Raw genomic sequence first — 115,343 nt, 5'->3', positions numbered from 1 at the left:
GAAACCCTTGCGTAGTAGCGGACGTCAACACGGACCGACGCGTATCGGGCTGCTGCGCACAAAGAGATCAGTTCAGAATGAGTAGCCGCCGCTGTGAGCTTCCGAACCGGGCCCGATTCCTTGAATCGGGCTTCGGTTGTTCGCCGTCGGCCACGTCCTCGTCGTCGCCAGTGGCGTGCTGTACCTGCTGCTCAAGCCGTCCTGAATTCGCGATGTCGACGTCCCCGGACCGGCGGCAATCGCCGTTCGAACCACAAGTGGGCGAGTACCACCACAGCCATCCAGACCACCAGCATCCGACCGCTGGTACCGGTGGCGAACAAGCCGAGTGAGAGGGGAACCGCGATGCCGGTGACGGTTCGTGAGATCGTTCTCCGGAGATCGGAACTGTGGCTGGCCACACCGGTGACCACGCCAAGAGCGAAGTACGTCGCGACGGCGCCGCACAACAACCACCGTCCTGGATCAGGCAGCGGATCGGAGCCCTGCTTGACCACCGACGAGAGGGAAACGGCGACTGTGGCGATGACGCCGGTGACCAGGCAATGCAACCCGAGCGCGGCGCGCGCCGGGATACGGCCGCCGCGCAGGTGCGGCAAGCCGGCGTATCCGAAGACGACGGACAAGCCGAACATCCCGGCCAGGAGAATGAACGATGCGGCTCCGGTGACAAGCAGGCCGACGTCGTAGCGCACCTCAGCCGCGGCACCGACGACCTGCACCACCGATTCGCCGAGAACGATGATCACGAAGAGCCCCAGCCGCTCGGAGAAGTGCGCCGGATCGACGGACACCCCGTGGATCTCCGGCACCTCACCGTCATGGCCGTCCTTGCGCCGTGATCGGCGCCGAGTGGTGGCTTGCGCGCTGAACTTCGACTGGGTTCTCCCGAGGATCTTGTGGCCGGACACGACCAGGATCAGTACCAGGTCGAGGCCGATTCCCGCCGCCCAGAGCAAGAGCTTCCCCTGCTCGTCCACCCAGATCGACACGATCCAGGGCAGCAGTCCGGTCGAGACCTGCACCACCGGAAAGTCCAGTACGACTTCACCCCGGCGCCACGACTGCGAAGCGTAGAGACGCGTAGCGATGTAGGCGATCGCGAAGGTGTTCAACGGGCGGACGTCTCCCCCGTGGTCGAACGCCGCATGCGCCACGCCCGGCACAGAAGCCACCATCACTCCGAGGCCGAACATCCCGATCATCAGCCGGATCACGTGGGTCTTCGCGGCCGCGACGTTGCCGTACAGCATGAACGTCGTCCAGGTCAGCCAGAAAGCCGGGAACAGCAACGCGTAGAGGCCTAGCGTCGCAAAGTCCAGTGTGGATCCGAGGACATGGGCCAACGCCGCGACGCCTGCCACGACCACCAGGTCGAAGAACAGCTCAGTCCAGCTTGCATGCCGGTCGATCCCGGCGCTCACGGGTTCGCCGTCGATGTTCGGGTCGCTCACGGACCTCGCAACTCCTGTCGGGAAGGATCATGGAACCGGCCGGTCGCGGTCCGGTGACCGAGGCGTCGAATCACCGGCAGCTTCCAAGGACTGCAGACCCCGATGGACGAAGTCGATCATCCAGGAGAAGCTGAGGTCCGCTTCCGCGTCGATCTGGAACCCGTTGACGACTTCCAGCGTCGCGAATCCGTGGAGCACGGTGCGCAGCATCCGCAATGCGTGGATCTGCTCGCCCGGATCGATGTGGTAGCCGTGCAGCATGGCCGCCCAAGAGGCGAGCACCCGGTCGAGCGCCGGGACGAGCGGGTCGTCGGGCCCTGTCGGCCGGGCCGCGTTGCCCGCCGCGTACCGGCCGGGATGTTTCCTCACGTACATCCGCATCGCCTGGGCGCCGGCGACGAGCGCGTCACCGCCGGCTCGTCCCTGGATCGCGTCGCGGATGTCATCGGCGAGTTCGTTCGCGGCCTGCACGCCGATGCGGTGAATGAGGTCGGCCTGGCTGGTGACGTGTTTGTAGAGCGAGGGGGTCTTGACTCCGAGCCGCTCGGCGACCAGGCCGATGCTGAGCCGGGAGAACCCGACCTCGTCCGCCACCGCGGCACCGGCCTCGGTGACCATCGCCGGGGTGAGCCCGGCCCTAGGCACGAGCCAGTGTCCGGTCCAGGAACGGCAAAGTCAGCGCGACGACCTGATCAGGCATCTGGACGTGCGGGTAGTGCCCGGCACCTTCGATGACCACCAGCTCGCCGAGATCCCTCGGCAGATCGGCGATGATCTTCTCGCCCTCGGCACGGGGATCCGCCCAGTCGGGGTCGGCACTACCCTCGATGATCAGAACCGGGCACCTGACCTTGGACAGTTGCGCGCCGGCGTCGGCCGGGCTGCTCTTGCACATGGCCTGCAGGGCCTTCATCCGGCCGGGCTCGCTCAGCTTCGCCTCGATCCTGGCCAGCTCGCTCTCCCAGTCGGCGGGCTTGGCAGGCAGCGCCAGGTCGAGGTACTTCTTCCAGTTCTCCAGTCTGCCTCGCATGATGACCTGCGCCATCTGGGTATAGCCGGATCGGAAGCGCTTGACCCGCACCAGGCCGCCAAGGTCGAAGGGCTGCGCGCGAGTGAACGGTGCCAGTTCGACGACTCCGGCGATCATCTCGGATGCGGTGGCGGCCGCGATGGTCGCGGCACCCCCGCTGATCGACTGACCGATGATCACGGCCGGGCCACCGAGCCGGCGGACGACGGCGACCAAGTCGCCGGCGATGTCGGTGCGGCTGTAGCCGTCCCAGCCCAAGCTGGAGTCACCGCATCCGCGGATATCCACGTTGGCGACCCGGTAACCCTTCGCGGCCAGGGTCGGGGCGAGGAAACGATAGGAGTGGCGGCTGTCGCCGATGCCGTGCGCCAAGACGACGAGCGGCCCCTGTCCGATCACCTCGTAGGCGATGGTGTTGCCGGCGATCTGCAGGTATTCGGTCAAGGCGCTCTCTCCCCGGCGTAGGCTAACATTAATAGCTAGAAGCTAGTGCCGTTAGCTAACCGTGTCAACGTGTGGACATCGGGAGTCGGCATCGACCGCGTTCGGCCGAGACTTCACTTCGACGCCGTCAACGGTCAAGGTGGGCCACGATCAGGTTCGGGTCCTTGGCGGTTAAATACGCGGCGCTGAACACGTAGACGGTGCTGCCTCGCACGGCGACCGACGTGGGATTCTGCAGGCCGTCGGCCGCGGTCAACACGATCGAGTGACTGCCGTCGGGCTGGACGAGCGCGACTTCGTTCGGGGCGTCGAGCGCGGCGAGGAGCTGGTTTCCGTGGCCGGTGAAGGCGAAATCGTCGATCCCCACCAACCCCCGGGCCACGGTCCGGAGCTCGCCGGCGCTGCCGTTGCGCCGGATCGGGATGCGCAGGACGGTGCCCTTGTCGAGGTTCGTGGCCCAAACCGACCCATCGCGCAGCTGCAGCCCGTTCACCCCGAGGAACCCCTCGGCTGCCAGCTCGGGAGCCGTCGACCAGGCCGTGGGCGTTCCACCGGTCACCGGCACCCGCCAGATAGTGCCCAAAACCGAATCGGACACGTAGAGCGTGCCGGTGAACGGATCGAGCGCCAGCCCGTTGGGCAGGCCGTTGGCCGGCAGTGAAGCGATCCGCTGGGGAAGCCCGCCCGGGCGCAGGTGCCAGACACCGGTCAGATCGGACGTTCCGGTGGCGTAGAGGAAGTACAGAGTGCCGTCCGCCGCCCGGGTGATCCCGACGGTCAGGGGAAACCCGAGGGCCGGGGTGTGGACTCCCCCGTCGGCGGGCTGAGGCAGGGTGGCGAGGACGCGCACGGCGCCGCTCGGCGACACTTCCGCGATCTGGCGGCCCTTGGCGAACGTGACCGCCATGGCACCGCTGGGATCCAACGCCACGTTCTCCGGTGTCCGGCCCGCGGCCAGATCGAAGTGGGCGGCGATCCTCGCGCCGCACAACGGCGCCGAGGAAGCCGCGGCCGGCGCAACGCTCAGTGCGGTGATGGCCGCCGCAGCCAGTACGGTCATCGACACAGCGGACTTGGACAGCTTCTTGTTCATGGTTCCTTCTCTGTTCCTGGGCGCGCGTCAGCGACATGCCGACACGCAGGTGTGTGCGAAACCCGGCCCGGGCGGCCCGGGCGGGGTGAAATCAGATCGGCTGGTCCTTCTGGGGCCGGGATGGCGCCAGGACGGTGCCGTGGTCGGTGGCCTGGTCGAGCAGCGTCAGCGCCGCCTGCGAAGGCGAGCCCGGCTCCGTCGTCGCGACCACGACGGCGGGGCCCGGTCCGCTGCTCAAGGTCTGCTGCAGGACCGTAAGCGTCCCGACCAGAGGATGCCGCATTGTGTAGCGGGCGACGGCGCACGCCTTGACCCGGTGGTCGGCCCACATGGCGGCGAACTCGGCACTCTTCGAGCTGAGCTCCCCCACCAGCGCGTACAACGCCGCGTCTCCCGGGTGCTGGCCCGCCACCAGCCGCAGATTCCCGACCACGGCCCGCGCCTTGCCCGGCCAGTCCGCGTAGAGATCCCGGGTGTGGCCGTCGAGGAACACCAGCCGGGCCATGTTCGGGCGCCCTGCCGCCGTCGCCGGAGCGCCGAAGTCCAGGTGACCGGCGAACAGTGCATGCCCCAGCGGATTCCAGGCCAGAACGTCCGTGCGCCGGCCGAGGACGATCGCGGGTACCTCGGCGAACGCCGCCAGCAGCTGACCGGCGGCCTCGGTCACGTACTCCGGCGCCGGCCGGCGGTATCCGGGGCGGCGCCGGCCCAGATCGGCCAAGACGTGCAGGTGCCGACGCTCGGACTCGTCCAGCCGCAGCGCCCCGGCGATCGCATCGAGAACCTCGGACGAGGCACTCGGCGACTGCCCCTGTTCCATCCGGGTGTAGTAGGACGCGCTCACCCCGGCGAGCAGAGCAAGCTCCTCGCGCCGGAGCCCCGGCACCCGTCGCCGTTCGCCGTACGTGGCTACCCCGACGTCCTCAGGGCGCAGTTGCGATCGCCGCGCCTTGAGGAAGTCCCCGAGCTGTGACGTTCCGGTCATGGCTCCAGTATCGGCTGGCCGCGCCGCGCGCTGCCTGCCCCAACCCGGGATAGGCAAACCCGGGGCTGGCCGGCCACCGGCCCGATCGGTGGAGTGGAGTTGTGAACAACACCGATGAACGCGGCTTTCCCGAAAACGTCGACGCCGCTGATTTCGTCTTCACCAGGAGCGCATGGGTCGACGCCGCGCCCATCTCCGCCTACGAGCTGGTCAGCGATGTTTCAGCGGTCAGCCGCTGGAGTCCCACCGCCAGCGCTGTTTGCTACGACGACGACGCCGGCCCCCGGGTCGGCGCCTGGTTCAGCGGCACCAACCGCCGGGACGGCAAGGAGTGGACCACCAGGTCGCAGGTTGTCCAGGCCGATTCCGGAGCGGCATTCGGCTTCGTCGTCGGTGGCGCCCAGGACGGGATCGTGCACTGGACCTGGACCTTCCGTTCGCAAGGGCGGGGCACACTGGTTCAGCAGTCCTGGCAGCTCCTGCGCCTCGATCCGGTACTGGGACGGAATCGCACGGACTTGGAGGCTCTCCGCGAGTACATGATCGGCAGCGTCGAAACCACCTTGGCCGCCCTCGCCCAGTGGATCGCCGAGCAACACGGTGTCTCGAGCTGACATCCCGCGTAGCTGATGGTTCCGGTATTCACCCCGGCGGCTCCAGCCGATGGTGTGGGTCACGCCGGCTGGGTCGGCTGGTGGCGGGCAGGCGCACTCGACCTGGACCGGGGAAGCCGGTGACCCGCGCGTGCCCGTGACCTGACCGTCGCCGACGAGGAAGCCGAACTACTGAGTGCTCCGGCGGTCTGAGGAAGGCCTGGTCGGCAGGTGTCGCGACAAGGGGCAGCACCTGCCGGCCTCCGCCGCCGGTGTTCGGGCTCAATGCTCTCCCGTCGCCAGCACCTGCACCTCCGGCTCCCCCAGCACACGGCCGTACAGCCGGAAGTCCGCGACCGCGCCCTTCAAGTACGGGTGTTTGGGATTCTGCGAACGCCCCAGGTAGTTCAGCTGGGTCGCACCGAGCAGGAGCGGGCTCATCAGCGGTGCCGGGTTCACCCCGGTGAGCACGCCGTCGAAGTACAGCCGCAGCCCGTTGCCCGCCGTGACCGCCACGTGCGTCCACGTCCCCGCCGGGAGCGCGACCGCCGCGTCCACGTAGTCCTCCGCCGCCATGCCGCCCAGCTTCATCGCGCAGCGGGCGACGCCGAGGCCCGTGCGCGGGGTCAGGAACAGGTACGACTGCGTGTTGAAACCCAGGTCGAACACCCGCGCCGAATTGACGATCACGTCCGGGCGGACCCACATCGACACCGTCAGCTCGGTCAGGTTCGCCGGCAAGCCCGGGGCCAGGCGCACGTGCCCGCTGACGCCGTCCAGCTCGATGCCCCGCTCCCCCGGCACCGCGCCGCCGGCGAGCACCGCGTCCGGCCAGCGATGCGTCGACTCGGCGAGATTCCCGTCGAGCGGGTAGACCGCCACGGTCTTCGGTGCAGGCCGGTCCGGCGGTGCGGCGAAGTAGACGCTGTAGTGGTCGTGCTGCACGTCCAGGAACGGGCTCAGCCGCAGCCGCTCCTCCCCCGCCCGCACGCTGAATTCCACGCGCCCGGGCTCGCGCCGCAGCGTGCGCGGGTCCACCGTCGGGGTGACCGGCGGAGCCGAGGACCCGTGCCGGGCCGCGAGAACCAGCGGGCCGTACGTCAGTGCCCGCACCGCGGGGTTGTCCGGCGCGGGCAGCCACCGCGTGGTCATCGGCAGGTGCAGCTCGACGACGTCGCCCGCGTGCCACCGCCGCCGGATCGTCGCGAACCGGCCCGGCGTGGCGGGCACCGGCACGCGGTTGACCGTCAGCCGCGGCTTCGAGACCCACGACGGGATCCGCATGCGCAAGGCGAAAGAGCCGGAGCCGTCGACGCGCAGCCGCACCGTTTCGTCGTACGGGTACTCGGTCTCCAGCCGCACCGAGACGCCATGGAAGTCCACTGTGGAGGCGATGAACAGGTTGACGTACAACGTGTCGCCGGAAGTGAAGTAGATGTTCTCCGCGTACTTCACGTGCGTCTCCAGGCCGGTGCCGTGGTCGCAGGTGAAGTTGCCGTAGTCGCTGCTGTACGAACCGGCGTCGGACGTGACGCCCTGCTTGCCCTGGCGCTGGGCGCCCGGCACCAGGCCGGTGTAGTAGGTGACGAACCCGTGCGGCGAGTCCGGGTCCTGCTCGCCCAGCATCTGGTTGAGCAGCGTCCACTCGTAGTGGTCGAGGTACTCGGTGCGGCTCGGGTCCTGCAGGAACAGCAGCCGGCCGAGCTTGAGCATGTTGTAGCTGTTGCAGTTCTCGCAGGTGTTCTCGCCGAGCTGGCTGACGACCTGGTCCGGCGGCCCGAAGAACTCCGCGTTGGCGTTGCCGCCGATGACGTAGCTGTGGTGGTGGACGACCTGGTCCCAGAAGTACGTCGCGATCGTGCGGTAGCGCTGCTCGCCCGTCACGTCGTACTCCGCCGCCGCGCCGACGATCTTCGCGATGTCGGTGTTCGCGTGCCGCCCGGCGAGGGTGTCCTGGCGGGCCGCGAGGGGCGTGAAGAGCTCGTCGTGGTCGAATCTGCGGGCCAGCGTGAGGTGCAGCGGATCTCGCGTGATCGCGTACAGGTTGGCCAGGGCCTCGTTCATCCCGCCGAACTCGGTGTGCAGGACCTTCTGCATGGCGTCATGGGACAGCGGTGCCGTGCGCGTGTCGATCCAGCGCGCGATGCCGCGGGCGACGTCGAGTGCGCCCGCGGTGCCGAGCAGCCGGTGCTGGTCCAGCAGTCCGGCGAGGATCTTGTGGATCGTGTAGTACGGCGCCCAGACGGATTTCCCGGCTTCGAGGTCGGCGAACGCCTGCTCCGGGAACGCCGAGAGGTAGCCGGACCCCGCCTGGCACTCGGCCAGCGCGGCCACCAGGCGTGTGCTCTTCACGGCCAGTTCGGGGTCGCCGGTGTTCGCGGCCGCGAGGGCCAGGCCGGACAGCAGGTGCCCAGTGGTGTGCCCGCGCAGCTGGATGTCCGGCGCTTCCCAGCCGCCGCACGGTTCGGCCGACGTCGGCAGGCCGGCGGTCAGCCGGAACGTGTGCAGCAGCCGGTCGAAGTCGACGAACTTCAGGTACGCCACGGTCCGCCGCATGTTCGCCAGATACCGGCTCTCCAGCAGCCGGACGCCGCCGAGCGCGACCGGCCGGACCGGGGCGCCCGGGGAAGCCGAAGCGCTCCACGGTGCGACGGCCGCCAGTCCGAGTGCGGCCCCAAGGCCGAGCGCGGTGCGCCGGGTGACGTTCATCTGACCTCCGCCTGCCGGTAGGGCAGCAGGCGCACCGGCCCGACCAGCCCGTACGCCTGCCGCGCCGCGATCGCGAACACGGCCGGACGGCTCACGCGGAGCCGGTTGTTCAGCGTGGTGGCGACCTCCACCTCGATGCTGTTGCGCCCGGACCGCAGCCAGGGCCCGACATCGACGACCGGGTCGAGCACGTCCTGCGGCGGCAGCGCGGCGCCGTTCACCCGCACGCGGTAGGTGTCGAACACCTCGCCGAGGTCCAAATACGCACCGAGCCCGTGGTCCCACCGGCCGAGGTCGACGGTGGTCCGGTAGCGGCCGATGCCCGAGACGTCCTCCAGCCCCGGGATCGAGGGCCAGGCCGCGAGCGTCGTCAGCGAGAACCGCCGCTTGAGCTTGACCGTCGAAGTCGGCGACGTGCCCGGCTGCCAGTCCTCCACTTCGAGGTCCCATGCAGCCAGGGCGATCGGCGCGGGCGGGGACGCGACCGGAGTTCGTGCGACCCGCCCGTTCGCCAGCGTGGTCGAGTACGTGCCCGCGGCCGAAGCCCGCACCACGAGCCTGCCGTCGAGGTACCGCACCTCGGGCGCGTCCGTCGCCACGGCGTTCGGGCCACGGTCGGCGCGGCCGAGCGCGACGATCACCGACTGACCCGGGTTGAGCGACACCGAGACCCGGATTTTGTTGCCGGAGCGGGTAAACACGCCGAGCCGCTCGGTCTTGCCGGTCCAGGCGTTCAGCACGAACGGCTGCGCGTCGCGAGACTGCGCAGTCAGCCACACGTCCTGCGTGACGGCGGTGATCTTGCGGTTCTCGGCGTGCCGCGCGTTGCAGAGGTAGTAGTAGTCGGTGTCGCCGTCGACCCGGTGCACGCTCATCACCGTGGACGCGGCGTGCTCCACATCGCGCGTGACACCCAGCTCGGCCAGCGCGGCCGGGATGCCGGTCGCGTCGGCGACCACGCGGACCGTGCGCTGCGAAAGCAACTCCGCGATGAGGGAACGCAGCCGGTCGTTCTCCCCCGGCTGCGCGATTCCCTCGGCGTGCACGTCGGCCCAGGTGCCGATGACGATCGTCGGCAGGCCCGCACGGGCGAAGTCCAGGAGCCGCTGCGCCGCGGGCACCGACAGCGTGTGTTCGCTGCCGTGGAACTGGTCGCCACCGAGGATCATCGCCTTGTACGCGGGCCCGTCGGGCGCCAGCCGTCCGCCCCGCACGACGGCGCTCGGCAGGTCCAGCACGCCCTCGCTGAGGAAGCCGTGGGTCCAGCCGGTCGGGACGCCGTCGTTGGTCGCCCACGGCGCGCCGATGCCGGTGGACGTCCAGCCCTTCTGCCGGAAGAAGACGAGGTCCACCTGCGGCCGCCCGGTGCGCAGCACCAGCTGCGCGCGGGCGAACCAGCCGGCGATGTCCGGCACGTGCCCCCAGGTCGGCTGCCGCGGGCCCCACGCCTCGGCGTAGCCGATGCCGGTGCCGTTGTACGGCGAGAAAGCGGCGAACCCGGGCCACTCGGCGCCCGGCGCCATGGCGTAGGCGAACCCGTGCAGCACGGCCTGGTTCGCCCCGCCCGCGAAGACGCTGCCCATCGTCTGCAGCACCTTGTCCCAGGTGGTGTTGTACGCGCCGTTCGCGTACGCCGCCGACTCGCACGACAGCAGCTGCCGCCCGCCCATGTCGCGGCCGGAGGCCAGGACGCGGTAGTCGTCGAGGTTCTTGAACCCCAGCGACTCGCTTTCCGGCACGTCCAGCAGCGCCGCGCTGCGGATGGCGTCGGTCGGCAGGCCGTAGGGCTGCACGCGCAGGGTCATGCCGAGGCGGTGCGCGAAGTCCCGCACCGGGATCAGGTGGTTCTCGTGGTAGAGGTCCGAGAGCACCTCGTTGTAGTCGTCGCGGACGTGGTTGGACGTGTCGGTGTCGAAGGCGAACGGGTACTTGCCCTTTTTCTGCACGACGACCGGCAGGTACGGCAGCAGGTCGTAGCCCGCCCGGCGCCGGAATTCGGCCAGGAAGCCCGGGGTCCAGATCGTCGCGTCGGTTTCGATCTCCAGGGAGTCCTCGAAGAGGTCACCGCCGACGGCCTTCAGCAGGCGCCGGATGGCGGGCGTGAGAATCGTCGAGTTCCACTCGTCCAGCACGACCTTGGTGCCCGCCGCGCTGAAGTGGTCGACGACGTAGGCGAGCGGTGCGGTGTGCGGGCCCGCTTCCGGTTGCTGCGCCGAGCCACGGACCCAGTACGCGAGCAGCACCCAGGTGCCATCGGGTGCGGTCCAGTCGATCTGTCCGTTGTGGACTTCCACGGACCGCACCGACACCGGGTCGAGCGACACCGTGGCCGCGGTGGGCGAACCGATCACCCGGGCGGCCTGGACGGCGACCAGGTCCTGCTTGCCGACGCCGTCCTCGGCGGGCACCAGCGCAGCCGGCGGCGGGCCGGTGTAGCTGCCGACGACCGTGATGACGCCGTGCGCCAGTTCCTTGCTCGCCGCGACGTCGTCGGGCGTGATGGTCGGCACCGCGGTGGGCCAGCAGGGGCCCATCGCGAGGTCGACGGTCAGGCCGCGGGCCTTCGCCCGGCGCAGTGCCGTCTCCACCGCCGCGAGCCACGCGGGTGTGCCCCAGCCGTGGTGCTCGGGATCCATGACGGTCTGCACGCTGTGGTGGACGTCCTGGATTTCGACGCCGCCGAACCCGGCGTCGGCGATCTGGTCCACCTCGCGGGCGATCTCGCCGAGGTCGACCAGGCCGTGCGGCCACCACCAGCGGAACTTGGCGGCCGTCCTCGCATCGGGTCTGGCGAACTGCCGGGCGAACGGCTTCCCGGGTACGGCGAGTGCGGGTGGCGCCCACGAGAGGGTGGCGCCCACGCCGAGTGCGGCACCGATCGTGAGCACCGTGCGTCTGCTGACCGTCATCGGATGGCCTCCAAGCGGGCGGTGACGGCGGCCTGCGGGCGCAGCGCGACCGGGCCGACGAGGCCTGACGGAAGGATCTTGTTGCGTGAGTTGGCCAGGGTGTTGGTGACGCGGACGCTGATCGTGTTGACGCCCGGGCGCAGCGCCTTCGTGGCGTCCACTGTGTACGGATGCCAGAGCGCTGTGGGCAGCTCGGTGCCGTTCACCGTCGCCGTGGCGAGGTCGTGCACCTCGCCGAGATCGAGGATCAGCTTGCGCTGCGCCAAGTCCTCGGCCGTGAGCGTCACCGTCGTGGTGTAGACGGCGCTGCCGGAGAACGTCGGCGCGAACGTGGTCCAGGAGCCGAGCGGGCGTTCGGTGGCGACGGCGCCGTCCTGCTCCAGCCGGACCGTCCACGGCCCGGTCAGCGCGATCGGCGCCAGCGGGTCGGTGACCCGCACGGTGCCCCGGTAGGTGCGGCCGTTCGCCTGCCCGGTGAGCGCGTAGGTGCCTGACGCCACCGCGGTCACCGCCGCCTGCATTTCCCGCCCGGTCAAGGAAACCGAACCGGCGGGCAGGGTGCCGTCGGTCAGGTGCGCGGTGTCACGGACGCCCTGGCGGAACACCACGCCGAGGGTCTCGTACGGCTGGAGCGTGACCGGGACGCCGGTGGTGGCCCAGCCGCGCGAATATGCCGTGGCGACCTTCGCCGTACCGGTGCGCGGGTCCCAGATCTCGGGCGTGCCGCCGACCGGGAACGTCACGGTGGTGGTCACCACGGCGTCGCTCTCGTTGTTGAGCAGGAACGCGGTGTCCGCGCCCCGGCCGGTGCGCTGCACCCGCACGGCGTCCGCCGCGGGCTGCAGCCGCGCCGCGCCGAACCCGGCGTTCTGCGCCAGGCCCGCGATCGCGTTCACGTCGGTGACCAGCGCGACCGCCCCGGCGCCACGCCGGGTCCATGACGAGCTGCCGGACAGATTTCGCAGCTCACGGGCCAGGTCGGCATCCCGCCCGGCCGCCTCCCGCGTGGGCAGCGGACCGACCGCGATGAGGTGTCCCCCGCTCTGGACGAACTTCGTCAGCGTGCGCGCGGTCTCGAGGTCGACCACCGGGGTCCGCGGCAGCACCGCGAGCTGGTAGTCCGCCCGACCGACCTGCAGGGTCCCGGCGCGCGGGACGGCCTGGAAGCGCGCGGCCGGGTCGCCCGAGAGCGACGAGTCGCTCAGCAGGTCGAAGTCGACCTGTCCGCGTTCGAGGGCGAACGCCGTCGCCGAGAGGTCGTCGTCCAGCCGGTGGCCCGCGTCGGATTTCCGGGTCTGCTCGGCGGCCCGCTGCGGCTGGACGAGCCCGCTCCGGGCGAGGTTCGTGCCGCGGCCCAGCTCCATCACGCGGCCGATCCACGCGTCGACGTCGGGCATGTCCTCCCAGAACGTGCTGCGCGGCCCGAACGGCGGCGCGAACGTCACCGACGTCTCGTCGGTGTACATCGCGTGCAGGAAGGTCAGGTTGACGCCTCGGGTGGCCAGCGCGCCGACGGTGGCGTGCATGTAGTCGGGCGCCACCTGCCAGCCCGCGTTGCCGAAGGTCTCCATCAGCGACCGCGGCGCGCCGCTCTGATGGGCGGCCGAAGAAGCGTTGCGGGCCAGGGTGGTCTGTCGACCGGCGGTGTAGTCGGTGGTGATCATGTCGCTGCCGGGGACCTGCGCCCACTGGTTGTCCTTGGCCAGGTCGCCGGTCGAGTTCATCCGCTGCTGCGGGCCCTGCTCGTCGAGCAGCGGGTTGGAGATCAGCTTCAGGCCGTGCTTGGCCATCCAGTCGGCTTCGCGCCGGTAGTAGCTGGTCGAGAAGAGGTTGTCGACCGCTCGCCAGTACGTCCCGGCGGCCCGGTCCGCGACCGCGTCGAGGCCGTCGGCCGCCGCGGTGTAGGCGACGCCCGGGGTGCCGCCGGCCGCGCGGACGGCGTCGGCGAGCCCGGGCGACGACGGGAGGCGCTTGAACGGGTGCGGCTGCGCGGAGGCGAGGAACGGCTCGTCGTCCCAGAACCCGGGCACGACCGAGCCCATCGCCCACGGGAACCGGCGCGCGTACTCCTCGGGCGCGATGCTCAGGAATGCGTCAGTCGCGGCCGGGTCGAGCAGGTCGAGGTACCCGCGGACGTACCCGCTGGAGTCGTCCCGCAGCAGGACCTGCGAGTAGACGTCGACCTGCCAGCGGCCCGCGGGCACCTGCCAGGTGTCGCCGGTCAGCTCCACCGCGGCGGTCGTGCCCACCGGCCGCGCGGCCGCCGCGGTGACTCCCGTGAGGTTCACGCGGTTCTGTGAGAAGTCCGCGAGCGCGGTGGCGTCGTCGAACGTCGACGTCCACAGCTTGGCGCCGTCCGCGGCGGTGACGGTCAAGTCGTCCCACAGCGAGCGTTGCGTACCTTCGGCCGACACCGCCGCGGCGCCGGCCGGGTAGCTCGCGTCGGTGGCCGCGGGCTGCACGGTGTTGTTGATCTTCGGGGTGATCGTGGTCCCGGAGACGGTGACGCTCACCGTCTGCACGTGGGTCGGGGTGAAGCCGGGCGTGTTGACCCCGGTGGTCAGCCGCGTCCGGTTCGGACCGTCCACTTTGTACACACTGGCCGCGCCCTTCTGGTCGACGTCCACGAGGTAGCCGTGGGTGCCGTCCGAGCGCACCGCCAGCTGGACGCCTCCGGTGGTCAGCGTGACCTTGCCGCTCACGGTGTAGTCGGTCCAGCCGGCGCCGGGGGCGAGCGGGGCGGCGCCCGGCGCGGTCGCCGGGTCGACGACGAGCTTGCCGGTGTCCACGCTGAGCCCCGAGGTCTCCGCGAGCTTCAGCGTCGACGGCCCCGTGGCAATCCGGGTCGAGCGCAGCAGGCCTTTCAACCGCAGGTCCGGGCGGGCGGGGATGGTGCGGGCGCCGAGAGTGCCGCCGTTGACGACGTAGTTCGCGCCGCGGCCGCTGGGGAAGTTGTTGTCGTTGAACAACCACATCTTCATGCCGGTGCGCTGCGCCTCGCGCAGCACGTGCCCGACGAGGGTGAACCAGTCCTCGGACAGGAAGACCGGCTGCATCGAGTCGCCACCGAGCGGGAAGATGACCGCCTCGTAGATGCCCTTGGCGCGCATCTCCGCCATCTGGTGGTCGGTGATCGCGCTGGTGATCGTGTTGTTCCAGTACCAGTAGATCGCCGGGCGGCTGTCCTTCGGCGGGTTCGCGAAGGCGGCCGGGTCGAAGCCGGGGTCGTGCCCGGCGGTGGCCGGGGTGCTCACGCTCAGTGCGGTGACCACCGCGAGCACGAGGGACATCAAGGTCCTGCGCATGGGATTCCCTTTCAGCCGCGCGAAACGGGTTGCCGGAAGGTGTGGGTGCCCGAGCCGACGCGGTAGACGGCGTCACCCTGCGGAAGGTGCACTTCGGCCGTGCTGCCCGGCGGGACGGTGACGGTCAGCCGGTACTCGCGATCGGACCTCGTCCACGCGGTGGAGATCCGGCCGTGCGGGCTCTCGTAGCTGCCGGACGCGGACGTCAGGTCGCCGACGACCGCCGGGTCGATCACCAGGGTGTCGAAGCCCGCCGAACCGGGTGCCTGGCCGATGCCGGTCAGCCGCGTGGTGAGCCAGCCGTCCAGCGCGCCGAGCATGAAGTGGTCCTGCGACTGGCCGCTGCCGCCGTCCCAGGTCTCCCCCAGCGCGGTCAGCCCGGCCTGCACCTGGTGGCCCAGGCTGGGACTGGTGGTCTGCGTGGCGATCCGGTGGACGACGTCGTCGCGGCCCGCCGTCGACAGGACTCGCAGCACGGACGGAAAGGAGATCTCCCCCATCACCAGGTGCCACCCGGCGGCTTCGATGGTGTCGATCAGGTGCAGGGTCTGGCCGGCCCGCAGGTCGGCGGGCACCGCGCCCATGTCGAGGGCCAGCGCCGTCGCGCCCTGCCCACCGCCGCCGAACAGCCCAGTGGTGGGGTTGTAGTACTTCGTCCAGACGGCTTTCGCCAACGCGTCGGCCTGCGCGCGGTAGGGCGCGGCGTCCTGGCCGAGCGCCGTCGCCACTTTCGCCAGCCCGTCCGCGACCGCCCAGACACCGAAGGAGCTGACGATCGGACGCGGCATCACCGGCTTCTCGGTGGTGATCCAGTCGCCGAGGCCGTAGTCGTAGACGCCGTCGGTCCACCGCGTGGGCTGGCCCTGAAGGAAGGCGAGGTAGCGCTGCATCGCGGGGAAGTACCGCTCGAGGAGTTCCTTGTCGCCGTAGGTCTGGTACGCCTTCAGCGGCACCAGGACCAGAGCGCCACCCCAGTTCGGGTCGTCGCGGTAGGCGCCGGCGAGCGTCACGTGGTCCGGCACGGTGCTGGGCACCAGGCCGCTCGCCTCCTGCCCGTCGGCCATGTCCTGCACGATCTTGCCGAGATAGGCCTCGACGTCGTAGTTGCGGGCGAGCGCGTCGAACGCGAGGTGGTCCTGCTCCAGCCAGCCGAGCTTCTCGCGGCTCGGGCAGTCGGTGAGAACGCTCTGCATGTTGTTCTCGACGGCGGCCCGGGTGAGCCGGTGGATGCCGTCGAGCGTCGCGTCCGAGGAGTCGAAGTCACCCGCGGACCGGTTGTCCGCCATCACGCGCAGGCCGGCGACCGACAGTTGTGCGTCGTCCGGGACACCGGCGACCTCGAGGTAGCGGAAACCGTGGTAGCTGAAGTCGGGGTGCCAGGTCTGCGTGCCGCCCTTGCTCGTGAAGCCGTCCCAGACCGGCGCGCCGACGTTGCTGATGGACTGGTCCACGTGCCCGTCGCGCAAGGCCTCAGCCGGGTACACGCGCATCGTGGTCCCGGCCGGCGCGGTGAGGGTCACCTGCGGCAAACCGGCGATGTTGCGGCCGACGTCGTAGACGCGCACACCGGGTGCCGGACGCGAAATCTCCTTGCCGGGCAACTGTTCCACCACACGGACGGGCTCGCTCCGCCGCGCGGACAGCTTCGCCGTGCTCGTCACGGGCACCACCGGCGACCAGTTCGCCCGGTCGGCGCCGGGCTGGTCCCAGCCGGGGATCTCACGCCGGGCGTCGTAGTCCTCGCCGCCGTACCACTGGGACACGGTGGTCGCGCCGAGCGTGGTGCGCCAGCCGGAGTCGGTGCCGATCCGCTGCACCGTGCCGTCCGCCATGGTGATCTCCAGCTGCGCGATCACCTGCGGGTCGCTCACCGTGCGCGCGAACTTCCGGTAGCGGCCGGAGGTGTGCAGCGCGTCCGCGGTGCCGTTGCCGACCGCGATGCCGATCGTGTTCGCGCCGCCGCGAACCTGCCTGGTCACGTCGTACGCGGCGTAGGTGACGCGCTCGGCGTAGTCGCTGTCGCCGGGCTCCAGCACAGCGTCGCCGACGCGGGAGCCATTGAGACTCGGCACGTAGACGCCGAGGCCACTGACGTACAGCCGGGCACTGGTGACGCGGCCACGCACGGAGAAGTCCTTCGCGAACACCGGCAGCGCGGACGGCAGCCAGGTCGCGGGCACCGGCTGGTCCGTCACGGACTTGGCGACGGTGAACGGCCCAGCTGCGTCGGCCGCGGTCTGCACGGAGTAGTCGACCGGGAAGCCGGGCGTCCGGCCATCGGCGGTGAGGGTGTCGGTACGCGGGTACAGCACGACCTGGTCGAAGGTGTGCGCGGCGCCGAGGTCGATGGTGAGCCAGATGTCGGCGTCCGCGCTGGTGTGCGCGGCACTCTGGTAGCCGGCGTTCCCGGCGTCCTCGGGGTTGGACGTGGTCAGGCCGTCGGCGATCAGGCCGGGCTCCCACTCCTTGCGCACGGTCTGGGTCTCCGACGCGGTGACGTACTTCTGGCGTCCGGCGGCGAAGTTCACCGTGGGATCCGCCGAGTCGCGCACCTGCAGCTCGGCCAGCTGCAGCCGGTAGGTCAGGTCGGGGAAGCGGCGGGTGGCGCCGGTGGTGACCATGCGGTTCTGGCTGTCGAGGGGCTGTTCGGCCAGCGGCAGGCCGAGCTTGGTGACGTCGAGCTTGACGTACCGCGCGGTCTGTGGCGGCAGCGTGACAGCCACCGGCTGCGCGGGCTTGCCGCCGAGTTGCCACCGGCTGTTCGCCACCCAGCCGGCGGACCAGTCCTTTTGCTCGGTCAAGCCGGTTTCGAACCAGGTGGGGGCGCTCCACGCCGAGGGTACCCAGCCGGACCAGACGCGGACCCGCCAGTAGACGCGCTGACGGCTGCCGAGGGCATGGCCCGCGTAGTCGGCTTCGGTCGTCGTGCCGGTGACGCGGCCGGTGTCCCAGAGGTCGGGGCGGGCCAGCCGTGCTGCTGAGGTCGCGGCCTGGATTTCGTACGTGGTCTGGTCCCGCGCGACCGTTCGCCAGCTCAGCGCCGGGGCCGTGTCGTCCATCCCCAGTGGACGATCGAGGTGGTTCGAGCGGAGATCGGCGGCGGTGAAGAACCGGCTTCCGGGGTCGGCGTCCGCGGGCGCCGTGGTGCCGGCGACGAGGAGCGAGGCCAGGGCGGCGAGGGTGAGCAGACGGCGGGATCTGTGGCGCACAGCGGCTCCGAGATTCGGCAGTGAATCGTTTCAACTATATGCGGGACGCGAACCTTTCGACAAAGGAGGGTAGGGCCATCGGGGTTCAAGCAAGCGGGCATCCCGAAGGAAGGTGCCCGCCGCCTCCGCGTTGAAAGGTTTCATATCGTCGACGCGGTGACGCTACCTTGCGTCCGAAGGCGAAGTCAATGACGAGCGGGCGGCTCAGCTGATGAAGCCCGCCGCCTCGAGCCAGTCGGGAGCCACGGTCGCGGGCTTCTGGCCGTCGACGCTCACCTTCTTGTTCAGGTCCGTGAGCGTCGCGGTGTCGGGCTTCGCGGCGATCGGCGTGAAGACCGGCAGATCGGTGGCGAGATCCGGCGGCTCGATGCCGTCTTCCGGCGCACCGGCGCCTCGGTCCCTGAACCGCAGTGCGGCTTGGCGCCATTGGTGCCGCTCCCACCTTCGGGTCGGTGGCTGCGGGGAAGGACTTCAGATGCGGGCGGGCGTCCAGTCCGGTCCGTCACGGATGACCACGGACTTCAACAGCCCGGCCGCTCGCCGGACTCCTTCTTCCGAGCCGATGAGGACGTCTTCGTGCTCGATGTTGAGCGACCCGTCGTAGCCGACCGACCGGAGGGCGTACACGAACTCCGACCAGAACGTCGCACCGCCCGGGTGACCGAGGCCGAGCGTGACGTAGTTCCACGACCGGTCGGCGGCGTGCGCCGGCGGCAGCGTGTCCAGGATGCCGTTGGCCGCGGCGTTCGGCCGTTCGACCCGGGTATCCTTGGCGTGTACGTGGAAGATCGCCGGCCCCAGGCTGCGGATCACCGCGAGGATGTCAGCACCCATCCACATCAGGTGCGAGGGATCGAGGTTCGCCCCCACGACGTCGTCACCCACCGCTTCCCGGAGCCGGTGCATGGTCGCGACGTTGAACACCAGCTGGCGGCCGTGCATCTCCACCGCGAGCCGGACACCACGCCGGCGAGCGAACTCCGCAAGATCGTGCCAGTACGGGATCGCCACCTCGTTCCACTGGTACTCGAGCACTTCCAGCGTCTCGGGCGGCCACGAGGTCGTGATCCAGTTCGGTGTGCGTTCGCCCTTCGCACCAGGCAGGCCTGACATCAGCACGACGACGGGCACCCCCAGTTCCCCGGCGACGGTGATGGTGTCCCGGACGACCCGGTCGTGCTCTGCCCCCTGCACCGGGTGCAGCTGGTTGCCGTTCGCGTTGAGGGCGCTCAGCGAGAGTCCACGCGACTCCACCTCCTTGGCCAAGCGGCCCCGGGCCGCCGGGTTCGACACCAGTTCGTTCAGGTCGGCGTGCGGGGCTGCCGACCAGTTCCCGGTCGCGAGCTCGATCGTGTCCAGTTCGAGCTCGACGGCGAGGTTGAGCACCTCCTCGAGCGGGCGGCTGCCGACCGAGTCCGTGATGAGTCCGAGTTGCACGGGAATCCAATCTGTCCTACGTCGTTGTGCGAGTGAGGAAGAAACCGATGTCCTAGAGCGCGACTTCGTCGACGCGAACCGGCCGTCTTTCCCGAGCGGACACAGTCGCCGCTTCGGCGACCCAGGCCGTTCGCAGTGCGTCGCCCAACGGGGTCGGCGATTCGACAGTGCCCGCCGCGACGGCGCAGAAAGTCTCGAGCTCGATCCGGAACGCTTCGGCGAGGCGATCCATGAAGAACGTGTGCGGCGGCCCGGCCGGCCAGGTGGCTCCCGGCTGCGTCGAGCGAAGCGGAAGACCGTCGTCGAGCCCGGCGGCAACGGAGTCGTCGCTGCCGTGGACTTCGAGACGGACGTCGTAGCCACGCGCATTGGTGCGCGTGTTGGAGACGACGCCGATCGTCCCGTCCTCCATGACGAGCAGCGTCGACGCGGTCGAGAAATCGTCGTTGTCGAGATACAGCTCAGCAGGTGCCGATGGATCCACCGCACCGACCGCGTGGACTTCGACGACCTCCCGGCCGGTGACCCACCGGACGGCATCGAAGTCGTGGACCGCGCAGTCGCGGAAGATCCCGCCGGACACGGCCAGGTAGGAAGCCGGCGGGGGTGCCGGATCCATGGTGGTCGACCGGACGGTGTGGACCCGCCCCAGCGAACCACCGCGGACCGCGTCGCGGGCGGCGGCGAAAGCGGGATCGAATCGCCGGGGGTACCCGATCTGAATCGGCACACCCGCACCTTCGAGCTCGTCCCGTACGCTCGCCGCCTCGCGCGCGGAGCCGGCGATCGGCTTCTCGCAAAACGTCGGTATGCCGCGCTTCACCGAGGCCAGCATCAGTTCCGCGTGCGCCGCGGTCGACGCCGCGATGACGAGGCCGTCCACGCCCGCGTCGAGCAGCTCGTCCGGCGAGCCGGCCGCACGAGCCTTCGGGATTCGTTCGGTCACGGACTTCATCGCCGTATCGAGCGCGTCGACGACGACCAGTTCCTCGACCGCACTCAATGCGGCGAGGGTGTCCGCGTGGAAAGCCCCGATCCGGCCGAGCCCGATGAGTCCGATCCGCATGTCACCAACCTTCTTTCACGCCAAAGGCTGCCCGGAAGCGCTCGACCGCGGCGGTGTCGTCACCGCTCGGCCATCCCTCCAGCCCGACGGTTCCCCGGTATCCCGACTCGGCCAAGGCGGCAGCGACCCGGGGGTAGTTGATCTCGCCCGTTCCCGGCTCGCAGCGGCCAGGGACGTCGGCGACCTGGATCTCGCCGATGAACGGCAGCGCCCGGCGGCACAGATCGATCAGGTTCCCCTCACCGATCTGAGCGTGGTACAGGTCGAGCATCAGCCGCAGGTTCGGGTGGTCCACCGCCTGGACGAGAGCGAGGCAGTCGTCCGCGCGGGCGAACGGAACTCCCGGGTGGTCGACGGCGAGGTTGAGGTTCTCCAGGACGAACACGACGTCGTTCTTCGCCCCGAGCTCGGCCATCCGCACCAGCGTGTCCCGCGCGGCGAGCCACATGGCACCGGTGGTCTTCTCGACGGGAACGACCGGCAGGCCATCACCGCCGAGTCCCGTCCCGTGGAGGTTGAGCCGGGTGATCCCCAGCCTTTTCGCGACCGGTATCGACTTCTCCGCGGTGGCGAGCAGGTCGGCTACAGCGGACGGCTCGACCAGCCCGCCCCGGACGTAGCCCGTCATCGACGAGTAGACGGCTCCTTCGTCGCGCAGCGACACGAGGGCGTCGATGTCATGCTTGGTCCAGTCCCAGATCTCCACCTGGACATCGAGCCGGGTCAGGCGGCGGACCCGCTCGACGATCGGCAGATCGCGGAAGACCATCTCCGCGCAGACCGCGAGCACGAACGGGCCGTGCACTCCCCTCGCTACGACCATGCCAGTCCGCCTCCCTGCATGGCCGGGCTGTGCCCGGCACCGGCACGGGCCGCCCTTCGCGGGCTCACGAGAGCGTCTCCGGGCTCACCAAGGCGACTTCGACCGCCTACCTGGAACGTTCTACATCCGTGTCGAGTCCTGCCCGATCGCCGTCACCCGCGAGGCGATCAACCTGCACCGTGCCAAAACGCGGTTTCGGTCCGTGAATCGAGAGCTGTTGTCGTGCGCCCTGCCTCACGAGGGGCGTTGACTGTCAGGCGGTCTCCCTCAGCTGCTGGGAGGAGTCCTGCACCCGCAACGCATAGGCCGCAGCACCGGCGAAGGAAGCCTCGACGACAAGAACGACGATCAGCACCACATGGGGCCACCCATCCGCCACGATGCTGACCAGGCGCCCCACAACCAGGCCGCTCATGAAGGTGAACAGCGTGACGAGCGAAGTCCTGGTGTAACGCGTGTTGAAGGCTCCCAGCAGGAACAGGATCGCCAGGGCTACGTACAGTGCCCCGGAACCGCTCCTGAAAATGTTCGCCTCCGATGGCGACTGGATATCGACCCCGTAGACGTCGAGCAAGAGGTGGGGAGCCAAGAGATAGATCACCCCGATCACGGCGACCCCGAGGCCCGCGGAACCAAGGACAATCTTCTTCAGAATCATCTTTCTGACACCTTCGGTTTGGGAGCTCATCGAAGAAGCTCCAGAACATGCGGACGAACTGCTCGTGGTGCTGGACGACGCCGCCATGGCCGACATCGGGGTTCGCTACCAGAACGGGATGCCGGATACAGCCTGGCCGGGCGGGATCCCGGAAGATCACCGGAACGGTGACGTGTGAGATGCGGTGTTCAGGCGCCGAGATGCCGGCGCAGCCACTGGCCCATCTGCGCGATCGCCTGGTCGACTTCGGGTACGCGGCCGGCGGCGAGGATGAACGAGTGCTGCCCTTCGGGCATCGGGTGGACCTCGGAGGTGACCTTGAATTCGGTGAGCCGGTGTCCGAGTTCGGCGCCGTCGCCGGCGAGGGTCTCGTACTCGCCGTAGTGCACGACGGTCGGCGGCAGGCCGGTCAGGTCGGCGTTGGCGAGGCTGATCTTCGGGTCGGCGAAGTCCAGGGCGGGGTCCTGCAGCCAGGCTCCGCGGAAGAGTTCGAGGGTGTTGCGGCTGAGCATCTTGTCGTTGTCCTCGTTCTCGTCGACCTTGGGGTTGGCGATGGTGAGGTCGGTCCACGGTGAGATGCTGACGATGGCGCCGGGGGTGGGTTCACCTTTGGCGAGCAGCCGCAGCGGCAGCATGATCGCGAGGGTGCCGCCGATGGAGTGGCCGGTGCTGCCGATGTTCTGCGGCTGGTAGCCCTGCGCCAGCAGCCACCGGTAGGCGGTCTCGGCGTCGTCGAGCTGTGCCGGGTGGGGGTGTTCGGGGGCCAGCCGGAAGTCCACGACCAGGGAGCGGATCCCGGCGGCTTTCGCGATGTGGCCGGCGGCCTTGCGGTCGGAGTGCATGGACGCGGTGACCGAGCCGCCGAAGTGGAAGTGCAGCAGCGCCCGGCCGGGGTCCGCGCCGGCGGGGACGCACCAGAGGGCGGGGACGCCGCCGGCGTCGACCTCGGCGTAGGTGACGCCTTCCGGTTCGGTCGAGGCCAAATGGTGCGTCTCGACCACGCCGGGTTTCGTCCCACGATCCTGATCAGCGGTACCCCGAACCGGCTGCTGTCGGACGCCGTGCGCCTGCACCGGAAACAGCTCGCCGCCAGCGTTCCGGCCGAGCTGCACGTCTTCGAGGCCGCCCCGCACGGCATAGCACCCGAGGACACGACCGGGTCAGCCAAATGGCGAACTGGCGATTCTTTGACAACCAGGACGTCGCCTGGCGGATCGCCCGAATGTGGCGGCTGGGCCTCGACCTCCCGTGCCTCGGACCGTCTTGCTCCGGCCAGGCACCGCGGTGACCGGCTCGCCGAGACAGTGGCGAGCCGGTCACCCCGGTGGTTCCTCTTGGCAATCCTCGCTCGGCCGGCGATTCCTGATCACCGCCGGGAAACCGTACTTCCGGCGGCGCCCGGCGGCCTCCCCCGCACCGGGGTGATACCGGAGGAACCCTCCGGCCGGCCACCTCACCCGAGCCGCAGCGGCTCGGTCAGCAGGGGGAAGGACACGTGCAGGGAACGCTGCCACCACGGCCAGTTGTGCGTGCCCGGCCCGTAGAAGTCGGTCGTGACGTTCGCGCCGACCTCCCGCAGCCGCCGGGCGAACGCGGTGTTCATCTCCGCGCACAGCGGCTCGATGAACAGGTCCGGCGGGGTGCTCGGCGGGTCGAGGACGCCGGGGGTCCCGTTGCCGCACGCGAGGTACAGCGGGATGCCGGCCAGGTTCCGGGCCAGGTCGTACGGGTTGTGCGCGGCCCACACTCTCGCGTTGAGGTTCGGGTCGCCCCACAGGGCCGTGGGGTCGTAACCGTCCTTGACGAGCACCCCCTGGATCAGGCTGGTCCCGCGGGCGTTCTCGTACGTCGTGTGGACGACGCCGCTGTAGGCCGCAGCCGCGACGAACATCCCCGGATGCCGTCCCGCGTACGCCATCGCGCCCAGCCCGCCCATCGAGAGGCCGGCGATCGAGCGGACGGTTCCGGCGCCGTAGCCCCGTTCGAGGATCTGGCGCAGCTCGGTCAGGTGGAAGGTCTCCCAGCGCGGCGCGCCGCCGGCACCCCGGTTGTACCAGTCCGAATAGAACCCGTCCCGGCCGCCCGAAGGCATCACCACCAGCATCTCGGTGCCGTTGATGAAGGCTTCGACGTCGGTCGAGCGCGTCCACGACGTGTAGTCGTCGCCGGCGCCGTGGAGCAGGTACAGCACCGGCAACGCCGGTCCGGCGCCGGGCGTCCAGCCGGCGGGGTGCAGCAGCCGCACCATCGCCGTGGTCGCCAGGGCGGGTGAATCGATGGTCAGGTCGAGCATCTTGGGATCGAGCCGGTGTTCCGCGATCACCCGGGCTCCGCTGTCGGCCACCGCGCCGGACGCGGTGCCGGCGGCACTCGCCGTTCGCGGGGCCGCGACGGCGGCCGCGGACAGTCCCGCGGCCGCGCCGAGGACGAACTTCCGGCGGGACAGCCGCGACGGCCCCCGCTCTGGTGCCGCCGCACGGGGCTGGTTCTGCCGGTCTTCGACGGGCCTGGGCATCGTTGCCTCCAGGGTGTGTGAGGGACGGAGCCTGGCGTCCCCGGGCGTGCTCGGGCGCGCCGGTGCGACCGGCCCGGGGACACCAGGCGGGGAGAGCGGACGGCTCTCCCGGGCCCGCGCCGGGCAAGGACCGGTGCGGGAGTCGGGATCCCGGGACCGCGCAGGCAGCCGGGACTCCCCGGCGCGCCGGGAACGCGCGCGGGCAGGGGAACTCACCCGGGGATCACCCGGGATCGGCGGTGACGGCCGCTATCGGGAATGCCGTTCGGCGATGCGCAGGGCCGAGCGCTGGAGCTTGCCGCTCGGTGTCTTCGGCAGCTGCGCGACGAAGTGGACGATCCGCGGGTAGGCGTGGGCGGCGAAGCGGGTCTTCACCAGGTCCTGCAGCTCGGCGGCCAGCTCCGGGCCGGCGTCCCGGCCGGCGCGCAGGACGACGTGGGCCGCGACCACCTCGCCCCGCAGCTCGTCCGGGACGCCGACGACCGCGGCCTCCGCGACGGCGGGGTGACCGAGCAGCACGGATTCCACTTCGGACGGTCCGATCCGGTAGCCCGCCATCAGGATGATGTCGTCGTCGCGGGCGGTGAAGCGGAAGTTCCCGTCGGCGTCCTTCGAGGCGGTGTCCCCGGTCAGGTACCAGCGCCGGTCGGCAGTGAAGCGTTCGGCGGTGCGCCCGGGCGCGCCGCGGTAGCCGGTGAACCACATCAGCGGGCTGGCCGCGAGGTCGACCGCGAGCCGTCCGCGTTCCCCCGGCGCCGCGGGTTCGGCCGACTCCGGCCGCAGTGCTTCGAGCCGCCAGCCCGGCAGGGCCCGGCCCATCGACCCGGGCCGCCGCTCGGTGCGGAACCCGGGGTGCCAGGCGTTGGCGACCGCCATGCCCAGCTCCGTCTGCCCGTAGTGGTCCAGGACCGGGATGCCGAGCACGTGCTCGGCCCACTCGCTGACCTCCGGCGGCAGGGGTTCTCCCGCCGACGAGCAGTGCCGCAGCGCGAGGTCGGCCGGAGCCAGGTCTTCGGCGGCGCGCAACGCGCGGTACACCGTCGGGCCCGCGGTGAAGTTGGTGACGCGGAAGGCGTCGAGCACGGCCCAGGTGAGGGCCGGGGAGAATCCACTGTGGACCATCAGGCTGCGCCGGCCGAGGCCGAGCGGGCCGATGATCGCGTGGTAGAGGCCGTAGGCCCAGCCGGGGTCGGCGGCGTTCCAGAACACGTCGGACTCCTGGTGGTCGAGCCCGAACTCCTGGTAGACGAGCATCGACGACACCGCCCACAGCGGAACGGGCACGCCCTTCGGCGCTCCGGTCGTCCCCGACGTGAAGAGCTCGACGAGCGTCGCGTCCCCGCCCATCGCGACGGGGACCGGCTGCGGGGGCGCCTCCAGCAGGCGGTCGAAGCGGTGGTCGCCGTCCGCGCCGGTGCCGGTGGTGATCACGGTCAGCCGCCACGCCGCCGGGATGTCCTCGTTCGGGCCGAGCTTGGCCCGCTGCCCGGGTTCGGTGACCACGATCCGCGCGCCGCTGCCGGCGAGCCGGGTCGCGATGGCCGGCGGGGCCAGCGCGGTGAACAGCGGCACGTGGGCCGCCCCGATCCGCCAGATCGCGAGCACGGTCACGACCAGCTCACCCGACTTGCCGAGCAGCGTCGCGACGCGGTCGCCCGGGCCGGCGCCGAGCTCGGCCAGTGCGGTGGCCAGCCGGGCGGACTCGGTCCGCAGCTCGCCGAAAGTCCAGTCGCGACAAGAAAGATCAGGCTCGACGACGGTGAACGCGACCGCGTCGGCGGGATGCCGGTCGCACAGCAGTTCCGCGGCACACGCCTGCGGGCGGTCGAAGAGTGACACGAGGTCCTCGACATGGCGGTGGCTGCTCGTCATGGCGACCTCCTGGAGCTACGCGATACCGCGACGGTGCCGTACCGTGGGAAAAATGTCCCATCGCCGGGGAAACCCAGCTACCCCCGGCTGAGGGGAGCGGGTCTTTTCGGCACGTTCGCGAGGAGGCAGCCGTGAGCCCGAACGCCGCGGCCGACGACCGTCCGGAGATCTACCGCGCGCTGGCCCGGATACGGGACGCGACCGGCCTGCCGCTCACCTTCGGGGGCGAGGTCGGCTCCGGCCGGCAGGTCAAGCTCAGCCAGATCGCCGGCCCGAACACCGGCGCGCTCCGGGGTGTCAGCCTCGAGTACGGGCGCGGGCTCGGCGGGAAGGCGGTGGCGCAGCGGCGGCCCCTCGTCGTCGACGACTACGTGCGCTCCCCCGGGATCAGCCACGATTACGACCACATCATCATGGCCGAGGGGCTGCGCGCGATGGTGGCCGTGCCGGTGGTGGTGACGCGGACCGTGCGCGGCGTGCTCTACGGCGCGTTGCGCAGCTCGATGCCGCTGGGCGATCGCGTGGTGCAGGCCGTCGTGGAGTCGGCGCGCGAGCTCGAGCAGGGCCTGGCCGTCCGCGACGAGGTGACCCGGCGGCTGGCCTGGCTCGACCGGTACGACGCGACCGACTGCAACCGCCCGCACTGGGAGCTGGTCCGCGAGGCGTACGCCGAGCTGCGGATCCTCACCCAGAGCGTCGACGACCCGGTGCTGCGCGGCCGGGTCCGGGCGGTGTGCGAGACGCTGTCGGCGGTCACCGGCCGGTCCGCGCCGCGCGAGAACGTCCCGGCGTTGTCCGCGCGCGAGCTGGACGTGCTCGCCTGCGTCGCCCTCGGCTGGACCAACCACCAGATCGCGGAGGATCTCGGGATCACCACGGAAACCGTGAAGAGCTACCTGCGCAGCACCATGCGCAAGCTCGTCGCTCGCAGCCGGATGGAGGCCGTGGTCACCGCCCGGCGATTCGGGCTTCTCCCATGAGGGTACCGGATGGGGTACGGTAGTACCGCGCGCCGCCCTGACCCGGGGGTGTGCGAGGCTACCGAACCATGACCGCGAAGCCACCTTGGATGACGCCACCGGGAGCGCGCACGGCGCGAAGCCGACGCATGTCCGACACCAAGCGCGAGGAGCTGGTCCTCCGCTTGGAACGGCTTTTCCTCGACGAGGGCTTCGCCCGGCTCACCGTGGACGACCTGGCCAGCAGGCTCCAGTGTTCCAAGTCGACGCTGTACGCGGTGGCCGGCAGCAAGGAGCAGCTGGTCGTCGTCGCCGTCCGGCACTTCTTCCAGGGCGCGGCCACCCGGGTCGAGGAGAAGGTCGGGCCGATCACCGACCCGTCGCAGCGCATCGCCGAGTACCTCGCCGGCCTGGGTGCCGAGCTGCGGCGGATGTCGCCGGAGTGCTACGCCGACCTGCTCACGTTCGAGGCGACGGCGGAGCTGTACGCCCGGCATTCGCTCGCCGCGGCCCACCGGGTCCGGGAGTCCATTCAGGACGGTGTGGCCTCGGGCGCGTTCCGCGCGGTCAACGCGGACTTCGTCGGCGCGGCGGTCAGCCTGCTCATCGACGGCATCCAGCACGGCGAGCTGCTCGACCGCTCGGGACTGTCCATGGCCGACGCCTACACCGAACTCGGCGCCCTGGTGCTCGCAGCCCTGGCCAACCCCGGCGACAAGTAGCCCTTCACCCGCGGCCCCGGCCGAAGAGCGCGCCTTCCACCTCCCACAGGGCTTGCGCCGTCGCCACGTCTGTGTCTAACGTACGGAATCCGGTACTGAAGTATTCGATCTCGTACCCACTCGGTGGGAGCGGAGCGGAGGCGGCGATGCCTGCACGCACGGAGACTGAGCGACGCCACGAGGTCGTGGTCCGGCGCGACGTCCGGATCCCCACGCCCGACCCGGGAGTCACGCTTTCCGGCAACCTGTTCCTTCCCGGCGGGCCGGGGCCGCACCCGCTCCTGGTGACCGTCCTCCCCTACCGGCGGGACGTCGCCGCACTGACCGGGTCGCCCACCGAACGGTGGTTCGCCGAGCGCGGCTACGCGTCGCTGCTCGTCGACCTGCTCGGCACCGGCTCGTCCGACGGTGTCCAGCGGCCGCCGTTCGACCCCGGGGACGCCGACGACGCGCTCGACGCCATCCGCTGGGGCGCGGCCCAGTCGTGGTGCACCGGCGCGGTCGGCATGTGGGGCGGTTCCTACGGGGCCATCACGACCCTGCGCGCCGCGTCCCGGCGTCCCGAAGCCCTCAAAGCCCTCATCGCGCTCGAAGGGCCGACCGATCCCGGTCGCGACTTCGTCCACCCCGGCGGCGCGCGCGGCGCGTTCTCCCCGCTGGCCTCGTGGGCGGTGGGCACGCTGTTCAACCAGCTGCTGCCCCCGGTGGACGACTTCGCCGACCCGAACGAGCAGGCGCGCTGGCACCGGCGGATGACCTTCGCGCCCTACCTGCTCGACATGTTCCGCCACGGCCCCGGCTCGCCCGTGTGGGCCCGGCGGCGGATCGACGTCTCGGCGATCGAAGTGCCCGCCCTGTGCGTGGCCGGTTGGCGGGACCTCTTCGTCGACGGTGCCGTCCGCGCCTACGAAGGCCTGCGCGGGACCAAGTCCCTGATCGCCGGGCCGTGGATGCACGTCATGCCGCAGGAGTGCCCGTTCACGCCGATCGACTTCCTCGAGATCGCCCGGTCCTGGTGGGACCGCTGGCTGCTGGGAACCGACGAGACCGAAAGCGCTCCGGACGTCCGCGTGTACGTGCAGGGCGAGCGGCCGCGCTGGCTCGGCTTCGATTCCTGGCCGCCGGAAGGCACCGCCCGCACGGAAGACCTGACCGGCTGGCAGCGGTCCGCGCCGGCCGTCCCCGACCCCGCAGTCGGTCTGCAGTCCGGGTTGTGGGCCACCCCCGCCGGGCAGTTCGGGCTGCCGCTGGACCAGCACGGCGACGACAGCCGCAGTCTCTGCTACACCTCGCCGCCGCTCCCGGAGCGGCTCCTGGTCAGCGGCCGTCCCACGGTGGAGCTGGCCCGCGCGTGGCCGCGGGTTTCGGTGAAGCTCACCGACGTCGACCCCGTGGGACGGTCGCTCCTGATCTGCGCGGGCCTCGAGTGCGCCGACGACGGCGAGCTCACCGTGCCGCTGACCCCGACCACTTACGAAGTGGCCGCGGGGCACCGGCTCCGCGTCGTCGTCGCGCCCGGCGACTTCCCCCGGGTCTGGCCGCAGGAACCGCCCGAAGGGTGGCCGGCGGCGCGGACCCTGCGGCTCCCGCTCGCCGACCCCGCGAGCGGGCGCGCCTGCCCGATGCCCGAGCCGGCCGTCGCGGACGGCCTCGAAGAACACCTCGACGGCGAACCCGCCGAGCAGGCGGCGTTCTGGGAGGTCACCGAAGACCTGTTGCGCGACACCGTTTCCCTGCGCCTGGCCGGGAGCAACCGGATCCGGCCGGAGGACGTCCCGGGCGGACGGCACGCGATGCGCGTCGACCAGGAGCTCGTCGCCACCGCCTCCCGGCTCGACCCGGCCGAGTCCACCGTCACCGGGCGCATCACCGGCACCGTCGACACCGCGACCGGCGCCCACGTCACCGTCGACCTCGAGGTCACGGCCACCGCGACCGCCATCGACGCCTCCGGGAAGGTCGTCCAGGACGGCGTTTCCCTGCTCGACCGGCACTGGCGCGGCTGACCGCCCAGTCCCCCAGCCGAAAGGTGCCCCATGCCCTCCCCCGCCGTCCTTTCCCGCCGCGACTTCACCCGCGGCGGCCTGCTGCTCGCCGCCGGCCTCACCGCTGCCGCCGCGTGCGGCGGGCCGTCCGGATCATCCACTTCGGACCACACCCTGCGCATCGGCCAGTACTGGCCGCCGACCAGCCTCGACCCGGCGAAGGCCGGCGGCGAGTCCCAGTTCTTCCTGCAACCCGCCTACGACCCGCTCATCTACCGCGCCGCCGACGGCAGTTACCGACCGCGGCTCGCGACGGCCTGGCGTTACCTCGGCACCGGCAACACCGAGTTCGAGCTGACGTTGCGGGACGGCGTGACCTTCGCCGACGGCAGCCCGCTGACCGCCGACGGCCTGAAGGCGAGCATCGACCACTTCCGGAAGTCCGCGGGCCAGGCGGCGGCGTTCCTCGCCCCGATCGCGACGACGACCCCGCAGGGACGGCTGGTGCTGCGGCTGTCGCTGAACCAGCCGCACCCGCTGCTGCCGACGCTGTTCACCCAGGACTACCTGGCCGGCAACGTGATCAGCCCGGCCGGCGTCGCGAATCCGGCGGACCTGGCGACCCGCACCTTCGGCGCCGGACCGTATGTCCTGCTGCCCGGCGAGACCGTCGCCAACGACCACTACACCTACGGCCCCAACCCGAAGTACTGGAACACCGGCGGCCGGTTCTACGACCGGATCACCGTCAAGGTCCTGCCCAACGAGAACACCGCGCTCGCCGCGCTCAAGACCGGCCAGGTCGACGTCGTCGGCGGCAGCTACGCCATCGCCGGCGGGGCGAAGGCCGCCGGGTTCAAGGTGGCGGCCAGCCCGGCGATCGTGATGGGCCTGCAGCTCAACGACCGCGCCGGGACACTCAGCCCGCCCCTGGCCGACGTGCGGGTGCGGCAGGCGCTCAACTACGCCGTCGACCGCGCCAAGATCACCTCGGCACTGCTCGGCGAATACGGCGTCCCTGTCGACCAGCCTTCGGCGCCCGGCGAAGACGGCTACGACGAACAGCCGTTCTACACCCACGACCCCGGCAAGGCCCGGCAGCTGCTCACCGCCGCCGGGGTGGCCGGCGGGTTCACGCTGCCGGTGGTGATCCCGTCCACCCCCGCCTTCCCCGGCGACCTCGCCCAGGCGATCGCGTCGGACCTGCAGCAGGTCGGCGTCGTCCTGCGGATCACGGCCAAGGAGCCGTCGTCCGCCAACACCGCGCTCACGCAGTTCCCGGCCTCCAGCATGGGCTGGGGCGTGCTGCCGGCCTACTTCATGGGCCGCGGGCTCTGGCTGCGGGACGCCATCGGGATGAACCCGTTCCACAGCAGCGATCCCGAGCTGGAGAGCCTCGACCGGCGCGCCGCGGCCGCCGACGAGCACGCTCGGCCCGCCCTGGACAAGCAGATCATCCGGCGCGTGGTCGAGCTGGGCTGGTTCCTGCCCGTGTGCCTGAGCCCGGGCATGCTGTTCTACCACGACACGGTCGGCGTGGACCCGGTGGCCGGCAAGCCGTTCCCGAGCGTCACCGCCTGGCACCCGGCCGGCTGACATGAGCGAACCGGATCTGCTGTTCCCGCCGGGATTCCGGTGGGGCGTGGCCACGGCCGCCTTCCAGATCGAAGGCGCGTGGGACGCGGACGGGAAGGGACCGTCCAACTGGGACACCCGCGCCCACCGGCCGGGCGGGCTGGCCGGCGGCGCGACCGGCGACGTCGCCTGCGACCACTACCACCGGCTGACCGAGGATCTCGACCTGCTGGCCGGGCTCGGTGTGGACAGCTACCGGTTCTCCGTGTCGTGGCCGCGGGTCCAGCCCGCCGGGCGCGGCCGCTGGAACGGCCGCGGGCTGGCGTTCTACGACCGGCTGGTCGACGGGCTTCTCGCCCGGGACATCGAGCCGATGCTCACGGTGTACCACTGGGACCACCCGCAGCCGATCGAGGACGCCGGCGGCTGGGCCGACCGTGACACCGCGGCCCGGTTCGCCGACTACGCCGAAGGGCTCGCGGCCCGCTTCGGCGACCGCGTCACGCGCTGGATCACGCTCAACGAACCGCTTTCGGTGATGCACGCCGAAATGACCGGCCCGCCCGAGGCGCCGGTGCGCCGTCACGGGCTGCGCGTGGCCCACCACCTGCTGCTGGGCCACGGTCTCGCCGTCCCCCGCCTGCGCGCCCAGGCGCCGCACGGCGAGATCGGGATCAGCCTCAACCTCGCCGGGATGACCGCCGCCGGGGAGCACCCCCACGACGTCGCCGCGGCCGCGCGCGCCGAGGTCTACGAAGACCGGCTGTTCCTCGATCCGCTGCTGCGCGGGGAATATCCCCGCCTCGACGACCGGCCGGTGATCGAAGCCGACGACGCCGACCGCGCGGTCATCGCCGCCCCGCTCGACTTCCTCGGCGTCAACTGGTACGCCCCCGCGCGGATCGCCGCGTCCACGTCAGGCGTCTTCGGCTACACGCGGGTGCCGTGGCCCGGCACGAGCACCAACCTGCTCGGCTGGCCGGTGGCGCCGGAGCTGTTCGGCGCGCTGCTCACCTGGCTGCGCGCGCGGTACCCGGACGCCCCGCCGATCCACGTCACGGAAAACGGCTTCCCCGCCGTGGACGAGCCCGACGTCACCGGGTCGGTCCAGGACCTGCGGCGCGTCACCTACCTGCGGGCCTGCCTGCGCGAGGTGAGCGCCGCCGTCGAGGCGGGCTCGGACATCCGCGGTTACCACGTCTGGTCGCTGCTGGACAACCTCGAATGGGAGCACGGCTACCGCCCGCGCTTCGGGCTGGTGCACGTCGACTTCGCGACGCTCGCCCGCACCCCCAAGGCGTCCTACCGGTGGTACCGGCAGCTCATCTCCGGCCAGCCGCGCGACCGGAAGGAGGGATCCGCTTGCTCCGGCTGATCGCGCACCGCCTCGTGGTTTCGGTGGCGCTCGTCTTCGTCGTCTCCCTGGCGGCCTTCCTGCTGCAGTCCGCGGCCCCGGGCGACCTCGCGCGCGCCATCCTGGGCCAGAACTTCAGCGTCCCGGCCTACGAGCAGCTGCGTCACCAGCTCGGCCTGGACCAGCCCGTGCTGACCCAGTACGGGCACTGGCTTTCCGACGCGCTGCGCGGCGACCTCGGCTCGTCCCCGATCAGCGGCCTCTCGGTGGCGGACGAGATCGCCCACCGGTTGCCCGTCACGCTGTCGCTGATCGGCTGCGCCACGGCGGTGACCGCCTTCGTCGGCGTCGCGCTGGGTGTCGTCAGCGCTGTCCACGGTGGACGGATCGGCCGGGTCGTCGACGCGCTTTCGCTGATCGGCTATGCGCTGCCCAGCTTCTGGTTCGCGCTCACGATGGTCACGCTCTTCGCCGTCACCGTGCAGCTGCTGCCCGCCACCGGGTACGTTCCGGTCGGCGCGTCGCCCGCCGGGTGGGCGCGCAGCCTGGTGCTGCCGGTCGCGACGCTGGCGCTGCCCGGCATCGCCGTGTTCGCCAAGCAGACCCGGGACGCGATGCTGGACGCGCTGTCCCGCGACTTCGTGACGGCGTTGCGGGCCAACGGCGTCCCCGAGTCGTCGGTGGTGCTGCGGCACGCGCTGCGCAACGCGGCGATCCCGGTGGTGACCCTGGTCGGGCTGACGTTCATCGGCCTGCTGAGCGGGACGGTGTTCGTCGAGTCGGTCTTCGCCATGCCGGGGCTGGGCGGCCTCGCCGTCCAAGCCACCTCGCAGCACGACATCCGGATGATCCAGGGCGTGGTGGTGGTGTTCACGGTGATCGTCGTCGCCGTCAACCTGCTGGTGGACTTGGCCTACGGCTGGCTCAACCCGAAGGCGCGGGTCCGGTGACCGCGGGCATCGAGGAGTTCGTCGCCCGGGGTGTCCGGCCCGGACGGCGGTGGCGCGCCACGCTCGGCCGCCCGCTCGCGTGGGCACCGCTGGGTTATCTGGCGCTGCTCGTCGCGGGTTCCGTGCTGGCGCCCGTCCTCGCGCCGACCAGCCCGGCTGCGACGGACCTGGACAACGTGCTCTCGGGACCGAGCGCCGCGCACTGGCTCGGTACCGACGCGCTCGGCCGGGACGTCCTGACGCGGCTGATGTACGGCGGGCAGGTCAGCCTGCTGCACGCCGGGATCGTCGTCGTCACGGTGATCGGGGTGGGCGTCACCAGCGGGATCGTCGCGGGATATGCCGGCGGCTGGTTCGACCGGGCGTTCACCTGGGTGGTCGACGTGCTGCTGGCGATCCCCGTGCTGATGACGCTGCTGGTGGTGCTGGCGGTCGTGGGCGAGCACCAGACCATCGTGATGGTCGCGCTCGGCGTGCTCGTCTCCCCCGGCCTCGCCCGGGTGGTCCGGGGCGCGACTTTGGCCGTGCGCAAGGAACTCTACGTCGCCGCGGCGCGCGTGTGCGGGCTGCCGCACCACCGGATCGTGGCGGCGCACGTCCTGCCGCGGATCGCCGGCCCGATCATCGTCCAGATCTCGCTGCTGGCCGGCGGGGCGCTGCTCATCGACGCCGGGCTCAGCTACCTCGGGTTCGGCGCGCAGCCACCGGACCCCACGTGGGGCGACATGATCGCGCAGGCGGCGTCGGTGATCGACCGGCAGCCGTGGCTCCTGGTGCCGCCCGGCGTCGTGCTGGGCCTGGCGATCCTGGCGTCCGGCCTGCTCGGCGACGTCGTCCGGGACGCGACCGCGCACGCCGAGCCCATCCGCGACCGGCTGCATCGCGCGCACCGGGCCCCCGCACCGGTCCTGACGCCGCGGGAGGAGCCGTCGACGGCCCTGCTTTCCCTGCGGGGCCTCGAAATCACCCTTTCCGGGGGCCAGGTCGTGGTGGCGGACCTCGACCTGGACGTCGGCCGCGGCGAAACCGTCGCGCTGGTCGGTGAGTCCGGCTGCGGCAAGTCGATCACCGGCCGGGCAGTCCTGGACCTGCTCCCAGCGGGTGGCGCGGTCGCCGCCGGGAGCCTCCTGTTCGACGGCGCCGACCTGGCCCTCGCCGGGCCACGGGCGATGCGCCGGCTGCGCGGTTCCCGGATCGCGCTGATCTCCCAAGACCCGGTGGGGGCGCTCGACCCGGTGTTCACGGTGGCGCACCAGATCGGCGAACTAGTCCGGCTGCGGCACGGCGGGTCGCGGTCTTCGGTGCGGGAGCGCGTTTCCGGCTTGCTGCACGACGTGAACCTGCCGGACGTCGTGGCCCGCCGCTACCCGCACGAGCTGTCCGGTGGCATGGCCCAGCGCGTCGCGATCGCCATGGCGCTGGCCGGGGAGCCGAACCTGCTGATCGCCGACGAGCCGACGACGGCGCTGGACGTCTCGGTGCAGGCGGAGGTCCTCGCCCTGCTGCGCCGGCTGCAGGAGGAACGCGGGATGGCGATCCTGCTGATCACCCACGACTGGTCGGTGGTCGCTTCGTTCTGCCGGCGAGCTTACGTGATGTACGCCGGGCACATCGTGGAATCCGGCTCGGTCGGCGAGCTCCTGGCCCGGCCGCGGCATCCGTACACCGAGGGTCTGCTGGGCGCGATGCCGGGCCGCGCCCAGCCGGGCTCCCGGCTGGCGGCGATCCCCGGCACGGTCCCGGAACCCGCGCGCTGGCCGGCCGGGTGTCACTTCGCCCCGCGGTGCACCCTCGCGACGGCCGAGTGCTCCGCCGCGCCGGTCCCCGTGTTCGAACCCGAGACCGGGCACCGCACCCGCTGCCTCCACCACGCCAAGCTCTCCGGAGGAGAACGTGCCTCTGCTTGAAGTCCAGGACCTCCGCGTCGAATACCGACCCGGCCATCCCGTCGTCGACGGCGTCAACCTCGTGGTACGGCAGGGAGAAACGCTCGGCCTGCTCGGCGAGTCCGGCTCCGGGAAGTCGACGATCGGGCACTCGATCGTCGGCCTCGTGCGCCCGGCCGGCGGGCGGATCCTGTTCCGCGGCGAGGACATCACGCACGCGACCGCCCGGCGGCGGCGCGAGCTGGGCACCCACCTGCAGATCGTGTTCCAGGACCCGAACGGCTCGCTGAACCCGTCCCGCACGATCGGCAGCACCCTGGCCGAGCCGCTGCGAGTCGTCCGTCGGCTGCCGCGGCGGGCGGCTTCGGCGCGGGTCGCCGACGTTCTGAAGCGGGTCGGGATGTCCCCGGTCGCGGCGGAGCGGTACCCCGGTGCGTTCTCCGGCGGCCAGCTCCAGCGCATCGCCATCGCCCGCGCGCTCGTGCTGGAGCCGGAGCTGGTCGTCTGCGACGAGCCGACCAGCGCGCTCGACCTGTCCGTGCAGGCCCAGATCCTCAACCTGCTCCTGGACCTGCAGCGGCAGCTCGGCCTGAGCTATCTGTTCATCTCCCACGACATCGACGTCGTGCGCTTCGCGTGCCACCGGGTGGTGTCCCTACGCCACGGCCGGATCGCCGAACAGGGCCCGATCCCTGCGTAACTGCCTCCAGGACCTTCACCGCATGCCCGGTCCCGTCCTCTGCCCGGATCAGCTCGCCCAGCTCCCGCGCCCGGTCCGGCGCCGTGCCTTCGAGCGCGTCGCCGATCGCCCGGGCCAGGCCGTCCGCCGTCAGCTCCCGCAGCGGCTGCGGCCGCGCGGCGACACCCAGGGCGAACAGCCGCCGCCCGAAGTAGGGCTGGTCGAACATGAACGGGCAGACCACCTGCGGGCGCCCGGCGGCCAGCGCCGCGCCCGCGGTGCCCGCGCCGCCGTGGTGCACGACCGCCGCCATGCGCGGGAAGAGCCAGTCGTGCGGGGCCTGCGTCAGGCAGAACGCGTCGCGCCCGAGGCCGTCCGGCCGGATGCCGCCGCGGCCCAGCGCGACGACCGCCCGGACCCCGGCCGTGCGCAGCGCGGCGGCAACGATCTGTCCCGTCCGGGCGGGGTCGCTGCCGACCATGCTGCCGAACCCGAGGTACACCGGCGCTTCCCCGGCCGCGAGGAAACCGGCCAGGTCGGCCGGGGGCGTCCACGGGACCCGGGGCCGCAGGAAGAAGAACCCCGGCGTGTGCACGGGCTCGGGGTACCACGCCCGCGGCGGCAGCACGTGCCTGCTGAACGCCTGCAGCACCGGGGCCCGCGTGCCGTCGGGACGCCGGAGGGGGTCGTGGGCGAAGCGGCGGCGGGGCAGGCCGAGCCCCTCGCGCCGGAACCGCGCCGGACTCCCGGTCAGGGCGCGCACGAACGTCCTGGTCGTCGCGTACGACGCCGGGTTGAGCGCGGTGGGCAGCGCGTAGGGGAACAGCGGGTCGGGATGCGACGGCGTCGGCACCCAGAACGGCTGCAGGCACACCGGAACCGCCGGCACGCCCAGCAGTTCGGCGATCGCATGCCCGGGGACGTTGACCTGGTGCACGACGACGTCGACGTCGTCCTCCTCGGCCAGCACCCGCCCCAGCGCCGCGAGGTCGCCGAACACCCGCCGCATCGCGACGCGGTTCTGGCGCAGCAGCCGCAGCCCGAGCCGTTTCCCGCGCAGGCCGCGGAAGTTGCGTTCGACCGCCTCCCACGCGGCCCGGTCGTCGACGAGCTTGTTGGTGCCGTCGTCGAGCGGGATCACCCGGGCGCAGAACGGGTCTGCGATCGCGGCGGACGACGTGGGCGCGGCGACGACCACCTCGTGCCCGGCATCGGTCAGGGCGGCGGCCAGCGCGGCGAACGGCTGCACGTCACCGCGGCTGCCGTGGGTCAGCAACAGAGCCTTCACGAAACCGTCCTCCTCAGGCCGAAGCGCCGACGATCAGCAGCTGCTCGTACAGCTCCCGGACGATCCGGTCGACGTCGCCGCGGGTGAAGAACCGGTCGGTGAAGATGTGCAGCACCGTGAGCCGGTCGCGGTAGGTCGAGACGTAGTACCCCGGGAAGAACGTGTCGCCGACCGTGTTGAGGATGTGGATCTCGGTGAACGACATCCCACTCGGCGCCGGGAACTCCGCCACCACACCGAGGTTGCTGATCAGCGCGTAGGAAAGGTTGCGGCCCAAGGAATCCTCCATCGGCGCCTGCTCGCGGGCACCTTCCGGACCGGCGAGCACCTCGTCCATCCGGGCCTTGACCTCCCGGCCGATGAGGACCGGGCTCAGCCGCGGCGACACGGCCGTTTCGGCCACGTAGGACATCATGAAGTTGGTCGTCTCCAGTTCGCCCACCGGCGGGTCGACGCGGCGCCGGAAGTCGACCGGCGAAACGCAGTACATCGGCACGCTCTCGCACCCGCCGGCCAGGACACGCTGGGCGAGCAGGATCGCGCCCGAGACCAGCCCGTGCACCGTGGTCTCGTACCGCCGGGCCGCACGCTTGAGCCACTGCGTCTCCTCGACGCCGAGCCGCAGGTAGCCGCTGATCAGCCCGGCGGTCCCGGCCGCCGGCTCGGGCGGGACCGCGGCGTGGAACAGCCGCCGGTCGTACGGGATCAGGCCGAGCCGCTCGTGGAACAGCGCCGCGGGCGGCGCGGGCAGTGCCGTGCCCGGCTCGCCGGCCGGCTCCTCCCCCGCCGCGAACGCGGTGAACAGCCGCAGCAGCTCGCGGAAGGTGCCGAGCCACGCGTTCGCGTCGGTGATCGAGTGGTCCGTCCGCAGGGCGACGTAACCGTGCCGGTCCCCCTGGACGAGTACGAGGTCGGCGACGCCCGCCGTGGCGTCCCACGGCAGCTCCCCGATCTTCGTCAGCACGTCCGGCACGTCCTCGAGGACGACCAGATCCGGTTCGTGCTCGGGCGAAACCGCCAGCACCGCTTCCGGCGCGGTACCGCGGACCCGCGCCCGCAGCACCGGGTGCACCGTGCACAGGTGCCGGAACGCCCGGGCGAGCGCGCCGGCGTCGAGCTCGCCCTCGTACTCGGCGGCCATGATCACCACGCGGTCGAGGTGGGCGAGCTCCAGGTAGTTCAGCGGACGTTCCGGCGTGGTCAGGTCCATTTCCACTCCCGCGTGAAGAACTGCGTGCCGTTGACGAGCACCTCGGCGGTGACGGCCGCGTCCGCCGCCCCCATGTCGATCCCAGCCCGGACGACGACCCGGTCGCCGTCCGGGGTTTCCGCGGTCTTCTCCCCCGTCGCCTTCATGCGCGCCGCCGCCGGGTGGTGTTCGGGCACGCCGAGGTCGACCTGCGTGGTCATGGCGAGAAAGTCGCGGTCGTCGCCCGGAAACCGGATCCGGTCCCGTTTCTCCACCGTCAGCCGGACCGACGAGCGGAGGTGGTCGCGGGCGATCTCCCAGCGGTCGCGGACCGGCCCGGCCGTGCCCCGGCGTTCCGGCACCGGGACGACCACGTCGGTGAGCGCCTCCGGGTCGCCCGCCGGCAGGCTCAGGGTGGTGGCCTGGCGGCCTTCGTACTCTTCGGCGGCGAGGCCGACGTAGTCGCCGGGACCGCGGATCACGCGGACGGCGAGCCGGCCCGGTTCGGCGGCCGGCCACAGCCGCGGGATGTCGGCCTCGGCCAGCACCAGCCGCACGCGGTGGCCCGCGGCGACCTGGTAGCACGTCGGATCCAGCTGCACCTGGACGACGTCGTCGCGCCCGGCCAGGTCCACCGTGCCCGACGAGACGAGCAGCGAGCGGTCCTGCTCATCGACGTCGGTCACCTTGAGCACGCACCGGGTCGCGGTCGTGCCCGGACCCAGCAGCAGCCGCACGGCCGGGCGCCCGGCGATCAGCAACGGCTCCGGCAGCGGCGCGCTTGTGAAGGTGAGCGTCCGGGCGTCGTCGTCGTGCTGGTCCAGCGGGTAGCCGAACCGGTCGGTCGGGTGCTTGGTCAGGCCGCTCAGCGCACCCACTGTCGGGTCGCCCCGGCCGGTGACCGTCGCGACCGCCGACGGCCTGCTGCCCGCCGCGGACCGGTAGAGGTGCCCGCTGCGGGACGCGACGAAGACGTGATCGGCCTTCTTCTCCGGCGGCCACTGCTCGGCGCGCACCCAGCGGGCACCGGCACCCTGGACGAAGAACGTCGCGGTCCGCTCGCGGGTACCGGCTCGCGGGTACCGGCCGTGCAGCCAGCGGTCCCACCACGCGCAGGCCAGCACGGCCGACGGGAACGGCCCGACCGGCGCGACGTCCGGGAAGGTGTGCAGCCACGGCCCGGCGATCAGCTGCTTGGGCGCCCGGATCTGCTGGTAGGCCGCGATCATGCCGTCACAGAACAGGTCCCGCCAGCCGGCGACGCACAACGACGGCACGGTGATCCGCCGCGCGTCGATCCGCCGTTCCGCCCAGACCGCATGGCCCGGCGGGTGCTGCCAGGCATCGGCGAACCACGGCTCGAACTTCTCGAGCCGTTCCTTCCAGAGGCTTTCGTAGTTCTCCTTGTCCTCACCGCGCAACGGCGGCAGCAGCGCGCAGAAGATGTTGTACAGGCTCAGGTGCCCGAACATTCCGATCCCGCCGCGCAGACCGGCCGGGTGCACGAGGTCGCGTTCGACGTCGGTCCAGCCCATCACCGGGAAGATCGCCTTCAGCGCCGGCGGCCGCTCGGCGGCGACGGCCAGCGTCGTCATGCCGCCGTGCGACAGGCCCCACATGCCGACCCGGCCGGTGCACCACGGCTGCGCGGCGGCCCACTGCACCACCGACACGCCGTCGGCGACCTCACCCGGGCTGAGCAGCGGCCGCGGTGTGCCCTCGGACGTCCCGATACCGAAGCAGTCCACGTAGAGCACCGCGTAGCCGCGCTCGGCGAAGTACCGCAGGTACCGGCTGGCCGCGACGCCGCCGAGACCGTCCTTGCGTCCCGTGTGGAGGGTCACCAGCACGGGCACGCGGTGCGTCACCTTCGGCAGGTAGAGGTCGGCACCGAGGGTCAGCCCCGGTTCACTGGAAGGGATGCGGACGTCGCCGCGGAACTCGACCTCGTGACGGGGCGGCTGGGAGGGCGGCAGCCGTACCGCGGGCCGGATCATCGCGGCTCCCTCGGCTTGCGCGGGCGCGTCCAGCGCAGCGTGGCTCCGCCCCAGCTCATCCCGCCGCCGAACGCCACGAGCAGCACGACGTCGTCGTCGAACAGCCGGCCGGAGCGGACGGCGTCGTCGAGGGTGATCGGGACCGAGGCCGCACCGGTGTTGCCGTACCGCTCGATGGTCAGGTGCATCTGCTCGGGCCGCAGGTCCAGGGTCTTCGCCAGGTCCTGCAGCATCCGGCCGTTGGCCTGGTGCGGCACGATGAGGTCGATCTCCGCCACCTCGAGCTCCGCCGACTTCGCGACGTCGACGACGAGGTCCGGCAGTACGCGGGACGCGAGGTCCCGGACCTGCCTGCCGCGCATGGCGAAGTAGTGCTCGCCCAGGGCGAGGGTCTCCTCGCTCGCCGGCCGCCGGCTCCCGCCGCCGGGCACGGTGACGAAGTCGGCGGTCGTCCCGTCGGACCCGAGCGCGCTCGACAGCAGGCCGCGGCCGTTGCTGCGCTTGCCGAGCACGACGGCGCCGGCGCCGTCGCCGAACAGCACGCAGGTGCGCCGGTCTTCGTAGTTCAGGATCCGCGAGTAGGTGTCGGCGCCGATGACGAGAGCGTTGCGGGGCAACGGATCCGCTTCGAGCAACGCGTGCGCGGTCACCAGCGCGTAGACGAAGCCGCTGCAGACGGAGTCGACGTCGAAAGCCGCGGCGCGCATCGCGCCGAGGTTGGCCTGCACGGCGCAGGCCGTCGCCGGGATCGGCTGGTCGGGCGTCGAGGTGGCGACGATCAGCAGGTCGATGTCGGTCGCGGCCAGGTTCGCCTCGCGCAGCGCGTGTTCCGCGGCGCGGGTGGCCAGGTCGGACGTCGCTTCGTCCGGGGCCGCCACGCGGCGTTCGGCGATGCACGTCTTGTCGAAGATCCACTGTTCGCTCAAGCCCAGGCGGCGGCCGAGCTCGGCGCTGGTGAGGACGGCCTCCGGCAGGTACGAGCCGGTTCCGAGAATGGCGGTGTTCATGGCGGTGGCGCCTTTCTATTCCGCGAACTTCGTCCGGTCGCACCAGACGAAGACGGCGCCGTCTTCCGGTACTCCGCGGGTGGTGGTTTCGGGGACGAAGTGTTCGTAGCCCGCCCGGTACGGGATCTTCAACCGGTCGTGCGAGAGTTCGGCGAACCGGACGAGCACGGTTTCGGGCATTCCGGCGGGTGCTCCCTTCAAGGTCACTTTCACGGTCGGCTCGGCAGAGCCCATGGCCTGTTTCACCTCTCTGTCATCCGACGCGCCGGTGATAAGCGCGGATCGCCAAGGGGAAGAACACGAGCAGCACACCGGCCGACCAGGCCAGCGCACCGGCGAGCGGGCCGGCGACAGGACCGCCGTTCAGCAGGCCCCGCACGACGTCCGCGAGCAGGCTCACCGGGTTGACGCCGGACCAGCCGCGCAGCCAGCCGGGCATGCTCGCGGCCGGGACGAAGACGTTGCTGGCGAACACCAACGGCATGAACAGCGCGACGGCGCTACCCTGCACCGCGTCCCGGTCGCGCAGCACCATGCCGAGGAACACGGTGATCCAGCAGAAGCACAGCCCGGCCGTCACCAGAATCGCCGTCGCGGCCAGCACTTCCGGCGGCCCGGTGCGCACGCGGTAGCCGAGGACGGCGCCCGCCGACAGCAGCACGACGATCGCGACCAGGTAGCGGACCGCGCCGGCCAGCACCACCCCGGTCAGCGGGGCCGAGCGGGCGATCGGCATGCTGCGGAACCGGTCGAACACGCCGCTGCCCGCGTCGCTGTTGAGGCCGACCCCTGCCGAGAGGGTGGCCATCAGCACGCTCGGCACCATCAGCCCCGGCACCAGGTCCTGGATGTAGGCGCCCGGGCTGCCGGCGATGGCGCCGCCGAACAGGTACCCGAACATGACCAGGAACAGCAGCGGCTGCACCGTCACGTCGACCAGGTGCTCGGGGTTGCGGCGGATCTTGAGCACGCCCCGCCCGGCCAGGATGAGCCCGTGCCGCACGGCGGCCGCGGGACCGACGCGCCCGCTCATCCGGCGCTCCCTTCCCGCGCCGCCGGAGCGTCCGCGTCGGCCGGTTTCCCGGTCAGCGCGAGGAAGACCTCGTCGAGACTGGGCAGCCGCAGGCCTGCCTCGGCCACGGCCAGCCCGGCCTGGTCCAGCTTCCGGACCAGCGTGGCCAGCATCATCGGGTCAGCGGCGGGCGCGGTGAGCAGACCGGTGCCGAAGTCGCGGGCCGGCGTGGTGCCGGTCAGCTTGCCGAGCACGCGGGCGATGGCGTCCATGTCCTGCGCCAGCACCGGCCGCACCTGTACCGTGCGGCCGCCGATGCGGCGCTTGAGCTCGTCGGGCGTGCCGTCGGCGACGACGTGGCCGGCGTCGAACACCGTGACGCGGTCCGCGAGCCGGTCGGCCTCCTCGAGGTATTGCGTGGTGAGGAGCACGGTGACGCCTTCGGCCACGAGCTCCCGCACCACCTGCCACAGTTCCCGCCGGACGTGCGGGTCGAGCCCGGTGGTCGGCTCGTCGAGGCAGAGCACCCGCGGCCGGCCGATCAGGCTCGCGGCCAGGTCGAGCCGGCGGCGCATGCCGCCGGAATACGTCGACGCGGGCCGGGCGGCGGCCTCCCCGAGGTCGAAGCGCTCGAGCAGGTCCGCCGCCCGGTCCCGCGCCGCGGGGCGGGACAGTCCCAGCAGGCGGCCGAGCAGCACCAGGTTCTCCGTGCCCGTCAGGTCCCCGTCGACGGACGCGTACTGGCCGGTGAGCCCGAGCAGAGCGCGAACCCGCGCCGGTTCGCGCTCCACGTCGAGGCCCCCGACCCGGACCAGGCCGCGGTCGGGCCGCAGGAGCGTGGCCAGCACCCGGACCATGGTCGTCTTCCCCGCGCCGTTCGGCCCGAGCACGCCGACCACCGTGCCCGCCGGAACGGTGAAACTGACTCGGTCGAGCGCGGTGGTGGGCCCGAACCGTTTGACCAGATCCTCCACCCGGATCATCGGTGGCACTTTTTCCTCCCTTGCGCGTACCCGGCACTGGCCGGTGTTTCCGGTTTTCCGGAAATCGTTCGTCCGGCCCGTGCTCAATGATTCACCGGCGAGGCAGGATCGGAATATCCGAAAACCGAAGAATTCCGCCCGTCCCGAACGCGGGCGAAACGGGCACGAAAAAGGCCGGGTGCCCACGGCAGGCACCCGGCCGATCATCCGCCCGAAATTCGGGGCGGGGTTCAGCGCCGGAGGGTTTCCGACGGGCGTTCCCCGAACCGCTGCTGGTACCGGGCAGCGAAATGACCCGCGTGCAGGAATCCCCATTCCGCGGCCACCTCCGTCACCGTGACGGCGTCGGACTGGGCGGCCCGCAGCTGGTCGCGCACCCCGCGGAGGCGGATCTCCCGCAGGTACTCCATCGGGCCCATCTTGAGGTGCTTGCGGAACCCCAGCTGCAGCGACCGCTCGGTGACGTCGGCCTCCCTGGCCAGGCTCGAGGTCGTGTGCCGCCACTTCGGGTGGTTGTCGATCCACTCGAGCGCGATGCTCACCGCACGAGTCGGCGCCGCGGGCACTTCGCCGTCGAGCATCCTTGTGTAGTTGCTGGGGTGGCCCAGCAGCAGCGCGGTGAGGAGCGTGCGTTCGAACATCTCCGCGACCGCACGCCGCTCGATGAGCGATCCCGGCCGATCCAGCTCGGTCACCAGCATCTGCAGGCCCCGCAGCCAGCTGCGCCCGTTCCCCGAGTCGACGGCCATCACCGGCGCGAACCGCAGCGGCTTGCGCAGGGGCGCGCCGAGCAGGTCGCTCAGCCGCGCCTCCAGCCCCGCCCGCTCCAGCCGCACGACCAGCTGGGTGCATTCACCCGTCCAGCGCAGCGCCACGGGATCCGTCGGCGAAAGCACCCCGGCGGTCGCGGTGGTCAGCCGCACCCGGTCGCTCCCGCAGCGCGCCTCGGCCTCGCCGGCGAGCGGGAGGAACACGGCGAAGAACGTTTCGGCGGGCTGGGATTCGAAACGCACCGATTTGCCGTAGCGCAGGACGCTCATCGACATGTCGCGCATCCGCACGTGGTGCATTCGCGCGTCGAGCCGCGTTTCCCCGCCGAGCAATCGGAGGCTGTGCGGCGCCAGAACACGGCTCACCTCCTCCCGCACATGATTCGGGTCACAAGAACGGAAGAGCTCGTAACGCGCGAGCGGCAACCCCGACGCGGAGCCGTCTTCCCTGGACAACACCGACCTCCGTCCACAGTTCAAGCGATTTTCCCGGAAAGGAAGCCGCAACACCGCGTCTTCCATGATCATTCTGGGCACCCGCCGGACCGGCCGACTCCGCCGGAAGGGTGAACCCACGATTCGCCGGACACGCGAAAATCACGGCCGGGGCCGACGGTTTCCCGGCTCCGATCATGGTATGAGGACCACCGACGGGCCACATCGGTCGAAAGAACGAATATCGACAGTTTCACACAATCCCGAGATCCCGGGCGAAGGCGGCCAGCTGGGTCCGGCTGCGCAGGTCGAGCCGCGCCAGCATCCGGGACACGTGGGTCTTGATCGTCGACTGACTCAACCCGAGCTCCGTCGCCACCTCCAGGTTCGAGCACCCTTCGGCGACGAGCCGCAACACGCTCAGTTCCCGGTCCGTCAACGGGATCCGCGGCTGTTCCCGCACCCGGCGCGCCGCGGGAGCGCGGAATTCGTCGAGCAGGTCACCGGCCGCGGCCGGGGCGAGCCAGCCCCCGCCGACCGCGACCGCGCGGACCACCGTGCCCCACGGGCCGCTGCCGTCGCTGTCGACGACGAAGCCCCGGACCCCCGCCTTCGCGGCGGGCAAGACGTCTTTCGGGTGGTAGGAATCGGCCAGCAGCACGACCGCGGGCGGCCGCCCGCCGCGGGCGATGTCGTCGGCGACGCTGACGCCGTCGGCGCGCAGCACGGCCCGCTCGAGCACGACGACCGACGGCGAGAAGCCCTCGAACGCCGTCACGACGTCACTCCAGGTACCGGGCGCTTGGTGCCGCACCTCGATGTCCGCCTCCGCGGCGAGCTGCCGCCGGATCCGGCGGGAACGGCAGGCACAGGACAGGATCAGCAGGACACGGATCACGGTCGCGGCGACCCACTTCCGGGCTGCCGGAAAAAATGGTACGGACCAATGGCCCCACTCAAATCGCGTCACCTCCGGGGTAGTTCACCACACCGCCACACACGGGCGGCTCCGGAACGTAGCGCAGCGATGACGAAGCGCACCAGCGGCGCACCGTGGATCTCCGTCCCATTCCCGCACATCACCGGAATGCCGCAGGGCTCGGCGGCCGACGAGGAGCAGGGCGACGGCCGCGGACACGGCGATCGTCACGTGGTTGCTGGGGAACGAGTAGTCCGTCGCGAAGTCGCAGGTGGCCACGGTCGGCACGGCCGGGTAGCGGATGCAGGGGCGCGGCTCCTCGACGAGGACCTTGACCAGGTTGCTCAGGCCGTAGGCCAGGCCGGCGGCGATGGGCACCCAGAGCACGGCCGCCATCCGCCCGGCGTCCCGATGGCGAGCACGCCACCACGCCACTGCGACGACCAGCGCGAGCAGCACCAGCCCGGCGTTGGTGAAGACCTGGAAGAACTCGTGCAGCCACGGGGTCGCGCGGGCGAACTCGAGCACATCCAGGTACCAGCCGCCATCGATGGCTCCGCCGTCCACCGCCACATCCTTCTGATCGATCGACAACATCGTAGAACTTCTACGTCAGTGTAGATGATTTGCCGGGTCGGCCCGTCCCCGGATGCGACGGCCCGTCTTCGACAGGCATGTAGATTGATGGTATGCGGATGCGGCGAGACGACAGCACCCGGCGGGCACCCGGCGAACTCGAGGCGCAGGTGCTGGCCGTGCTGTGGAAAGCCGACGGCCCGCTGTCGCCGGCCGAGGTACGGGAGCGGCTCGGCGCCGGCCTGGCCTACACGACCGTGGTGACCATCCTGTCCCGGCTCCACGAAAAGGGCGTTGCGGAGCGAGAGAAACTGGGTCGGTCTTTCCGGTACCGCCCCGTCGACGACGAGCCGGGACTGGCCGCGCGGCGGATGACCAAGGTGCTCGACGGCGAACCCGACCGCGACAGCGTGCTCGCCCGCTTCGTCTCGAACCTGTCCGAATCGGACGAACACCTGCTCCGCGAGCTGTTGCGGCAAAGCGAAGGTTGACCGCGTGGACCCCGACTTCTGGGTACCCCTGCTGCTCCCGCTCGCAGCCTGGCCCTTGGCGCGCGTCGTCACCCCTCGGCTGCCCCCGCGTGCCGCGAGCTGGCTGCTGACCACGGGGTGCCTGGTGCTCGCCGCGGCCAGCACCGCCGCGCTGACGTTGCAGGCCTTCGCCGGCCTGACCGTCATCCCGGCCATCGCCCACGCCGGCCACTGGTCAACGCAAGCCCTGGACAGCATGGAACCGGTCAACGTCCCCCTGGCGATCGGCTGCGGCCTCGTCCTGAGTGCGCTCGGCGGGGCGTTCACGCGCACCGCCGTGCGGTACGCGCGCTGGAGCCGCGCACTCACCCGGGAACTCGACGACCACTCCCCCGTGGCAGGCATCATCGTTCTGCGCGGCGAAGAACCGGTCGCGTTCTCCGCACCGGGCCGCGGCGGCCGCATCGCCATCTCCAGCGGCATGCTCGACGCACTCGACCCGGCAGAACGGGACGCCCTGCTCGCCCACGAACGCGCCCACCTCCGCCTGCGCCACCACCGCTTCCTCAATGCCATCACCCTCGCCGCGGCGCTCGACCCCCTGCTGCGCCCGCTCTGCTCGGCAGCGAGGTTCGCGCTCGAACGCTGGGCCGACGAAGCGGCCGCGCAGCACATCGGCGACCGGACGGTGGTGGCCAAGGCAGTCGCCAAAGCCGCGCTCGCCGGACGGGCCGAACCCGCCTTCGCCCTCGCCGCGACCGGCGGACCCGTGCCACGCCGGGTGAGCGCCCTGCTGGCCGCACCCACCCGCCGCCTCCCCGCCGCGCTGCTCAGCGCCACCCTGGTCCTCGGCGTCACCGGCTGGTCCGCCCAGACGGTGCTCGACGCGGCCACCGACCTGCATCACGACCTCGAGTCCGCGCAGGACTTCACCGCGGACGCCCATCACAGACACCTGCCCGATGAGCACGACGGACTTCGCCGCTGAACCGGATTCGACGCCGGACCCCGCCGACGTGTTCGTCCGCTGCGCATCGACGAGACCGTCTCAAGAGGCCGGTCCACCGAACAGCACCTGTCGGCTTGGCGCGGACACGATCGGGCGCCCGTGACCGCTTGCGGCGCGGACGGAAGATCCGCCGTGAATCGCGGCGTGATACATCAACGAAAACCCCCTTCTTCGCGGAATTTCTTGCCACATTTCCGAACCCGAACCAGCGGAACAAGAATCCAAGAGCAGCGATCACGATCCTGCTCGCCACGGCAACGCCACGTACTCAAGCTGAGCGAGAGTGCACCCGTCGCCCGCGGTCGGCCCGAGCCACCGCACGAACGAACGGGCAAATAGGTCAAATTATCCACGCAAAACAGTCATTGACCACATTTGACACAGGCTCTCCCATGATCGGCGACGAATAGCAGACACCGCAGCACGCTCGGAACATCCACTGATCACACGGAACGATCCAGAAACCACGACCTCGAACCCGCGAATCCATGAAGTGACCATTCGTCACAAAATGTGCATCTGGTCACGCGGTCCGATGTGTGGGACGGTGGAAAGGTTCGGCCGGTTGGCGAATGTGGATCGCTCACGATGGGAGCTGCCGAATGTCCGGATTTCTGCGGGGATTGTCGGGTCGGGCCACAATCGTGGCCGCAGTTGCCGCGCTTGTCGCCGGGGTCACGGCGGCGCAGGCCTCGGCCGCGTCAACGGCCACACCGGACGGGGGTGGTGGACCGAGTTCGGCCGGCTGCGCCGAGCGGGTCAACAACACAGCACGCAAGCTGGTTCCCTGTATCAGAACCGAGGATCTCTGGCACCACATGCGGGTCTTCCAGGCGATCGCCAACGCCAATCCGGGGCCCGACGGCCACCCGTCACGCAACTCCGGCGAGCCGGGCTACAAGGCGTCGGCGGACTACGTCGCCAAGGTGATGCGCCAGGCCGGTTACGACGTCAAGATCCAGACCTACAAGTTCTTCTATTTCGCCTACACGGCCTTGCCCGTGTTCAGCGAAGTATCGCCCACGGCGCACAACTACACCGTGGTCACCGACTGGAACCCGGGCCAGGCCACCGGGTCCACGACGGCGGCCCTGCAACCCGCGGGCGGCATCGTCATCCCGCCGGCACCGGCACCCAGCTCGGCCAGCGGCTGCACGGCGAGTGACTTCACCGGGTTCGTCCCCGGCCGCGTCGCGCTGATCCAGCGGGGCACATGCCCCTTCGGCGTCAAAGTCCAGAACGCGCAGACCGCCGGCGCGACCGGCGTGGTCATCTTCAACGAAGGCAACCCGGGACGGACGGCCGTGCTCAACGGCAGCCTGACCGACGCCGCCGGCAACCGGATCGTCCCGACGATCCCGGTATCTTTCACCTCATTCGCGACGGGCCAGGACCTGCTCGGCCAATACACCACGGCGATCCAGGGCGGGACAGCCCTGCCGGTGCTCAACCTCGCCGTCAAGGCCGTCGTCAACCCCAACGCCGACGACTACAACGTCATCGCCGACTCCAAGGGCGGCGACCCGAACCACGTCGTCGTCGTCGACGCGCACCTCGACGCGATCTACGGCGCCGGCATGCTGGACAACGCATCCGGCTCCGCGACGATCCTCGACATCGCCCAGATGATGCACAAGGTCAAGCCGCGCAACAAGCTGCGGTTCATCTGGTTCGGCGGCGAGGAGCTGGGCCTGCTCGGCTCGACGTTCTACGTCAACAACCTCACCCCGACCGAACTTTCCAAGATCGGCTACGACCTCGACGCGGACGTCACCGCGACACCGAACTACGTCGTCGGCGTCCTCGACCCGGCCGGCGTCGACCTGTTCAGCCGCACCGTTTCCACGCAGTTCCCACCGCAGGTGTACGAGCCGTCGAAGGTGGCCAGGGACCAGGGCATCGGGTACTTCACCTCGATCGGGAAGAAGAACATCCTGTTCTCGCCGGTCGGCACGGACGCGTTCAGCTTCAACCAGGCCGGCATTCCCGCAAGCGGAGTCCTGACCGGGCAGGACTGCTGCAAACTTCAGTCGGACGTCGATCTGTTCGGCGGCTCGCTCGGCAACTTCGAGGGGACCGTCCCGGGCACCGACGGCGGCTGCGTCGACAACCCGTTCCGCTGGTGCGACAACCTCGCCAACAACGATCCGAAGGTGATGACGTTCGTGTCCCGGGGATTCGCCACCATGGTGGTCGACATGGCCTTCGACACGAGCGTGCTCTCCTCCGGCGGCAAAGTGGCCGCCAAGACCGCGCGGCCTGCGGCGCAGGCCGGCACGGGCACTCTGACCCGATAGTCCGCCGCCTCCCCGAAAGACCTGGTCCGCAGCCGAGGTGGACGGCAGCGGAAGGAGACGGACGTGGCCGAGCGGGCGCCGGTTTTACACCGGCTGGCCGGCACCGCCGAAGCGGTGCTGCGAGTCGGCCACGTGCACCTGCACTCCGGTCCGGCCGGTGAACCGCTTCCCCGTGGGCAGAGTGACCGTGGCGGTCGTGTCGGCGAGGGCGGACAGCCTGGAAAGGTATGCCCGAGCCGAGCACCGACCCGGCCCGGCGCCGCCGACGGCGTCATCGGGCCGGTGTCGCCGTCCCGATGATCAGCGGGTGCACCACCGACGGCATCCCACGCCACCGCGCTGTGCTCATGTCCTCGATGTCGAACCGCTGCTTGAGAAGCGCGACGGTGTCGCGATCGCACCGGCAGCCCTGCGCGAACGCCGCCCACGGCCCCGCCAGCCGCGTCTGCCTGCGCGCCAGCTTCGGGTCCTCGGCGCGCACGTGCTCACAGAACAGCAGCCGCCCACCGGGCCGCAGCACCCGAACGAGCTCGGCCAGCACACGATCGACGTCGGGCACCGTGCAGAGGACCAGTGTCGACACGACCGTGTCGACACTGGCGTCCGCCACCGGCAGCGCGTCGGCCGAGGCCTGCACCAGCCGCATCCCGATGCGACCCGCCACGCGCTTTTCGAGTCGCCGGTACATCGCCGGGACGGGCTCGGTCAGCACGACCTCCGCCGTCGCAGGGTAGTGCGCGACATTGAGCCCGGTCCCCGCCCCGATCTCGACCACCTGGCCGTGCACGCGCCGCAGCAATTCCCCGCGCCGGCCCGCCAAGCCGAGCCGCTCCCCCCGGCGCAGGAACGGTTCGTACAGTGCCGCCCCGAACCGTTCCCAGAGCCCGTCCCGTGCCCCCACGCTGTCCCCTCCGGCCATCGTTCCTCCTTCGAGCCGCTGATGCGCTGCAGCACATCAGCCACCGGCCGCCCACCGCATCACCCGCTCGTGCCATTCCGGCGGCTGGCCGGAACGGGCCACGCGGGTCCGGGCCACGGCCTACGCTCGGGGAATGCCAGGACAAGACCAGGTCGTGCGGTTCACGGGTGGCCCAAACGATCGCCCCCTCGCCTGGGCCACCGTCGGCGCGGGACCGCCGCTGGTCGTCGGCGGCTGGTGGTGCGGGCACCTCGAACTGGACTGGCAGAACCCGTTGTTCCGGCGGTTCGGCGGGCTGCTCGGCGACCGGTTCACCCTCGTCCGCTACGACCGGCCTGGCGTCGGCATGTCCGACGCCGCCGGGCCGCTGGTCACCTCGCTCGCCGAAGAAGTGGCCGCGTTGAGCGCCGTCGTCGACGCGGCCGGGGAGAAGGTGAGCCTGTTCGGCGGTTCGTCGGGCGGCTGCGCCGCGATGGCGTACGCGGCGGCCCACCCGGACCGCGTGGAGCGGCTCGTCCTCTACGGCAGCTACGCCCGCGGCGCCGAGATCGCCACGGCGGAAGCCCGCGATTCCCTGCTGGCGGTCGTCGGACGGCACTGGGGCGTGGGGTCCCGGGTGCTCGCCGACCTGTTCCTGCCGACCGCGACCCCGGCGGAACGCGACGAGTTCGTCCGGTTCCAGCGCGCAAGCCTCACCGCGGAGAAAGCGGCGCGCTCGCTCGCGGCGGTGTACGCGTTCGACGTCCGAGACCAGCTGGGCACGATCGAGGTGCCGACGCTCGTCCTGCACCGCCGCGACGACCGCGCGATCCCGTTCGCCCTGGGCCAGGACATCGCCGCCCGCATCCCAGGCGCCGGCTTCGTCCCGCTCGACGGCACCGACCACCTGCCCTGGCGCGGGGACGTGGAAGGACTCGTCCGCGCCGTGCGGGAGTTCCTCGGCGCCGGCCGGCCTGCCCGCCAGGCCGGCTCGCCGCGCCACGAGCTCTCCGAACGCGAACTCGATGTGCTGCGCCTGGTCGCGCAAGGGTTGAGCGACCAAGAGATCGCTCGCCGGCTCGGGATCAGCGCCCACACCGCGCACCGCCACGTCTCGAACATCCGCGGCAAGCTCGGCGTGTCGTCGCGAGCGGCGGCCGCCGCCCACGCCGCCACCGCCGGGCTGCTCTGACTCAGCGAGAGGTCACGACGCACGTCCGCCGCCGCAAACCAGAGCCGTCGGCGATCAACCTGCGCCGAACACACCCACGACCTGCGGAAACGGACATCAGGTCGAACACATCACCCGCAACAAAGACAGCAGGATCGGCCAACGCAACAGCTACGGCAACGCCCCTCGCAACATCCCCGGCTGATGTGCGGCAGCTGCGCACGCCGACGTGGGGACTGGTGCGGTGTCGAAGATGATGTCAGCCTCGACCGCCATCGCGCGGCTGCTGATCACCACGCGCGTCGCCATTCCCGCACGCTCTTTCAGGGCCTGCTCGCGGTCGATCGAGGCACGTGTCCGACATCCGGGAAGCGGCCGGGCAGCACTGCGGCGTGCCGCTGCCCGGAGCCGGACCGGGCGGCGACGACTCCGGTGACCGCGGCACCCACTGATCAAGGGGTCACACGGGACGGGCGTGTCCATCGGGCGAGCAGAACGATGGCGTCGTCCTGCAGGGTTACGTTTTGGTGGTGGAGGACGGCTTTTGTGAGCCGGCGGGCGGTTTCGGGCGGGGGGGGTGCCTGTGGCGGCTTCACGGCGCAGGAAGTCCTGCAGCCGCGGTTCACCGAAGAATTCGCCGGTGTGGTCGCGGGCTTCGATGATGCCGTCGGTGTACTTTGTCATCAGGGCGGGCCAGGTTGTTGCAGACCGCGTTGGTGGCGTGGACCCCTGCTCGATCTGCACACCAAGCCTCGTCATCGTCGCCCGCGATGTGCGGTGGTCTGACTCACGCGCGGCACCAGGTTCAGATGCGGCAACGGAACTGCGGTGTGGTCGAGGTCGGCGGTGCACCGGGGGCGTGGTCGAGGCCATTGCCCCTCGCCTGCGTCGTCATCAGTGACTTCTGCGCGGTCCAGAGCCTGCGGTTGCACGTCCGCCGTCACGTATTCTCCCCCGCCCTCCGTGCCCGCGGCTCAGTGCCTGCGGCGTGGACGCACTGATCTTGGCCGGCAACGTCGAGTGTCATGGTTCCCCGACCGGCCCGCAGCGCCTACCGAGCGGCTGGTGGTGCTCCCTGCTCTGGCAGCAGGAGCTTCACGTAGTCCTGTCCCGGCCGCTGCACCCGCAGTGTGGGAGTGTGGGGCCCGAGGGGCGAGCACTGTTCCTGAAGCCCGGGTACCAGGAATACATGACGGTGAACTGGCCTTATTGACGGTCACCTTAGGCCGTTGAGTCCGTCACGCATGATCGGGTAGACGACTTCTGGCTGGTTGAGGCCGTTCTGGAAGGAGTCGAAGATCTCTATCCACAGGTCGTTGCCGATGTTGCGGCCACTGCTGTCGGTGGCTCCGCTGAACAGGGCACGCAGCTGTTCGGACCGCATCCCTGTTCCGTGCAGTGCGCGGTCGACGACGAGGTCTTGGATCATGTGGGTGGTGGCGCCATGCTCGGGGGAGATGTCGAGCACGGACAGGTCGAGGAAACGGTTTCCCTGCAACACGACGTCGTTGTAGAACGCATCGGGGGAGAAGCTGGTTCCACGCGGCAGAACGACCACAGGGGCACCGGCTCGGCGTGACAACACCATGGCGGCTTGACCGTAACGGGACGCGGCGTCCCGGGGCGCCATGAGGCCGAGCAGGTGCTCTTCCAGCCAGATGTCGGCCAGCGCGTTCGCGATGGCGTCCGGGTCACGCACCGCACCCCACACTCCCGGCAGCGCCTGGCGGAGTTGGTCGTTGGTGCCGATCCCAGGGTTGGCCCCGAGTTCGCCTTGCAGTTGGTCGAACAGGACTTGGGCGCTGGGGGAGCCATTTGCGGCGGCGGCGCGCAGGCGGGGCAGGATCGCTTGACGCAGCCGGTCCGCGCCGCGTGCCTCGAAGCCGCCGCCGATCGCGCCCAACGTGGTGCCCGCCGCCGCGCCGACGACGAACCCACGTTCCATCGCCGTCATGATGCCGTTCATGTCCTGTCCCTGGATGGCGGCGTTCAGGCCGGCCTGCAGCGCGCCGATGACCGAGCCGGTGGCACCGCCGGAGATCGCCCGGGTCAGGGCTCGGCGGATGACCAACGACATCAGGCTGGAGTTGGCGGGCCCGAGCGCGGCCCGGACGGCCTGGCTGGCGTAGCTGGCCACCACCCGCTCGGCCTGTGCGCCGGCGAAGGCCAGGACGCCGTCGACGAAGCCGCGGCGCATCCCTTCCCAGCCTTGCTCGGCGACCTGGCTGAAGTCGAAGTTGTCGGCGGCGTGCTCACTGCCGCGGATGAGGTCGACCAACGCGGCGCTGGCCTGGGCACCCAGCGTGCCCAACGCCTGCCCGGTCCCCTCGATGCCGGCCCCCAACGCGCCCATCCCCACAGCGGTACCGCCGTAGGTGAACGCGGTGAGTGCCGTGCTTCCCGCGCTCAGTCCCAAGGTGCCGGTGCCGAACGTGGTCAACGCACCGGCCACGACCGGCGCGGCAACCACCACAGCCAGCGCCACCGCGGTCGCGAACGACACGTCCCGAACGATCGTGGACACCCTGAGGATGCCCTCGGCGGAGTGGCTGAACCCCGACAGGTACCGCTGGTACTCGTCGCGGTACTGACTGGTCAGCTGCGCGGCTTCCTCGAACGTGGCACGCGCGTCCACGCTGGCCTGGCCGGTGTCGTTGATCCCAGCCGTGGTGACATGTCCGGAGATGGCCGCGTCGAACCCACTGGCCGCCCGGTCCCACATCGGATACGCCCGGGCCCAGCGCGTCGGGTCGGTCTTGTGCTCGGAGTTGAACCAGTCGATGACGCTGCCGGTGACACCGAGGTTGGTGTACCAGTTCTGCTCGTCCCGTTGGGTCGACTGGGCGCCTTCCCGCTCGAAGTCCACGAGCCGCCGGTAGTTGCGGTTGCGGGTCTGCAGGTCAGCGCCCACGTCGGCGACGGACCGTCCGTCGACCTCCACGTTCGACGAATTCATCCGAGCCTCTTCCGGCCGGCACACCAACGCCTCCGGCGACGGCGCCGGACTGGACAACGGTGCCGGACCGGACGGTGCCGGACTGGACAGCAGCGGGTCCCGTTGGACGACCAGTCGCCCGAACGCGCCGTTGCCGCCGACACCCGCCAGCCATGGCGCACCCACCTGCTGTCGCGGAGCAGGCGCCTCACCGGAACCTTGCTCCGGCTCAGGACCCAGCTGCCGGGCATACCGCACGTCTCATCTGTAGCACCGGCGAGCGCCGGTCGTCCAGCCCATCAGGGCAGCGCTTGGTGCCTGTCGCACGCTCAACCGCCGCCGCGTGTCGATCGACGACGTCAGTAGTCCGTCAGGGTGATCGCGCCGGCCTTCTGGAACTGCTTGGCGGCGATCGCGCGCATCGACCAGCGGGTCATCATGGTCATCGAGATGTTGCGCATCCAGATCATCAGCGCACTGTTCGGCGCGAAACTCCTTATGCCACCGGGTGGTGGGTCCGGCACTGCTTCACGTAGCCGCGCATCTCGTCCTGCTAGCTTGTGCTCTGTCCAGATAGGTTCGCCGGGTGGTCAGGCGGCTGGGGTGAGGTGTTGCCCGCCCCAGCGGATGCCCTTCTCGCTGCGGACTCGTGCACGTTCACGACCTTGCGCGGCGAGCACATCGGGGTGCCGGGCGTTGGCGTTGCGCCATCGCAGATAGTCGTGCAGCCGGCGAGCCAGCACCGGGTGGTTGGGATGGTCGGAGCCGGCGATGACGAAGGTGCGTAGCGGCCCGAAGTGCGCCTCGATCGGGTTGGCCCAGGAGGAGTAGGTCGGGGTGAAACACAGCTCGACCTTGTTGCGGGCCGCCCAGGCGCGGATCGCCTGGCCGCGGTGGGCGGACAGGTTGTCCAGGATGACGTATATCGGTGCCCCGTCTGGGCGCGCGGCACGGATGGACTTGAGCGCGGCCAGGGTGTTGCCGGCGGACTTCCTGGTGCGGACCACGCCCCAGAGGGTGTCGTCGCCGACGGAGTAGCAGCCATGGAACTGCCGGACCCCGTGCAGCTTGTGATAGTTCGCCGGCAGCCGGTCCGGATGTCCTCTTCGAGCCCAGCCGGCACCCAGGTGCGGCCGGACGGTCAGTGGCCCGAACTCATCGAAGGCGAACACCCGGTCCGGGAACCTGCTGGTGACGTGCTCAATCCGGGCCAGCTTCGCGTCTCGGTCCGGGTCGTTGGACTCCTTCCAGGTCTTGGTCCGCTGGAAGCAGATCTCGTGGTGGCGCGGGAACTGCCGCAGCCGTTCCCGCCCGACCTGCACCACCCGCTGCGGATTCTTGGTCAGGTAAGCGGCGAGTTTGCGCAGGCTCCAGCGGGTGAAGGGCTGCTCGAGTGCTTCGGGTCGCGTGGTGGCCGTCGCGACGATAAAGGCTTCATCTTCAGGGCTGATCAGGCGGGGACGGCCACCCGCCCACTGAGGGTCCAGGCTGGCCATGCCTGTCTCGTTGAACCGGTGAATCACACCCCGGATCGCGTCCTCGTCGCCCTGGACCAGCCGCGGCGCGTCCCACCTCGGGCTCGCGTACGTCGTGGTGAAGCTGATCTCGCCTCAGGAGTCGGGGCGAGGCTGCCGGGGTGGCGCCGGGTACCAGCCGTTGCACCTCGTGCCAGCGATCCGTTGCACGTACTCGTAGCTCCAACGCCGTTCTGCTGGCCCGGTATCGGGGCCGGCAAAGCGTTCCTTCGTCACCGCCCGCAGTCGCCGGACGAAGTCGTACTGCTCGGTAGAAAGAACCCCTTCTCCGTGGAGCTTGTCCGCCTCCCGTTCCATCTGGTCGTCCGTTTCCGGGTCGAGCCCGTATTCGTCCGCGAGGCCGATCACCTGCCTGACGCAGGCTTCCGAGGCGGGGCTCGCCGGTTCCACCGGTAGCACGAGCGGTTCCGCCGAGACGGGCGGCAGGAGGAACAGCAGGACGGAGATTTCGAGCAACACCGCCAGCGCGGGGAACGTCAACACGGCGCGTCCTGCGATTGTTGCCGCCTGCCGCACCCGCCGAGCTGGCTGTGACCGATTTGCCCGCAACGCTGTCCGGTGCAGCCACGCGAGCAACCGATTGCCGCGGACCTTCACTTGTATGTTCTTCCAATGCTCGCAAGCCTCGATCGCGATCGGGACGAAGGCGAGTGGAACGCCGAGGTTCCAGCCGAGGTCGAAGACCTCCGCCCCGAAACTGATCATCAAGAAGAAGTCGGCACGGGTGAGGGTCCGCAGCCATCGTGCGTGCCGACCCCAGCCGGGGTCGCCTGTGGCAACGTGCTGGGCGGCCGCGTACCGCCACCACGCGTGGATGAGGGGGAGGAGAAAAGCAGCCAAGGCGGTGTAGAGCGCGTAGTCCTCATTGAGGTCGATTGGTTGCAAGAGTTCTAAATCTTGCAAATTGTCATACTCCCGCCCGAACAGTGTGATGAGAGGATCGGAGAAGTAAGTTACCCATATTAACAAGTAGGCCAACATTACCAGCGATGCGCGCAGCCGCCAGTATCGACCCAACGTCCGAGCGCGGTGCACAATCCACGCAACCGGGTAAAGAGTCGCCAGCATCAATATCGTATCAAGAACATTGAATCCTGAGTATCCTAATCCTACGTACCCCAGAGCCTTGCTGGCAACAAAAACCAAGGCTGGAACGAGCAGAGGCGGAAGGTAACGTACCGCTATCACGCCGAACACGAACAGAAAAGGAAGCGCTGGCAGAAAGCCGAAAGTGATGAGTAGTTCTCTCATCAGAATGAACCCTACGAATGATGCAACACCCCCGACAACTCTCCACCGTGATCGCCCAGGCTGCTTATCCCCCATGCCCCTCCATCCCTCAGCGGCGTCGCACGGACAGGATGACCGCCCCGGACAGCTGCGGCAAGGGAGTGTCGGGAGCCATGATCGGTCCGACTGCCTGCTCAGCAAGATCCCAACCGGGATGCGTCTCGCAGTGATGGGAGCAGCAACGCAACGATCGCGCAGCCGCGCTACATGGGCGGGTAACAACGCGATCGCAGAGCGGCGTTGCTCACTACGACCGACTCAAGTTCGCGATGAGCCGAGCCGGTCAACCCGCAGTCGAGGGGTCGGCCGTCAGCCGCGTGGCGGGCGGGGCCTCGGTGTTGTCGTCCGGCGTGTCACTTGACGGGCAGCTGGACACGGGTGTGGTCGAGATCGGCGAGCAGGTCGCCGAGCTGGTCGACGCGGTCAAGGACATCCTTGGCGGTGAATACCAGGCGGCTGGCGTGCCGACATGCAGCGACCTCGTCCCAGGTGACCGGAGTGGACACGGTCGGGTGGTCGCGGCCGCGCAGAGAGTAGACAGCGATGGTGGTCTTCGCGGGGGTTGTTCTTCACGTCCAACCGGCCCAGTGCCCGCAACCCAGGCCCGGCCAGCGGGCGAGCACCGACAGGCTGCGCGGCATCACCTTCGGCGCCCCCGTAACCCGGTCGCGTATTGCCCGGTGAGGTCCCCTTCGAGAAAGGCATTCACACCGTGAAGCGAAGACTGATCACCTGCGTCGTCGCGTTTATCCTGCCCCTCACGACCGTCGTCGGCGCCCCGGCTCAAGCCGCACCGGCCACACGCGGCACCGCGCACCCGAACGTCGATGTCATCACCATCATCCAGGCGGCCAAGGCTGCCTACGACGCGTACAAGAGCTTCGCCTCGGGCGGCGGTTCCCTGAACACCGCCGTCAGCCGCATCCTCACCGCCATCCAGCAGGCGCAGGAGGCGATCATCAGCCACATCGACGCGATCGCCACCACCGACGCCCGCGCCTGCGCGCAGGACGCCGTCGTGGATTTCCCCAACTTCGACCGGTTGACGCCGGACAACCAGCAGGCGTTCGCGGTGGCCGCGACCAAATGCTCGAACCTGATCGACAGCCTGATGGGCACGGTCGTCGACAAGCACGCCAAGGACCAGCTCGGCTACTCGGCCAACGCGGTCGGGCCGATCGCACTAATCACCCGCAGCCGCAGCGGCCTGGACAACCATAGCTTCGTGCCGGTGCTGCGGGACACGAACCAGCAGATCAGCACGAGCCTCGTGCCGGCGTGCAGCTTCATCTTCGACCCTGACTTCCAAGGGAAGGTGTGGGCCTGCGCCTCCTACGACGGCGGTTTCGACGAGGAACTGGACCGGACGCGCGCGCAGACGTTCGCCGCAGCGGCCACGAGCTGGCCGATGGCCAACCAGACGTTGGCCCAGCTGGCCGGCCTGTGACGGAAGCTCCCCCGTCGACCTCCTCGGCGGGGGTCAGCAGGCCCGTCGGCGTCCGCGTCATCGGGAACCTGCTGTAGAGCGGGCCCGGCTCAACCGCGCCCACCTCTCCCCCGGCACATCCAGGTTTGTGCGCAGCCACAGCCAGGCCGCCTGCTCATCTGCGAAGCGGAACTAGCCGGGGTAGTTGTGCGGCCACTGCCCGCGGCGGGAACTCGGTGCTGATCTGCGCGCCCTGCAACAGCCCCGCTATCGCCAAGCGGTACTCCGGCTTCAGGGAGCCGTCGTGTCGGCCGGGACCGTGGGATCTTCACCGCGCCGGGGATGTGGGTAAAGACTTCGAGCCGAGCGGCGGGATTCGGAGTTCCGTTGTCGTGGAACAGCTCGGGTGTCAGTACACCGGGCCAGCGGCCGTTTCCGCTTGCTGGGGTCACCCGTGAGTGGGTCTACAACGGCGGAGGCCGCCCGGTCTGGTACACCGGCGAAGCCCAGCACCGGAGCCTGACGCCTGAGCAGCGGAACTGGGCTGTGAGGTTCGAGGGCTACACCAGCGACTGGCTGCACGAGCGGGAATGGCGGGTCCCCGTCCGGCCCGGTTCACCGGGCTGCGGATCACCGCCGACGTCGTCAAGGCCGTCCTCATCGGAGAGCCGACGTGGGCGCCGTGGCGGCAGGTGCTCGAGCCGAACGGCTACCTAATGGCATGGACGGCACTCCCGGCCCCGACGGTGTCGGCCCGGCGATGGCGCCGCAGTGGCGGCTGCCTGCGCTGTGGGAGCGGATCCCTGCGTTCTGGTGGGATCCGGTTCGTCCTCGTACACGCTCCAGCTCAGAGCTGAATGCGCGCGATGCCCGTTGGCTACCTCGAGGAGACCGCACGGAACTGCTGCGTGATGTCCACGCCGAGCCGGAGGCCGGCGGTGATTCTGATGAGGCGCCCGTTGACGTGGGCGGAGTGCCGGCCGGCCGTTTCGAGCTCGCTGACCGGGACCTCGCGGGCTTGGCGCAGTGCGTAGGTGGCGCTGTCGAAGGTGATCAGCACGGCGATGTCGAAGTCGAAGGACCGGAACACCGAGAACACCGCACCCGCCCCTGTGTCGGGCGCGACGGTGCGGGCCTTCACTTGAACCCGGCGGCCGTCGGCGGTGAGCAGGTCGTGGGACTTGACCGAGTTCGGTTCCAGCGTGCCGTTGTAGACCTTGGCCGCGAGGTACTCGGCGTAGTCGCCCAGGGGCGCGTTTCGGGTCCGCACGACGCCGCGGTCGCGCAGCTCGGCCAGGATCGCGGCGTACCGGCCCAACAGGGCCGGAACGGACACTGCGCTGAGGTCATCGTGCGCTTCGTCCACTCGCCCACCTTTCGCCGAAGCTTCCAACGGCGGGTCTCCGAGGCTCGTGTGTCCGACTCGGGCCCCGGAGCCCTACCCACCACCCCAGGCGTGGATGCCCGGGACGAGGAACATCCTGCACAACCGCGATGACGTCGCGGATCCCGGGGTAATGACCCGTCGAGAGGGCGTCTGGGGTTTGGACGGCACGTTCGACGGGCCGAGAATCGAGCCGGCCGCGAACGGGGAAGCCGGGCTGGGTAGCTTGCCGGGATGTCCCAGCGGCTCTCGTACTGACGTCTGCCTCCGGAGGGCGACGCGCCGTCGCGGTGGTACTAACTCCCTGACCTGCGCAGACGCGAGGTTCGAGGCCTGCGGGTATCGACGTTTGGGAACGCATTGGGAACCGGCGCGGCAACGCGCGTGCACTCTGCGACTTCCTGAAGCTTATCGTGACGTTAAGTAACGACTCGCATGAGGACCTTTGCGGTTGCAGTGCAAGCGTGCCCCTCTAACCCTGCGAGGCTGTGCACCTAACGCAACGCTTCCAAGTCTGCGCTCGGCTGTTCGGCACATGTTCAAACCTGACTTGGCTCAAATTAGTGCGCACCGCGGTCGTGGATGCGGGTGAGGGCATCGCGGAGGTCGTCGGGTAGCGGGTCGACGGCGGTGAGGGTACTCGCCGGCCTGGATGTTGATGGTGCGGTAGCGGCGGGTGGTGCGCACGAACTTCTTGATCGACCAGCCGGTGGTCTGCTCGATCCACCTGCTGACGGCCAGGGCGGCGAACACGACCGTCAGGTGCGCGTCGATCGACTCGCGCTTGTGGTGGTAGATCGGCCGCGCACGTAGGTCGTGTTTAGACATTCGGAACGACTTCTCGATGTGGAACAGTCGGTGGTAGGCGTCGATCACGAACTCGGCGGTGACGTCCGGGAGGTTGGTGACGTAGCCTTTGAGGCCGGCAAGGGCGCGTGCCTTGGCTTCCAGGGTCCGGTTGACACTCTTGGTGGCGCCGGTGAGCTGGATGAACCGGTTGCGTTTGACCGCGGTCTTGCCGGCGACGGCCTGCTCGGCCTTGGCGACCTGTTCGTCGATGCCGTGCAGGGTGCGCCGAGCCCGGTCCGCCCGGTACTGGTAGTAGATGATCTGGTCGCGGCGCTGGTCCTTGGGGCCGGCAGGCCAGAGCTGGGTGAAGATGTGCCCGTCGGGGATCTGCTCATCCGGGTGCTCGTGGCGCCACGCCTGGACCACGTACGGCACGTCGGGTATCCGCGCGCCGAGGATGAACGACAACCCCGCGGCCTCGATGGCCTGCTGGTTGGCCGCAGAGATCATGCCAGCGTCGGCCACGACCGTGACATCAGCCAGCTGGTGGGCATCCATGAACGCACGGATGGTCGGCAGCATCGTAGTGGTCTCGCCCCGGTTGCCCTCGAACGCGTTAACCATCAACGGAAACCCGCTTGCGTCGGTGAGCAGCCCGATCGTGATCTGCGGCTCCAGGCGGCGTTCTTTGGAGAACCCGGGCTCACGGAACCCGTCCCCGGCATCGGTCTCGAAGTACAAGGTGGACACATCGTAGAGAACCAGTGACGCCGGCCCCAGATCAGCGGTGCGGGCGCACGCCGCGGCCAACTTCTGCCGCCAGGACTCTTTCGCGAACGCGGGCAGACGCCGCTTGAGGGTCGCGTACGCCGGCGGGTCGAAACCTGCCTCCTCGACCACCCGCAGACTGTCCAGCTTGCTGGTCGGCTCGACGATCCGTGCCAGCACCAGTAATCGGAACACCTCGTCACCACCAGCGGGCTCCTCGAACCCCAACAGCTGGTAGGCGTGGCCGAGCGCGTCCCACAGGTACCCCATCCGCGACGACGTGATCGCAAGCGGCCCACCACCAGCACCACTGCCGGCCTGCAACGCCGCGAAGTCCGGGCCAAAGTCGAGCTCGGGCTGCCCCACAGCCAGACGCTGCCTCGCCACCGCCTTGAGGGCCTCCAACGCCGCATCGTCATGCGCCGAGCCGATGTGCTCGATGTCCCGCGACCCGCGACGCGAGGAGTGCACGATCTGCACCGCCCTGGCTCCCGACGCCGTCTTCACCGTGCGCACATACGCCACGAGAGACAGCCTAGAACCGGCCGCTTAGTGCGCAGATTTTCGCCGTTCACACGACGAAACCGCAGCTCAACAGCCAGCACCCTACCCAAGATCAGGGATCTTGAGCCAAAGTCAGGTAAGGTGACGGAATGGTCATGCGGGTGGCGGTTCCCGTGCTGCCGTGCCGAGATGTGCAGGCAGCGCGGTCGTACTTCACGGACGTGCTCGGATTCGACACCATATTCACCTGGGAGACCCCACCTAGCTACGCGGCCGTGATCCGCGACACCGCCGAGTTCCACCTGTACGCCGAAAGCAGCGTCGGCCCGGCCAGGGTGACGGTTGTCGTCGACGACGTCGATTCCTGCCACGACGAGCTGCGCGCCCGCGGCGCCGACATCGTCGAGCCACTGGCTGACCGGCCCTACGGGATGCGCGACTTCAACGTACGGACACCCGATGGGCACTTGTTGATCTTTAGCCAGCCGCTTACCGAGTACGGGTGACCATCAGCGGACCAGCCGGAAGAATGACCGGACCTCGTCGACGAACAACGCCGGCTGCTCGAACGCCGCGAAGTGGCCGCCCTTGCCGGGCTCGTTCCAGTACCGGATGTTCGGGAACCGGCGCTCCGCCCACCGCCGAGACGGGCGCTGCAGCTCCTTGGGGAAGACCGAACAGCCGGTGGGTACGGTCACCGGCGCGCCGGCCGACCCGGAGATCCATTCATTGACTGCCGGAGGCTTTCCCAGTACAGCCGGGCGGATGAGGCACCGGTGCCGGGCAGCCAGTAGAGCATCAGGTTGTCGAGCAGCTCATCCCGGGTAATAACCCGATGCAGGTCGCCACCGGAGTCGGTCCACGACCAGAACTTCTCGACGATCCAGGCGCAGAGGGCGGCCGGCGAGTCGACCAGCCCGTAGCCGACCGTCTGCGGCCGGGTCGGCTGCTGCGCCGAGTATCCGGAGCCCCATTCGTCCGCCTCCCGCAGTGTCGCGAGCGCCGCCCGCTCGGCACCGGTGAGGTCGTCCAACGTGGCCGGATCGGGCGGTGCGAGCTGGTGCCCCAGTCGCTGCCCTGGGCGCCGAACCGCCGGTAGCCGAGCCGGGCCATCAGCTCGCACCACGCGTCGGATATCCGCTCGATCCCCCACCCCGGCGCGGCCGGCTTGTCGCTGAAGCCGTAACCGGGAAGCGATGGGCAGACCCCTAGAACCGGCCGCTTAGTGCGCAGATTTTCGCCGTTCACACGACGAAACCGCAGCTCAACAGCCAGCACCCTACCCAAGATCAGCGATCTTGAGCCAAGTCAGGTAACGCAACGCTTCCAAGTCTGCGCTCGACTGTTCGGCACATGTTCAAACAGGCAACCAGGGCACTGGACCCTGCGGGTCGCGGCTACACACTTCGTCAGCTTCGCCCCTCATGACCCGCACGCTGCTCGCCTGGAAGCGCATGCGACCGCCGTCGGCAAAACCAACAGCTCCAAACCATGCACAGAAGTCCAGTTTTGTATTCGTACGTCCATTCCGGGCCCTGGCGGAGCCTGTGGGGTTCCATAAGTCTGTCACCGGCGCTGACCAGCAGTTCTACGCCGCCCGTTCATACTCGTTGATCAGACCTCCGAGTACCTGCTGTCGCTTGATCCGGTGTGAGTTGAGGTTCGCCACGGGGTGGGTCGGCCGGGGTGGGCGAAGCTCGCGGGAACGGTGCGGCCGTCGACCGTTGTAATGCCGCACGTACTCGGCGAGCACCGCACGCAAATGCCGCTCGCCCAGGATCAACATACGGTCGGTGAGTTCGGTTCTCGCTGGGAGCACGAACCGTTCGGCGTAGCAGTTCGCCCGTGGGCAACGCGGAGGAATCCTCACCGTCTCGATGCCCACGTCGGCCAGGACGGCATCGAAGGAGGCCGTGAACTGGCCGGCCCGGTCGCGGATGAGAAATCCGAACTCGATCACCGAGATCCATCACGAGGTTGCGGATCTGCTGGGTGGTTTGCCCGCCGAGCCTGCCATTGCCACAGGCCAGAATACATGAGCCGACTTCTGGAACCCCACAGGCAGTTCGAGCGGTTCCGGGAGTGGCTGAGCGCGGGCAAGGTAGCCCACGTGTGGGTGGTGGAGCAGTCGCGTCTCGAGCGCCGCGAAGTCGAGTGTTTCCGTGCGGTCAGGCACCACCGAGCAACCCCTGTTCTTCCCGGGCCGGTCGCGACCGGCCCGGGAAGACAACGCGCTATGCGAGGAATTCCTCAATGATCTTGAGGAGCTCGGTCGGCTTCTCGATCGCCGCCGCATGGCCGGAGTCGATTTCGACATATTCACTGCCCGGTATCGCGGCGTGGAACTCCCGGGCGTACCGCACTGGAACCAACTGATCGCGCTTCATTCCGATGACGAGCGTCGGCGACGTTATCTTCCGCACGTGCTCACTGATGTCCACCCGGCTCACGAGCTCACACAGTGCGACCATTCCTTCGGACGGCATCAGGCCGGCCCGCAGACGAAGTCGGTCACCCGCGCTCATCGAATCCACATGCGCGTCCGAGAGCACGTGCAGGAGCGTGTACTCGGCAAAGGCGTTCGCATCCACCTCTGCCAGCCGCAGCCAGGTCCGCACCAGCAACCGCTGCCACGGGTGGCGGTAGTGCACGAATCCGCCCATGAGCACCAGCCGGCGGAAAAGCTCCGGCCGCCGGCCGGCCGCGGCGGCCACGACGACGGCACCGGTGGAAATACCGTAGATGTCCACCGGACCCGTCGCGGCCGACTCGACCACGCCCACTACCTGATCGGCCAGCATGTCGATGTCGACCTCACCGTCGGGCAGCGGAGTGAGGCTGCTGCCCGAGTATCCCGGCACGATCGCGGTGCGGTGCCGGGTGAAGTGCTCGAGCAGGCCCGCGAAGCTTGTCTCCGGGTGCCCGGTGCCGCCGTGCACGAGGACGAGCGCCGGCCCCGGGCCCTCGCCCTCCACGTAGTACCCCACGGGGGTGCCGGCGACATCGACGCTCCGCTTCGTCGCGCTCAACATGGGTTCTGATCCCGTTCTCTCGAAGGTGTCACGTCGCGGCGCCGGCCACCTGGTCGGCCTCAGCGCCGCGCCCGCCGGGCCGCCGGGACAGCCACCAGGTGAGCAATGCCGCGAGCGCGGCGAACCCCGCGGCGATGGACAACAGCAGGAGCGTCGATCCAGATCCGGCGAGGACGACCGCGCCGAAGGTGCTGGACAGGAACTGACCGAGGTATGCGGTGGACGTGTTGAGCGAGGTCACAAGCGGTGCACCGCCCGGCGGCGCGTAGTCGATGATCCGGTGCGCCTGCGGCCCGATGATCGAGTACGACACCACGCCGCTGAGCGCCACCGCGACCGCTGCGAGCGCGAACACGCCACGTGCCGGAATCATGAGCACACAGACCACGGCAAGGCCCAGAGTGGCGGCAATGACCACGCGCCTCGGGTCGAACCGGTCGGCCAGCGAACCGGCCGTCAGGTTGCCCACCGTGGCGGTCACGCCGAACACCAGCAGCAGCAGCGCGAGCCGGCCCTCGTCACCACCGGTGGCCGGCGCGAAGACCGCGCTCATGTAGGTGAACGGCAGGAACACGGCGATGAACGCCAGCAGCGTGACGACCAGGATCCGCAGCACCCGCCCGTCGGTCAGCGGCGTGATGCGCTGCCGCAGCGTCGCGGCTTGGTCGAGCTTGATGGACGGCAGCAGGATCGCGATCACGGCCGCGATGACCGCGCCGAGCCCGGCGACGAACCAGATCGCCGCCTGCCAGCCCCAGGCGCCACCGACGAGGGTGCCCAGCGGAGCACCCAGCACCAGCGCCATGGTCGCCCCGGCGGTCACCATGGCGATGGCGCTGCCGCGCCTCTTGTCGCCGGCGAGGTAGGCGGCCGTGGCCACGGCGCTCGCGGCGAACAGTGCCGCGCCGGCGCCCGCCAGCCCTCGGGACGCGAGCACCAGCGCGAAATTGCCCGCCGACGCGGTCACGGCATTGCCGAGCGCGAGCAGCGCGATTCCGGTCACGAGCACGGTGCGCCTCGGCCACTTGCCGGTCAATGCGGCCAGCACCGGGCCGAGCAGCGCGTACGTAATGGAGAAAACGCTGACCATCTGACCGGCGGCGCCGGTGCTGATATTCAGCGTGGTGTGGATTTCAGGCAGGAGACCGACGATGACGAATCCGTCGGTGCCCACTACGAAAGTGCCGAGCGCCAAAACCGCGGCGCGGGCGCGCCAGTGGCGCCCGCCCGGCGGTTCCTCGTTTTCAGCCATCTCTGTGCGACCCCCGGGCCAATCGACGACTTTTCGGTGACAGGGCGAGTAACCGCGTGTGTCTCACCTCGTGGGAACAGGCGCCTGGCCGAATGTCGAAGGGCCGGCAATTGACGACCATCCGGCCGACAGGTGAACAGCGGCCCGGGCACCCAAGGTGATCACGCAGCTCACCGAAACACCGTACCACGCATAGCCGGACCGGTCTTTCCCATCACAACCTCCACGCAAACCGAAAAGATCGTGCAATTCGCCGGGAATCCCGGCTCAGCCGCGTGCCGCCGCTACGGCGCTGATCAGCCAGTTCCTCGGCACGCCGCGGGTCTCGCGCGGGGCGACGGCGTACGGCCAGCGGCCCTCGCCGGCGCCGGTTTCACCCGGCTGCCTGAGATCCCGCACCGTCCAGCCGTGGTCGGCGAGGAACTCCGCCGGCTGATCGGTGCCGAACTGCCATGGCGTGCCGTCCTCCCGCAGGCGCCGCAGGAAGGACTGCGTCATCGGGTGCCGCAGCAGGGTCGCGCTGGTCATGTCGACGACGAGCCAACTGTCGGCCGGGCCGGCGCCGACCACGGTGTCCAGCAGCCGCCCGACCTGCTCCTCGGTCAGGAAGAAGACCAGGCCCTCGGCCACCCACAGGGTGCGCCGCGACGAGTCGAACCCGGCCGACTTCAACGCGCCCAGCCAGTCCCCGGCCAGATCCACACCGACCGGCACGGCCGGCACCCTCGGCACGGCTCCCAGCTTGGCCAGCCGGGCCTGCTTCTCGGCGAGCAGCGCGCCGTGGTCGATCTCGTACACGGTGGCGGCGTCGGGCCAGTCCATCCGGTACGTGCGGGCGTCCATCCCGTTGGCCAGCAACACGATCTGCCGGATGTCGGTCCCGGCGAGCGTCCGGGTGATCGCGTCGTCCATGTAGCGGGTGCGCACGGCGATGAAGTCGGCCACGGCGGCGCCCTCGTACCGGTCCAACAGCTCGAAGCCGCGCGGCTCGGCCAGGTGACGGGCGTAGTCGTCGCGGAACATGGCGTTCGCGCGTTCGCTCTCCAGCGCACGGGCGGCCGCGGTCCACTGGGCGGTGTAGGAGATGTCGTCCATGGCGAAATGGGTTCCTTTGCTCGCGTCGATCCCGGTCAGCCGGCCAGGAAGCGCTTCTCGATCGCGTCCAGCGTGCGGACGTCGTTGATGTCCAGGTTGTCGAGGTCGATCTCCACGCCCGCCGTCTCCTCGATCAGGAACACGAACTCGACGAACGAAAGAGAATCCACCAACCGGTTCTCGATCAGGTCCTCGTCGGCGGCCACGTCGGTTCGGTCCTCGTGCTTGCCGAGGATCCATTCCTTGATGACGTCGATGGGCGCCGTGGTCTGCTGGGTCACCTTCCCGCCTTCCTCACTGTGCGATGCTCGCCGCGACGGCCACCGCGTAGGCGCCGTCGTGGGCGAGGCTGACTGATATCTCCGGGCTCAGGCCGGCGGCCCCGGCCAACGCCGCGGCCGCGCCGTCGAGGTGGACGACCGGCCACCGGCCGGCTCCGCCGTCCACCCGCATGGACTGCCACGGCACCGGGCGGTCCCGCTGGTGGAACAGCTTGAAGACGGCCTCCTTGACCGCCAGGAACCCGGCGACCGCGCTCGGGTCGAGGCGTCCCTGCCTGGTGCAGGCCGAAATCTCCGCCGGATTGAGCATGCGGGACAGCACCGGCCCGCACTCCGGCCGCGCCAACTCCTCGGCGCGCGAGATCAGGACGAGGTCCACCCCGACCCTGGGCACGCCGGACGAGCCGGTGGTCACGCCAACGCCCGCTCGACCTCGACGCGGGCCGCCTCGGCCGATCCGTACCGGCCGAGCAGCACGCTCACCCACCGCTCGAGCCCGAAGGCGACGCAGCCGGTGAACGCCGTGCCGCCGTCCGGTTCGACGCCGATCCGGCACCGCTCGCCGAAGAAGTTCCGATGGGTGTTGACCGAGGCGATGGCGAGTCCGTCCACCTGGAACTCGTACTTCACCGGCTGCATCCGCTGCAGCAGGGCGCGTGCGCCGTCTCGCTCGAAGAACGGGTCGGACGCGGCTTCGACGACGAAGTCGAACGACAGCCTGCGGAGCAACTCCTCGATCCGTCCCCGGTACCGGGCGATCACGTCCTGGGTGTGCCGGAACGAGCCGAGTGCGACGATCTCTCGCATCTGGAAGCTGAGCAGCCGGCGCAGCCTGTCGAAGTACTCCTCGCGGCGGAAGCACCGGTTGACCAACGTCACCAGCGTGTCCGCCGGCACCGTCGTGTCCTGGAAGTACTGGTACGCGCCGAAGCAAGTCGCGGTGGGCAGGCCAAGGTGCGGACTGACGAGCTGGTCCGGTGCGAACTGTCCGTCCACTGGGCCGGTGCTCGGCATCTCGAGGCCGCCGACCGCCAGCGCCAGCTGCGGAAAGTTCACGTACACGTCGAAGTTGGCCAGTGCGGCCACCGGGTAGACCGGCGGCGCGGAGATCTCACCGGCGCCGGCGTCGATCGCCCACCCCGCGAAGGTGTTGTCCAGCAGCCGAAGCAGCGCGGTCTCCTGCGGGCCGAGGATGGCGAGGCCGCCTTCGACCCGGCTGCTGCCCACGTCGGTCATCGGGCCTCCTCGATGAGGCCGTGCTTGACCAGGAACGACTGCGTCTTGCGGAACACCTGCGCCTCGAACTCCGGCCGGCGCCGGCGCGGACCCTCCAGCAGCCGCCGGCGGATCTCCAGCGGCTTCGCGATGCCGGCGTCCCGGTAGACCTGCGGATTGAACAGCGACTCGAAGCTGTAGCTCATGTACCGCTTGAGGTAATCGCTGACCTGCGCAAGCTCCTCGGGCGTCGCCTCGGCGCGGAAGCCCTCGAACAGGATGCGGACCAGCTCCCGGCCGAACGCGATGTGCCGGGACTCGTCCTGGTGGTGGATCCGGTTGATCTTCCGAATGGTGTCGTCCAGCCGCTCGTCCGCAGCCATCTTGGCGTTGAAGTGGTCCACCAGCTCCTCGAAGATGAGGATGCGCGCGAACACGAGCAGGCTCGCCGCGTTGCTCGGCGGAATGGTCTCGGCGCCGCCCCGCGGCTGCTTGTAGATCTTGCCGCCGTACCGGAGGCAGAACTGCGCGAAGAACCACATGTGCTCGTTCTCCTCACCGATGAAGTGGTGGAAGAACTCCGACGGCGTCGCGAAGTCGTCGGTGTGGATGCGCCGCGTGACCTCGATCAGCAGTTCGCGGATGCCGTGCACGTTGAGGCTGTAGAAGTTGACGCTCTCGAACTTGGACAGCTGCTGGAGCTGCTCCTGGGTGAGCTCGTCGGCGACGTCCGTGCCGTAGGTCGTGGTCAGCTCCGGGCTCATCCACCACATACTCTCGGGCAGCGAGTCCGGCCACTCGAACATCTGGTACGGGTTGTAGTAGTCCTCGATCGACATGGAGCTCAGCCGGTCCAGGATCTCCCGGAGCCGCTGGCTGTTGTCGATCAGTGCGCTGGTCATGACGGAGTTACCTTCCCCAAACTGATTCGACGGCCATCCGGCCGAGCCGACCCGACCGGTCGTCGTGCTTCGAATACTGGTCAAGGCGGTTGTTCAATTGCGTTGTCGCGTAGGCGAAAACCAGGTTGTCGCGCGGCACGGCGAAGACAAGGGCGCAGTCCTGCCCGTAGTGGCCGAACGACTCGACGTCCGTCCCCGCCTGGCCGAGGTTGTCGTCCGGCAGCATGAAACCGAGGGAGTAGGCCCGTTCCCTGGCGAGGACCCGGTCGGTGCCGCGTCGCCGCAGCCGAGTTGCGCGCTTGAGGGTCTCCTCGTTCCAGAGCCGGACGCCGTCGACCGTGTCCATGGTCGCGGCGAAGATCTTGGCCAGAGCTCGCGCGGTGCCGACGGCGTTGCAGCCGGGCACCTCCGCACCCAGGTACAGCGCGGAGTTCTCCACGTTCTGCAGGTTCGGATTCAGCTGGGACCGGCTGAGCAGGGAGGACTTGTCGCCGAGCAGGTGGATGATCTCGGCGGCGGTGCCGGCGCCGACCACCCGCGACTGATGGAACGGCGTCACGCGCGCGAACTCCGCCGCGCCGATGCCGATGTGCACGTCGGCGCCGAGCGGCTCTCGGAACTCCTGCCGGAGGAGCTCGTCCACCGACTTCCCGGTGACCCGACGCAGGTACTCGCCGACACCCCAGCCGAAGGTCAGATCGTGGTAGCCGTGATCGGTTCCCGGTTCCCAGTAGGGGCACTGCGCGGCCAGCGCCTCGACCGCCGGGTCCCAGTCGATCACGTCGTCGACGGAAAGCCGCCGGTCGACCCCGACCAACCCGGCCTGGTGGCAGAGAAAGGTGGCCAGGCTGAGGGATCCCTTGCCTGCTGCGGCGAATTCCGGCCAGACCTCGGCCATCGGGGCGTCGATGTCGATGACACCGCGCTCGTGCAGGGCGTGCGTGATGATCGAGAGCAGCGCCTTGCTGACCGAGCGCAGGTTCTGCAGCCGGTCGGGCTGCCGCTGCCGCGACCGCAGCGCGACCCGCTCCTCGCCGTCCACGTAGACGCACAGATCGGCGTCGGAGTCCAGCCCGTCCTGGTGCAGGCGGTCGAACTCCGTCACCAGCGGCAGGAATTCCGCCGATGCGGTCCCGATGATCTGCTCCGAATGGTGCCGGCCGTCGTCCGGCCCGATCGTGACGTCCATGTCAGTCCCGAACCTCCGCCATGCGCTTCTCGATCTCGGCGGCCAGCTCACAGAGCTTGGGCTTCTCGAAGCAGATCGTCGCCGGCAGTGGTACCGACAGGCGTTGCTGCAGCTTGTTCCTGATGGTGAGCGCGTTGAGCGAGTCCATGCCGGCGGCCGCCAGATCGAGCCCGGTGAGCTCATCGTCGCCGAAGCCCAGCACGCGGGCCACCACGTCCCGGACGTAGGCCATGATGTCGGCCGAGCTCGTCATCGCCGGCGAGGGGTCCTCGGTCGACGACACGGACCGATCGCCGATCAGTCCATTGAGGATGGGGTTGGACGCGAGGTGGTGATCCGGATCGAGTTCGTCCCAGTGGGTGGGCAGGATGGCGACCTGTCCCGAGGACCAGCCGGCGATCGCGGCCCGCACCGCCGGACGGCCCTGCGCGGCGGAGATCGTGCCGATGCCCTGTTCTGCCAGCCGGCGGAGGAAATCGTCATTGCCGGCCAGGATGCCGACATCCGACCAGGAACCCAGATCCAGGGACAGACCGGGGAGTCCGGCGGCCCGGCGGCGGCCCGCCAGCGCGTCGAGGAACGTGCTGGCCGCAGCGTGGCCGGCCTGGCCGGGATTGCCGAACAGGCCGCCGTAGGACGACGTCATCACGAACAGGTCGAGGTCGGGCGCGTGCTCGGCGGCGCCGCGGTGCAGATTCCACGCACCCTGCGCCTTGGGGCCCAGCACGCGGGACATCCGGCTCCACTCCGTCCGGTCCATGATCGCGTCGTCGATGACGCCCGCGGCATGGATGACACCGCGCACGCCGGAGTACTCGGCGAACAGCCGGTTGACCTGTTGTGGGGACGTGACGTCGACGATCTCGGTGCGAATGTCCGCGTCGAACTGCCGACGCAGCCGCAGAACCCGCTCTTCACGCTCTTCGCCCGGCGCACTACGGCTGCCCAGGACCAGCTTCTTCGCGCCCAGCTCCAACAGCGCGTGCGCGCACTCCAGCCCGACCCCGGACAACCCGCCGGTGACGAGGTACCAGCAGGCGGGATCGATGCGCACCTGACCGGCTTGTGCCGGTACCCGGCCGGGGCGCAGTCGGGGGATCAGCACGCGGTCGCCGCGCAGCGCCAGCTCGGCGTCGACGGCGGGAGCCGCGCCGATGGCCGCGGCCAGTTGCGCCGCCTGCACGGCCCACCGATGTCTGGTATCGGCGGCGTCCAGGTCGACGAGCACGTGCCGGACGGTCGAGAACTCCGTTCGCGCGGTCCGCGCGATGCCGACGACAGCGCCCTGTGCGGGAATGGCGTCGTCCGACGTCAGGATGCGGTGCGCACCCGACGTCACCGTGAAAACGGTGGCATCGGGCAGGTTCGCCGCGGACACCGCCTGGTAGGTGCGCAGGGTGATCAGGCCGCCGGCGGCGAGCACGTCGTCGGACACCGACTCGGTGGCCAGCGGGCGGCCGCCGAGGTCGGCCTGCCGCTTCCGCAGGGCCGGCACGGCATTGACCACTGTGACCGGTCGGAACTCCGCCATCACGGCCGCGGCGTCATCGTCGTCCGAGAAGACGTGGACCAGCACCTCGGCACCGAGCCGCGTCAGCTCCCGCTCCAGATCGGTGGCCGACCCCGTCGAGGGGGCGATGAGCAGGCAGCGCTTGTTCGCCAGGGGTTGGGCGGCCGGCGTCACTCCAGCCTGCGCGTCGACCCAGGTGACCACGTAGTGGCCGGTTTCGCGCGCTTCCGGTTGATTCGCACCGTCTTCAACGGCCAGCGAGTCGACGCTGCCGGTCGGAAGACCGGCCGCCGACCGGGTCGACGAGATCCAGTGCCGGCGGCGCTGGAACGGGTAGGTCGGCATGGTGACCGTGTGTCCGCCGGCGGACACGGCTTCCCAGTCCACCGTCACGCCGGCCGCGTATGCCCCGGCCAGCGCCAATCGGGTGGATGCCACGTCGTTGCGTTCCCAGCGCAGCGTCTCCAACACCGTCGGTTCGTTCCCGTCGTCGCCCAACGTCATCTGGGCGAGGTTGGTGAGCGTGTCGGACAGGCCGATCTCCAGCAGGACATCGGACTTGGCGGCGCCGCGGATCGCTTCGAGGAACCGGACCGGCCGCCGCAACTGGCGTCGCCAGTAGGCGGCGTTCGCGATCTCGTCGCCGATCACGGCGCCGGTGAGGGTGGAAATGATCGTCCGCTTCGGCGGGCGCAGGTCCACGGCCTCGACCACGGCGGCGTAGTCGTCCAGGATCGCGTCCATCTGCGACGAGTGCGCGGCCCGGCTGATCCGCAGCTTCTTGGCCTTGACGCCGCGCCTCGCGGCCGTCGCGATAACCGCGTTCAACGCTTCGCTGTCGCCGGAGATCACTGTGCTGTTCGGCGAGTTGAGCGCCGCGATGTCGACCTGGTCGGTGCCGTCGAGCAGATCGAGTACCTCCCGCTGGCCGGCGAGTATCGACGCCATGGCGCCGGACTCGGGCAGGGTGCTGATCAGCCTCGCGCGCTCGGATACCAGATACAGCCCGGTTTCGAGGTCGAACACGGCCGCGCCGTACGCCGCCGCGTACTCGCCGAGGCTGTGTCCGATGTGGACCTCTGGCGTGACGCCCCAGCTACGCCACAGCTCCAGCAGCGCCGCTTGCAGAGCGTAGACGACCGGCTGGGCCATTCTGATGTCGGCGACAGGCATGCCCCGACGCGTGCCGTCCTGGTAGAGGAAATCGGAAAGCCGGTGTCCGGTGTGCTTCCGGAAGTGCGGATCGATGTCGTCGACGAACCCGTGGAAGAAGGGCTCGGACAGGTAGAGATCACGGCATCCTTCCAGGTACTCCGCGCCTTGGCCGGAGAACAGCATCGTCAGCCGGGGCGCGGCCGGCGCCACTCCGGACGCGAGACCGATCTCCCCGTCGAACTCGTCGGAGGTGTCCACTTGTCCGGTCGCCACGGCGTCGAGCAGCGCGGCGAGCGTCTTCCGGTCGGATCCGACGACTGCCGCTCTGTGGGCGAAGTGCCGGCGCCCGCTACCGAGGCTGAAGGCCGCGTCGGCCACCGCCGGCGCCACGTCATCCAGCAACGCCGCGCTCGTTCGGGCCGCCATGTCGCGGAGGGCCGGCTCGGTGCGTCCGGAAATCGGCAGCACGTGGATGCCGGGCTCGGCGTCGCCGGCGAGGTCGTTCCTGGTGGCACGCGCGGTCGGTGCCTCTTCCAGGACCGCGTGGGCGTTCGTGCCGCCGAGACCGAAGGCACTGACCCCAGCGCGGCGCGGACCGTCTTCGGTGGGCCAGTCCGCGGTCTCGGTCTGCACGAAGAACGGCGACGCGACGAAGTTGATCGCCGGGTTGGGCTCCGTGAAGTGGAGGGAGGCGGGCCGCGTGCGGTGCCACAACGCGAGTGCGACCTTGATGACCCCGGCGATGCCGCCGGCCCAGCTCAGGTGCCCGATGTTCGTCTTGACCGACCCCAGGGCGCAGGACTGTGGCCGCGCGCCCCGGAAGGCGTCGGTCAGCGCCGCTACCTCGATGGGGTCACCGACCGGCGTCGCGGTGCCGTGCGCCTCGACGTAGGAGATCGAGCCGGGCTCGACGTCCGCGGCGGCGAGTGCCTGGCGGATCACCGCCGCCTGACCGGCCACGCTCGGCGTGCTGAAACCCGGCTTGCCCGAACCGTCGTTGTTGACTGCGGTGCCACGGATGACCGCGTACACGCGGTCGTTGTCGGCCAGCGCCCGGTCCAGCGGCTTGAGCAGCACAACGCCGACGCCGCTGCCGAAGACCGTGCCCGTGGCCCGCGCATCGAAGGCCCGGCAGTGGCCGTCCTGCGACAGCACCAGACCGGGTTCCGGTCGGTAGCCGTCGATCTGAGGGACCGGCACGTGTGCCCCGCCGGCCAGCGCCATGTCGCACTCGCTGGCCAGAAGTGCCTGGCACGCCAAGTGAAGCGCGTAAAGCGAAGTGGCGCACGCGGCTTGGACGTTCACGCTGGGACCGTCGAAGCCGAGCTTGTACGACACGCGACTGGTCAGGTAGTCGCGGTCCGAGGCCATGGTCAGCTGCAGATCCTCGGTGGAGTCCAGGTAGTTCGGCTTCGACCGGCTCGCCTCACCGCTGAGATTGTTCATCAGGTAGAGGCTGGTTCCACAGCCGCCGTACACGCCGACGTCCGAGACCCGCCGCCGGCCCGCGGCGCCGCCGTCCTCCAGTGCCTCCCAGCAGACCTCGAGGAACAGCCGGTGCTGCGGGTCGAGCAGGGCGGCCTCGCGTGGGCTGAAGCCGAAGAATTCCGCATCGAACCGGTCGATGTCGGCCAGCGTCGAACTGGCGCGGATCCAGCCGTCCGCACCGTCCTCACGGCTGATCGATTCCCGCCCGTCGACCAGGTTCGACCAGAACTGCGCCGGAGTTTCCGCGCCCGGAAAGCGACACGCCATTCCTATTACGGCCACACCATGCGGCTCGCCGGGACGATACTCGTCCGGCTCGTTCCGCGGCATATCTTCCCGCTCCTCCCGTGCTCGCACAACCCATGGTGGTCCGCCGGCTCAATCCTTACCGCGCTCGTCGGGCCAGCCGCCTACGTTCCGCCGCGCTCAGTGCGCGCCGGTTCTCGCCCGGCCCGGCGTAAGCTTCACTGCCGGACGAATCGGACGGTGCGCCGCCGGCGCTGAGCCGGGCCGCCATCGCCGATATCGTCGGATGCCGATACATATCGACCAGGTGCAGATCCGCCTCGGGAAACTCATCGCGAAGACGGGCGAAAACCGAGCCGAGCAGGATCGAATTTCCGCCGGCATCAAAGAACGTCCGGTCGGCTTCGCCGGTCATGTCGGCGCCGAGAACCGAGCTCCACGCCTCGGCGACGATCCGCTCACAATCGCCGAATGAACGGCCGTCGACCGCCTCGCCGTGCGACACCGGATCGAGTTCCATGAGCTGGCGTTCCAGCGCCTTCCGGTCGAGTTTCCCGGTGAGACCGATCGGGAGTTCCGGCAATATCTTCACGGCTTGGGGTATCGCGTACTTCGGCAGCACTTTGCTGATTTCGACGAAAACTGCGGCCTCGGTGATGTCGGCCGCCGCGGATTTCGCCGCCGCGGTCAACCCGGTCACCCGGCCACCGGGACCGCGGACCGGGAAAACCGCGGCTTCGTCGACGCCGGGAACCGCATGGATCGCCGCCTCGATTTCCCCCAGCTCGACTCGAAAACCCCGGACCTTGACCTGACTGTCGATGCGTCCCTGATACCGCACGGTCGAGTCCGCGTCGACACTGGCCAGGTCGCCGGTCCGGTACCAGCGGCGCCCGCCCAGCACCGGGAACTTCCTGGCGGTGAGCTCCGCGTCGTTGATGTATCCCCGGGCCAGTCCCGGTCCGGCGATCAGGAGCTCGCCGAGCAAGCCAGGTGGGCGGTCGCGCCCGGCCTCGTCGACGACACGAACGTCCACGCCGGGTAGAGGGCGCCCGATGGGCACGTGTTCGACGTCCTCGCCGGTGCACCGGTGCATCGTCGTGTAGACGGTGGCCTCGGTGGGACCGTAGCCGTTGTAGAGGTAGGGCACGGGCCCGAGCTGGGCGACCAGGCCGGGCTGCACGATCTCGCCGCCCATCACCAGCACCTCGAGGCTACGGACCGCGCCGGCGAGCACGGGGTCCTGCAGCATCAGCTGGACCAGGGACGGGGTCGCCTGGAAGTGGGTGATCCGTCCGCTGGTGAGCACGGAGGTCAGGAACTCCGCGCCCTCGTCGGATCGCCCGGCCAGGGACTCCAGCTCGGCGACCACGATCGGGATGCCCCGGGACAGCGGCCAGAACAGGTCCGCCACCGACATGTCGAAGCAGATGTTCGCCGCGGCCAGCCAGCACTGGGCCGAGTCGTCACGCCGTGGGGGCAGCACGCCGTCCAGCGCCTTGAGCAGGTGGCTCAGGCTGCCGTGCTCGACCGCCACGCCCTTCGGGGTGCCGGTGGATCCCGAGGTGTAGATGATGTACGCGAGGTCGGAGCCGCTCGGCTCGATCAATGTCGAATCCATCGAATCGGACGACGAATATGTGGAGGCGTCTACCAGTTCATATGACATCGCCGAGAACCTCGCCGCGGTGCGTTCGTCGACAATGACGTGGCCCGCACCGGCCGAGTCCATCATGACGCGGATTCTGCCGTCCGGGAGGTTCGGGTCGATCGGCACATAGGGCGATCCGATGCCGATTGCACCCAGGATCGACGCCACCCGGGAAACCGTCGGTGACATGCACAAGCCGATGGGGCGACCGGGCCTGCACCCGCTTGCGCGCAACAGCCGGGCCATTGCCTCCGTACGGCACCAGAGTTCCGTGTACGAAACGGATTCCTTCGCGTCCGAAACTGCCACCGAGTCCGGCGATGCCTTTACCCACTGATGAATCTTGTCGACGATCCACCGGGTCGTCGTTTCCGCAAGCTCTACCGGTTGCACAGCGCAGACACCCCTGCCGAGGATATACCGAACAGCTGCGGCCAGTTCACCGAGAAAATCGTCGCCACAGTGCTACGTTGCGAGTTGCACACGCTTATTCACGTCCCTCAAGTCCAATGATTACCTTGATCAACCGACGGGCGTACCTCTGATCGGGTGATCTTTCAACACACTGCAATACCAGGCCTGAGGTTGCACGAAATCGACAATTTGACCGTGTGGGCTGGTACGAAATTCGAAACTGTGCCGGCGAGATGTCACGGGTGTGCGTAACTGCACATCGCGCAGAACTGCTGGTGGCAAACCCTTCTTGGTCGGACCGGTGTGAGACAACCCGTCTGGGCAGGGGTTCCTGACCGAGGGCGGAACAGGGGCTGCGTGTGAGGTGCCGGAGGTTCATCGGTGATGGGCTCGGTCCTTGTGGCACGGTCGACAGACCACGAGGTCTTCCGGCGTTCGGCTGCCATGATCGCCGCCCATGCCGGTTGGTCGGGTCCGGGTTGACCGAGCCGCGTGAGTTTGGCGACATGGTGAACCGCGACGGTGCCGTTGTCCTCACACAGCTCGCACCTGTTCCGCGCGAGCCGGTTGACGATCTCTTTGCGGGGATGGGGAACCCGAACTGGAGCACACGTACATAGTCCGTGAGGAGCCTCGAATTTGGCTCGATTCCGGGCCGCCATCTTGGTGACCGTGGACTTGTGCTTGGCTGCCAGGGTCTCGAGCGCCTGATGAGTGTCGCATGCACCGCGGCTACAAGGTGATCACCGCGCACGACGGCACGGCCGCGCTCAAGGCGGTCGCCGAGACCAAGCCCGACGTCGTCGTGGTCGACCCCGGGCTGCCCAACCTGGACGGGACCGAGGTGATCGCGGGCGTAAGCGCTCGGTCATGCTGATGGGCAGGTTGACCGCAACCGCGGCCGCGACGGTGTCCGCCACGACGACAGCAAGCGCCCGATGAGTGCGGCACTCGCGCTCGGTGGCGGCGACATCGTCGGACTGGCCCGGTAAAGACGTCCGGCACCACCGCTCGAACGTCCTCTTCCGCCGATGAGGTGATGACCCAGAAGGTCTGCGGTCGGGTCCGGAATGACCGGGGAGCCGGGCGTAGCGTCGGCGGTCGAGCACAAGGAGGATGGCCAATACGGCCAAGGCACCTCCGGTGATGCCCAGCCCGCCTGGCAAGTCGACGAGCCTGCTACCCGTATCCGATGCCGGCACCGGCAAGGCACAGCAGCGCGACCGCCGTCCAGCCGAACAGATTCAGACTCACACTACGAAATAGCCGAACATGGGGTCGAAGGCGGCGTCGCCAAGATACGGGACGGTATTCGGCGTATCGATGTTGCACGGTAACCTCGACTGCGGCAAACAGGCGTACCTGGACTTCGCCGAATTGCACGAAACCCATGCCGATGCGTTCCTGGGCTTCCTCACCGCGGAACTGCACCCGCGGATCGAACGCGACTACGGCACAGCCACGAGCGGGCACGGCCTCTTCGGCTACTCCTACGGCGGCCTTTTCAGCCTCTACACCTGGCTCACCGGCAGCACGCTCTTCGAGAGCATCGGAGCGGGCTCAGGTGACGCGGGCCGCGCGGCGGTTGCCCGACCTGGCGGTGCCCCACCGGGCGCGCGGCGTGGTGGCGTTTACGACGTCGCCGACGATTGGACCCCGATCTACGACCGCACCGAACTCGAGGGCTTCTACCTCGCGATCGGAACGAGCGGCAACCAGTTCAAGAACGCGCCGGTCGTGGGGCAGCTGATGACGGAGCTGATCAACCAGGTGGAGAACGGCGTCGACCACGACGCGTCGCCCGTCCGGTTCCGGGCCCCGCGCACCGGCCTGGAGATCGACCTCGGTGCGTTTCTCGTAAGCGCAACCGAAACACCGCGAACTCGGGCACGGTGATGGGCTGAGCCGGAACTCGGACGAGGCGTTGTTCTCCATCGGCGAGGTCGACGCCGGTGCCCTGTTCGATCCGTCGGAGCCGCGGGTAACGGCGCGGTCGAGGAACAGCTCCGCCCGCCACGCAGCCGTTCCACCAAGACCAGTTCACGCCCACCGAACGCCGCTCGCGCAACACCCAGCAGCTCGCCGCTGCCGAGCCGTCCCCGGATCCGGGCCATTTCCGCACCCTACAACCGGATGCACTCTTCTGCCGCTGATCGCGCATCCGCGATGCATGCACATGCCGAAGAAAAGTTCGTTTCGCCAGCGGGTCGCTGCTGCTACCGTCACCGGCATAGGTCATGAGCGCCAGCGCCAAGCCCCGGCTCGCCGGCCGGCAACCCTCCGTTCGCGGGCGGGGTGCTCCGGGTGAGGATCGGGCCCGGTGCGCAAGCCGCGGAAAGAGGAGTTGCGTGCCCATGATCCCGTCCTTTGGCGAAACCACAGGCCCCGACGGGCAAGAATCGCGGTTCGGGCCAGTGTGGCGACTTGCTGCGGCGAACGATGCCGATCAGATCGCGATGCTGCACGCCGACAGCTGGCGTCGGCACTACCGGGGCGCCTACGCCGACTCGTTCCTCGATGGCGACGTCGCGGCCGACCGCCGCTCGGTGTGGTCGGCGCGGCTAGCTGCACCGGCCAACAGCGAGACCGTCCTCGCCGAGCGCGATGGCCGGCTTGTGGGCTTCGTACACGTCGTGTTCGACGACGACCCGGTGTGGGGTAGCTTCGTCGACAACCTGCACGTCGTACACGACCAGCGCCGGACGGGCATCGGTACCCAGCTTCTGGGACGCGCCGCCCGAGCCGTCAGCGAGCGAGCGAGCGGCAACGGGATGTATCTGTGGGTGTTGCAGCAGAACACCGCCGCGCAGCAGTTCTACCGCGACTGCGGAGCTACGTGCGTGGAGACGGCGCCGGTGTCGCCGCCCGGCGGAGACCCGGCCCGGCTCAACGGCACCCCCAGCGGGCTGCGTATGGCCTGGCCGGACGTCGCAAGGATGAGCCACCTCCTCGACGGCTGCTGATCCGGGAAGCCTGTACCCGACAGGGTGGCGTTCCATGTCCACTGCTCCAGGTATCCGGCTTTCAGCACGTTCCGCAGTAGCCGCAGGAACCGGTTGTCGTGGATCTTGGCCGCCAGGCCGGCCGGCGGACGGGACCGGCCCGGTACACGGCGTCGGTGACAGGCATCTTTCCGACGGGCGGGCACCTTCCGGAGATTGTGCTTCAGGCAATTCGGCTTTCGCCGTATCGCGCGGGTCTCCCGACGCACCGCCCCTGGTGTCTGGACCCGGTCGCCGGTTTCCTGACATGCTCTTGTCCCCGGTCAGCCTTTCGGTGCCGGGTCAGTCATCAGACCCACGACCGCTCGCCGCCGATGGCGTGCCGCGGTTGGATGACGCAGGAAATCGGATGCGGTGGGAGCGCCGGCCCGCCAGGATGTGGATCATGAGCGGCGAGACGCGCGTGGGAAGTCAGCAGGACGTGGCCGCGGTGGGGCGTCCGCTTGCTTTGGTGACGGGGGCCGGACGGTCGGCGGGGATCGCGGCGTCGGTGGTACTGGATCTCGCCCAGGCCGGCTGGGACGTGGCCTTCACGTACTGGCCCCATATGACGCGCGGATGCCGTGGGGTGTGGAGCCGGGGGCGCCCGAAGAGTTGCAGAAGCAGGTGGCGGCCCTTGGCGCGAGAACACCTGCCGTCGAGGCGGATCTGAGCGATTCTGCTGTGCCGGCCCAGCTCTTCGACAGCGTCGAGTGCGAACTGGGAAACGTCACGGCGCTGGTGCTCTGCCATTGCGAGTCGGTTGACTCCGGTCTTCTGGACACCACGGTGGAGAGCTTCGACCTGCATTTCGCGGTCAATGCGCGGGCGACGTGGCTGCTGATCCGGGAGTATGGGCGGCGATTCCGCGGGCAGCACGGAAGCGGGCGGATCGTCAGCCTGACCAGCGACCACACCGCCGGCAACCTGCCCTATGGGGCGAGCAAAGGGGCAATGGACCGGATCACCCTGGCCACCGCGGCCGAGTTCGCCCATCTGGGAGTGACGTGCAACGCGATCAACCCGGGCCCGACCGACACCGGGTGGATGACCGAAGAGCAAAAGGGGACGCCTGGTCCGCGCCCGCGGCTTCTGAACTGACTAAGCGTCGGCACAAGTGTCCTCATCGGACAGCTTGCGGGTGGGCACCGCCGAGCGGATGCTGCGTGCCCATCTCGACCCGCCGCCCGCCGGTCAGTGACTGCCGGCGAGTTCTCCGGAGAGCTTGCCGGGCCGGCGCGCGCTGTCGGCGTTGAGCCCGACGATCTCCACGGTCTTACCGCGGCCGGCGTACTTGGTGGTGATCGCGTCGAGGGCGGCGACGGTGGAGCTGCTGTCCCTCTTCGCGATCACGTACAACGACCCGCTCGATGGCGCCCAGCGGCGGCCGTCGGGCCAGATGATCGAGTACCGGACCCGGTTCGCGCACACCGGCGACCCGAACATTGGACGGTGGCCACGGTTCGACGCTCGGAACCGTTACTTTCAGTCACTGGCGCCGGGCGCCCGGCGCCGTCCCACGGATGGATTTCAGGCGGAGCGAAGAATCACATTATATGCCGTGACAGCTATATTCCCTTGCTGTTATACTCCGGTTGCGCCCCGCCCGACCGGCCATGCCGGATGCCGTCCACTCGAAGGGAGCCTGCTCGTGTTTGGCACCGTGAACTCCACCGAGGACGACCGCCTGGCGCTGCGCTTCGAGCGCACCCTCGCCCACCCGCCCGCGCGGGTCTGGCGCACGCTCACCGAGCGGGACGAACTGTTGGCCTGGTTCCCCGCCGCCGTCACGTTCGACTTGACTCCCGGTGCGGAAATCAAGTTCGACATGACCGACGAGGCGAAGAAGCGCCTCGGCCTCGAAGACGGCACCGACACCGTCACCAAAGGCCAAATGACCGTCGTCGAGCCGCCGCGCTTGCTCGAGTACACGTGGAGCGGCGAAGTCCTCCGCTGGGAGCTGAGCGACGACGGCCACGGCGGCTGCCGGCTGCTCTTCACCTACACCTTCGACAGCCGCAAGCAGGCCCCCGACCTCGGCGCGGGCTGGCAGGCCGCGCTCGAAGTGGTCGAAGCGCGGCTCGACGGCAAAGAGATCACCTGGTCCTCATGGGAACGCGCGATCGAACTGCGAGACGACTACGTGGCCGCCGTGGGTGGTTAGCCGTCATGCCGAGACCACAGCACAACGCCTTCGTCAACGTCGCTTAACACGGGCCGCGTCTCGCCGTCCATCTCGCCTCCGCACACGGACTCTGGATCACCTACCGGTCCATGCTCATGGCGACGATGCATCCGAGGCGAACCCGCGAACTCGGCGACCCAACGATGCAGCCACTACGCGTGCAAGTCCTCGCGGCTGGGGACCTCGGTTTCGAAGGTGGCGATGCCGGTGGCCATGCCCTGGCCGTAGATCCGGCGGACCGCTTCCCAGTCACCACGGCGCAGCGGGCGGACGGTGACGTCCTCGGGCAGGTTGTCCGGGCAGCAGGGGCGGGGCGCCAGCATCCCGATGACAGCGTCGGCGGCGTGCGGAAGGCCGGTGCAGCAGGCCGGGTCGACCGAGATGACCGTGGCGGTCGCGCGCTTGCACAGCAGCAGGAACCGGCCCGGGCGAGGTCCTGCTCCGGGTTACCGCTGCCGGCGTCAACTTCGTCGACCTCTCGCAGGCGCGCGGCACGTTCGCCGGCGGCCCGCAGCCGCCGTACCTGGCGGGCGTTCGTCGCGCGGTTCCTGGCACGCCGACTGGTCTACACCTACGAGATCGTCGACCTGGTCCCCGGCGAACGGCTGACCATTCGCACCGCCCAGGGCCCGTTCCCGATGGAGACGACCTACACCTTCGCCGTACACGGAAACACCGGCCCTCACATGACATTGCGCAACCGGGGCGAACCGAAAGGCTTCTCGGCGATCAGCGCGCCACTGATGACCGCGGCGATGCGGCGTGCGAATCGCAAAGACCTGGCGCCCCTGAAGGTACTACTGGAACGAACTACCCCTTCACCAGGGGACTGACCAACGAATCCGCTGAGCTGCCCCGAGTCCAAGGGGGGTTCAGCGGGCTCCTCGGCCGCCGCGGCCGAGAAAGTCGCGTTCCGCGTCCGCGGGTGCCAGGGTGGCCGCTCGCTGGTAGGCGGCGTGCGCGTCGTCGTCGCGACCCAGCCGGCGCAGCAGGTCGGCTCGGGTGGCGTGGAAGGCGTAGTAGTGGTCGAGATCCAGCTCGTCCACGAGGGCGAGTGCGGCGGCCGAACCGTGGACCTCGGCGACGGCGATGGCGCGGTTGAGCGCCACGACCGAGGTGGGCGCGATGGCAAATAACTGGTCGTAGAGGGCGAGGATCTGCCGCCAGTCGGTCTGCGCGGCGGTCGCGGCATCGGCGTGCACGGCGTTGATAGCCGCCTGGATCTGGTAAGGGCCGGGGTGGTTGCGGAGCAGGCATCGGCGGACGATCGCCTGCCCCTCCTCGATCAGGGCGCGATCCCAGCATCTGCGGTCCTGCTCGCCGAGCAGCACCAGCGAGCCGTCCGGTCGTATCCGGGTCGCGCGCCGCGACTCGACCAGCAGCACCAAGGCGAGCAGCCCGGCGACCTCGGGTTCGTCGGGCATGAGCCCGACCAGGATCCGCGCCAGCCGGATCGCCTCCGCGCAGAGGCCGGGCCGGGTGAGTCCCGTGGTGTAGACGAGGTAGATGACGGCCAGCACGGACCGCAGCCGACTGGGCAGTTCCTCCGCCGCCGGCACCCGGTACGGGATCCGGGCGGCCTTGATCTTGCGTTTGGCACGGACCACGCGCTGCGCCATGGCGTCCTCGGTCACCAGGAACGCGCGGGCGACGTCCGTGGTCGACAGGCCGCCCAGCAGACGGAGAGTGAGCGCGACCCGCGCCTCGGGGGACAGGGCCGGGTGGCAGCAGGTGAAGATGAGCCGCAGCCGCTCGTCCGGCACGACGTCCACCTCCCCGAGGTCGTCCTCAGTCGCGAGCACGGCCATCTCGCCGAGCAGTTCCCGTCCTCGCGCGTCGCGACGCAGCCGGTCGAGGGCACGGTTGCGGGCAGTGGTGGTGATCCAGCCACCAGGGTTAGGTGGCAGACCGTCCTGCGGCCACTTGCGCAGGGCAAGGGCGAACGCTTCCTGCACGGCGTCCTCGGCCAGGTCGATGTCACCGCAGAAGCCGATGACGGCGGCCACGGACCGGCCGGACTCTTCGCGGAAGATCCGGCCGACCGCTGCCTCGTCGACCACGCCGGTCAAGCCATCGGCTCCTCGGCGAAGGCGGCGAACGGGCGGACCTCGATCGGCACCTTGATGCAGCCGGTGACCTTGGCCGCCCAGCCGAGTGCGGCGTCGAGATCGGCGGCCTCGATAACATAAAAGCCACCGAGATGGTCCTTGGACTCCGCGAACGGGCCGTCGGTCGTCAGCAGTTCCCCGCCGGACTCGCGCACGACGGTGGCCGTGTCCGGCTCGTGCAAACGGCCGGAGAACACCCAGGCACCCGCCGTGGCCATCTCCCGCTCAATCTCGCCGAGACGCGCATGTGACTGGCGCATCTGCTCCTCCGTCATCGGCTCGCGAACCTCGCCCTCGCGGCTGTGCACAGACAACAAGTAACGCGTCATAATGCCTTCTCCTCGTGCTCGGCGGGCCTATCCCGCATCCTCGCCTCACCACGAACGGACCGCACCCGGATCGACACCACACCCCAAGAAATCCGGTACAACGCCGTGTTGCCCCATCCGACGATCAACCAAGACGAAGAAGGTGCATGGTGACCGCAGCGGCGGATGGTCGCCCTCCGTGATCATGTTGCCGGCGTCACGGCAGCAGCGCTGTCGTCGGATCCGACGTCGTCCTTGGCTTGCTCACCCGAGTCGTGCGCCTGGGCTTGGTCTCTGGTGCACCGCGCGGTGCGCTTTGCCTTCCTGCCTCGTGCGGTCCACTGACCAACACCACGACCAATGGGGTCGGCCACGTTGGGTGCCAGGGTGGCGAGGCTGGCGAAGATCGGCAGTCGGCGTGCTGGCCGACGTTGATGTCAAGCAGCAGTCCGAGGATGGACAGGTCGACCGCCGGCTCGGTGACTGGTGGGGCCGACACACGGTGATGCTCGACATCTCGGTCGTCATGTCACGCCGCCCTCGGTCCAGCTGGCGCTCGGCTTCGACGAGGCCGGCCAGTAATCTCCGGCGTGGACGACCTTGAACGGCAGCTCTTCGACGCGTTGACGCGCGCGGCGGCTGACGGCCACCTTGTCCCGGGTACGGATGTCGCCACCGAGGTGGCGCACCTGCTGGCGCTCAACCACGGCCTCGGCACCAGCATCCTGATCCGACAACGCACGGTCGAGGAAGCCGAAGCGGTGCTGCGACGGCACCTCGACCGGCTCTTCGGCGCCGGTCCGCAATCGACACGCACCGTGCGTTAAGACAGCACCACCGTCAGGCGTTGTCGCCGTCGGGCGTCGAGGACGCGCCGGTTGACCGGGCTCGGGCGGATCGTCACCAGACCGCGGCTTTCGAGCTCACCCGCGAGCGACGAATGACCTGGGGCGTGACATAGGCGCGCCGCGCCAGCTCAGCCGAGGAACTACCTACTCGCCGCGGCGAGTAGGTGCAAGGCGCTGTTCTGCGATAGGCAGAGTTCAGGGCCAGAGCGTGCGTGCTTTCGGCCCTGAACGTGGGTGAGCTGTGCTGCTACTTGCCCAGGAGTGTGGTCGCCGACTCGAGGGTCCCCGGACCGTGCTGGGTCAGGGGTGCGGCGACCGCACCGGTGTTGTAGCGCCCGCCGTGGGTCAGCGGTGTGCTCCCGGCGAGCTGGGTCAGCCCGGTGAGCGAGACCAGCTGAGTCACGTCGGACACCCCGTTCAGCGCCGGCGACCGCGTCGGGAGAAGGCCGTTGGTGCTCGGCAGCAGCCCACCCAGCAGCGGCAGCCCCGCCGCGGGCGTGTCCGCACGCCGGTCGGAGGCCGGCGTCGCGGGCGGCTGGACCGGCGCTGCCGGCTGAACCGCGCCGGTCGGGGCGGTGGAGGTGTGCAGGCCGGTGACCCGGGTGCCCGCATCGAGGTTCAGGGGCTGGGTGGAGACGGTTCCGTGCAGCGGCAGCACCGGCAGCGGGCCGTCGACCGGCGTGATCGTGGCCCGGTCCGGCACTGTGTCCGGCGTCGCCGTCAGCGGCACGGTGGCCGGCAGGACGGGCAGGTCGGTTGCATCCAGCTCACTGCCCAGCGGCGCGTTGAGGTTTTGTTCCGGCAGGTCGCCGGAGACCTCGGCGCTCGGCGCCGGATCGTGCTGGAGCAGGTGCATCGGCACCGTGTGCAGCACCGCAGGGGCAGGTGCGTCGGTGACCGGGGCGGGACGCTGCTGGGTGGCGGGCAGCACCGTGTTGAGGGCCTGGACCGGGTGCCGCAGGTCCACGCCGGTCGCGGCCTGCTGCACCGTTTGCGCCGCCCGGAGGTCGTCGGTGGCGCCGTTGACCGTGCCCGCAACGCCGTGACGCCTACCCTGCCGCCCCAGCGACGATCAGACGAGTACGTCCACTGTGTCCCGGCTGTTCGCCGAACAGAGCCAGCTTGAGGACGAGGACTCCCTACGCAGTGCCGAGCAAGTAGTCATGCCCCGCACATCGCGTACTCAGTGTTCATCTATTGATGCACAGGGTAGTCAAAGGATGGGCGCCACCCCGGTGATCGCGGCCTTGGCGATCCAGCGGTGGGTCGCCCGGCAGGCCGGCACCGAGGTCACGGAGGACGTCCGGCACTGGTGGTCGGTCCAGAACCCCGGGCCCGCCGCCGAGGCGATGCAGCGCTTCTGGAAGACGCCCGGCTGAGCGGGCCTTCCGGTGACTGGTGAGGCTCCAGTGGGTGTCACCCAAGACGGTGCCATGGGCCGCGGATCCGTTCCGCCACACCGGTTCCGGGGCACTCCCCGAAGGCACGAGCACAACGGAAACCGGCTCTAGGACAGGAGTATCGCCATGCGACGCATCACTGCCACGATCGGTGCCTTGGTGTTGACGACCGGAGTTCTCCTCGGGGCGACCGGAACAGCTTCCGCCCAGACGGAATCCACCCCGAGGGTCAGGTGCGTGGGCAGCTCGCTCGCGATGTGGGCCGCCACGGCCCTCTGCGTCGTCGACCGTAACTTCCCCGTTCTCATCACCCCGGGCGCCTGACCCTCAGCCCCGGCCGGCGCCCGTCGAGCGGCTCGGGAAGACGTCCAGCGCGGCCAGGGCGTCGTCGTCGAACACGATGCCGGAGGCGGCGATGCTGGCTACGGCTGCCAGGTGCGCCGCGCTCGCGGCGCCCCGAAGGAGGTGGACGTTCGGGGCGTGGTGCGGCAGCCAGGCCAGCCGACCTGTTCCGGCATGCGGCGAGGCGGGATGCGACCGTCAGTAGCTGTGTACAAGCGTTGTGGTTGCCGCGACAATGCAGGACGGCGTCTCGACAGCCGATGCCTCAGGCAGCACAGCAAGCCCGCGACTACCTCTGCAATCCCAGCGGAAGCGATCCATCGCCCGCAATGATCACCACCGCGCAGTGGCTGCACCTATGGCTGGGACCGTTCCAAGATTGGTGTTTCCGGCCCGGCCCGCCGGGCCGAGGTCCGGCGGGCCGGGCACTGTGAGTGATGACATCGGGACCTTGTGAGTCCACGCAAGAGTGAGTCGAACCCGGCGCGGAGCTGTCGCCGGAGCAGGCCGCCGCGGCGGCGATGGTGGCCGAGGCGAAAGCCCGCGGGCTGGCGTTGACCGGCCCGGACGCCTGCTGAAGCTGTTCACCAAGAACGGGCTGGAACCGCGCTGAACGAGGAGATGACCGACCACGGCACGTTCACCAACGCTCTCGCCGGTCCCCCGTGCTCCATCGACGCCACCGGAAGTGTGGTGGTCACGCAGTGGAGCAGGCGTACGAATGGCGGCGGTTTCCCTTCCGGGCCGGCATTCATCGAGACCGGAACCGGCCGACGCACCCACCGGGTCGCAGCCGACGATGTCTCGTCCATATCGTGCCCAACGCACGGAAGGCCCGCGACCGACCACAGCCGGTTCGGCGCCGAAGGAGAGATCCCTCCGGCGCCGGACTGGCCACGCCGTCGTCTTCGCTCAGCCGCTGCGCGAGACCCGCACGTAGTCGACCAGGAGCGACCTCCCGGCCACGGTGGTTTTGGTCGGCTTGCCCGGCCAGTCGCCGCCGATCGCGAGGTTGAGCAGCACGAAATAGCCGTGGCCGAACGTCGACTTCCAGGTGGAGCTACCCACCGTCGATTCCGTGACCGTCCAGTACGGCACGCCGTCGACGAACCACTGCAGCCGCGTGGGGCCCCACTCGACCGCGTAGGTGTGGAATCCACCGGTGGCGAGCGTGGTCTGGCCGGTGAGTCCCGTGTCCTCACGGCACGGTCCGCCGGACTCCGTCTTGCCGCAGTGCAGGGTGCCGTGGACGATCTTCTGGCTGTTGATGTTCTCCATGACGTCGATCTCGCCGGCCTGTGGCCAGTTCGTGTAGTTGCCGCGGAACGGCGCCCCGAGGGTCCAGAACGCCGGCCAGTAGCCGGAGCCACCACCATCGGGCAGTTGCAAGCGAGCTTCGACGCGCAGGCTCCCGCCGGGCGCCGGTTGGAAGTCCGAGCGCTGGGTCTCGATCCGGCCCGACGCCCACTTTGCGGACTTGTCCTCGGTCGCGGTGATCTTCAAAGCGCCGGTGCCGTCCAGGCTGACGTTCGCCGGGTCCTTGGTGTAGGTCTCCAGTTCGCCGTTGCCCCAGCCGCTCGCGCCGCCGGGATAGGAGTGTCCGGTGTCGAAGATCCAGTTCGCCGCCGCGGGCAGGGCGCCCGCCGGGCCGTCGAATTCGTCGCTCCAGAGGACGGTCCATGCCGCGGCCGCCGAGGCGGCCGGGACCACGCCGGCGAACAGGACGCAGCCGAGAACCACCAGCAGAACTCGTGAACGGGTAGGGAACGCAGGCATGATCTCGCTCCTTCCGGTCAGTTCAGCTCGGCGAGCATTGCCGAGTACGCCTTCTTGGGCTTGAGGTTCTGGTCCCAGGGCAGCGCGTCCCCGACGGTGAGGGGGTACTGCCCGGTGTCTGCCGTGGAGCCGTAGCGGTCGGTGAACCCCCACATCCCGAACGTCGTGCAGTTCGGCTCGTCCCGGCAGACGGCGAGCTTTCCGGCGAACTCCTTGGCCTGCATGGTCGTGTCCCCGCCGGACACGACGTCCATTTCGGACACCCGGACCTTCAGCCCGAGCGCGGGCGAGTGCCTGGACGTGCTTGCGGAACGTCTCCGGCGGGGTCCGGTCGCCCTTTTCGTACTCGTGGTTCTGCATCCCGACGCCGTCGATCGGGACGCCGTCCGCCTTCAGCTGCTTCACCAGCTTGTACAGCGCGTCCCAGCGGGGGCCGCTCTGTTCGACGCCGTATTCGTTGAGGTACAAGGTCGCGGCCGGGTCGGCCGCCCGGGCCGCCCGGAACGCCTGCGGGATGTAGGCCGCACCCATCGCCTGGTACCAGAGGTTGTGTTCCAGGCCGTCGGAGTTGTCCTCGTTCATCGGCTCGTTGACGACGTCCCATTCGGCGACCCGGCCGGCGAAGTGGCCGGCCACCGCCTTGATGTGGTCGAGCATCACCGTGTTCTTGTCCGGCGCCGAGCGCATCCAGGTCGGCAGGGCCTCGAACCACACCAGGGTGTGGGCGTGCACGGCCATCCCGTTCGCCCGCGCGAAGTCGACCAGCAGGTCGCCCTCGGCGAACGCGAACACCCCGCGCGAGGGCTGGACGAACTCCGGCTTCATGTCGTTCTCGGGGGTGAGCGCGTCGAACTCGCGCCCGGCGATCGCCCGGTAGGCGGCGTCGTCGACCAGCGGCGTGCTGGCGATGGCGGAACCTACGCGAACCGGCCGGGGCAGTGCGGAAGCTCTGGCGCGCAACGACGTGCTCGACTGTTGTTGGGCCCAGGCGGGCGCGTCGACGATCTTCGCGCTGCCGGACACGGTCAACGCGCGCAGCGTCCAGCCGCCGCCGACCTGCGCGTCCGCGCCGAACCACACGGTGCCGGCGGAGAACGCGCTGTGCTCGCCCACACTGCCGAGCTGCTTGCCGCCGGCGGAGACGGTCACCTTGCCGCCGCTGCGGCTGATCGACACGGCGACGTCGCCGGCGAGACCGGAGCCGAACGACTTGGTCTCCACGGCTTTGTCGGATCCGCCGTCCCAGACCGCGACCTCGAGCTTCCCGCCGACGACCCCGACGCGCACGCTCGGCCGCTCCTGCCGCCATTCGTCGTAGATCACCGGCAGCCTGCCGTAGAGCTGCAGGTACGCGGACTTGGCGCCGGTCACCGACATCAGCGCGTCGACGCCGAAGTCACCGCTGACGTTCAGGTGCGGACCGGCCAGGTTGGCGGGCGGGTTGGGCTGGAGGCGTTTGCCTTCCGGCGTGGTCACCCAGCGGTCCAGCGGGGTGATCTTCACCCCGGCCGCCGTCGGTTCGGCACCGGAGAAGTGCGCCCAGTCGTGTCCGGCGAGCAGATCGGCCGATGCCGCGTACGCCGCTCCGGGTGGCACCAGGCTCGCGCCGACCAGCAGCGCCGTCCAGACCGCCGTGCGAATTCCCAGTCTCATCGATTCCTCCACGAGATCACCAGGGCGCGGGCGGCGGCCGCACGCTGACCGGTTGGATCCTGCTCACCCAGCGGCAGCCACCCGGCTGGGTACCAGGTCTTCGAGCACCGCGCGCAGGGCCACGACCACCGCGCCGGTGAGGGTGGCCGCCCCGAGCCGCGAGACCTCGACCCTGGGCGGGTACGGGGTCAGCTCGGCCAGGGCAGCCCGGACGGGCTCCAGCAGCAGGTCGCCGTTGAGGCCGAGGCCGCCACCCAGCACGATCAGTTCGACGTCCACGACACGGGTCAGCCCGGCGGCGGCCCTGGCGATCCGGGCGGCCTCCAGCCGGACCAGCGAGACGGCAAGTGTGTCGCCGGTCCGGGCCGCGGCCATGACCGCCTCCGCGGTGACAGGGCTCCGCAGGCTGCTGCCGGACGAGCGGGCCAGCCGCTGCTCGGCGTGCGCGAGAAAGGCGTCGGCGGCCGGGCTCCGGGGGTCGAACTCCCGGTCCGCGCGGACGTAGTCGATCTCGCCCGCGGCGCCGTGCTGCCCCCGGTGCAACTCCCCCGCCAGCACGAGCCCGGCACCGACGCCGCTGCCGACCGAGAGGAACGCGAAGTTCCGCACACCGGCACCGGCACCGTGGGCCCCCTCCCCCACGGCGGCCAGGTTGACGTCGTTCTCCACGACGACCGGCACACCGAGCGCGGCATGGAATTCGGCGGTGGCCGCGAACCCGTTCAGCTCGTGCTGGTTCGCCACCCGCACCTCGCCGGTGCGCGGATCGATCACGCCGCCCATCCCGACGGCCGCCGCACTGACGTCCGCCACCCCGGCCTGCTTGAGAAGCCGGTCTCGCACCTCGACGGCACGGGCCAGCACCGCCGGGCCGCCGGCCGCGGTCAGCGGCAGGTCGGCCCGGGCGAGCTGGACACCGTCCAGGTCGACGAGCAGGCCGCGCACGTACCTGCTGCCGACGTCCAGGCCGAGCACGACGGCGGCGTCCGGACAAGGCTCGAAGAACACCGCGCCGTAGCCTGTCGCGTCCGCCGGCGGGGCGGCCTCGCGGATCAGCCCGGCGGCGAGCAACGCGTCGACGGACCGGCCGGTGGTCGGCTTGGACGTGCCCAGCCTGCGCGCCAGCTGCGCACGCGACACCGGGTGGACCTCCCGGACCGCCCGGTAGACGACCTGGAGGTTCACCTCTCTGACCAGGGAACCGGTCACCACGCCACTCAGCACACCCTTATTCTAGTAACGACCTATTACGAAGTCTAGTAATGTGCCATTACCAGATTCAGACGACGATGCGGTCGAGACTCGGGCTCGCGGCGGTGGGGTTGGCGAAGGAGACGGCGTTGCCGGTGCCGGCGTTCAACGGAACCGTCACCGTGACACTGCCGACCGAACTCCCGTTGGTCTGCGGGAATTCCACAGTCCGCGCGACGCCGTTGACCGTGACCACGGCGGACCGGGCCGCGGAGCCGCTCAGGTAGAAGACCGTCATGGGGTAGTCACCGGCGGCGGGCTCGCCCACGCCGGTGAACGTGACGGTTCCGCCGCGGCCGACGCCGCTGACCTTCTTGCCGCCGGAACACTGCTGACACGAGGCCACGGTCGCGCCGCCGGCGAGAGCTGCGCTCTCCGCCTCGTACGAGGTGCCGCCGGGCGGCGACGTCGTGGTGGTCGTCGGGGTCGTGCTGGTCGGGGGCGGAGTCGTCGCGGTCGGGAAAGTCCACTGGGCGGCGGCGCCGGCGCAGCTGCCGGCGGTCACGCTGGTGCCCGACACCGTGAAGCACTTCTTTCCGGTCTGGATGTCGGAGATCGTCAGGTTGGTGTTGGCCGACCATTGCTGGGTCGGGCCGCCGGTGCAGGTCTTGAACACGATCGGACCGCTCTTCGCGTCCGCGCAGACGGCGCCCTGCTGGTTGGCCACCGCGTGGATGCTCAGGAACGTGCCGTCGAAGGTGAACTGCTGCTCGGGCGAGCCGTCGCAGGCGGCCATCGCCAGCGTCCAGCCGGCGGTGGTCTTGTCGCCCGGGTCGTCCAGGCACAGGCCGGTGGCGTTGTTCTTGTACTGGCCGACCGTGATGACGGGCTTTGCTCCGCCGAAGCACCTTCCGGAGCCGCTGTCGAAGATCGGCTCGGTGTTGACGGCTTCGTCGGCCGGCGGATCGACGACGACGGGCTCGAGGTGGGGCGTGTTGTCGGCGTTGTAGTCGGTCAGCGCGTCCTCGCATTCGATCGCGCTGATGGGGTTGCCGCCCTGGCCGCCTTCCCACATGTCGAAGTGCCACAGCCCCGGTCCCCCGTCGGGGCCTTTGCCGGTCCAGTCGGCTTTGCACTCGTCGCAGCCGTCTTCCATGATGAAGTACTTGCCCACCCGGGGTACGAAGATCCGGCCGCCGGGCTTGACCTCCCCGGTGTAGGTCGCGAACGTGATCGGGTCGGCGTAGGTGCCGGTGCCGCCGGCGGTCTTGTGCAGCTGCGGATAGGCGATGTCCCCGCCGGGCGGGGTGTTGTCCCACCAGCCGTAGAGGGTCAGGAACGCCTGCTGTGTCCCGGCGGCCGGCGGGGGCGCCCCGGACGCCGTCGTGTTCCCGGCCGCCAGTGCCGTGATCCACACCAGGACGATGCCCGCGGTCACCGCGGACGGAACGGTCGCACGTCTCATGATGCCTCCATAGTCGACGGTTCTGCGTACCGGGCACGCGTCAGCCGGTGCGGGTTCCCGGAGCCCAGGGGATCTGTGCCGAGGCGAAGAAGCCGATACCCAGCACCGTCCAGCGCGGCCCCTGCGCGCCGAGGCGTGACCGGAACGACGTCCAGTCGTGCGTCGCCGCCGGCGACCAGCCCAGTTCGGCGATGGCCGGCAGCCTCGGGAAAGCCATGAATTCGAGGTCGGCGAGGGTGACCAGGGTTTCCGACCACAGCGGCGCTTCCACGCCCAGCACCGCCGATTCCCCGACGCCACCGAGATAGGAGCCCGGGTTCCAGTCGTAGGCCGTCTGCTCCTCGATGTAGCCGGCCCAGTTCTGCCCGAGCTTGGTCTTGCGGCTGTACTTCATGTCCAGGTACGCCTTGTTCGCCGGGGCCAGCACCACCTTGTTCCCCCGCGCCACCGCGGCCGCGGTCTTCGGCTCGGACGTCGTCGTTCCCCAGTACTCCAGCACGGTGGAGGTCGGCGGGGTGACGGCGGCGATGTCGTGCCAGGCCATGGCCGCCCTGCCGTACCCGGCCACGAGCGGCAGTTCCTTGCCTTCGAAGGTCGCGTAATCCTTCGCCTTGGTGGATTGAGCCTCGTCGCCGCCGATGTGCAGATAGGGGCCAGGGGTGAGTTCGGCGAGCTCGCCGAGCACGTTGTCGAGGAAGGTGTAGGTGATCTCCTTGCCGACGCACAGCGAGCTGAATCCGACATCCGTGCCGGTGTAGAGCGGTGGCGCCTTTCCTGTGCAGTTGAGCGCCGGATACGAGGCGAGGGCGGCGTTGGTGTGCCCCGGGCCGTCGATCTCCGGCACGATCGTGACGTAGTGCGCCCGCGCGTAGTCCACGATCGTGCGGTAGTCGGCCTGCGTGTAATAGCCGCCGGGGCCGCCGCCGACCGCGGTGCTGCCGCCGACGGCCGCCAGCTGTGGCCAGCTGGTGATCGCGATGCGCCAGCCCTGATCGTCGGCCAAGTGCAGGTGCAGGCGGTTCACCTTGTACAGGGAGATCTCGTCGATGTAGCGCTCCACGGTGGCGACCGGGAAGAAATGGCGGGAGACGTCGAGCATCGCGCCGCGGTAGGGGAAGCGCGGGTGATCCGCGATGTGTCCGGCGGGCACCGGCCACGGTCCGGGTTGGACGGTGGCGCTGTCCGCGGCCGCCGGCAGCAGCTGGCGCAGCGTCTGCACACCGTTGAACAGGCCTTCCGGCTGGTTCGCGCGGACGACGACGCCGCCCGCGCTCACGTCCAGCAGGTAGCCCTCGTCGCCGAGTTCGGCGCCCGCCCCGGACAACAGCAGCGAGATCCCGTCGGCGGTGGCCGCTTCCCGGCTGGAGGCGGACGCGGCCGCGACCGGCAGCGCGTAGCCCGTCGAGCGGCGGAGAACCCTCGCGAGCTCGATGCCGATCTCTTCGACGGGCGCCGACCCGGCCTCGACCTGGATGGTCGTGCTCGCCGTGATCGGGTAGCCGGTTCCGGCGGCCGGCTGAACGGTGACAGGTTGCGGCACCAGGGCGTTCATGCCGGTCACGGGCGGCGCTGTCCCGCCGACGTCGCCCCGGGCCGCACCGGCGTGGCCGCCCCAGGCGAGCGCGACGATCGCGACCGCGACCGCGGATTTCAGCTTGATCATCCTCTGTCGCTCCCTTCAGGACGGACATGAACCTCGGTGACGCACACCGACGGCGATGACGTGCGTCACCGAGGTCCGGTCACACTGGGTGGAACCGGGTCCGCGACGGTGTGCTCGCCGACGTCGCCCCGCCGAGCGCGCTCTGGCCGGTGAAGGTCACGTTGACCGGTGGCTGGTACGGCTTGCCCTTGGTGTAACCGCCGCCGAACTGGACGGTGATGCTCGCGCCGACCGGGATGGCCGCGTCCGACGCGATGCTCGTGAGCGTCCAGTGGTGGGCATTCGAGGTGACGGTGGCACCCGTCGCGCTCGTGACGGTCATTCTTCCCACGAGGTCGAACTGGAGGTTCCAGCCGTTGACGGCGCTGCCGGAGTTGTTCGTGATGGTCGCCGTGTCGGCGTAGGTGCTCCCGGTGTCGGCCGTTTTGGTGATGGTCACCGACACGGTGCCACCGCCGGGCGTCGTCGCCGTCACCGGCGCGCTCGGCGGTGACTCGTGGCCCGCCGCGTCCAGCGCCGTCACCGTGAACGCGTGCGTGCTCCCCGCGGCCAGCCCGCTCACCGTGGCGCTGGTCGTCGTCGACGTCGCGACCACGGCGCCGCCTTCGTAAACCTTGTACGACACCGCGGGATCCGCACCGGCGGGCTCCGTCCAGCCCACCTCGATCGTCGAACTCGACGTCGCCGACGCGGTCGGATCGACCGGCGTCGCCGGCGCAGTGCTGGAGCCTCCGGGCGCGGGTACGTCGATCTTGGCCGCGTTCCAGCCCGACAGGCTGATCACCGGCGTCGCGCCGTGCAGGTCGGCCGCGCGGTACGACACGTTCAACGTCTGTGATTCACCCGGCCACAAGGTGACGTCGTTGTCGTCCCACAGCCCCGAGGACACCTGGTTGTCCCCCGGCTGCTCCGTGCCGTCCGGGTTGCCGCGGCGGACGTCCGCGCGCAGGAAGAAGCCCACGGTCGGCGTCTTGCTGGTGTTGGTGATCGTCACCGTGCTGACGGTGTCCGCGCCGTCGGGCCCCGGGAGGCTTCGCGTGCTCGCCACCGCGCCGACCGCCGACTGCGGCAGCGACTTCAACGCCTGCAGGTTGGCGTACTGCGTCATCGACGCCTGCGGGTTGCCGAGTGTGGACGCCCAGTTGACGACGTCCTGCTGGGTGGACTGCCAGTAGACGTTGCGGTCCACGACAGCGTTTCCTTGACGCAGCAGCAGTTCCACGAAGTACGTCTTCGCCGCGGCCGGCGGTGTCGTGGCGGCAGGCACCTTCGGCGTGAGCACGGCGTTGCGCACCTGCTGGCTGTTCAGGGTGAGGCCCGTGGCCTGCTGGTCGTCGAGCAGGGTGCCCGCGGTGTCGTACACCTTGGACTCCACGGTGAGGCCGTTCTGCGTCGTGCCGCCGAGGTTGTCGAGAGTGACGGTGTTGTTATCGAGGGCGTAGAGCGCGTGCAGTGTCCCGTTGGCCTTCTTGGCACCGAAGAAGCTGCCCGCCTGGTCACCGTCGTAGTTGTACAGGTCCCACAGCAAGGTCGGCCAGCCCTTGTTCACCTGCCAATAGACCGTGCCGGTGGACGGCGCCGCTGCGTTGGTCGAGTGGTCCATGAACGCCTCGAACTGCGCCCGGGTGTTCTCGTAGTTCTGCACCTGCGCTTCCTCGACGTAGCCGTTCAGGTCGGACCAGGTGCCGTAGCGGCTGGTCAGCGCCTGGTCGAAGACGAAGAGCGTGCCGAACTTGTAGCCGCCGTGCCCGGCCTCGTAGTTGGCGTGGTACTGGTTGAAACCGGGGTTCTGCCACAGGGCGGCCTGGTCCGAAGCGGACATGAACCGGCTGATCGAGTCCTGCGTCGGCACGGTGTTGCCGGCGCTCTGCTCACTGTCGAAGCCCCACGACCCGCCGGCGTTGGTGAGAGTCGAGTCCGACTTGTCGAAGTGGCTCGTGTCGTACCAGTAGTTCGGCGGCACGTAGTCGTACGGGCCTTCCTTCTCCCCCGACGCGCCGAGTTTCGGGCTGCTGTTGTACTCGGCGGACGCGATGAGCGGCACGGCGAAGTCGGCCTGCGCGAACGCGTCGATCGTGCCGGCCTCCTCGGCGGCGCCGGGCGCGTTGTCGCTCCAGCTGAAGGACATCACACTGGGGTGGTTGCGTTCGTGTTGGGCGATCGTCAGAGACGAAAGTTTCCGGACAGCCAGGTCGGCCGCGCCGGGGCTGTCGTTCTCCCAGGCGTCGCAGCACTGGAAGCCGGAGTCGACCATCATCCCGGCGGCGTCCATCTGCTGGTAGAAGTCGTCCGGGAAGAAGTGCCCTTCGATCCGGACGAGGTTGATACCGAGGTTCTTCATCAGCGCGATCTGCCGGGCGATGCCGGACGAGGAGTAGCGCAGGAAGAGGTCCTCGGCGAACCCGCCGCCACGGATCACGACCGGCCTGCCATTGACGCTGAAGCTGCGTACGCCGTTCGGCGCCCCGGCGGACTTCCCGACCAGGGCCGAGGTCACCGTCCGGATGCCGAACGTCTCGTGGGTGGAGCCGGTCGCGACGCCGCCCTGCGCGAGCACCGTGTCCAATGTGTACAACGGCTGGGCGCCCAGCTGGTACGGCCACCAGATCTGCGGGTGAGCGATCGTCAGGCCCGGGTTCTGCCCCGGCGTGAACGACACCGTCTGGGTCGCGTGAGCGGCGACCGTCACCGGCTGCTGGACCACGATCGGCGTGCCCGTGCCGCCCGGCGGGGTCACCGTCGCGGTCACCGAACCGGTCTGCGAGGCGGCCGAGTTGTTGGTGACATCGGCTTTGACCGTCAGCGCCGAACTGCTCAGGTCGGCACTGGTGCTCTGCACCACGTGCGCGTTGCCGATGCCCAGCGCGGATGCCACGTCGAACTGGACCGGGAAGTGGATGCCGGTGTTGTTGTCCGGCGGGATCTGGTTCCAGTCGACGTCGTCGAGCGTGAGCATCTTGGACGGGTCGTTCGGATAGACCTCGAGCGCCACCGAGTTCGTGCCGGTCACCATCAGACTCGTCACGTCGAAGGTGAAGCGCGTGTAGGCACCGGTGACGGTGGCCTGGGTGGCGACCTCCTTGCCGTTGACCCAGACGTCGGCCTGGCCGACGATCCCGTTGACGACCAAGCTCGCGGTCTGGCCGGCCTGCAGTCCGGGGGTGAAGTCGGTGCGGTACCACCACGGAACCATGAACTGCGGGACCGTTTCCGGCCCGATCTTCTTCTGGGTGCCGAAGCAGGTCTTCATGTTGTCGGCGAAGAACACGTTGGGGCACTTGCCGTTCTGCAGGAGCGCGGTGATCTCGGTACCAGGCGCTCCGGCGTCGTCCGGCGTCACCGGTAGCCAGCCGGCGGTGTCGAAGCCCGGTGTCGAAATCTGTTGGCCGCCCTGGCCCGCGGTGGCACTGCTGAGCACTTTCCAGCCAGTGGCGCCGAGCGTGGACAGCCCGTGTGCCGCACCGGCGGCGAACCGGGGCACCGGCGCCGACGGCCCGGCCGTGGCGGCGCCACTCGCGGTGTGTCCGGCTACCGCGAGCATGGCTACGGCCGAGAGCACCAGGAATTTTCTTCGCATGCTGCCTCCAGAACGTGACGGGCTGGACCGGGCTCTGCGGCGTAGGCGGTGGCACGGGCCACGTGCCGAGATTCGCACAGCACGACGACGGCGAGCACCAGATGTGGGGGTTCACAACGCATTCACATCGGAGTCACATCGTCGGCGTGTGCGCGGGATGTGAGAACCGTGTGGAGGCCATGTGAATGTCCACATCTTCGTACGGTCCGTGCCCGGAAGCGCACACCCCGGATACCATGTCGCCAATCGTAAAGAAAGTTTCCTAACGGAAAGGGAGTGGCATGACACAACGCTGCAGAAGGACCGCGCGTGCCGGTGGTGTGGCGCTCGCCCTCATCACCGTGACCGCGACGGCCGGTGTCGGCCCGGCCGACGCCGCCGCGAGCCGGAGTCCATTCGAGACGGTCAACCATCCCTTCCCCGCCCACGTCACCTACGCGACCGGAGTCCTGCCCTCGGCGAGCCAAGCCGCCCGCGACACCGCGGTGGAACGGCAGTACGACTCCTGGAAAGCCACCTACCTCGTCGCCGGGTGCGCGGCGGGTCAGTACTACGTCTCGACCAAGGGCGACGACGACGCCCCGAACAACGGCCCCGTCTCGGAAAGCCAGGGCTACGGCATGAACATCGTGCCGCTGATGGCCGGCTACGACGTCAACGCGAAGGCCGAGTTCGACGGGCTCTGGAACCTCGTCAGCACCCACCGCGACGGCCAGGGCATGATGCAGTGGCAGCTCGACGGAAAGACCTGCAAGTACGCCGACTCGGGCACCCCCGACAGCGCGACCGACGGCGACCTCGACATCGGCTACGGCCTGCTGCTGGCCGACAAGCAGTGGGGCGGCTACTCCGCCGCCGCGACGGACTGGCTGGCGAAGTTCTACGCCGCCGACGTCGCTCCGGACGGGCACCTCAAGGCCGAGGACGACGGTGACAACAACGTCACCCGGCCCTCCGACCACATGTACGACCACTTGCGCGCCTTCGCCGCGTACGACAAGGCGCACGACTGGAACAAGGTCATCACCCGGACCGAAGCCGTGGACACCGCGTTCTCCGCGAAGTACTCCCCCACGACCGGGCTGCTGTCGGACTTCGTGCTCGGCGCGGACACCGGCGGCCCGTCCCCGGCGCCGGCGAAGTACCGGGAGAACCAGCCGGACAACATCGTCGGCTACAACTCCATCCGGGTGCCGTGGCACCTGGGCACCGACGCGCTGCTGAACGGCAGCACGGCCGCCGTCGAACTGTCACTGGCCACCAAGGAATCGGCCTGTCTCAAGGCGCAGTCCGGCGGCGTGCCCACCAAGGTCTACCCGCACACCAATCTCGACTGCACACCGCACCCGACCGACGGGTCGGGCCATTCCGACACCCAGGCCGAAGAAGCCGGCGACTCGATCGGGCCGGCCGCCATGGCGGCCGGCGACCAGGCGTGGACCGACGCCATCTGGAACGAACTGGCCACGAACCCCTTCGGTGACCCGTACTACGGCGAGACCATCAAAATGCTCGTCTACATCGTGATGGCCGGCGACTACTGGTCCCCCACGGGACCGCCCGGCGGCGGCACCGGCCCGGCCGCACCGGCCGCGCTGTCGGTGACCGGCACCACGAACTCGAGCATCAGTCTGTCGTGGACCGAACAGGACAACACCGACCCGGCCGTGTCCTACAAGGTCTACGAAGGCTCCGCGGTGGTGGCCACCCCCACGGGAACGACGGCCACGATCAGCGGGCTGTCCGCCGGCACCAGCCACACCTACACCGTCACGGCGGTCGACGCCGCCGGCCTCGAATCGCCGCACAGCGGTCCGGTCACCGGAACCACCGGTGGTGGAACCGGTGGCGGGACCACCGTGACCGTCACCAAGACCGCCGACACCGGCACCGGCATCTATACCGACCAGGCCGTCATCACCAACAACTCCGGCGCCGACGTGCACGGCTGGAACGTGCAGTTCGACCTCAGCGGCCGGATGACCGTCACGAGCGCGGCCAACGCCGTGGTCACTTCCAGTGCGCACCACTGGACCCTGACCAACACCGCGGCGGACGCCACCATCGCCGCCGGCGGCACCCTCATCGTCACGTTCAACGGTACGTACACCAAAGGCAAGCAGTACGTCGCACCGACCAACGTCACCCTCCGGACCACCTGACCCCCGACGCCGACTTGGAGCAGCATGAGAAAACCTTCGATCCGCCGGGTTCTGGCCATGGTGCCGGCCCTGGTAGTTCCCCTGGCCGCCGCGCCGGTTGCCGCAGCGAGCCCGGCACATCATCTCGAGTACTTCGGCGGTGACTACGTGCCGAGCCTGGAAATGTACAGCTTCAACCTCAACCTGAACGCGGCCATCAAGGGCCGCAAGGGCGTCCCGCCGATCACCACGGTCGACGCGATCAGGTGGGCGGCCTCGGCCGGCTTCCCCGCCGTCGACATCACCGCGTACTACCTGCCCGGCTACGACACCCACACCATGCCGACGGTACCCACCGCGGACATCATGGCCTACGCGGACCAGGTCAAGGCACTCACCCAGCAGCTCGGCCTCGCGATCAGCGGCACCGGCGTCTTCAACGACTTCGCCGACCTGGACACCGCGCGGCGCGCCCTCGACATCCGGCGGGTCGAGTTCTGGACCGACGTCGCAGCCAGGATGGGCGCGCCGGTCATGCGCGTGTTCTCGGGCAAGGTCCCGGCCGACATCGGCCAGTACGGCTGGGCGGACATCACGCGGACGCGGATCGTGCCCGCACTGCAGGAGGTCACCGCCTACGCCGCGACCAAGGGCGTCAAGATCGTGCTGCAGAACCACGGCGACATGGCCGCCACGGCCGACCAGACCCTCCGGATGCTCGATTGGGTGGGCAGCAGCAACATCAGCGTCATCGACGACACCGGCTACTTCCGGCCGTTCCAGGCCACCACCGGCCTCGGCTACGACTGGTATCCCGACATCGCCAGGACGCTGGCTCGCTCCGACAGCATCCAGGTGAAGCAGCTGCCCGCCGGCGAGGGCACCGACGTCCCGATGGACCTGGACCGGCTCTTCACCGACATGCGGCTGAGCAGCTATCGCGGCTTCGTCCCGCTGGAACTGCTCTGGGTGGCCGGGCAGCCCGGCTACCCCCGCGACCTGCCGACACCTCCGTTCGACCAGATCACCGCGTTCAAAACGAAGGTCGACGCCGCTTTGGCGGAGACGAAGACCGAGCCGTTCGACGTGCTCCGGAACGGCATCCGGACGCTCGCCAGGTCCGGCGACGTGGCCGGGCCGGTCCGTGGGCAGCTCTACGACATCCTCGGCCAGGCCGACGGCCACTACCGGGAGGCGCGGCCGGGCCAGGCCATCGCCCGCATGCGGGACTTCCTGAACCGCGTCGCGAACCCCGGACCGCAGAGTCACCTCTCCGATATCGCGAAGCAGCAGCTGACCCGGCGCATGAGCGCGCTGCTCACCTCCTTCACCGACGTCTTCGGAGGATCACCCGCCGATCCGACGCCCGCATCGACCGACCACCGAGGAGCGCCACTGTCATGAAGAGGAAATCGTTCTGCTCATCGCTGTGCCTCGCCCTCGCGGCCCTGCTCCCGGCGAGCGCCGCCGCCGCACCGCTGAGCGGCCGAGCGCCGTCGGCGCAGTACTACACGGGCGACTACCAGGTCAGTCTCGAGCTCTACAGCTTCAACGTGAACCTCAACGCCTACCTCAAGCACCGCAAGGGCGCCCCGCCGATCAGCCCGACCGACGCGGTCAAGTGGGCCAAGACGGCCGGCTTCGACGCGGTCGACATCACCGCGTACTACCTGCCCGGCTACGACAACGCCACCATGCCGACGGTCCCCAAGGCGCAGATCCTGGCGGCCGCGGACCAGCTCAAGGCCCTCACCAAGCAGCTGGGTCTCGGGATCAGCGGTACCGGGATCTTCGACGACTTCGCCGACCCGGACGCGTCCCGCGTGGCGCTCGACATCCAGCGGGCCGAGTTCTGGATCGACATCGCCGCCGAGATGGGCGCGCCCGAGCTGCGGGTCTTCTCCGGCTCGGTGCCCGCCGACATCGGCAAGCTCGGCTGGGCGAAGATCGCGCAGACCCGGATCGTGCCGGCCCTGCGGCAGGTCGCCGACTACGGTGCGACCAAGGGTGTCAAGATCGGACTGCAGAACCACGGCGACATGACGGCGACCGCGGCCCAGACCATCCAGATCGCGCAGTGGGTGGCCAACCCGAACTTCGACCTGATCGACGACACCGGGTACTTCCGGCCGTTCCAGGCGACGACCGGGGCGAACTACCCGTGGTACTCCGACATCGCGGCCGTCCTGCCCTACTCGGGCAACGCCTACGTCAAGCTGAAGCCGGCGGGCGAGGACTCGGCCGCGCCACTGATGGACTTCAAGAAGCTCTTCACCTCGGTGCGGGCGAGCGGTTACCAGGGCTACCTTCCGCTGGAACGGCTCTGGGACAAGACCGACCCGGACAATCCGAAGACGCAGAAGACCCCGCCCTACAGCGAGATCAGCGCGTTCCTCGCCGAGGTCCGGACCGCACTGGCCCAGACGAAGACGCCGCCTCCCGGCAGCTGAGCGCGACCGATGCCCGGTGGCGGCCGCCTCGACCCGAGACGGCCGCCACCGGCGGGCTCGTCACAGGACATCGACGGCCAGTTCACGAACCGCCGCTTCGTCGACTTCCACGCCGAGCCCGGGGCCCGTCGGCACCTGCGCGACGCCGTCGGAGATCGACACCGTCGTGCCGGTCGTGTACACGGAGTCGATGAACTGCCTGCCGTTGAGATCCACCGGGGTGCCGATCCCGTGGGCGGCGAACAGGTGCAGCGACGCGGCGAGGCCGACGTCGGAATCGGTCAGGCCCGACCCCATCAGCCGGACCCCGCTGTCCTCGGCCAGCACGCACAACCGGCGCGACAGCGTCAGCCCGCCGCTGCGCTGGACCTTCGCGATGGCCACGGCCACCGCGTCCAGCCGCACGAACGTCGCGAGGTCGTTGGGGTGGCGCAGGCTCTCGTCCAGCGCCACCGGGATCGGGGACACGTCACGGAGCCGGCGCAGCCCGACGATGTCGTTGGCGGGCAACGGCTGCTCGAACGCGGTCACGTCCAGCTCGACCAGCCGCCGCGCCAGCCACAGCGCGGTGTCCACTGTGTACGCCTGGTTGGCGTCCACCCACAGCGGTGCGGCGCCGCTCGCCGCACGCACCGCCCGCACGACGGCGAGATCCTCGGGCGCGGCGTGCAAGCCCACCTTGACCTTGAAGGCCCGGTAGCCCAGCGCGCGCCCTTCGGCGACGCACTCGGCGACGTCGGCCTCGGTCTGCCCGGACACCACCCAGCCCAGCTCGATGGTTTCCCGGCGCCGCTGGCCCCACAACACGCCCACCGGCACGCCGAGCGCGTGCCCGAGCAGGTCGTGCAGGGCGACGTCCACCGCCGACTTGGCCAGCGGCGCGCCGATGCTGAAGCCCCGGTTGATCGCGTGGTCGAACGCGTTGTTCACGCCGCGCAGGTCCCAACAGGGACGGCCGAGGATCGCCGGGGCGAGATAGCGGTCGATGGTGGTGACGATCGACTCGGCCGTCTCGTAGGTCCAGGCCGGGATCGGGGTCGCTTCCCCCCACCCGGCCACTCCGTCCGCGCTGACCTTCACCAGGATCCGTAGACTCGGCCGCCCGGCTACGGCGATGGAGCCGCCGGAGACGCCGAAGGAACGCACCGTCGGCAGCGCGACGGCAAACGTCTCGACCCGGTCGATGGTGAGCCCGGTCAGCGTCCGGCCGTCCGCGATCACGAGGCCACCTCCGTGTCCGATGTGGACGTCCGCACGGTCATGGCTATTCCTTCCGTCGTTGGCAGCGTCGCGGTGCTGGCCCGGATCACGACCTCGCCGGCCATCCGGATGTTCTGGGCGCGCTTGCCGGTCTTCCCGTCGAGCGCCAGTCGCAGGGCACGTTCACCGAGCCGTTCGAGCGGGAGCGCCACCGTGGTCAACGGCGGTGTCAGATCCCGGACGCCAGGGATGTCGTCGAACCCGGCGACGGAGACGTCGCCGGGCACCGACAGCCCTCGATCCCGGATCGCGGCGCAGGCCCCGATCGCCATCACGTCGGTGACCGCGAAGACACAGGTGGCCGGCAGGCCGGCCTCGATCAGGCGGGTCATCGCGGCGTATCCGCCGTCCCGGTCGAACGCGCCCTCGACGACGTCTTCGTCGGCCAGGTGCACGCCGGCGGCGGCGAGGCCGTCGCGGAAGCCGCCGAGCCGGTCGGCCACCGTCGTCAGCACGCGGGGTCCGGTCAGCACGGCGAACCGCCGGTGCCCCATCCCGGCCAGCGCCGCGGCGAGTGCGGCCGCGCCGGCCCGGTTCTCCGGGAGCACGCTGTCCACCCGCAGACCCCGGTGCCTGCTGATCACCGCGACCCGCCCGCCGCCCCGCAGGTAGGGGTTCAGCTCGGCGGCCATCCGCCGCTCCCAGCGGCGGTCCTCGATGCCCGAGCCGATCAGCAGGATGGCCGGGGCGCGCTGCGCGCGGAGCATCGAGACGTACTCGATCTCCCGGTCGAACCGGCGGAACGTACTGGCCAGCAGGACCAGCATCCCTTCGTCCGCGGCGACCTGCATCACGCCGCGGGCGATCGCGGCGAAGTAGGGATCGCTGATGTCGTGGCAGATCACGCCGACGGTCCGGTGCGAGGAGCCGGCCAGCGCCTGCGCGTGGGCGTTCGGCGTGTACTCGAGCCGGGTCGCCGCTTCGTGCACCCGTGCGGCCAGCTCGGCGTGGACGGTCGCGCTGCCGTTCAGCACCCTCGACGCGGTTGCCGGCGACACCCTGGCCGCTTTCGCGACGTCCTCGAGAGTCATGTGGGTCCACCGGTCCGGTTCCCGGCGTGCGGTTTCCCGGTGAGCGGTCATGAAAGCGCTTTCTCTTCGGCCGTGTTCGCCATGAAGGTCGCTGACTTGTCGCACGAGTCGCCTCCGCCGATCAGCCCAGCAGGTCCACGGCCAGGGACCGCACGGCCTGCTCGTCGACGTCGACGCCGAGTCCCGGACCGGTCGGCACCTCGGCCGCGCCGTCGACGACCGTGACCGTGCGGCCGGTGGCATACGGGGACCGGACGAACTGACGCCCGGCCAGGTCGACCGGCGTGCCGATGTCGTACGCGGCGAACAGGTGCAACGATGCCGCGAGCCCGAGATCCGAATCAGCGAGCCCGGAGCCCATGAGCGGCGTGCCGCAGTCCTCGGCGAAGCCGCACAGCCGCCGCGACAGCGTCAGGCCGCCGCTGCGCTGGACCTTGGCGACCGCGACGTCGACCGCGTCGAGCCGGACGAAGGTGGCCAGATCGCTGGGGTGGTGCAGGCTCTCGTCCAGGGCGATGGGCACCGGCGACGCGTCACGCAGTCGCTTGAGCCCGACGATGTCGTTGGCCGGCAACGGCTGTTCGAAGACGGTCGCGCCGATGTCGGCCAGCGGTCCCGCGACCCGCAGCGCACTGTCCACTGTGTACGACTGATTTCCGTCGGCCCAGAGCACCGCGTCGGAGGCCGCCGCGCGAACCGCCTCGACGATCCCCGCGTCCTCACCCCGGCCCAGCCGGCCGAGGTCGACCTTGAACGCCCGGTAGCCGTGGTCCAGCCCCTCCGCGACGGAGTCGGCCGCTTCCGCGGCGCTCCGCCCGGCCACCGTCCAGCCCAGATCGAGCCGATCCGTCCGCCGCGCTCCCCACAACACCCCCAGCGACAGTCCCAGCGCCCGGCCGACCAGGTCGTGCAACGCCATGTCCACCGCCGCCTTGGCCAGCGGGGCGCCGATGGTGAACCCGCGGTTGACGGCCCGATCGAAGGCCGACGTGATCCCGTCGAGGTCCCACGCCGTCCGGCCGACGAGCGCCGGGGCGAGGTGGTGCACGATGGTCGTCAGGATCGATTCGGCCGTTTCGCAGGTGCGCGCGGGGGTCGCCTCCCCCCAACCCGTCACACCGCCGGCGGTGACCTTGACCAGAATGCGCGGTGCGGTCCGGCCCTCGAAGGGGCGGACGGCGGGAAGCGCGATCGCCCAGGCCTCGACCCGATCGACGACGAACTCCGCCAGCTCGGCCCGGTCGCCGGCACTGGGCGCACCTGTCACTGGGCCGCTCCTCGATCAGGTCGATCCACGCTCGGGAGATTCACTTTAGGGCGACGACGATGTGCCACCCATGTGAGTTCGGTGTGAATCCTCAAATGTCGGCCGGTACTTCTCCCCGTGGTGTTAGGAATTTGACAGTCGCCCGTCAGACCGTTCCGCTCGGTGCGGAAAGCGCTTTCCGCAGCAGGGCGATCCGGCCGCAGCGAGCTTTCCCCGATGGGAGGATCCCGACCGTGACGGTACCCACGACCAGCGGCGATGAACGAGTGTCGCGGCCGGACGCCGGTCTGCGGGGCGTTTCCGTCCGGCCAGGCCCCCGCACCCGCGATCGGCTGCGGGACGGGGTGGACCGGCTGTGGCGTCCGCTGGCGCTGATCGTGGCGTGCGGGCTCCTCTGGTGGCTGGTCACCGCGCTCGGCCGGGTACCGGGCTATCTCGTCCCGTCCCCCGGACGCACCTGGCAGGTCATGGTGGATCAGGGCGGGTACCTGTGGCAGAACACGCTGACCACGACCGGGGAGACGCTCATCGGCTTCGTCCTCGCCGCGGTGGCCGGGGTGCTGGCTGCCGTCGTGATGGTCTACTCGGTGACCGTCGAGCGGACGCTGTACCCGTTGCTGCTGTTCGCCCAGGTCGTTCCGAAGATCGCGATCGCGCCGCTGTTCATCGTCTGGCTCGGGTTCGGCACCCCGCCCAAGATCGTGGTGGCGGTGCTGATGGCGTTCTTCCCGATCGTCATCTCCGGGGTCACCGGGCTGCGGTCGGTCGACCCCGAGTTGCTCGAACTCGTCGCCACGATGGGCGCCAAACCGCTGCAGACGTTCCGCAAGATCCGGTTCCCGGCGGCACTGCCGCACCTGTTCTCCGGGCTCAAGGTCGCGGCGACCCTCGCCGTCACCGGCGCGGTGGTCGGTGAGTTCGTCGGCGCGAACGAGGGCCTCGGCTACGTAATCCTCCAGGCGAACGGGAATCTCGACACCCCGATGCTGTTCGCGGGACTCATCATCATGTCGCTGCTCGGAGTGCTGCTGTTCGCCGTCATCGAGGTCGCCGAGCACCTCCTGCTGCCTTGGCATTCGAGCAGGCGAAGCAGCCCGGTCACCGCCACCTACTGATCCTCCGGCTCAAAGGAGAACCGCAACGATGAGAAGCCGTGCTCTGCGCTGGTTGTGCGCGCCGTTGATCCTCTTGCTCGCGACGGCCTGCGGCGGTCCGGCCGCGACCGCCCCGGATGCCCAGGGCCTGAGCAAGCTGACCCTGACCCTCAACTGGTACCCCTACGGCGAACACGCGCCCCTGTACTACGGCCTGGTCCACGGGATCTTCAAGAAGCACGGCCTCGACCTGACCATCCAGGCCGGGCAGGGCTCCGGCAAGACCGTCCAAGCAGTCGGCGGCGGCAAGACCGACTTCGGCTGGGCCGACACGCCGGCGCTGCTCTCCGGCGTCGCGAGCGGCTTGCCGGTCCACAGTGTCGGGGTCTTCCTCCAGAGCACGCCCGCATCGGTCGAGTTCTTCTCCGACCGGAACATCACCAAACCCCAGGACCTCAAGGGCAAGACGATCGCGACCACGGCCGGGGACGCGCTGAGCGCGACCTTCCCCACGTTCCTGCGGGGCTTCGGCATGTCCACCAAGGACGTGACCCTGCAGAACGTCGACGCCGCCGGCAAGATCGCCGCGGTCATCAGCGGAGGCGCCGACGCACTGCTCGGGTTCTTCCACGACCAGGGCCCGACTCTCGCCGACAAGAGCGGCAAGCAGGTGTCCTTCCTCCGGTTCGCCGAACACGGCTTGAACTTCTACAGCACCGGCCTGGTCACGAACGACTCGACCATCAAGGGCCGTCCCGGCCTGGTCCGGGAGATGGCCGCGGCCGTCAGCGAGTCCTTCACCGCCGCGATCGGCGACCCGGCGGCCGCGGTGGCCTCGATGGCAGGCGTGAACCCCCAGCTGCCCCCGGCCGGCGTGCTGACCACGTCGTGGGAGGACACCATCAAGCTGTTGCACACCGACCGCACCCGGACCTCGGCGCCCGGCGTCGACACCGCCGAAGACTGGCAGGCGACCATCGACACGTTCGCCAGGTCCGGCGTCCTGAAGAACCCCGGCTCCCCCAGCGAATACTGGGACGCCGGCTTTGCCCCGAAGGCGTGAAATGACGACACGGATGAGGTTCCGGCCCGATGCGGACTCGCGGCCGGACGAGGACGGCTCCGCGGCGGTGACCATGGGGCAGGTGTCGGTACGGTTCACCGCCCGCCGCACCCGGGTCACCGCGTTGCGGGACGTGTCCTTCGACGTCGCACCCGGTGAGTTCGTCTCCATCGTCGGCCCTTCAGGCTGCGGGAAGTCCACCCTGCTCAAGGTGATCGCGGGCCTGACGAAGCCGTCGGCGGGCACCGCGTCGCTGTTCGGCCTGCCCGTCACCGCGCCACGGCCGGACATCGGCTACGTCTTCCAGCGCGCCGCACTGCTCGAATGGCGGTCCGTCCGCCGCAACATCGCGCTGCAGGCGGAAATGCGGCACCTGCCACGGGGCAGCGCGAGCGAACGGGTCGAGGCGCTGATCGGGATGACCGGCCTGCGGGGGTTCGAGGACGCGCTGCCGCACGAGCTCTCCGGCGGCATGCAGCAACGGGTTTCCCTGTGCCGGGCGCTGGTGCACGAGCCTCCGGTACTGCTGATGGACGAGCCCTTCGGCGCGCTCGACGCGTTGACCCGGGAGCAGATGAACGTCGAGCTGCGCCGGATCTGGCGGGAGACCGCGACCACTGTCCTGCTGGTCACCCACTCCATAGCCGAGGCCGTCTACCTGTCGAACCGGGTGATCGTGATGAGCAGCCGGCCCGGCAGCGTGCTGGAGATCATCGACGTCGGCCTCCCCCGGGACCGGGACTACGTGGCGACGATGGCCGCGCCCGGGTTCGCGACCGCCACGGCACACATCCGGGAGCTGCTCGGCGCCCGCACGACCGCCGACTGATCACTGGACACGAGGACGGTCGGCATCATGCTGAACGGCGTCACGTCTCGGCCATGTGGTGCGATAGGGCTACCAGGCGTCAGCCGAGCGGGATACGGATGCCGACCAGGGCGCCACCCGACGGCCTGTTCGCGGCGGCCGCCTCGCCGCCGTGTGCTCGCGCGACGGCCCGCACCACCGCGAGACCGAGGCCGCTGCCGCCACCGGTGCGGGAGCGGGCGGTGTCGGCCCGGCGGAAGCGTTCGAACGCGTGCTCGGCGAATCCGTCCGCGAATCCCGGTCCCTCGTCGGCCACCTCGATCAGCAGGCCGTCGCCGTCAGCGGTGGCCGAGAGCACGACTTCCGACCCCGGCGGGGCGTGGCGGAGTGCGTTGGCGACCAGGTTGTCCAGCACCTGGCGGATCCGTCCCGGATGCAGCGGCGCCGCCAGGCTGCCGTCAGCCACCACTCGCAGGCCGACCTTCTTCCCGGCGGCGACCGGCCGGGCGGCGGTGACGGCGGCGTGCAGCAACGGCAGCACCGGCTGGCCCGGCATCCGGTCGACGGGCACCTGGTCGTCGTCGGCCGCGAGCACCAGCAGGTCGTCGACCAGCCGGCCGAGCCGGATCGTCTCCTGTTCCGAATGGCGGACGGCCTCCCGCAACTCCGGCAAGGTGCGCCCCGGCGCACCGGCCAGCTCCAAGGTGGTCCGCAGGTTCGTCAACGGAGTCCGGACCTCGTGCGAGGCATCCGCGACGAACTGCCGCTGGCGCGCGAGTCCGGCCGAGATTCTGGCCAGCAGGGCGTTCATGGTCTCGGCCAGCGCGGCGACCTCGTCCCCGGTGCCGGGCACCCGCACCGGCGTGGACGGATCGGTTTCGGATATCCCGGAGACCTCGCGGCGCAGCTGTTCCACGGGTCTCAGCGCGGCACCCGCCAGCAGCCAGGCGCCCCAGCCCCCGGCGAGCACCGTCACGGCCGCGGCACCGCTCAGCCACCAGGTCACGCGCCTGGTCAGGTCGTTCTGCAGGTCCAGCGGCGTCGCCACGACGACGGTCCAGATGCCGGCCGCGGTTTCCGCCGGTGTCGCGTACAGACGGTAGTCCGGCCCGTTGCCGACCGTCCGGTAGCCGCCGCCCCGCCGGGCGGACTTGACCTGACCCGCGTCGAGGAGAGTGACGCCGCCGAGGTCGGGGGACCCGGCGGCGGCCTTCCCGCTCGGGTCGATCAGCTGGATCAGCAGGTTCGCGTGCGCCGGGGTCATGGCGTGCACGGCGGCCGGGCCGTCCCGCGAGACCACCCTGGCCAGCCGGACCGCCCGCGACCGGAGCTGGCCGTCCAGCCGGTGGTCCAGCCCCAGGTCGACGGTCGCCGCGAACAGCACGATGCCGATCGCCGTGAGCACCGCGGCGGTGAGCACGTACACGGCCGTCAAACGCGTCCGGACCGGAAGGTTCAGGGGCACGTGACCCGCAACCGGTAGCCGACGCCACGAACGGTCTCGATCAGGTCCTGACCGACTTTGTGCCGCAGGTAGCGGACATATTGGTCGACCACGTTCGAGGTGACCGGATAGCGGTAGCCCCAGACCTGGTCGAGGATCCGCGAGCGGGTCAGCACCTGGTCCTGGTGGTGCATCAGCAGTTCGAGGAGCGTGAACTCCGTCGCCGAGAGGTAGACCTCCGACGCGCCGGACCAGACCCGCCGGCTCAACGGGTCCAGCCTGAGCGAGCCGGCCTGCAGCCGCACGGCGACGTCGCGCCCGACACCCGCGCGGCGGGTCAGCGCGCGCACCCGCGCGCACAGTTCGACGAAGCTGAAGGGCTTGCACAGGTAGTCGTCGGCGCCCGCGTCCAGGCCTTTGACCCGATCGGACACCGAGTCGCGGGCGGTGAGCATCAGGACCGGCACGTGCCAGCCCGACTGCCGCAGCCGGGCGCACAGCTCGAAGCCGTCCACATCCGGGAGCATCACGTCGAGGATCGCCGCGTCGTGTTCCATCGACGCGGCGGTCACCAGTGCTTGGGAACCACTTTCGGCGATGTCGGTCGCGTAGCCTTCTTCGGCGAAACCACGGCCCAGCAGTTTCGCCATGTAACCCTCGTCCTCGACGATCAGCAGCCGCATGGTGAGTGCATTTTAACGAGCGTGATCGTCGAACGCCATAGACGCGCCCGCGGCGTTGCTCGAATGGACGCGGAGACAAGATGTGAGAATTCAAATCTGCCACACATGATCACCACATCGTCACCGCTCTACGCTGACCGCGGGCCTCAGATCCCCGGTAGGCGAGCTGGTCGGAGGACCAGGTCGCAACTCCAGCGAAGGAGCACCAAGACCATGCGACTCGGGCTACGAAAGTCTCTTCGACGTCCGGCAACCCGCACAGTCGCAGCCGGCGGCGCCGCACTCGCCTGCCTCATCGCGACCGGCGTGCCGGATGCGGCCGCGGTGGGCGGCGGCGGTTTCACCGGAAAGTTCGAAAACCTGTGCAGCTACACGCACACGAATCAGGACGACGCCATTCTCTTCCCCAACCAGCCCGGCGCGTCGGCCCACCTGCACGACTACGTGTCCAATCCCGCCGCGAACGCGAACTCCACCGCGGCCAGCCTCCGAGCCGGAACCACCAACTGTGTCAACAACCTCGACTTCGCCTCGTACTGGGCGCCGACGCTCTACAACGGCAACACGGCGGTGCACACCGCGAGCGACACCATCTACTACCTGACCAACGGCAAGAAGAACGTGCAGCCCTATCCGTTCGGGTTCAAGGAGATCGCCGGAAACGCGAAGGCCACCAACCCCTCGCAGGCCCAGAACATCCTGTGGGGCTGCTCGACAACCGCACCGACATTGCCACAGGCACCCAACTGCGCCTCCGGCGATCAGCTGCACGTGCGGGTGAACTTCGCCGACTGCTGGGACGGTGTCCACCTGGACAGCCCCGACCACGTCAGCCACGTCGCCTACAGCACCAAAAACGTGTGCCCGGCCGGGTTCCCGGTACCCATCCCGATGCTGAGCATCCTGTTCAAGTACCCCACCAACAACGGCGCCGTCCTGAAGACTTCGGCCGGGATGGGGACCTACAGCATGCACGCCGACTTCTTCAACGCCTGGGATGTCAAGGAGCTGCAGCACATGGTCACCATGTGCCTCGACGCGGGCAAGGACTGCGGCCGGCCCACCGGCGTCCAGTAGCGACGTTCGACCGCACCCGAGGCCGAGGGGATGCGTCACCACCGGCGCATCCTCTTCGCCCGTGGTGATGGTCGGCTTCCACGAGGTTCGACGCCGACATCCCCTCGCCCGGACGGAGGTTCCCGTGATCCGACTGATCGTGGCATCGTTGCTCGCGACCGCCGCGGTCGTGGCCGCCGGCTGCGGCAGGCCGTCGGCTCCGGCCGACACACCGTCTGTGGCGCCATCCCACCTAGCCTCCGGCGCGCCGTCGAAGGCTGCGTCGATGGTCTGCGCGGACGAGGCGCAGCACGAGATCTCGCTCAGCCTCCAGCTCCAGCTCGACCGACCGGTGACGCCGACCTGGTCGGACCACCTGTACTCCTGCAGTTATACCTACCCGGTCGGCACGATGACGCTGACGGTCAAAGAACTCGCCGGCACCGCCGCCGCGACCGCGTACTTCACCGCCCTGCGAAGCCACGTCACGCAGCCGGTCACGATGCCCGGCCTCGGCCAGGAGGCCTACCGCGAATCGGACGGATCACTCGTCGTGCACAAGGACTTCCTGGTCCTGCGAATCGACGTCGGCGGTCTGCCCGCGCGGTTCGGGCAACCACCGCTGTCCAGATCCGAAGCCGCCCGCCGCGTCGGCGCCGACATCATGGACTGCTGGACCGGGCAGTGAGTCGCAGATCGCGAGCCGAATGCCCAACCTGGGCCTTTCGCGCAACGCGGGACAGCAAGGCGCCACGGATCGTGGTCAACGCGGACGGAATGAGGCCAGGTGAAGCTGCCCGTCGAGGTGCCCAGCAACGCCGTCACTATCTGACGTGTGCGTGCCGGCCGACGCGAACGATACGAAGTCGTATCTGCTGTCAACGCGACGGCATTGGAATAAGCTTCGACGGCGCAGGGAGCCTGAGCGGACACCATCGATACTTCCTGCATAATAGTCATTATGCAGGAGACAGCGTTGAAATGACCTTAGAGCGTGTCTCATTTGGTGAGTTTTCTTGTAGCAGGTGATGGCGGCGCCGAGGGTGAGGAAGGCGAGGTAGTGGGCGGGTTTGCGTTCGTAGCGGATGGTCAGGCGCCGGTATCCGGCCAGCCAGGCGATTGTGCGCTTGATGACCCAGCGGTGCCGGCCGAGTTTGTCGCCGGATTCGACACTCTTGCGGGCGATGCGCGGGACGATCCCGCGCTGACGGAGCCAGTCGCGCAGGGCGGGAATGTCGTAGGCCTTGTCCGCGTG

At 69.8% G+C, this 115,343-nt stretch carries 89 protein-coding genes, 6 pseudogenes and 1 riboswitch; of the genes and pseudogenes, 32 read left to right on the top strand and 63 right to left on the bottom strand.

Going from position 1 to position 115,343, the window contains the following annotated elements:
- Positions 1–191: 191 nt before the first annotated feature.
- From CF165_RS39660 to CF165_RS39640, 5 genes are all read right to left on the bottom strand, one after another.
- Positions 192–1,454, bottom strand: a complete 1,263-nt coding sequence (locus CF165_RS39660) for a low temperature requirement protein A (protein ID WP_093952731.1) — start codon at positions 1,452–1,454, stop codon at positions 192–194.
- A gap of 27 nt (positions 1,455–1,481) precedes the next feature.
- On the bottom strand, positions 1,482–2,099 hold the full coding sequence (locus CF165_RS39655) for a TetR/AcrR family transcriptional regulator (protein WP_093952730.1): 618 nt from the start codon (positions 2,097–2,099) through the stop codon (positions 1,482–1,484).
- Positions 2,092–2,928 carry an alpha/beta fold hydrolase gene (locus CF165_RS39650; RefSeq protein ID WP_093952729.1) on the bottom strand — a complete coding sequence of 279 codons (837 nt, stop codon included), beginning with the start codon at positions 2,926–2,928 and terminating at the stop codon, positions 2,092–2,094. Before CF165_RS39650 ends, CF165_RS39655 begins: the two co-directional genes overlap by 8 nt.
- A 127-nt stretch (positions 2,929–3,055) precedes the next feature.
- Positions 3,056–4,021, bottom strand: coding sequence for an SMP-30/gluconolactonase/LRE family protein (locus CF165_RS39645; protein ID WP_093952728.1), 966 nt, complete (start codon positions 4,019–4,021; stop codon positions 3,056–3,058).
- Positions 4,022–4,112: 91 nt separating this feature from the next.
- Complete coding sequence (locus CF165_RS39640) at positions 4,113–5,006, bottom strand: helix-turn-helix domain-containing protein (RefSeq protein WP_093952727.1); 894 nt, start codon at positions 5,004–5,006, stop codon at positions 4,113–4,115.
- Positions 5,007–5,107: 101 nt separating this feature from the next.
- Between CF165_RS39640 and CF165_RS39635 the strand changes: the two genes are divergently transcribed.
- Positions 5,108–5,620, top strand: coding sequence for an SRPBCC family protein (locus CF165_RS39635; RefSeq protein WP_093952726.1), 513 nt, complete (start codon positions 5,108–5,110; stop codon positions 5,618–5,620).
- Between the two features lie 261 nt (positions 5,621–5,881).
- On the opposite strand, the gene CF165_RS39630 is transcribed toward CF165_RS39635, so the two are convergent.
- The 11 genes from CF165_RS39630 to CF165_RS39580 all read right to left on the bottom strand — a co-directional run bounded on the left by CF165_RS39630 (position 5,882) and on the right by CF165_RS39580 (position 26,102).
- Positions 5,882–8,308: a beta-L-arabinofuranosidase domain-containing protein gene (locus CF165_RS39630; RefSeq protein ID WP_093952725.1), complete on the bottom strand. Its 2,427-nt coding sequence runs from the start codon at positions 8,306–8,308 to the stop codon at positions 5,882–5,884.
- Positions 8,305–11,217 (bottom strand): glycosyl hydrolase, encoded by a 2,913-nt coding sequence (locus CF165_RS39625; protein WP_093952724.1) that lies wholly within the window; start codon positions 11,215–11,217, stop codon positions 8,305–8,307. Before CF165_RS39625 ends, CF165_RS39630 begins: the two co-directional genes overlap by 4 nt.
- The gene (locus CF165_RS39620; protein WP_205661099.1) at positions 11,214–14,522 is read right to left on the bottom strand and encodes a glycosylhydrolase-like jelly roll fold domain-containing protein; all 3,309 of its coding nucleotides are present in this window, start codon (positions 14,520–14,522) and stop codon (positions 11,214–11,216) included. The genes CF165_RS39625 and CF165_RS39620 overlap by 4 nt, the downstream gene beginning before the upstream one ends.
- An 11-nt stretch (positions 14,523–14,533) precedes the next feature.
- Positions 14,534–17,731, bottom strand: coding sequence for a family 78 glycoside hydrolase catalytic domain (locus CF165_RS39615; RefSeq protein ID WP_093952723.1), 3,198 nt, complete (start codon positions 17,729–17,731; stop codon positions 14,534–14,536).
- Positions 17,732–18,202: 471 nt separating this feature from the next.
- The gene (locus CF165_RS39610) at positions 18,203–19,168 is read right to left on the bottom strand and encodes a sugar phosphate isomerase/epimerase family protein (RefSeq protein ID WP_093952722.1); all 966 of its coding nucleotides are present in this window, start codon (positions 19,166–19,168) and stop codon (positions 18,203–18,205) included.
- Between the two features lie 52 nt (positions 19,169–19,220).
- Positions 19,221–20,234, bottom strand: coding sequence for a Gfo/Idh/MocA family protein (locus CF165_RS39605; protein ID WP_093952721.1), 1,014 nt, complete (start codon positions 20,232–20,234; stop codon positions 19,221–19,223).
- 1 nt (position 20,235) lies between these two features.
- Positions 20,236–21,057, bottom strand: a complete 822-nt coding sequence (locus CF165_RS39600) for a TIM barrel protein (RefSeq protein ID WP_093952720.1) — start codon at positions 21,055–21,057, stop codon at positions 20,236–20,238.
- 253 nt (positions 21,058–21,310) lie between these two features.
- Positions 21,311–21,715: a DUF4345 domain-containing protein gene (locus tag CF165_RS39595; RefSeq protein WP_158226894.1), complete on the bottom strand. Its 405-nt coding sequence runs from the start codon at positions 21,713–21,715 to the stop codon at positions 21,311–21,313.
- A 188-nt stretch (positions 21,716–21,903) separates the two neighbouring features.
- Positions 21,904–22,716, bottom strand: coding sequence for an alpha/beta hydrolase (locus CF165_RS39590; RefSeq protein ID WP_205661098.1), 813 nt, complete (start codon positions 22,714–22,716; stop codon positions 21,904–21,906).
- Positions 22,717–23,168: 452 nt separating this feature from the next.
- Positions 23,169–24,230, bottom strand: a complete 1,062-nt coding sequence (locus tag CF165_RS39585; RefSeq protein ID WP_093952718.1) for an alpha/beta hydrolase — start codon at positions 24,228–24,230, stop codon at positions 23,169–23,171.
- A gap of 249 nt (positions 24,231–24,479) precedes the next feature.
- The gene (locus CF165_RS39580) at positions 24,480–26,102 is read right to left on the bottom strand and encodes an AMP-binding protein (RefSeq protein ID WP_093952717.1); all 1,623 of its coding nucleotides are present in this window, start codon (positions 26,100–26,102) and stop codon (positions 24,480–24,482) included.
- A gap of 131 nt (positions 26,103–26,233) precedes the next feature.
- Here CF165_RS39580 and CF165_RS39575 point away from each other — a divergent pair, with 131 nt between their 5' ends.
- From CF165_RS39575 to CF165_RS39540, 8 genes are all read left to right on the top strand, one after another.
- Positions 26,234–27,082, top strand: coding sequence for a helix-turn-helix transcriptional regulator (locus CF165_RS39575; RefSeq protein ID WP_093952716.1), 849 nt, complete (start codon positions 26,234–26,236; stop codon positions 27,080–27,082).
- A 128-nt stretch (positions 27,083–27,210) separates the two neighbouring features.
- Positions 27,211–27,783 carry a TetR/AcrR family transcriptional regulator gene (locus CF165_RS39570; protein ID WP_205661097.1) on the top strand — a complete coding sequence of 191 codons (573 nt, stop codon included), beginning with the start codon at positions 27,211–27,213 and terminating at the stop codon, positions 27,781–27,783.
- Between the two features lie 146 nt (positions 27,784–27,929).
- A complete protein-coding gene (locus CF165_RS39565; RefSeq protein WP_093952715.1) occupies positions 27,930–29,789 on the top strand; it encodes a CocE/NonD family hydrolase in 1,860 nt (619 codons plus the stop codon).
- Between the two features lie 30 nt (positions 29,790–29,819).
- Entirely contained in the window at positions 29,820–31,364 is a 1,545-nt protein-coding gene (locus CF165_RS39560) for an ABC transporter substrate-binding protein (RefSeq protein WP_093952714.1), read from the top strand.
- 1 nt (position 31,365) lies between these two features.
- Positions 31,366–32,718, top strand: coding sequence for a GH1 family beta-glucosidase (locus CF165_RS39555; RefSeq protein WP_093952713.1), 1,353 nt, complete (start codon positions 31,366–31,368; stop codon positions 32,716–32,718).
- On the top strand, positions 32,706–33,647 hold the full coding sequence (locus CF165_RS39550) for an ABC transporter permease (RefSeq protein ID WP_093952712.1): 942 nt from the start codon (positions 32,706–32,708) through the stop codon (positions 33,645–33,647). Before CF165_RS39555 ends, CF165_RS39550 begins: the two co-directional genes overlap by 13 nt.
- Positions 33,644–35,554, top strand: coding sequence for a dipeptide/oligopeptide/nickel ABC transporter permease/ATP-binding protein (locus CF165_RS39545; RefSeq protein ID WP_205661096.1), 1,911 nt, complete (start codon positions 33,644–33,646; stop codon positions 35,552–35,554). The genes CF165_RS39550 and CF165_RS39545 overlap by 4 nt, the downstream gene beginning before the upstream one ends.
- The gene (locus CF165_RS39540) at positions 35,541–36,233 is read left to right on the top strand and encodes an ABC transporter ATP-binding protein (protein WP_093952711.1); all 693 of its coding nucleotides are present in this window, start codon (positions 35,541–35,543) and stop codon (positions 36,231–36,233) included. The genes CF165_RS39545 and CF165_RS39540 overlap by 14 nt, the downstream gene beginning before the upstream one ends.
- Here the strand turns inward: CF165_RS39540 and CF165_RS39535 are convergent.
- The 10 genes from CF165_RS39535 to CF165_RS39495 all read right to left on the bottom strand — a co-directional run bounded on the left by CF165_RS39535 (position 36,136) and on the right by CF165_RS39495 (position 46,379).
- Positions 36,136–37,500: a glycosyltransferase gene (locus tag CF165_RS39535; RefSeq protein WP_143268775.1), complete on the bottom strand. Its 1,365-nt coding sequence runs from the start codon at positions 37,498–37,500 to the stop codon at positions 36,136–36,138. The genes CF165_RS39540 and CF165_RS39535 overlap by 98 nt on opposite strands.
- A gap of 13 nt (positions 37,501–37,513) precedes the next feature.
- A complete protein-coding gene (locus tag CF165_RS39530; protein WP_093952710.1) occupies positions 37,514–38,710 on the bottom strand; it encodes a phthiocerol/phthiodiolone dimycocerosyl transferase family protein in 1,197 nt (398 codons plus the stop codon).
- A complete protein-coding gene (locus CF165_RS39525; protein WP_093952709.1) occupies positions 38,701–40,686 on the bottom strand; it encodes a CocE/NonD family hydrolase in 1,986 nt (661 codons plus the stop codon). Before CF165_RS39525 ends, CF165_RS39530 begins: the two co-directional genes overlap by 10 nt.
- On the bottom strand, positions 40,683–41,693 hold the full coding sequence (locus CF165_RS39520) for a 3-oxoacyl-ACP synthase III family protein (RefSeq protein ID WP_093952708.1): 1,011 nt from the start codon (positions 41,691–41,693) through the stop codon (positions 40,683–40,685). Before CF165_RS39520 ends, CF165_RS39525 begins: the two co-directional genes overlap by 4 nt.
- 15 nt (positions 41,694–41,708) lie before the next feature.
- Entirely contained in the window at positions 41,709–41,927 is a 219-nt protein-coding gene (locus tag CF165_RS51410) for a DUF5988 family protein (RefSeq protein ID WP_276209755.1), read from the bottom strand.
- 19 nt (positions 41,928–41,946) lie between these two features.
- Positions 41,947–42,726: an ABC transporter permease gene (locus CF165_RS39515; RefSeq protein WP_093952707.1), complete on the bottom strand. Its 780-nt coding sequence runs from the start codon at positions 42,724–42,726 to the stop codon at positions 41,947–41,949.
- Entirely contained in the window at positions 42,723–43,688 is a 966-nt protein-coding gene (locus CF165_RS39510) for an ATP-binding cassette domain-containing protein (RefSeq protein WP_439098541.1), read from the bottom strand. The genes CF165_RS39515 and CF165_RS39510 overlap by 4 nt, the downstream gene beginning before the upstream one ends.
- Before the next feature lie 230 nt (positions 43,689–43,918).
- Positions 43,919–44,824 carry an AraC family transcriptional regulator gene (locus CF165_RS39505; RefSeq protein WP_158226892.1) on the bottom strand — a complete coding sequence of 302 codons (906 nt, stop codon included), beginning with the start codon at positions 44,822–44,824 and terminating at the stop codon, positions 43,919–43,921.
- Between the two features lie 322 nt (positions 44,825–45,146).
- On the bottom strand, positions 45,147–45,791 hold the full coding sequence (locus tag CF165_RS39500) for a response regulator transcription factor (protein ID WP_158226891.1): 645 nt from the start codon (positions 45,789–45,791) through the stop codon (positions 45,147–45,149).
- Between the two features lie 84 nt (positions 45,792–45,875).
- Complete coding sequence (locus tag CF165_RS39495; RefSeq protein ID WP_240521994.1) at positions 45,876–46,379, bottom strand: phosphatase PAP2 family protein; 504 nt, start codon at positions 46,377–46,379, stop codon at positions 45,876–45,878.
- A gap of 122 nt (positions 46,380–46,501) precedes the next feature.
- Between CF165_RS39495 and CF165_RS39490 the strand changes: the two genes are divergently transcribed.
- The 3 genes from CF165_RS39490 (at position 46,502) to CF165_RS39480 (ending at position 50,164) form a co-directional block, all read left to right on the top strand.
- Positions 46,502–46,879 (top strand): BlaI/MecI/CopY family transcriptional regulator, encoded by a 378-nt coding sequence (locus CF165_RS39490; RefSeq protein ID WP_093952703.1) that lies wholly within the window; start codon positions 46,502–46,504, stop codon positions 46,877–46,879.
- 4 nt (positions 46,880–46,883) lie between these two features.
- Positions 46,884–47,846, top strand: coding sequence for a M56 family metallopeptidase (locus CF165_RS39485; RefSeq protein ID WP_093952702.1), 963 nt, complete (start codon positions 46,884–46,886; stop codon positions 47,844–47,846).
- Between the two features lie 839 nt (positions 47,847–48,685).
- Entirely contained in the window at positions 48,686–50,164 is a 1,479-nt protein-coding gene (locus CF165_RS39480) for a M28 family peptidase (RefSeq protein WP_158226890.1), read from the top strand.
- A 271-nt stretch (positions 50,165–50,435) separates the two neighbouring features.
- On the opposite strand, the gene CF165_RS39475 is transcribed toward CF165_RS39480, so the two are convergent.
- Positions 50,436–51,083: a class I SAM-dependent methyltransferase gene (locus tag CF165_RS39475; protein WP_093952700.1), complete on the bottom strand. Its 648-nt coding sequence runs from the start codon at positions 51,081–51,083 to the stop codon at positions 50,436–50,438.
- 133 nt (positions 51,084–51,216) lie between these two features.
- On the opposite strand from CF165_RS39475, the gene CF165_RS39470 reads away from it, so the two are divergent.
- Entirely contained in the window at positions 51,217–52,254 is a 1,038-nt protein-coding gene (locus tag CF165_RS39470; protein ID WP_093952699.1) for an alpha/beta fold hydrolase, read from the top strand.
- Positions 52,255–53,449: 1,195 nt separating this feature from the next.
- Here CF165_RS39470 and CF165_RS39460 read toward each other — a convergent pair.
- From CF165_RS39460 to ligD, 4 genes and pseudogenes are all read right to left on the bottom strand, one after another.
- Positions 53,450–55,099: a hypothetical protein gene (locus tag CF165_RS39460; RefSeq protein ID WP_143268774.1), complete on the bottom strand. Its 1,650-nt coding sequence runs from the start codon at positions 55,097–55,099 to the stop codon at positions 53,450–53,452.
- 659 nt (positions 55,100–55,758) lie between these two features.
- Positions 55,759–56,724, bottom strand: coding sequence for an IS630 family transposase (locus CF165_RS39455; RefSeq protein ID WP_276209759.1), 966 nt, complete (start codon positions 56,722–56,724; stop codon positions 55,759–55,761).
- A 54-nt stretch (positions 56,725–56,778) separates the two neighbouring features.
- A complete protein-coding gene (locus tag CF165_RS39450; protein ID WP_143268773.1) occupies positions 56,779–57,954 on the bottom strand; it encodes a hypothetical protein in 1,176 nt (391 codons plus the stop codon).
- Positions 57,955–58,346: 392 nt separating this feature from the next.
- Positions 58,347–58,547, bottom strand: a pseudogene (ligD, locus tag CF165_RS39445) (non-homologous end-joining DNA ligase LigD); the annotation flags it as partial.
- A 119-nt stretch (positions 58,548–58,666) separates the two neighbouring features.
- On the opposite strand from ligD, the gene CF165_RS39440 reads away from it, so the two are divergent.
- Positions 58,667–59,440 carry a hypothetical protein gene (locus CF165_RS39440; RefSeq protein WP_240521993.1) on the top strand — a complete coding sequence of 258 codons (774 nt, stop codon included), beginning with the start codon at positions 58,667–58,669 and terminating at the stop codon, positions 59,438–59,440.
- 856 nt (positions 59,441–60,296) lie between these two features.
- Here CF165_RS39440 and CF165_RS39435 read toward each other — a convergent pair.
- Together CF165_RS39435 and CF165_RS39430 are read right to left on the bottom strand one after the other, a co-directional pair.
- Positions 60,297–60,785 carry a DUF6998 domain-containing protein gene (locus CF165_RS39435; protein ID WP_093952694.1) on the bottom strand — a complete coding sequence of 163 codons (489 nt, stop codon included), beginning with the start codon at positions 60,783–60,785 and terminating at the stop codon, positions 60,297–60,299.
- Between the two features lie 578 nt (positions 60,786–61,363).
- A pseudogene (locus CF165_RS39430) lies at positions 61,364–62,885 on the bottom strand (IS1634 family transposase).
- A gap of 128 nt (positions 62,886–63,013) precedes the next feature.
- Between CF165_RS39430 and CF165_RS39425 the strand changes: the two are divergent.
- Entirely contained in the window at positions 63,014–63,370 is a 357-nt protein-coding gene (locus CF165_RS39425) for a VOC family protein (protein ID WP_053731577.1), read from the top strand.
- A 3-nt stretch (positions 63,371–63,373) separates the two neighbouring features.
- On the opposite strand, the gene CF165_RS52950 is transcribed toward CF165_RS39425, so the two are convergent.
- From CF165_RS52950 to CF165_RS53885, 14 genes are all read right to left on the bottom strand, one after another.
- Complete coding sequence (locus tag CF165_RS52950) at positions 63,374–63,562, bottom strand: alpha/beta fold hydrolase (protein ID WP_207709950.1); 189 nt, start codon at positions 63,560–63,562, stop codon at positions 63,374–63,376.
- Positions 63,559–63,897 (bottom strand): hypothetical protein, encoded by a 339-nt coding sequence (locus CF165_RS52945; protein ID WP_240521992.1) that lies wholly within the window; start codon positions 63,895–63,897, stop codon positions 63,559–63,561. Before CF165_RS52945 ends, CF165_RS52950 begins: the two co-directional genes overlap by 4 nt.
- 555 nt (positions 63,898–64,452) lie before the next feature.
- Positions 64,453–64,824: an integrase core domain-containing protein gene (locus tag CF165_RS39415; protein WP_240521991.1), complete on the bottom strand. Its 372-nt coding sequence runs from the start codon at positions 64,822–64,824 to the stop codon at positions 64,453–64,455.
- Between the two features lie 274 nt (positions 64,825–65,098).
- The gene (locus CF165_RS39410; protein ID WP_093952693.1) at positions 65,099–65,896 is read right to left on the bottom strand and encodes an alpha/beta fold hydrolase; all 798 of its coding nucleotides are present in this window, start codon (positions 65,894–65,896) and stop codon (positions 65,099–65,101) included.
- Between the two features lie 28 nt (positions 65,897–65,924).
- Positions 65,925–67,148: an MFS transporter gene (locus tag CF165_RS39405; protein WP_093952692.1), complete on the bottom strand. Its 1,224-nt coding sequence runs from the start codon at positions 67,146–67,148 to the stop codon at positions 65,925–65,927.
- Positions 67,149–67,415: 267 nt separating this feature from the next.
- Positions 67,416–68,243, bottom strand: coding sequence for a class I SAM-dependent methyltransferase (locus CF165_RS39400; RefSeq protein ID WP_093952691.1), 828 nt, complete (start codon positions 68,241–68,243; stop codon positions 67,416–67,418).
- A 35-nt stretch (positions 68,244–68,278) separates the two neighbouring features.
- Entirely contained in the window at positions 68,279–68,524 is a 246-nt protein-coding gene (locus CF165_RS39395) for a phosphopantetheine-binding protein (protein ID WP_093952690.1), read from the bottom strand.
- Between the two features lie 13 nt (positions 68,525–68,537).
- On the bottom strand, positions 68,538–68,939 hold the full coding sequence (locus CF165_RS39390; protein WP_205661094.1) for a 4'-phosphopantetheinyl transferase superfamily protein: 402 nt from the start codon (positions 68,937–68,939) through the stop codon (positions 68,538–68,540).
- Complete coding sequence (locus CF165_RS39385; protein WP_093952689.1) at positions 68,936–69,760, bottom strand: class-II aminoacyl-tRNA synthetase family protein; 825 nt, start codon at positions 69,758–69,760, stop codon at positions 68,936–68,938. The genes CF165_RS39390 and CF165_RS39385 overlap by 4 nt, the downstream gene beginning before the upstream one ends.
- Positions 69,757–70,641: a diiron oxygenase gene (locus CF165_RS39380; protein WP_093952688.1), complete on the bottom strand. Its 885-nt coding sequence runs from the start codon at positions 70,639–70,641 to the stop codon at positions 69,757–69,759. The genes CF165_RS39385 and CF165_RS39380 overlap by 4 nt, the downstream gene beginning before the upstream one ends.
- Before the next feature lie 7 nt (positions 70,642–70,648).
- Positions 70,649–71,830 carry a serine hydrolase domain-containing protein gene (locus CF165_RS39375; protein ID WP_093952687.1) on the bottom strand — a complete coding sequence of 394 codons (1,182 nt, stop codon included), beginning with the start codon at positions 71,828–71,830 and terminating at the stop codon, positions 70,649–70,651.
- A 1-nt stretch (position 71,831) separates the two neighbouring features.
- Complete coding sequence (locus tag CF165_RS39370; RefSeq protein ID WP_093952686.1) at positions 71,832–76,313, bottom strand: type I polyketide synthase; 4,482 nt, start codon at positions 76,311–76,313, stop codon at positions 71,832–71,834.
- Positions 76,314–76,368: 55 nt separating this feature from the next.
- Complete coding sequence (locus CF165_RS39365) at positions 76,369–78,189, bottom strand: non-ribosomal peptide synthetase (RefSeq protein ID WP_240521990.1); 1,821 nt, start codon at positions 78,187–78,189, stop codon at positions 76,369–76,371.
- Positions 78,190–78,530: 341 nt separating this feature from the next.
- Complete coding sequence (locus tag CF165_RS53885; RefSeq protein ID WP_369126866.1) at positions 78,531–78,956, bottom strand: HNH endonuclease; 426 nt, start codon at positions 78,954–78,956, stop codon at positions 78,531–78,533.
- Between the two features lie 59 nt (positions 78,957–79,015).
- Between CF165_RS53885 and CF165_RS39360 the strand changes: the two are divergent.
- The 4 genes and pseudogenes from CF165_RS39360 to CF165_RS39340 form a co-directional block, all read left to right on the top strand.
- Positions 79,016–79,153, top strand: a pseudogene (locus CF165_RS39360) (response regulator); the annotation flags it as partial.
- Positions 79,154–79,566: 413 nt separating this feature from the next.
- The gene (locus CF165_RS53705) at positions 79,567–80,190 is read left to right on the top strand and encodes an alpha/beta hydrolase-fold protein (RefSeq protein ID WP_338023590.1); all 624 of its coding nucleotides are present in this window, start codon (positions 79,567–79,569) and stop codon (positions 80,188–80,190) included.
- Positions 80,191–80,527: 337 nt separating this feature from the next.
- A riboswitch (SAM riboswitch) is annotated at positions 80,528–80,641 on the top strand.
- Between the two features lie 7 nt (positions 80,642–80,648).
- Positions 80,649–81,257: a GNAT family N-acetyltransferase gene (locus CF165_RS39345; protein ID WP_093952684.1), complete on the top strand. Its 609-nt coding sequence runs from the start codon at positions 80,649–80,651 to the stop codon at positions 81,255–81,257.
- Positions 81,258–81,854: 597 nt separating this feature from the next.
- Positions 81,855–82,376 (top strand): SDR family oxidoreductase, encoded by a 522-nt coding sequence (locus CF165_RS39340; protein WP_240521989.1) that lies wholly within the window; start codon positions 81,855–81,857, stop codon positions 82,374–82,376.
- A 93-nt stretch (positions 82,377–82,469) separates the two neighbouring features.
- Here the strand turns inward: CF165_RS39340 and CF165_RS51870 are convergent, their stop codons facing one another.
- Positions 82,470–82,721, bottom strand: a complete 252-nt coding sequence (locus CF165_RS51870) for a hypothetical protein (RefSeq protein ID WP_167441713.1) — start codon at positions 82,719–82,721, stop codon at positions 82,470–82,472.
- A gap of 205 nt (positions 82,722–82,926) precedes the next feature.
- Between CF165_RS51870 and CF165_RS39335 the strand changes: the two genes are divergently transcribed.
- Complete coding sequence (locus CF165_RS39335) at positions 82,927–83,439, top strand: SRPBCC family protein (RefSeq protein ID WP_205661091.1); 513 nt, start codon at positions 82,927–82,929, stop codon at positions 83,437–83,439.
- Positions 83,440–83,615: 176 nt separating this feature from the next.
- Here CF165_RS39335 and CF165_RS39330 read toward each other — a convergent pair.
- Positions 83,616–83,879 (bottom strand): annotated as a pseudogene (locus CF165_RS39330) (GNAT family N-acetyltransferase); the annotation flags it as partial.
- On the opposite strand from CF165_RS39330, the gene CF165_RS52940 reads away from it, so the two are divergent.
- Positions 83,805–84,293: an SRPBCC family protein gene (locus tag CF165_RS52940; protein ID WP_240521988.1), complete on the top strand. Its 489-nt coding sequence runs from the start codon at positions 83,805–83,807 to the stop codon at positions 84,291–84,293. The pseudogene CF165_RS39330 and the gene CF165_RS52940 sit on opposite strands and share 75 nt — an antisense overlap.
- 39 nt (positions 84,294–84,332) lie before the next feature.
- Here the strand turns inward: CF165_RS52940 and CF165_RS39320 are convergent, their stop codons facing one another.
- Positions 84,333–85,529, bottom strand: a complete 1,197-nt coding sequence (locus CF165_RS39320; RefSeq protein ID WP_158226886.1) for an RNA polymerase sigma factor — start codon at positions 85,527–85,529, stop codon at positions 84,333–84,335.
- Positions 85,526–85,897 (bottom strand): YciI family protein, encoded by a 372-nt coding sequence (locus tag CF165_RS39315; protein ID WP_093952682.1) that lies wholly within the window; start codon positions 85,895–85,897, stop codon positions 85,526–85,528. Before CF165_RS39315 ends, CF165_RS39320 begins: the two co-directional genes overlap by 4 nt.
- A gap of 569 nt (positions 85,898–86,466) precedes the next feature.
- Between CF165_RS39315 and CF165_RS39310 the strand changes: the two genes are divergently transcribed.
- Entirely contained in the window at positions 86,467–86,703 is a 237-nt protein-coding gene (locus CF165_RS39310) for a TetR family transcriptional regulator C-terminal domain-containing protein (protein WP_240521987.1), read from the top strand.
- 268 nt (positions 86,704–86,971) lie between these two features.
- Here CF165_RS39310 and CF165_RS39305 read toward each other — a convergent pair whose 3' ends face one another.
- Entirely contained in the window at positions 86,972–87,712 is a 741-nt protein-coding gene (locus CF165_RS39305; protein WP_093952680.1) for a hypothetical protein, read from the bottom strand.
- 232 nt (positions 87,713–87,944) lie between these two features.
- Between CF165_RS39305 and CF165_RS51400 the strand changes: the two genes are divergently transcribed.
- A complete protein-coding gene (locus CF165_RS51400) occupies positions 87,945–88,103 on the top strand; it encodes a hypothetical protein (RefSeq protein ID WP_158226885.1) in 159 nt (52 codons plus the stop codon).
- A gap of 816 nt (positions 88,104–88,919) precedes the next feature.
- Positions 88,920–89,099: pseudogene (locus tag CF165_RS54135) on the top strand (IS256 family transposase); the annotation flags it as partial.
- Positions 89,100–89,378: 279 nt separating this feature from the next.
- Here CF165_RS54135 and CF165_RS54130 read toward each other — a convergent pair.
- The 5 genes from CF165_RS54130 to CF165_RS39270 form a co-directional block, all read right to left on the bottom strand.
- Positions 89,379–91,895, bottom strand: a complete 2,517-nt coding sequence (locus tag CF165_RS54130) for an endo-1,4-beta-xylanase (protein WP_439098540.1) — start codon at positions 91,893–91,895, stop codon at positions 89,379–89,381.
- Between the two features lie 63 nt (positions 91,896–91,958).
- Positions 91,959–93,119, bottom strand: coding sequence for an ROK family transcriptional regulator (locus CF165_RS39285; protein WP_093952678.1), 1,161 nt, complete (start codon positions 93,117–93,119; stop codon positions 91,959–91,961).
- A 55-nt stretch (positions 93,120–93,174) separates the two neighbouring features.
- Positions 93,175–94,551, bottom strand: coding sequence for a ricin-type beta-trefoil lectin domain protein (locus tag CF165_RS39280; protein WP_093952677.1), 1,377 nt, complete (start codon positions 94,549–94,551; stop codon positions 93,175–93,177).
- Between the two features lie 40 nt (positions 94,552–94,591).
- Positions 94,592–96,214 carry a beta-N-acetylhexosaminidase gene (locus CF165_RS39275; RefSeq protein WP_093952676.1) on the bottom strand — a complete coding sequence of 541 codons (1,623 nt, stop codon included), beginning with the start codon at positions 96,212–96,214 and terminating at the stop codon, positions 94,592–94,594.
- A 79-nt stretch (positions 96,215–96,293) separates the two neighbouring features.
- A complete protein-coding gene (locus CF165_RS39270; RefSeq protein ID WP_240521986.1) occupies positions 96,294–99,791 on the bottom strand; it encodes a glycosyl hydrolase 2 galactose-binding domain-containing protein in 3,498 nt (1,165 codons plus the stop codon).
- Positions 99,792–100,072: 281 nt separating this feature from the next.
- Here CF165_RS39270 and CF165_RS39265 point away from each other — a divergent pair, with 281 nt between their 5' ends.
- Genes CF165_RS39265 through CF165_RS39255 form a run of 3 tightly spaced genes read left to right on the top strand, consistent with a single transcriptional unit; the run spans position 100,073 to position 104,382 of the window.
- Complete coding sequence (locus CF165_RS39265) at positions 100,073–101,953, top strand: glycosyl hydrolase family 8 (protein ID WP_240521985.1); 1,881 nt, start codon at positions 100,073–100,075, stop codon at positions 101,951–101,953.
- Positions 101,954–101,977: 24 nt separating this feature from the next.
- On the top strand, positions 101,978–103,336 hold the full coding sequence (locus tag CF165_RS39260; RefSeq protein WP_093952673.1) for a sugar phosphate isomerase/epimerase family protein: 1,359 nt from the start codon (positions 101,978–101,980) through the stop codon (positions 103,334–103,336).
- Positions 103,333–104,382, top strand: a complete 1,050-nt coding sequence (locus tag CF165_RS39255) for a sugar phosphate isomerase/epimerase family protein (protein ID WP_093952672.1) — start codon at positions 103,333–103,335, stop codon at positions 104,380–104,382. Before CF165_RS39260 ends, CF165_RS39255 begins: the two co-directional genes overlap by 4 nt.
- A gap of 60 nt (positions 104,383–104,442) precedes the next feature.
- On the opposite strand, the gene CF165_RS39250 is transcribed toward CF165_RS39255, so the two are convergent.
- From CF165_RS39250 to CF165_RS39240, 3 genes are all read right to left on the bottom strand, one after another.
- Positions 104,443–105,603, bottom strand: a complete 1,161-nt coding sequence (locus CF165_RS39250) for a mandelate racemase/muconate lactonizing enzyme family protein (RefSeq protein WP_093952671.1) — start codon at positions 105,601–105,603, stop codon at positions 104,443–104,445.
- Positions 105,600–106,724: a LacI family DNA-binding transcriptional regulator gene (locus CF165_RS39245; RefSeq protein WP_093952670.1), complete on the bottom strand. Its 1,125-nt coding sequence runs from the start codon at positions 106,722–106,724 to the stop codon at positions 105,600–105,602. The genes CF165_RS39250 and CF165_RS39245 overlap by 4 nt, the downstream gene beginning before the upstream one ends.
- Positions 106,725–106,794: 70 nt before the next feature.
- Complete coding sequence (locus CF165_RS39240; RefSeq protein ID WP_093952669.1) at positions 106,795–107,940, bottom strand: mandelate racemase/muconate lactonizing enzyme family protein; 1,146 nt, start codon at positions 107,938–107,940, stop codon at positions 106,795–106,797.
- Positions 107,941–108,173: 233 nt separating this feature from the next.
- On the opposite strand from CF165_RS39240, the gene CF165_RS39235 reads away from it, so the two are divergent.
- From CF165_RS39235 to CF165_RS39225, 3 genes are read left to right on the top strand one after another with little or no spacing between them, the layout of a single operon-like run.
- Entirely contained in the window at positions 108,174–109,055 is an 882-nt protein-coding gene (locus CF165_RS39235; RefSeq protein WP_093952668.1) for an ABC transporter permease, read from the top strand.
- A gap of 28 nt (positions 109,056–109,083) precedes the next feature.
- Positions 109,084–110,097, top strand: coding sequence for an ABC transporter substrate-binding protein (locus tag CF165_RS39230; protein ID WP_240521984.1), 1,014 nt, complete (start codon positions 109,084–109,086; stop codon positions 110,095–110,097).
- Position 110,098: 1 nt separating this feature from the next.
- Positions 110,099–110,926 carry an ABC transporter ATP-binding protein gene (locus CF165_RS39225; protein ID WP_093952667.1) on the top strand — a complete coding sequence of 276 codons (828 nt, stop codon included), beginning with the start codon at positions 110,099–110,101 and terminating at the stop codon, positions 110,924–110,926.
- A gap of 79 nt (positions 110,927–111,005) precedes the next feature.
- On the opposite strand, the gene CF165_RS39220 is transcribed toward CF165_RS39225, so the two are convergent.
- Both CF165_RS39220 and CF165_RS39215 read right to left on the bottom strand, forming a co-directional pair.
- On the bottom strand, positions 111,006–112,331 hold the full coding sequence (locus CF165_RS39220; protein WP_240521995.1) for a sensor histidine kinase: 1,326 nt from the start codon (positions 112,329–112,331) through the stop codon (positions 111,006–111,008).
- Positions 112,332–112,360: 29 nt separating this feature from the next.
- A complete protein-coding gene (locus CF165_RS39215; RefSeq protein WP_093952665.1) occupies positions 112,361–113,032 on the bottom strand; it encodes a response regulator transcription factor in 672 nt (223 codons plus the stop codon).
- Positions 113,033–113,338: 306 nt separating this feature from the next.
- Here CF165_RS39215 and CF165_RS39210 point away from each other — a divergent pair, with 306 nt between their 5' ends.
- Entirely contained in the window at positions 113,339–114,109 is a 771-nt protein-coding gene (locus CF165_RS39210) for a DUF1996 domain-containing protein (RefSeq protein ID WP_240521983.1), read from the top strand.
- Positions 114,110–114,233: 124 nt separating this feature from the next.
- Entirely contained in the window at positions 114,234–114,776 is a 543-nt protein-coding gene (locus CF165_RS39205) for a hypothetical protein (RefSeq protein WP_093952663.1), read from the top strand.
- 339 nt (positions 114,777–115,115) lie between these two features.
- Here CF165_RS39205 and CF165_RS52935 read toward each other — a convergent pair.
- Positions 115,116–115,343 (bottom strand): annotated as a pseudogene (locus tag CF165_RS52935) (IS5/IS1182 family transposase); the annotation flags it as partial.

This window comes from Amycolatopsis vastitatis, from assembly GCF_002234595.1.
GTDB lineage: Bacteria > Actinomycetota > Actinomycetes > Mycobacteriales > Pseudonocardiaceae > Amycolatopsis > Amycolatopsis vastitatis.
The sequence above is the reverse complement of the archived record's forward strand: the minus strand, read 5'-3'. Positions and strand labels throughout refer to the sequence as shown.

Excerpts from the sequence above, each read along its gene's own strand:
- CF165_RS39645 (WP_093952728.1), bottom strand. The coding sequence starts at position 4,021 with ATGAACAAGAAGCTGTCCAAGTCCGCTGTGTCGATGACCGTACTGGCT.
- CF165_RS39640 (WP_093952727.1), bottom strand. The coding sequence starts at position 5,006 with ATGACCGGAACGTCACAGCTCGGGGACTTCCTCAAGGCGCGGCGATCG.
- CF165_RS39630 (WP_093952725.1), bottom strand. The coding sequence starts at position 8,308 with ATGAACGTCACCCGGCGCACCGCGCTCGGCCTTGGGGCCGCACTCGGA.
- CF165_RS39625 (WP_093952724.1), bottom strand. The coding sequence starts at position 11,217 with ATGACGGTCAGCAGACGCACGGTGCTCACGATCGGTGCCGCACTCGGC.
- CF165_RS39620 (WP_205661099.1), bottom strand. The coding sequence starts at position 14,522 with ATGCGCAGGACCTTGATGTCCCTCGTGCTCGCGGTGGTCACCGCACTG.
- CF165_RS39605 (WP_093952721.1), bottom strand. The coding sequence starts at position 20,234 with ATGCGGATCGGACTCATCGGGCTCGGCCGGATCGGGGCTTTCCACGCG.
- CF165_RS39600 (WP_093952720.1), bottom strand. The coding sequence starts at position 21,057 with ATGGTCGTAGCGAGGGGAGTGCACGGCCCGTTCGTGCTCGCGGTCTGC.
- CF165_RS39595 (WP_158226894.1), bottom strand. The coding sequence starts at position 21,715 with ATGATTCTGAAGAAGATTGTCCTTGGTTCCGCGGGCCTCGGGGTCGCC.
- CF165_RS39585 (WP_093952718.1), bottom strand. The coding sequence starts at position 24,230 with ATGCCCAGGCCCGTCGAAGACCGGCAGAACCAGCCCCGTGCGGCGGCA.
- CF165_RS39580 (WP_093952717.1), bottom strand. The coding sequence starts at position 26,102 with ATGACGAGCAGCCACCGCCATGTCGAGGACCTCGTGTCACTCTTCGAC.
- CF165_RS39570 (WP_205661097.1), top strand. The coding sequence starts at position 27,211 with ATGTCCGACACCAAGCGCGAGGAGCTGGTCCTCCGCTTGGAACGGCTT.
- CF165_RS39565 (WP_093952715.1), top strand. The coding sequence starts at position 27,930 with ATGCCTGCACGCACGGAGACTGAGCGACGCCACGAGGTCGTGGTCCGG.
- CF165_RS39560 (WP_093952714.1), top strand. The coding sequence starts at position 29,820 with ATGCCCTCCCCCGCCGTCCTTTCCCGCCGCGACTTCACCCGCGGCGGC.
- CF165_RS39555 (WP_093952713.1), top strand. The coding sequence starts at position 31,366 with ATGAGCGAACCGGATCTGCTGTTCCCGCCGGGATTCCGGTGGGGCGTG.
- CF165_RS39530 (WP_093952710.1), bottom strand. The coding sequence starts at position 38,710 with ATGGACCTGACCACGCCGGAACGTCCGCTGAACTACCTGGAGCTCGCC.
- CF165_RS39525 (WP_093952709.1), bottom strand. The coding sequence starts at position 40,686 with ATGATCCGGCCCGCGGTACGGCTGCCGCCCTCCCAGCCGCCCCGTCAC.
- CF165_RS39520 (WP_093952708.1), bottom strand. The coding sequence starts at position 41,693 with ATGAACACCGCCATTCTCGGAACCGGCTCGTACCTGCCGGAGGCCGTC.
- CF165_RS51410 (WP_276209755.1), bottom strand. The coding sequence starts at position 41,927 with ATGGGCTCTGCCGAGCCGACCGTGAAAGTGACCTTGAAGGGAGCACCC.
- CF165_RS39515 (WP_093952707.1), bottom strand. The coding sequence starts at position 42,726 with ATGAGCGGGCGCGTCGGTCCCGCGGCCGCCGTGCGGCACGGGCTCATC.
- CF165_RS39510 (WP_439098541.1), bottom strand. The coding sequence starts at position 43,688 with ATGATCCGGGTGGAGGATCTGGTCAAACGGTTCGGGCCCACCACCGCG.
- CF165_RS39490 (WP_093952703.1), top strand. The coding sequence starts at position 46,502 with ATGCGGATGCGGCGAGACGACAGCACCCGGCGGGCACCCGGCGAACTC.
- CF165_RS39480 (WP_158226890.1), top strand. The coding sequence starts at position 48,686 with ATGCGGGTCTTCCAGGCGATCGCCAACGCCAATCCGGGGCCCGACGGC.
- CF165_RS39475 (WP_093952700.1), bottom strand. The coding sequence starts at position 51,083 with ATGGCCGGAGGGGACAGCGTGGGGGCACGGGACGGGCTCTGGGAACGG.
- CF165_RS39470 (WP_093952699.1), top strand. The coding sequence starts at position 51,217 with ATGCCAGGACAAGACCAGGTCGTGCGGTTCACGGGTGGCCCAAACGAT.
- CF165_RS39450 (WP_143268773.1), bottom strand. The coding sequence starts at position 57,954 with ATGAGAGAACTACTCATCACTTTCGGCTTTCTGCCAGCGCTTCCTTTT.
- CF165_RS39425 (WP_053731577.1), top strand. The coding sequence starts at position 63,014 with ATGGTCATGCGGGTGGCGGTTCCCGTGCTGCCGTGCCGAGATGTGCAG.
- CF165_RS39410 (WP_093952693.1), bottom strand. The coding sequence starts at position 65,896 with ATGTTGAGCGCGACGAAGCGGAGCGTCGATGTCGCCGGCACCCCCGTG.
- CF165_RS39405 (WP_093952692.1), bottom strand. The coding sequence starts at position 67,148 with ATGGCTGAAAACGAGGAACCGCCGGGCGGGCGCCACTGGCGCGCCCGC.
- CF165_RS39400 (WP_093952691.1), bottom strand. The coding sequence starts at position 68,243 with ATGGACGACATCTCCTACACCGCCCAGTGGACCGCGGCCGCCCGTGCG.
- CF165_RS39385 (WP_093952689.1), bottom strand. The coding sequence starts at position 69,760 with ATGACCGACGTGGGCAGCAGCCGGGTCGAAGGCGGCCTCGCCATCCTC.
- CF165_RS39380 (WP_093952688.1), bottom strand. The coding sequence starts at position 70,641 with ATGACCAGCGCACTGATCGACAACAGCCAGCGGCTCCGGGAGATCCTG.
- CF165_RS39375 (WP_093952687.1), bottom strand. The coding sequence starts at position 71,830 with ATGGACGTCACGATCGGGCCGGACGACGGCCGGCACCATTCGGAGCAG.
- CF165_RS39370 (WP_093952686.1), bottom strand. The coding sequence starts at position 76,313 with ATGCCGCGGAACGAGCCGGACGAGTATCGTCCCGGCGAGCCGCATGGT.
- CF165_RS53885 (WP_369126866.1), bottom strand. The coding sequence starts at position 78,956 with ATGGCGGCCCGGAATCGAGCCAAATTCGAGGCTCCTCACGGACTATGT.
- CF165_RS53705 (WP_338023590.1), top strand. The coding sequence starts at position 79,567 with ATGGGGTCGAAGGCGGCGTCGCCAAGATACGGGACGGTATTCGGCGTA.
- CF165_RS39345 (WP_093952684.1), top strand. The coding sequence starts at position 80,649 with ATGATCCCGTCCTTTGGCGAAACCACAGGCCCCGACGGGCAAGAATCG.
- CF165_RS39340 (WP_240521989.1), top strand. The coding sequence starts at position 81,855 with ATGCCGTGGGGTGTGGAGCCGGGGGCGCCCGAAGAGTTGCAGAAGCAG.
- CF165_RS51870 (WP_167441713.1), bottom strand. The coding sequence starts at position 82,721 with ATGTTCGGGTCGCCGGTGTGCGCGAACCGGGTCCGGTACTCGATCATC.
- CF165_RS39315 (WP_093952682.1), bottom strand. The coding sequence starts at position 85,897 with ATGACGCGTTACTTGTTGTCTGTGCACAGCCGCGAGGGCGAGGTTCGC.
- CF165_RS51400 (WP_158226885.1), top strand. The coding sequence starts at position 87,945 with ATGGGCGCCACCCCGGTGATCGCGGCCTTGGCGATCCAGCGGTGGGTC.
- CF165_RS54130 (WP_439098540.1), bottom strand. The coding sequence starts at position 91,895 with ATGAGACTGGGAATTCGCACGGCGGTCTGGACGGCGCTGCTGGTCGGC.
- CF165_RS39280 (WP_093952677.1), bottom strand. The coding sequence starts at position 94,551 with ATGAGACGTGCGACCGTTCCGTCCGCGGTGACCGCGGGCATCGTCCTG.
- CF165_RS39275 (WP_093952676.1), bottom strand. The coding sequence starts at position 96,214 with ATGATCAAGCTGAAATCCGCGGTCGCGGTCGCGATCGTCGCGCTCGCC.
- CF165_RS39270 (WP_240521986.1), bottom strand. The coding sequence starts at position 99,791 with ATGCGAAGAAAATTCCTGGTGCTCTCGGCCGTAGCCATGCTCGCGGTA.
- CF165_RS39265 (WP_240521985.1), top strand. The coding sequence starts at position 100,073 with ATGACACAACGCTGCAGAAGGACCGCGCGTGCCGGTGGTGTGGCGCTC.
- CF165_RS39260 (WP_093952673.1), top strand. The coding sequence starts at position 101,978 with ATGAGAAAACCTTCGATCCGCCGGGTTCTGGCCATGGTGCCGGCCCTG.
- CF165_RS39255 (WP_093952672.1), top strand. The coding sequence starts at position 103,333 with ATGAAGAGGAAATCGTTCTGCTCATCGCTGTGCCTCGCCCTCGCGGCC.
- CF165_RS39245 (WP_093952670.1), bottom strand. The coding sequence starts at position 106,724 with ATGACCGCTCACCGGGAAACCGCACGCCGGGAACCGGACCGGTGGACC.
- CF165_RS39230 (WP_240521984.1), top strand. The coding sequence starts at position 109,084 with ATGAGAAGCCGTGCTCTGCGCTGGTTGTGCGCGCCGTTGATCCTCTTG.
- CF165_RS39225 (WP_093952667.1), top strand. The coding sequence starts at position 110,099 with ATGACGACACGGATGAGGTTCCGGCCCGATGCGGACTCGCGGCCGGAC.
- CF165_RS39215 (WP_093952665.1), bottom strand. The coding sequence starts at position 113,032 with ATGCGGCTGCTGATCGTCGAGGACGAGGGTTACATGGCGAAACTGCTG.